Genomic DNA, 115,343 nt, shown 5'->3' on the forward strand with positions numbered 1-115,343 from the left:
TTCCTCCAACCGGTCAAAAAAACAGGAGGATGAACAAAAGTCCCCAATTGAATTAAGTTTGATCAGCATTGACCCGCCAAAACATACACAGATGCGCTCTCTCGTGAAAAAAGCCTTTACTCCAAAAGTCATGAAAGAATGGCGTCCCCGCATCGAACGTATCGCGAAACAGCTTCTAGACGAGATTGATCCAGCATCCGAAATAGATATCGTAACACAATTTTCCTATCCGCTTCCGGTGATGGTGATCGCTGAAATACTTGGGGTACCCATCGAAGACCAATCCAAATTCAAAGAGTGGTCTGAATGGGTAGTCGCAGGGCCAAAAGACAACAGCCCCGAGGCTATAAAACATTTGGAACAAAACCAGCAAAGAACGTACCATGAGCTGTATGTCTATTTTAAAGAGATTATAAGTAATAAACGAGAACACCCTGAAAAAGATATTATCTCCGTTCTACTCGGAGCCGAAGCTCAGGGCACCGTGCTTTCTGAAGACGAGATCATCGGATTCTGCATTTTGCTGCTTGTTGCAGGAAATGAAACAACAACCAACTTAATCAGCAATGCGTTCTATTGCTTCACAGAGTTCCCCGATATTTATGAGGAAATCCTCAGGAATCCAAAAGACATTCTCCCTCTTGCCATCGAAGAAGTGCTGCGGTACCGTTCTCCTGTACAGGCGATGAGCCGTGTTGCGAAAGAAGATATCATTCTTGGAGATGCCCAGATTAAAGCCGGCGATATTGTTGTGGCATGGATGGGATCTGCGAATCGGGACGAGCAGCAATTTGAACAGGCCGGCCAATTCAATATCAAAAGAAAGCCAAATCCTCATCTCGCCTTCGGAAAAGGCATCCATTTCTGCCTTGGGGCACCGCTTGCCCGGCTGGAAGCAGAAATCGCCATTGAAGAATGGATGAAACGATATCCCAAATTTGAGAAAAGCAGCAACTTTTCCCTTGAACCGATCGAGAGCACCTTTGTGTACGGATTAAAAGAGTTCAAGCTATCTGTTCTGTGAAATTGGATGGAATAGGATTGAAGGGCCATTCGTATGTGAAGTTTCTCTGAATGTAAATCCGCATTGAGCTTTAACAAAACCAACTATTAAAAAAGGGGGCTGTCCTGAAAGTCGAAAATTGACCTTCAGGCAGCTCCTTTGACGTGAAAAATCTTCAATGAAAAGTTGATTGGAGTGCAAGGTGCGAGACTCCTGCGGGACTAGCGTGACAGGTGAGACTCCCGCAGGCGCTTGCGCCAAGAGGCTCACCGCACGCCCCGCGGAAAGCGAGCAGCCTGGAGCGGAGATCAACAGCTACCAGACTTCTTGGACAGCCCCTTCCCGCCGTTTAATCCGGTCACAATGACCTTATTCGGGTCTTTGCTGCTTCCTTCCACACCTTCCATGAAAACCTCCTGAAGGTGAAGCTGTGCTCCTTGAACAAAGCTGATTTCTTCCATTTCCCGATGAAACAGCCTCTCCAGTTCTCTTTCAAATGCTTCATCAGGGCTTGCGATTACCAGCCTGGCCAGAGAGCCATCCCCCTCGTATACTGCATCTTTGCGGGTTTGCAGCTCGACCTTGAACCGGTATGGAGTATAGATAAAGGTCCTGCGGGCACCTGCTTCTGTTTTCCATCCCATCACATCAGCACGGTTGCAAAGCTGTTTCAGTTCTTCATCGGTTACTAAATATCCAATGTGGTCAAAGATTGGCTTCTTTCCAGCTCCAAACGTTATATTGATATTTCCTTTTCTGACTTCGATAATGCGAAAAATAAGAGCATTCTCACGAAAGTCATCCCACTCCAATGGAGGATGGTAGGGAGTTACCGTTCCTTTTTCCATTGCGTATCTGCCTTCTACTTGAAAGCCCAGACGCCGATAATAGCTTTCTGTCTCTTCTACTCTATCTGTCCAAAAATGATAATGAAATAGTTTCAAAGTTCCAACTCCCGGGTCTTCTAATTATTCTTTCTGTGTCTGAAACCTTACAGACAAACATATAGTGAGAGTATACAAGCCAATACAATTGGAGGCAAACTATGCTCGTTTTATTTTTGCTTGGCCTCGCTCTTGCTGCCTCGCCAGGTCCGGATTTTTTATTAATGACAAAGCATACATTAAGCCATGGCACGCGGATGGGCTACGCCACGTTTTTAGGAAATCGTACAAGCTTCATCCTGCATCTCACTCTCGCCGTACTCGGACTTTCTGTCATTTTGAAAGAATCAGCTCTATTATACTTGTTTATCCGTATGGCTGGGGCTGCATATTTAATTTATTTAGGCTGCAATAATATTTTCAGAAGAATTTCAGCCCAGGCTGCCCATTCATCCAGCATCACCTCCATGGCCTTGTCGGCACTGCTCGCCTATCAGAGGGGCTTTTGGAGCAATCTGCTAAATCCAAAGGTTAGCCTGTTTTTCCTTAGTATCTTCCCTCAGTTTGTGACCGCAGAAAATTTTGCTTCCGAACCATTCAGTAACGCTCTTATCTTTTTGGCTGGCAATTCCTGCTGGTATCTGGCAGTTCTTCCTATTGTCGGCATGCAGCTGATCCGGGAAGGAATGGCCCGCTTTCAAGCGATTTTGGATCTTGTATTCGGCCTTCTTTTTTTAGGATACGGGGGGAAAATGATCATTGAAGATCTCCAAATTCTTTTGCGTTACCTGCCCGGTTATTCCTTCTTCTCATGAAATACATAAAATCCCCCTGTCACAGGGGGATCTCAGTTGTTTTATTCTACCGGCAATGGATCTTCACTGCGGTCATATGGTGCGGGTTCATGGTTCTTTTGGGCAAGGTCATAGCGCAGTCCGTCGAGGCTCTGTCTCACATTTCCTTTGCCTGAAAAATTCTCGATCAGCTCTTTTACATCTATTCCAGATGAGGCCTTAAGGGTTTCCTGAAGAGATGCCATCAGGTTGGTCGCATAGCCGGTTACTTTATTCGCTCCGCCGTTTTCACCGCTGCCGCCGGTATCCACAACCGTAATTTTATCAATGTTGGACAGCGGGCTTGCGACTTCTTTCGCATACGCCGGCAGCATGTTCACGATCATATCGAGAATAGCTGCCTGGCCGAACATTTCAAAGGCTTCGGCGATTTTTTGCTTCGCTTCTGCTTCAGCCAGACCTTTCAAACGGATAACTTCTGCTTCTGTCTCCCCTTTTGCCCGCTCAGCCTCTGCTTTAGAAAGCCCTTCAAGACGTACTTTCTCAGCCTCCGCTGTCGCCATCGCTTCCACTCTATATTTATTGGCATCCGCCTCAGCGAGCTGTTTGCGCTTTTCCGCTTCTGCCGCTTGCTCCACTGCATAACGGTCCGCATCCGCTTTTTTCTTTACTTCAGAATCATATTGTTTCTCGCGTCTCGCAATCTCTTTTTCTTCTAATTCAATCTGCTTTTGGCGCTCAATGATCTTGATCTGCATCTGCTGTTCAGTAACTTCCTGTTTGGCGCGCGCTTCCTCCAAGTGGTATGCCTGGTCCGCTTTTGCTTTTGCGATGTCCTGTTCTCTGCGGAATTCTGCAATTTTCAGCTGATTTATCTTTTCTGCTTCTGCAACCTCTGTCGCACGCTCAAGCTCGGATTTTTGTGCTTCTTTATTCGCTTGTGCCCGTTTGATGCGTGTTTCTTTTTCAGCTTCTGCCGTTGCAATGTCAGCGTCTCGTTTCACCTGGGCAATCCTCGGTTTTCCGAGAGCCTCAAGGTATCCATTCTTATCCCTTACATCTTTAATCGTAAAGGATACAATCACAAGACCCATTTTCGCCAGATCCTGAGAAGCAATGCGCTGAACCTCCTGAGAAAATTTATCACGATTTTTATAGATTTCTTCCACGGTCATGGAACCGAGAATGGAACGGAGATGGCCTTCCAATACTTCTCTAGCTTCGAGCTCGCGGTCCTGCTTCGTTTTTCCAAGAAACTGTTCAGCTGCTGTTGCAATTTCCCCGATCGAACTGCCGATTTTAATGATAGCCGTTCCATCCGCTGTGACCGGAACCCCTTGCTCCGTATAAACTTCCGGTGTCTGAACTTCAAGCTTGCTTGAAAGCAGGCTCAGTGGCTCGGACTGCTGGAAGACCGGGAATACAAAGGTACCTCCCCCGCGAACGATCTTGATCTTGTTTCCTGATTCATCGATGTTCACGTTCTTGCTGCCAAGGAAACTTCCAGTTACGATCAGCGCCTCATCTGGCCCTGCGGTCTTATACTTTGTAATAAAAACAGAAATCAGGGCAACTACAACAAACAAAACAATTCCCGCAGCGATAAAAATAGGTGTCATTTCCATTCCTCCAATTCATTAGTTACAATAATGCGGTTTGTTCATAAGGCATAACATGAACGACGCCGCTTTTCACATCCACGATTAAAATCTTGGATCCTTGCCCGATCGGCTCATTATCCAGGCTGATCGCTGTCTTGGCAATATTTCCGCTGATCCCCTCAATAAAGACTTCTCCAAAACCATCGGACGGGATGGAAGTAATCACTTTACCGATTCTTCCCCGTAAATCCTCCTCAGCGTAATTGAGTGACGCTTCTGCGGAGGCAAGCGGGATCAGGACAAAAATGTTCAGCAAGGACACAAGGATTAAAGACGATCCTGCCGATATACCTAAGATGAACCAGCTGTTAACAGATGTTATTGTTTCCAATACATAGCCGCATGCACCCAGTATCGTAAAAAAAGAAAGTACAAGAGTCGGACTGAGAATGTGGGAAAAAACCTCAAATGCTCCATGGATGAGATCACTGACCAAAACATATAGAAAGGTGATGCATCCAAATACGATTAATCCGGTTAAATAGATGGTTTCCATCGGATACCCCATAATATCCATAACGCCTTCCCCCTTCTCTTAATGAGGTTTTAACCACCTAAGTATGTAATCAGCCATTCACCTTCCCCCTCTCCATATCTGGGAATATCGTAGCATAAATCGTTTGAAATAATTGGTAAAAATTGTCGAACTTCCACAAAGTTTCATGTTGTTCTAATTATAAAAACGGATAAAACATGAAAAAGTTTCATATTTTGGAAATTAAATTCAGATTATTTATTATTCATCTTACAAAAAGAAAAAAAGCCTCTTTAAAAGGAGACTTTCTGTTCTAGAGTACGTATGAAATTTTCCTGTTCATCTCTTGAATGAATGAAGCGTTCTTCCAGCAGCTCATGGAGCAGCGACTGCTTTTCATCTAAAGAGACTTCCCATTCTTTAATTCGCTCTCGGCATCGAAATAAAAACTGAGTGTAGGCCTCGTAATCCTCTGAATAAGCAGCCAGCAGCTCTTTTTTAATCCGTTTGGCAAGAATCGGACTTGCTCCTCCTGTTGAAACAGCCATGACCAGCTTTCCTCTTCTGGCTACCGCGGGAACCGAGAAATTTCCAAGTGCCGGCTGATCAACGACATTAACCAGCTGGTGGTTTCCTGCATTTTCGGCAATCTGCTGATTCACTTCAGGCTGATCGGTCGCTGCAAAAATGATAAATGCGTCCTTATAATCACTTGGTTCCACAGATTTCTCATCCCATTTCAGGAGATGTTCATGCTGCATTTTTTGGATCGCCGGAACAGCCTCAGGACTAACCACCTTTATTGCTGCTCCTGCCTCAAGCAATCCTAAAATCTTGCGATGGGCGACAGCTCCTCCGCCGATCACTACAGCGGACTTACATTTTAGATTCAGCATGATCGGATACATGGCTACACAACCGCACTTTTCGTTTCTGCTTCTTCAATTCTTGTGAGGAGAACGTCTTGCAGAACAGGATGGTATCCCAGCGCCTCGCACAAAATAAAGTTTTGATCACTCTGTTTTTGCTGTTGTGCTATGGCTTTTTTCATCCCGCTGAGCAGGATGCCGGGAAAGAGAAGATAAGGAACAACGATGATCTGCTGATAGCCCCAGCCTGAGAGCCTCAGCATCTCTTCAAAGCTAGGTTGGGCAGCCGTCAAAAAACACGTTTCAACCCGCGGCACCTCATAGTTCTTTTGTAAATTTGCAGCAATGGCATTGAGATCTCTTTTCACATCAGGGTCACTGCTTCCTCTTCCAACGAGAAGGATTACAGCGTTCTTATGAAACGTATCAACAGACTCTGTAATCCGCTCCCATAATAAATGTGAGAGAGAATCGTGCACTCCGAAAGGTTTCCCGTACGATATCTCTACATTTGGATACCGTTCTTGCTGCAGCCTTATTTCCTCTGGAATATCCTTTTTTGCATGAGCTGCCGTTAATAAAAGAACCGGTATTGCGCAGATAGAGGCTGCTCCTTGACGGACACATGCTTCAATCCCTTTGGAAATATCAGGTGCTGACAGTTCCAGAAAACAAACTTCCTTAATGGGATAGTCGCTGGCTCCCATGCACCGTTTCGCAAATTCCAATGCTTTTTCCGTGCCTGCTTTTGTTCTGCTGCCGTGGCAGATGAGGAGTAATGCTTTCATTTACAACGCCTCACTTATAATAGAAGAATCCTTTTCTATTAGCGTCTTTTCAAACCAGCTGATCTTTTCGCGGAGTTTGACTACCTCTCCAATTATGATCATGCTTGGATTTTGAATCCCTTCATTCCGTGCTACTGTTTCAATCGTTTCAAGAGTGCCTGTAACCGTCCGCTGCTCCCCAAAGGTTCCCCATTGAATTAAAGCAGCTGGTGTTTCTTTGCTCTTCCCATATTTTACGAGACTTTCACAGATGTAAGGGAGGTTCTTAACACCCATATAGATTGCAAGTGTATCAATTCCTTTAGCAAGGCTTTCCCATCTCTGCTTCTCGTCCTCTCCTTCTTTCCGGTGGCCGGTGACAATTGCAAAGCTGCCTCCATAGTCTCTATGAGTAACTGGTATACCAGCATAAGCCGGTGCAGCAATTCCAGATGTAATACCCGGAACCACTTCAAATTCCACATGATTTTTAACTAGAGCTTCCGCTTCTTCACCGCCCCTGCCGAATACAAAAGGGTCACCACCCTTTAACCGGGTGACAACTTTTCCTTTTTTGGCATACTTCACTAAAAAATGATTGATCGTATCTTGCTGCATCGTATGAAGATTAGGGAGCTTCCCGCAATAGATCAAATCTGCACCTGGCTTTGCATAATCCAGCAGATCTTTATTAACAAGCCGGTCATAAAGAATAACATCAGCTTCCTTAATACATCTTGCTCCTTTGATGGTGATTAATTCCGCATCCCCCGGTCCAGCACCCACTAAATACACTTTGCTCAATTCCATTCACCTGCCTCAGCTGTTTAGTATCGTTTCCCTTTCATAGATTTCAAAACTGTTGCTGTTATAGGCCACGATTATTCCTTCCTTTTGATCAGATTCTTGCTTTCAAGAAAAGAGATGACTTCGGCCGTGCATTCCTCAATCGTCGAGGACTTCGTATCCACTGTAAATTCTGGAGATTCCGGCTCCTCGTATGGGGAATCGATCCCAGTGAATGCTTTGATCTCTCCCTTTCTTGCTTTTTGGTAAAGTCCTTTCGGGTCTCGGTTTTCACATTCTTCGAGCGGACATTTTACGAAGATTTCAAGGAATTCATCACTGCCTAAGATCTGTCTCGCCTGATCCCGATCTTCCTTAAATGGTGAGATAAATGCCGTCAGCACAACGGTTCCGCTGTCTACAAACAGCTTGGATACTTCACCGATCCGGCGTATGTTTTCTTTCCGGTCCTCGTCTGAAAAGCCAAGATCATTATTTAAGCCGTGGCGTATGTTGTCGCCATCCAGCACATAGTTTTTCACCTGCCGCCGAAACAGTTCTTTAGCAACCTCATTGGCAAGAGTCGATTTTCCTGAACCCGATAGCCCTGTCAGCCATATTACGAAACTATGATGGGCATTTTGTGTTCTTCTGTCTTCCTTTGATACGGCCGCCTGGTGCCATGTAATGTTCTGTATTTGGCTCATCATGTTCCTCCTTATGCGGTTACTGTTTTTTCTTTCAGACCTTTGATCAGTACTTCTACGACTTCTTTGCGGCTGAAGGTGGCTGGCGGAAGCTCTCCATTTCTCAGCAGTTCCCTCACTTTAGTGCCTGACAAAATCACATGATCCTCTTTGCTGTGAGGACATGTTTTCGATGAAGCCATTCCTTCGCACTTTGTACAATAGAAGCTATGTTCAAAGAACATCAGTGTAATGCCTAGTTCTTCCGGAGTAAACCTGGAAAAGATTTTTTGTGCATCATACGTCCCATAATAATTACCCACACCTGCATGATCCCTTCCAACGATAAAGTGTGTGCATCCGAAGTTTTTGCGGACCATCGCATGAAAAATGGCTTCCCTCGGTCCTGCATATCTCATCGCTGCCGGAAATACGGCCAAGAATACCCGGTCTTGCGGATAATAGTTTTCAAGCAGGATTTCATAGCTTTCCATCCTCACATCAGCGGGAATATCATCGGATTTCGTTTCTCCAACAAGCGGGTTCAGGAACAGTCCATCTACGGTTTCAAGGGCTGTTTTTTGAATGTATTCGTGTGCTCTATGCACAGGATTTCTTGTCTGGAAACCTACAACTGTATTCCATCCCCTGTCTCTGAAGACTTGGCGGGTTTCAGCTGGATCCAGACGATATTCAGTAAACCTCTGTTTTTCTGGCCTCTTTACGAGAGTGATTGATCCTCCGACATAGTAAGAAGGGCGTTCCAGAAGTTTTTTAACCCCAGGGTGTGCAGTATCTGCCGTTTGGTAGACCTGCTCTGCTTCATGCTTAATGTCCGGGCGGTAAAGGTCTTCCACCTCGATGACTCCGTACGTTACACCCTCAAATACGAGCCTCGCCTGATCTCCTGCTGATAGCGTCCTGGCTTGTTTTTCATGAACTGGAAGGACGATTGGAATGCTCCAAACCGTTCCATCAGCAAGACGTAGAGAATCAACGACAGATTGATAGTCTTCTTCATTTAGAAAACCGGTAATTGGGCTGTAGGCTCCTACACCGATCAGTTCAAGATCACTTAAGGATGTAGCATCCAGTTCCACTTCCTTTTGAATGTGGTCCGTTGGCAGATTTGGTTCATAACGGTTTATCAGCTTTCCTCCATGCGGCAAAATTGATGTCATGTTAATTCCTCCTGTAATTTTACTTTATTATTCGTGAAGTCCACACTCTGTTTTCCCTTGCCCTGACCAGCGTCCTGAGCGGGAATCACCCGACCCGTCAGCCGGAAGCGTGCACGGCTCGCAGCCGATGCTCGGATACCCCTGATCGTGAAGCGGATTGTAGGGCAGATTCTGCTTGTAGGCGTATCTCCAAATTTCCTTCCATGTCCAATGGATCAGCGGACAGATTTTCACGGATTTAAAACGTTCATCCTTATTGACGTACTGAACATTGCTCCTCCCTGCCGACTGCTCCCTCCGGAGACCTGACAGCCATGCCGGTGCTCCGTCCAGTGTTTCCTCGAGAGGGGCTACCTTTCGTATATAACAGCAGAGGTTCGGTTCTCTTTTCCATAACTCGCTGCCATGCTTTTCCGCCTGTTCCAACAAGGACAGCGAAGGCTTCTTCATCTCAATCTTCATTTCTGGATATCTTTTTTTCGCCTTTTCGATCACCTCGTACGTTTCCTTGAAGTGAAGGCCTGTATCCAGGAAAACGACTCTTGCATCTGGTTTGACCCTGGATACAAGATCCACCAGGACACTGCCTTCTATACCGAAGCTGCAAGCATAAACCAGTGCATCTCCATATTGCTCATACGCCCATTTCAGTACTTCGAGTGATCCCTTCGTTTCACTGTCTTCCGGAAACGTAAACTCCTGTTCTTTCCATGTGTCAAACTTGAGCATGTTAACCACCCCTCCAATAAAAAAGGCAGCTTTAACCATAAGCAGCCATCCTGCTATGTTAAAACCGCCTCTAGTTTTCTAGTCAGCGAATATTTATTTAAAACGTACCTTTTCGTTTTTTTCCAGCTGAATCAGCTTTCCATCCTGAACAATTAACGTGATGGACCCATACTTGATACTGTTCAGCATTTCTTTTAACTGTTCAAAAATTTCTTCCTGGCTTTTACCGTTTACCACATCAGAACCTCCTCGTTTAATATGTTTTGTTCGGTTTTTTTTAGGAATTAAAATGGCAATAAAAAAACCTTTCCATTTCGGAAAGACTGACGAGGTAAACATATTACCTTATCTTCCAAAATGTAATAAACATTCTGCTGGAGTTAGCACCTTGCAAAAAAAATGCAGGTTGCCGGGTTTCATCGGGCCAGTTCCCTTCACCGCTCTGGATAAGTTTTTTTATTTTTTTAAATAATAACACACATTTATGCTTTCGAAAACCCTATTATTCTTATCGGATTAAAAAATATTTATTGAAATATCCGAAAATTTTATTGACAGACTTTCGTTCCATTGAATATAGTAGATACTAAATTCGAAAAGAGATACACTGCTGATCGGAAAAACCGAAGGCTCTTAACTTTACTGTTAAGGGCCTTTTATTTGTTAGGAGGAGTAAAATGAAAAAACTGATCATCCTGGCCCTGATTGGACTCGTTGCACAACTGATTGACGGGTCTCTCGGTATGGCTTACGGACTGACTTCGACTTCCCTGCTGCTGGCCTTTGGGATCGCTCCGGCGGTTGCTTCGGCTTCGGTTCACTTTGCAGAGGTTGTTACGACAGCCGCCTCAGGTGCATCACACATCAGGTTCGGTAATGTTGACCGTAAAATTATCTTTCGTCTCATTATTCCGGGATCCATTGGGGCATTTACCGGTGCCTGCTTTTTATCCAATCTTCCTGGCGACGCAGTAAAACCGTATATTTCCTTTTTCCTGCTGTTCCTTGGTTTCTTTATTCTGTACCGATTTTTATTTAAAAAGAACACCAAGCCTGCTGATCATGAAAAAGCGTTCAGCCGCAAGCAGCTCATCCCGCTCGGACTTGTTGCAGGCTTTTTGGATGCCACCGGAGGAGGAGGCTGGGGACCGGTAGCCACACCTGTCCTGTTAGCCAAAAACGGCACAACAACAAGAAAGGTTATCGGTTCCGTGGATACGAGCGAATTTGCTGTTGCCGTTTCTGCTACACTCGGTTTCCTCATCTCTCTCGGATGGGAGCAGGTCAACTGGATGTGGGTTATCGCCCTCATGGCGGGAGGATTAATCGCAGCACCGATCGCCGCATGGCTCGTCCGCATTATCCCTTCACATATTTTAGGTGTGGTTGTTGGAGGATTGATTATTGTAACGAACGCCCGGACGCTTTTGCAGTCCGCTGGAATCTCCGGTACTGCACTGCAATCGGTCTATACCGTGCTGGTCGTCGTTTGGCTGGCGGCAATTTTCTTCAGCATTAGAAAAAATAAAAAACATTCTTTCTCAGCAGGACCACAAACTGAAAGCACTAATCTCCACTGACACATCACAAACAATAATTTATACCAATAAAAGCTGACTCAGATGAGTCAGCTTTTATTGTATTCTGCTATTTCTTCACTTCAATAATGAACGGATAGGTGGTCACTTTCCCATTGATCTTAAACTCCGCCCATAATTTATAAAGTCCAGGTTCCTCAAATTCCGTCTCAAATTTTGTATCTTCAGGAGTGGAAGGATGAACGTGGACATATTTTTCTCCTGTATGATCTAAGACCACAACATGGCCACGTGCTCCAAGATAAGGTTCAGGTTTTGCATCACCCATGCTAAATTGCAGCGTAACAGGCTGTCCAGCTTGAAATTCTTTTGGCGTCATTGATACCTTGTGTCCATCAACTGTTTTTGAAAAAGTGGTATCTGCCTTTAACTCTGGCTGGTGAGTATGGTTTCCATGGCTACCCGCTTCAATTTTCAACGGGGCAACGGCATAAGCTTTATTTTTGGGCTTGATGTCTACAAATGCTTTGTAGGTTCCAGGCTGCAGTCTGTGCTTTACTTCAAACGAGCCTTTACCGGTCTTTTGAGGATGAAGGTGATTGTATTGTTTTAAATCTTCGCTGACCAAAATGAAGTGCATCAGCTTTTCATGATTGAACTCCAGCTCATCGACAGGCTTGCCTTTTTGATCTTTTAACTGAATCGAAATGACACCATCCTTGTAGCTGACGGAAGGCTTAACCTCACTTTTGGCCAAATCACCAGAACCATGTCCATCATGTTCTTCATGTTTATTACCATGGTCCATGCCAGACATTTCTGAATGACCATCTTGATGGCCGGCCTGCTCCCTCTTCCCGTCCTTGCCTTCTAAAACGTCATAAACAGCATAGCCAGCCATAATCAGAATGAGGATACCAACAGCAGACAGCACCCAGTTGCGGATGATTTTGCTTTTCATCAAAACTCACCTCTACAGTTTAATTTTTTGGAGCCTAAGCGCGTTCAATACAACCGATACCGAGCTGAATGCCATAGCGGCTCCTGCGAGCCACGGAGCCAAAAACCCGCTGGCAGCGATCGGGATGCCAAGTGCATTATAAGCAAACGCCCAAAAAAGATTTTGTTTAATGTTCCGTATCGTGCGCTTGCTCATAAAAATAGCGTCAGCAATACTGTTCAGATCACCGCGGATCAAGGTAATATCAGCTGCTTCCATCGCAATATCCGCGCCTGTTCCAATTGCCATCCCGATGTCAGCTGCTGCAAGTGCTGGTGCGTCATTTATACCGTCACCTACCATCGCCGTTTTTCTTCCTTTTTGCTGAAGTTTTTTCACTTCTTCAGCCTTTCCTTCTGGCAGCACTTCTGCAATAGTCTGCTCGATGCCAGCCTGATCGGCAATCGCTTTTGCGGTCCTTGTGTTGTCTCCGGTAATCATCCATACATCAATGTTCATCGCTTTTAAACGGCTGATGGCTTCCTTGGATGTTTCTTTAATCGTATCGGCAACCGCCACCATCCCGCTGTACTCTCCATCTATAGCTGCGAGCATCACCGTCTTGCCCTGCTCTTCCAGCTCTTCCATCTTTTCAAGAATAGCCTGCAGTGGTATATCATAATCATTCAACAGCTTTCTTGAACCTATCAGTACTCTTTTTCCATCGACCATAGCCTGGATACCGTGTCCGGGTATGGCTTCAAATCTGCTGGAGGAAAGAGGCATGAGGTCGCGTTCCGTCATTCCCTCAACAATCGCCTGGGCGAGAGGATGTTCTGAATTTTTCTCAGCGCTACCAGCAAGAACTAACAGCTTCTGCTCGGAAAGCCCTGAAGCAGGCAATATATCTGTTAAAACCGGTCTTCCGTTCGTGACTGTTCCTGTTTTATCTAAAATAATGGTATCAATCAGGTGTGTATTTTCTAGATGCTCCCCGCCTTTGAAAAGAATGCCGAACTCAGCTGAACGTCCCGATCCGGCCATGATCGATGTCGGGGTTGCCAGACCGAGCGCACATGGGCAGGCAATGACAAGAACGGCGATCAGCTTTTCAAGAGCTCCTGAAAAGTCTCCGGGTACAAGCCAGAAAAACCAAATGAGAAAGGTTACAATGGCCAAACCGATGACAATCGGAACAAAAATCCCAGAAATCCTGTCTGCTAAGCGCTGGATCGGTGCTTTTGAGCCCTGTGCTTCCTCCACCACTTTAATGATTTGGGACAACGCTGTATCTCTTCCAACCTTCGTTGCCTTGATTTTCAAAAAACCATTACGATTGATCGTTGCTCCAATGACCGTGTCTCCTGATGCTTTATCAACCGGGACACTTTCCCCTGTCAGCATGGATTCATCGACAGCAGAATAGCCTTCAACAACCTCTCCGTCAACTGGGATTTTTTCACCCGGTTTGACTGAAACAACATCTCCTGCTACAACTTCTTCCAATGGCAGTTCCAGCTCTTCTCCATTACGGATTACAAGCGCTGTTTTTGCCTGAAGTCCCATCAGTTTTTTTATAGCCTCAGAAGATCTTCCTTTTGCCCTCGCTTCAAACAATTTACCGAGTAAAATCAGAGTGATGAGGACAGCCGAAGTCTCAAAGTAGAGTTCAGGCATGTTATTGCCATTGGCTGCTGCCTGTATGGTCAAATAAAGGCTGTAAAAATAAGCAGCTGATGTGCCCAATGCAACGAGTACATCCATATTTGCACTTTTATTTTTCAGTGCTTTATATGCACCCGTATAAAATTGTTTCCCGACAATCAATTGAACGGGCGTGGCCAATGCGAGCTGCACCCATGGATTCATGAACATATCAGGCAGATAGATAAAGGAAGTGAACGAAAAATGACTGGCCATGGCCCATAAAAGTGGCAAAGAAAGAATAAGTGAAAACAGGAACTTGCCGGTTTGGTTCTGAATTTCCTCTTCTCTGAGATCTGCAGTCTTATTTCCGTCTGTCTCTTTCAAACTTGCCCCATATCCAAGGTCTTCTACTTTTTTAATCATTTCAGAAACAGATATCTCAGAAGGCTGGTAACTGACCGTTGCTGTTTCCAGCGCTAAGTTCACATTCGCATCCAGTACGCCATTCAGTTTCTTTACCCCTTTTTCAATTCGAGCAGCACAAGCAGAACAGGTCATTCCGCTTATATTGAATTCCACTTTATCTCCCGCAATATCATAGCCGAGATCTTTGATTTTCTGATGAAAATCTTTCGGCCCTGCTAATTCAGGATCATAAACCACTGTTGATTTTTCCAGAGCAAAATTCACATTTGCATCAGAAACACCCTCCATTTTTTTAAGGCCTTTTTCAATTCTCAATGCACAGGCTGCGCACGTCATGCCTGAAATCGGGATACTCGTTTCTTTTGATTTATCACTCATAAGAATACCCTCCAATACCCCAACAGGGTATATTTATTTCCAAAAGAGAACGTGCTGTTTAAGCACGGTCCATTTTGGTCCTTTCAATTAAGCAATATCGTATCCTTGGTCATCAATGGTTTCTTTAATTTCTTCAAGATTAACTTTGCTGGAATCAAACTCTACCTCAACGGTGCCTTCCTCCAGCTGTACTTTAACATGATGAACACCGTTTAATTTCCCTACGCTTCCTTCTACAGCATTGACGCAATGTCCGCAAGACATTCCCTTTACATTCAGCATGATTTTCTCCATCATTATACCTCCCTGGCGTATGATTTATTTCATTAATTTCTTCACAGTAACCAAGAGCTCATCGATCACTTCCAGCTCGCCCTCCTGAATTCTTTCAACAACACAGCTTCTCATATGTCCTTCAAGAAGCAGTTTTCCGACACTATTTAGCGCTGACTGAATGGCTGATAATTGGGTCAGAACATCATCACAGTACGTATCACGTTCGATCATACCCTTTACACCCCGAATCTGTCCTTCAATACGATTTAAACGGGTCACCAGATTGCTTTTCATTTTATCAGAATGGTGGCTCTTTCTTTCTGTTGAACAATGCGATTCATGTTCTTGTATTTCCAAATCAACCAGCCTCCTTTTCTCCTTCATATTACCATACCCCCCTACCCTATGTAAAGGGGTGAAGAACAGAGTAAAATAATCTCTCATTTACTCTTCCCCGTTTTTTGTATGTATACTCTTATTTCAGCAAAAAGTCCAAAAAAAGAGTCATCTTACCTTAGCTGCACGATTTACCAAAGGTTTTCCAGGTTGCGATTTTTCTTGCATATCGAAGCAATTCCTTTTTCAATCTTCTGATCTCAAGCTCTGAGGTATTCATTTCCTGCTGAAGAGTTGACCATTCCTCTTCACTGACCACTAAAAGCCCATTACTGTGCAGCATTTGTACCGCTGAATCACCAATGAGATTTGCCGCCTGATTTGCAGAACTGCGTTCCATCCTGTCCACCCCTTTTCAAGATGTTCCTGTATACAACATATTCTGCGCTTTATTGTCATTATCCTTTCTTGAAGGCCAAACAATATTTTCCAAAACAAAAAAGGAAGATCTCAACTTTGATCTCCCTTTCCTGTTAATCAGTCATTCAAGGCATTTCGTGCAAACATGGAAATAACAGCGTCATCCATCGGAGGGTTATGAAGGCCTGCCCGCACATCTCGATAGTATCTTTGCAGGGGATTATCCTGAAACAGACTGTGTGCTCCAACAATCCTCATGGCCAAATCCACCACCTCGTTTGCACTGTTTGTCGCTGCATATTTCACCGCAGCCAGCGCACTGCCGAGTGACTGGCGTTTTTCCGGATACTTTTCCCATTGTTCAATGACTCCGTACATGAGCTGTCTTGCTTTTAACAGCTCCAAATCCATCAATCCAATTTTTCTTTGCACTTCAGGAACTTCACTTATCGGTCCTTTCAAGCTGTTAGGTCTATAGTCTTTTGCAAAGGAAACCGCATAATCGCGGGCAGCTCTGGCGATTCCGATATAACATGCCGGGATGTGAAGCAGCCAGGCTTTTGGAAGCTGCTGATTATTCTCCTGATCGGCCGTTTCTACAAGATCATCCCTTTCAACGGCCACATCTTTTAAAACCAGGTCATCGCTCCGAGTTCCCCGCATGCCCAGTGTATTCCATTTATCTTCAATGGAAACACCAGGAAGTTTATGTGACACGAGAAATGAAGATACTTGGTCTGAATCTTTGACCGAAGCTGACACAATGGAATAGTCAAGAGCAGGAGCCATGGAAGTAAAGGACTTTCTTCCGTTTAAGATCCATTGATCCCCTTTTTGTTCGGCAATCGTCTGAGGTTTCCCGCCTCGAGTCGGACTTCCTGTTGCCGGTTCAGTAGAAGCACGGTTGATCAAACTCCGAGAATGCACAATGCGTTTGCAGAGTTTCTCAAAGACTGTAGGATCCCATGGTTTTCGCTCAGACAAGTCCATAACCACACCAAGATGCCATCCTATTGATAATGCCGTAGAACCATCTCCGCGGGCAATCTGTTCCTGAAACAGGATATAGTCATAAAGGCTGATCTCCTGGCCTCCGTATTCTTTAGGGACGGTCAAGGATAAGTAACCGGCTTCTCCCAATTCCTTGAAATTCTCAAATGGAAAAGTGCCTTGCTGGTCATGTTCGGGAGCGCGCTCTGCAAATCTCTCACTAAGCTCATGTAATTTCTTCATCCAGCGAGCCTGAAATTCAGTATGGATAAATTCCATTTTGTCTCACCAACTGCCTTTTTATAGTATAGTTTATAAGAAAAGCGCAAGCGGCCCGTTAAGGTCCGAAAAGCGCTGGAACTCTTACACAGCAACACGCTTTTTGTGTTGAGGAGTAAGAGTGAAGCGACCAAAGACAAATTGTGGTCCATAATTCGTCCTAAGAGGACCTTTGCTGAAAACACGAACCATGTTTTCAGCCCTGGGCGCTGGAGCTGGACATTACGTCTATACCGGCTTTTCTCTCCCAGAAAAACTCTGTTTTATTATATTTACCCTACTTCGTTTATGTACACTTCGCAACTTTCATGCTTTGTTCTTAGGCGCTTTGCTCATTTTTATTTCGGACAGAGACCATTCCGTGCCTGATGACGTCTAATGAAATAGGATGGATTTTTTTATTTATCATCCAATTCTTCTATTTCATTCATAGAAAGGACATCAACTGTGAAACTCAGATACCGAATTCTTGTATTTCTGGCCATTGGGCTTTTTGCTTTTTCTTATTATTTCTATCAGCACTCCTCTTTTAGCTCGCCGAAATCCGTTCATCCTTCAGCCAAGTATCCTCCTGTTGAGCAAAAAGAAAATCATGAAAAAATTCAAAAACCACCAGTGAACCCAACACCATCTCAAGATAAGGAAACGAACCAAGAGGTAAAAAGCCCTTCTGCCTATCCGCTATTGATCATTAACCTTCATAGCAATGAGCTCGCCTATTATAAAAACGGGACGCTTGTAAAAACATTTTCAATTGCTTCAGGTAAATCTTCGACCCCCACTCCCCAGGGAATCTATAAAATTGCCAATAAGATTAAAAACAGGCCCTATTACAAAGAACATATTGCTGGAGGCGATCCTAAAAATCCGCTCGGCGACCGATGGATGGGCTTATCCGTAAACCCTCAACTCTCCTATGCCATCCACGGTAACAACAATGAAAGCTCCATCGGCCAGCATATTTCTTCCGGCTGCATCAGAATGCATAACGAAGAGGGTAGGTGGCTTTTTGATCAGATCACTCTTCAAACCACCGTCATTATTACAAATACAGCCAAATCGTTCCCTGTAATTGCTGGACAATATGGTTACGTAACCGCACAATAAAAAAGGGGCTGTCCTGAAAGTCGAAAATTGACCTTCAGCAGCTCCTTTTTGGCTTGAAAATCTTCAATGAAAAGTTGATTGAAGTGGAAGGTGCGAGACTCCTGCGGGACTAGCGTGACAGGTGAGCCTCTTGGCGCTAGCGCCAAGAGGCTCACCGCACGCCCCGCGGAAAGCGAGCACCCTGGAACGGAAATCAACAGCTTACAGACTTCTTGGACAGCCCCTTCTTCCTTTTACATAAGATACCGAAGATAAACATAAACACTTGATATAAGAATGGATAAAATCATCAAGGGGAATCCAATAATCAAATATTTAACAAACGAAATATGATAGCCTTCTTTACCCGCAAGTCCGGCAACCACAAGGTTGGCACTCGCACCGATCAAGGTTCCGTTGCCGCCAAGGCAGGCTCCGAGTGACAAACTCCACCATAAGGGCTCAAGGTTAGTGATTCCCATATGCCCCATTTCTTTAATCATCGGAATCATCGTCGCAACAAATGGTATGTTATCCACGAAAGCAGAAGCAATCGCGCTCATCCATAAGATTAAGAAAGTCGTCGCCTTTAAATCTCCGCCTGTCCACTCCATCGCATGTTTAGCCACACTTGCAATAATCCCAGTCTCAACCAGCCCCGCTACAATAACAAACAATCCCACAAAGAAAAACAGAGTGGTCCATTCTACTTTTTCCAGAGCATATTCCAGGTGTTTTTCACCCGCCAGCAACAAGAGTAGAAAGGCACCAAACAAGGCAATGGTTGCGGTTTCCACATGAATGAACTGATGCAGGAAGAATCCGCCAATGGTAATCGCAAGTGCGAGCAAGCACTTACGGAGCAGCTTATGGTCTACAATTTCTTTTTTTTCATCCAGCCTCATCAGATTTTCTACTAACTCAGTTTTAGTTTTGAGTCCTTTTTTATAAAAGATAGCCATAATGGCTATTGTGATCACTAAAATGATCCCGCAGATTAAAGCAAGATTATCAATAAAGGACAAGAAGGTGAGCTCCTTTACCGCACTGCCGATCATAATGTTGGGCGGATCACCAATCATCGTTGCTGTTCCGCCGATATTGGACGCAAAGATTTCAGTCATTAAAAAAGGAATCGGATTAAGGTTTAACCTTCTTGTTACGCTGAAGGTAACAGGTACAACAAGCAGAACCGTCGTCACATTATCAAGAAAGGCCGAACCGATAGCTGTAATCAAACCTAACGCAATGAGGGTCTTGACCGGATCTCCTTTTACTTTTTTTGCTGCCCAAATCGCAATAAACTTGAATAATCCGGTTTCCGCCGTTATGGTTACAATAACCATCATACCGACGAGAAGACCGATTGTATTAAAATCAATATGATGAATGGCCGTTTCCTGGTCAATGACGCCAAGAGCGACCATAAGCGCTCCACCAAGAATGGAAATAATGGTACGGTGCACTTTTTCAGAAATAATTAAGCCATATGTAATTAAAAATATGCTGAGCGCTATAATTGCTTGTTGTCCCATATCACTTCTCCTCCATTTATCATTACGGAAAACCAGTGCTAGCGGCGCACTTGTCTCAAACCTTAACTAAAATAATACTTCATTACCGTTGAATGGGTAAATGATTTTTGCCTTATTGCTCACATACAGTTCCATTGATATGGTCTTTTTTCCTCCTCCCTTTTTGTTTTAAATCCTTAGAAGAATAGAATATGTGTATAGCCGTATTTAATTGAGGCTATTCTATGGGTGCTGCATTTTATTTTTGGGGCTATGTTAAACAATATTGTTGATTTTTAAACCAAAATTAAGGGAACTTCCGCATTTAGAAGTTCCCTTGTCTGTTTCATTAAAGCCCCCTATAATAGAATAACGAGCGCAATCCAATACTTTAGCATTGCGCCCTATAGCGGAATATACAAATTATTCTCGCTCCTTTGGCCAAGAGCCTTGTTGTTTGCGAATTAATACAATTTGCCCTATATGGTATACGTTGTGCAAAATTTGACGAGCCAGACCCCCAACATGTTCCTCTTCCAGATGACTGTCATTAACTTGTGCTAGTGATTTACGCAAATTTTCACAAATTAGGCGTGTTTCTGCCAAGACTGCCTTCCATTTTTCAGAATCTGCTGGGTCCCCGATATCTCCAAATGTATTCTCTGCCAAGACTGCCTTCCATTTAGAATCTGCTGGTTCCCCGATATCTCCAAATGCAGCCTTGCTATTAGATGCCTTTTTTCTAGGCGTTGTGTCATTGATTTGTCTAACAAGTAGGGCGTTGTAATAATTTAGATGGTTCACAGTTTGCCAAATTGTATTCCCTCCTCCAGGGGGTTGCCAGCTTGCATCTGTGGAATTTAAACCCTCAAGAGCAGATTCTAAAGGTAAAAACCAGGTCTCAGTATCCCAACTAAAGTCAAATTCCATGCGAAAAATATCCATCAGTTCTAGGTTCATTTGCTTTCTCCCCTCGCCTCGAGTTATTCCAATATTCAGATATCGAAAACAGCTAAAACATTATCATCGAGTCGGGTCTTCACGATGCGGCCTTGACCGATAATTTTTGAATCGTCATCTTTTGGAGTAAATATGGATCTACGACGTATCGAACGACAACGCTTCGCTGTAAAGATTGCGGAAAGACCTTCACCGATGTTACGAACACCCCAAATAGCTGCTGAACCTCTCCACATCTTACTTCTCCTCCAAATTTCTTATATATAATATAGATAACTTGGAATAAATTTTCAATTTTGAAACCATTTTGAGGTATAAAAATCAAAATCAACATTTTAGAGCGTCCCCAAAAACCTCAGCATCATGAAATTAAAATGTAGAATATTTGTATAACCTCTGTCGTATTTTTTATGAATTTCAGGGTTCGTTTTATATCGAATCGGGTACTACTCCTATATCTCAACTTTTAGGAGGAATAGAAAATGGCTAACACAAACGTGAACAATGTGGACGAGAAAGTAGCAAATATGGACTCCGAAAAGAAAGATCAAATTTTACAGGATTTTGAGGAATTTAAAGGATACTTATCAGACAAAGTCAGTAAAGGCCAAAAGTTAGGATTAGGTGAAGAGCAGCTGGCAAAAGCCGCTGAAAAAGTAGCTGGATATCTTGCTGAACATGAAGACCCTAGAAACTCTGAAGAAAAACTCCTTCAGGAATTATGGAAAGTAGGAGACAAAGATCAGCAGCATGCACTCGCTCATATGCTGGTCCGTCTTGTAGATTAACAGTAAGCGTAGATAGAGCACCGGATTCTTATCCGATGCTCAAAACTAAGGCCAAATTAAAATTAATTCTACTTAATGAGTGATTCCAAATGGCCAGGAACAATAGTCACAATATGTCTAGAGAAGAACTGGAAAGAAAGGCGGCAAAGCCCGCCATAATGATTAAAAAATCAGCCATTAAGGGCTGATTTTTTTTGACTTAACTTAACTCTAAACGTTTATAAACTTCTTCACCGATTAACGCATATCCTTTTTTATTAGGATGAAGTTCGTCTGCAAAATAAGCTTTTTTGTTTTTCCCCGAGAAGACGCCCTCTACATTAATAAACCGGGTATTCTTCTGTTCAGCCGTTATTACCTGTGCCTTTTTGTTCCATTGCTGAACCAGACTGCTTTCAGGGAGGTGATCTTTGCGGTTTGTGAATGGGTTATAAATGCCTACCAGATATATTTTTGCTTTTGGATTTTCTTTTCTCATTTCTTTTATTGCCGTTTTTAAATTATTTTGATAGTTCTGCTGTGCTTTTACAATGATTTCTTTTTTTCGATCCGGGTGGGTTTTAGTAAGGAGCAGGCTGTTTAAGTAATCATTCATACCAATATTTAAAAAGATCATACGGGCAGAACCGATGGATGACTTTAACTGTTCATTTTTTAAACGCTTTAACAATAAGGCGCTTGTATCATCAGGAACTCCGTAATCCTTGACTGTAATCTCACTTTTCATGTGATTTTCAAGTCGTTCTTCCACTTTTCCTACATAACCACTGTTGCCTGAATTTCCTGCACCATATGATAATGAATCCCCCAATGCAACAATATTAAATTCTTTGCCATCGTTTTTTATTTCTGATTTTCCGTAATGGGTCATAGAGGACAGAACAGAAGGAAGATTAAGCCTTGTGATGGAAAAAAGGATGCCTGTGATTAAAACGATCAGACAGGATGCAATAATTAATGTGTTTTTTTTCATGGTGAAAGCCTCCGGATTTAATTTCAATTAGATTTAATGATTTAGCTTAAAATATTCCCCTTATTTCCCCGGAAGTAAACTATAAATCAATGGAAGCCTTTAAACCATTGTAATGTTCTCGCAATATTAATATGTTAAGATAAAGTTATGTCAGAGTAATGCGGGGGGTTTCTATGTCAAAGTACTTAGTTGATCATAAATCCTTGGTTATACATCGTACAGCATACATCTGCCACGCATGCCAGCATAACATTATCCTTAACAATTATCGTGACTTCACAAACAGCGAAGATAAAGTACATTCTCTTGTTGAAGAACAACGCTATACGTATTGTCCAAACTGCGCTCAAGAATTGATGCTACCACCTTATCAACAATAAAAAAACAATCGCAGCCATTGGCTGCGATTGTTTTTTTATATGATCCTTTGGCCTCTTTCAGCAAGGGCATAATGAATGCCATGCTTTAGATTAGCAAAGGACTTTATATCCGAAGTATGATAATTTGAATTTGTCATCATTATACTAAGTGCCGGTGAAATTCCTACCATGATCGTTTTTGTGCCAAGCAATGTCGTAGCCGCAATGAGCTGCTGAAACAGAGAAATTGTATACTCGCTAATGTCCTCATCCAATCCCGTAAGATCAAGGATTAAAAAATCAGCTCCATATTTCGGAAGTTCATTGATGGTTTTTTCAAGCAATTCTTTAGAACGGTCTTCGTTATACTTGCCCAATAATGGGATGACCACAATATGATCCAAAACAGGAATGATAGGTGAAGAAATAACTTTTAGCAGATCGGACAATTCTTTCGTCCGTTCTTCCACTATATTTTCAAGCTTAAATATTTCAGCCTGTTCTCTCCTTCTTGAAAGTTCATGAATATTTTCAGAAACGGTGATTAATGAGGGATAGAATTCAAACTGACAATGTTCATCACCTTCCAGCTGGCTGGAAGTCACTCGATACCAGAGGTTCTCTCCAAACAATCCGGTTAGTACACCTGCCCAGTGTCCAGGAATGAATGTTCCATGATTCTTCTTTTTCTGCAGCTTATTGATCCGGTATTCCCAACTGTTTTTCATCCGCAAAACAGCTTTCTTCTCTTTTTCATCCAACTCTTCGATCTCCAAGGTTCCCCATCCGGCAGAAGCATAAATCCCTGGCAGTACATTCAAGACATCTGCCGGATTGGCTCCCTCATTATAAAAGAATTCTCCAACGATGATACCCATCCGATATCCAGTTGTCTCAAGTACGACATTAGCTGACTCATCCCCGGATACCTCTTCAATGGTGTCAAGAAATGTTTTAAAAGCGGAATTAATCCAAAAGAGAATAGCATCATCCCCTTCGAATAAAAAGCTTCCATCAGCAGGTCTCCAGCTGAATTCAGCACTTCCCACCTTAATCTGTGTATTATTTAAATGATTCATAATGACCAGTCCTTTCGAGGCTTGGCGAAATCAACCTTCCTTTAATTTTACTGTATTCACAAGAAAAAGCCATAATAAAAGCTCTATGTTGGCCACATAGAGCCCATTTTATTTAAATCAGCCTTTCTAATAAAACACTAGATCATGATCCCTGCGACTGCTGCTGATAACAAGCTGACGAGTGTGGCTCCATACAGCAATTTCAGTCCGAATTTTGCTACTTCGTTCCCTTTTTGTTCATGAAGGCCTTTTACCGCACCCGTTATGATTCCGATTGAAGAAAAGTTGGCAAAAGAAACGAGAAATACCGATACAATACCAACGGTACGCTCTGAAAGTCCTTTAATTTTGGCGAGGTCAAGCATTGCTACAAACTCATTGGATACAAGCTTTGTTGCCATAATCGTTCCTGCTTTTACAATTTCAGAAGAAGGAACACCGACAATAAAGGCGAACGGAGCGAACACATATCCGAGAAGCTTTTGAAACGTTATGCCGAACACCATATTGAAAACATCATTAACGGCACTGATCAGCGCCACAAAACCAATCAGCATCGCTCCCACAATAATTGCTACTTTAAACCCGTCCAGTATATACTCCCCCAGCATTTCAAAAAAGGTTTGCTTTTCTTCCTGAATCTCGATAATATCCTCTTCTGCTGTTACTTCATAAGGGTTAATGATATTTACAATGATGAATCCTCCAAGAAGATTAAGCATTAAGGCCGTCACAACATACTTCGGATCAATCAGGGTCATATATGCACCAAGTATGGATGCTGATACTGTGGACATCGCAGACGTACACAGCGTGTACAGACGATGCCTTGGCATATGGCCAAGCAGCTTTTTAACCGAAATAAAAACTTCCGATTGTCCGAAGACTGCTGAAGCCACTGCGTTATAGGATTCCAAACGCCCTAAACCATTGATCTTGCTTAGAAAAAATCCGATCCATTTTATGATGAAAGGCAGAATTCTTAAGTGCTGTGCAATTCCGATCAGAACGGATATAAATACAATCGGCAGGAGAACATTAAAGAAGAATGGCAAAGCCCCTTTGTTTGCAATTCCGCCAAAAACAAAGTTTACACCGTCTGCTGCATACCCGAGCAGCTTTTCAAAAAGATTAGAGATACCATGGATAATTACTAAACCAATCCCTGTATTGAGCAGGATATAAGTCAGCAGGACCTGAAGTACAAGCATGATAATAATAGGTTTAAACTTGATATGCTTTCTATTATTGCTGACGGCATAAGCAAGCAAAAATACAACAGCAAGCCCTAAAATAAAAATAAGATATTTCAATCTACCATCAACCTCCTTTAAATTTTATATTGTTCAACTTTTCATATTTAAATATGTTTCACACAGCAAATAAACATATACATATACTACCCTCCATAGTGGATGCTTTATCCTAAAATTTTCACCCTATTAAAAAAACCACCTGAGTTAAAAGGTGGCTGAAATAACAATAGGTTATGAAAGTTGACGGCTTTTAATAATCACCGGGAGCGCCTGGCGAAGATGGGCATACGTTGATATGTTGGAAAAATCCAATCCAAGGTTAACCGCAGTCTGTGCAATTTCCGGACGAATTCCAGTTACTGTTGTTTCAACACCGAGTAAAGCAAGCGCCCGTACAACTTGAAACAGCTCATTCGCTACCATCGTATCCATGATTGGAACACCCGAGAGATCAATGATTAAATGTTCAAGTTTTAATTCTGTGCATTTATCAAGACTGCTTTCTTTAATCATTTGCGCGCGGTAAGTATCAATTTCGCCTACCAGCGGCAAAACACCGATCCCTGAAAACACGGGAATAATCGGCGCACTCAGATCCAAGATCATCTGCTGCTGTGACAAGAGTCTCGCGTCACTGATCTGCTGGAAATAAACCGTAAAAAGCTCAATGACATGATCAAAACCCGCATTCACTTTTTTGCTCCATCGTCCCAGCGTTTGAAGGGAGATTTCTGCTTCATTCTCTTGTACAAAATCCATGATTAGATTCCAAAAAACAATCCTGAAATGTTTAAAGTTTTCCAAAGTTTCATGCAACGGGGTATCTGCATTTGCTCTTCTTACAGCCACCTGCTCTGACCACGCGGAAAAGTTCACGTCGTCACTGATAAACGTTTTGGCCATATTCTCAATAAATGTTTGATTATGCTGTATTCGTTCTGCGCTTACTCCTTCTAAAGAGCCGCTGAGACTTAATTTTTCCTCCTGAAGCTTCAGCCATTCCTCACTTAAAGCTGCAGTGTTTCGCATCAAATACTCGTATAAGTCACGTTCCATTGCCAATGGTGTTCCCTCCTTATGTATCCAAGCATCCTCTACTATAGTAACATTTTTAATGGATGAAAATAAAAAACCAGGCAATGGTCGCATTGCCTGGCGTAACCTAATGATTTCTTCTTGCAAAGTCAACAAATCGGAATTTATCGGGACGATGCCTCGATTCAGTGTATTGAAGAAGGCTTGCATCATCAAGATAGACATGATTTTTAACAACGACAACGTTATGAAAGCCATTGAGTGATAACAAGATTTGATCTTCCTCTGTCGGTTCTTCAACAATAATTTCTTTTTTGGCAAAGCTGATCGTTAAACCAAGTTCTTTTTCTATATATTCATAGATTGAATCTTCACAGATTTCTTTTGTTAAACCTGGAACCAACTTTTCGTTAAAAAAGTCTTTATCGAGGATAATTTTTTCCCCATTTATCTCCCGTATCCTTATTACTTTCCTAACGGTATCGTTCTTTGTCAAATTCAGCTCATTTTGCAAAAAAACGTCTGGAGCGATTGTTTCCAATTCATGAACCACTGTTTTCCAAGGTTTTCCCAATTTCGAGGCCAATTCCTTAAAGCTGACCAGTCCGGAAACAGGAAAATCAAATTTAGCCAGATCAAGGACGATTGAGCCTTTCCCGCGGATCTTCTGGATAAAACCGTTCTGAGCAAGCAAGTTTAAAGCCTTTCTGATCGTTTCCCTGGATGTCTTGTATCGCTCAGCCAGCTCATGCTCAGAGGGCAGTTGTTTTCTTGCAACAAATTCCCCTTTTTCAATCTGCTGGGATATCTCTTGATAGATCGCCAAATATTTGTTTGTTTTCATTTTTACCACCACATTTATTGTACCATTACTTTATAATGCGATAAACGATGGATTCATAGGGTCTCAGCTTCATTCCTTGGAATTCATGGGATGAATCCTCATAATTAGACAGGATCACCTCTGCCTTTCTCCCTGAAGGTACAAGCTCTTGAGGTGCTTGGAACACCGCTTCTTTAGCATAGAAATTATTAATGACCAGCAGTTTTTCATCTGGAGTATTTCTCGTATAGGCAAAAATAGATGGATGGTCTTTGAGGATTAAGTTGAAATCCCCCTCTGTTAGAACATCCAGCGACTTTCGCATGGAGATTAATTTCTGATAGTGGCTGAACACAGAGTTCTCGTCTCGAACGGCCTTTTGTGCATTGATTTCTTTATAATTAGGCGCAACGTTGATCCAAGGGGTACCTGAGGTAAAACCAGCATTTGGCGAAGCATCCCATTGTACAGGAGTACGTGAGTTATCTCTTGATTTCTGCTTTAGTATCTTGATAATCTCCTGTACATCTTTGCCTGCCTCTTTTAACTCTTGGTAGACATTGAGTGTTTCAACATCACGGTAGTCTTCGATGGAATCAAAGCCCGGATTTGTCATGCCGAACTCTTCACCCTGATAAATATAAGGAGTACCCTGCATACAGTGAATCACCGTCGCCAGCATTTTCGCCGAAGTTATCCGATGTTCACCATCATCCCCATATCGGGAAACGATTCGAGGCTGATCATGATTGCACCAGAACAGCGCATTCCACCCGCCTCCTTCATTCATGCATGTCTGCCATTCAGAAAGAATCCTTTTTAACGAAAGAAAATCAAAATCAGCGGCCGTCCACTTTTCTCCATTAGGATAGTCAACTTTTAAATGATGGAAGTTAAACGTCATGCTTAATTCTTTGCTTTCCGGCCTGGAATATCGGATACAATGATCGATGGAAGTGGAAGACATCTCTCCCACGGTCAGACTGTCATGCTTAGAAAAGACCTCAGAATTCATCTCCTGTATAAACTCATGCACCCTTGGGCCGTCCGTATAAAATCTGCGGCCGTCACCAGGCGGTAATGATCCGTCATCTTCCGGAAAATCCTGATTTTTAGAAATAAGATTAATCACATCCAGCCTGAAACCGTCAACGCCTTTATCAAACCAGAAGTTCATCATCTCATACACCTTTTTACGGACCTTTTTATTTTCCCAATTCAGATCGGCTTGTGATACATCAAAAAGGTGCAAATAATACTGTTCTGTTGTTTCATCATATTTCCACGCTGATCCGCCAAATTTGGAGATCCAGTTATTCGGTGCAGCTCCGACTTTCGGATCTTTCCATATATAAAAATCTCTAAATTCATTGTTTTTTGAAGAGCTGGCTTGTTTAAACCATGCATGATCTGTAGATGTATGATTCACAACGATATCCATGATGATTTTAATGCCACGGTTATGCGCTTCATCCAGCAGCCGTTCAAAATCGTCCATGGAGCCATATTCTTCATGAATTTTATAATAATCACTGATATCATAACCGTTATCTTTTTGCGGAGACTCATAGATTGGAGTCAGCCAGACCACATCTACACCGAGAAGCTTTAAGTAATCCAGCTTTTCAATGATTCCGTTTAAATCTCCGGTACCGTTTCCGGTTGTATCCTTGAAGCTTTTTGGATAAATCTGATAAACCACTGATTTTTTCCACCATGGCTGTTCCATAGTGTCCACCGCCCATCTGTCTAATATTTATAAATGTGAAGCCGGCTCATGTAAGTGAGCCAGCTGTACTTGGCCGTTATTTCGCTTTTTTTACTTTGGCAAAGAGGTATGTTAATACAAACGGTATGACAATTGCGATGGCCATTCCAATAAAGAAAGGTGCCCATTTATCCGGGAAAATAGAAAGGAAACCAGGTACTCCACCGACACCGATGGAAGAAGCTTTAACTTTATTTATAGTAATGAAAACCCCCGCGATCGCAGAACCGATGATCGCACAGATGAAGGGATATCTGAACCTCAGATTCACCCCAAACAGTGCAGGTTCAGTTATTCCTAAATACGCAGAAACAGCTGATGTAAAGGACAATCCTTTTACCTTTTCGTCTTTTGAGATAAACATTATAGCCAGAGCTGCAGATCCTTGAGCAATATTAGAAAGAGCGAGCATCGGCCATAAAAAGGTTCCTCCCTTGCTTCCGATGAGCTGAAGGTCTACCGCCAGGAAGGTATGGTGCATGCCTGTTACAACAAGCAGAGCGTAGAGACCGCCATAGATAAGCCCTCCTAAAGCAGCAAAGTTGTCAAAAATACTGACAAGTCCATCCGTTAAAAAGTTTGCGATTCCAAATGTAATCGGGCCAATAACGATAAAGGAAAGAAAACCTGTAACGAGCAGGGCAATCGGAGCAACGATAAGCAATTTAAACGCATCCGGTACCTTTTTATTTAAAAACACTTCGATTTTCGCCAGCACATAGGATGCCAGTAGAACAGGAAGCACCTGGCCTTGATAGCCGATCTTCTCAATCTGTAAACCGAATAAATTCCAGTGCGGCACTTTTCCAGCTTCAAGCGCTTTTCCGTAATCCCATGCGTTAAGAAGACTTGGATGCACAAGCATCAAACCCAGGACGATCCCCAGCAGAGGATTTCCCCCGAACTTTTTGACGGCTGACCAGCCGATTAATCCAGGAAGAAAAGCAAATGCTGTGTTGGCAATCACATTGATCATATCCGCAAGATCTTTCCAAGCGGTATTTACATCGACAAAAGATTTCCCCTCATAAAAAATCCCTGGCCCAGTAAGGATATTGTTTATCCCCATGAGCAGACCGGCTGTAACGATTGCCGGAAGGATGGGAATAAAAATATCAGCTAATGTTTTTACGGCCCGCTGTATAGGATTCAGTTTCTGTTCAGCTGCATTTTTGATGTCTTCCTTTGTTGCTTTACCTATTCCTGCAGCCTCGACGAGCTCATTATAAACTTTGTCCACGAGTCCTTGTCCGATGACGACTTGAAATTGGCCGTTTGTGGAAAAAGATCCCTTCACCGCATCAATATTTTCGAGCTTTTCTTTGTTGACTTGATTTTCATCATTTAGTGCAAAGCGAAGTCTGGTCACACAATGAGTTGCTGCACCGATGTTTTCTTTACCGCCAACAGCTTCTACAATTTGTTCAGCGGTTTGCCTGATGTCCATATAACCTTCCTCCTTGATACCGTTTACATATAACTTTTATAAAACAGCCTTGTTCACGCGTTTTGTAATCAAGACTGAATTTTGAAAAGTGATGTAAAGCAGTGCGTTTTTAAATCGCTTTCATAAAAAGTGAAAACTTGTATATACATGTCTTGTTTTGTATTGTAACTTGTATATACATGAAGGTCAACACTTTTGATATTTCTTTTACTTTCATCCAAACTTTCGATGAAAAAAACAATAGTTGTGGGATTTTTTTCAAAAGTCAAATGAAAACACCTATACGCGGTATACTGTTTATAAGAACAGAAGAAATAGAATTGGATTTGAATGGTTGATTAAAGGTAAGCGGGCTGATATGCCTTTATTCTAATAAAAAGGAATGAGGAAGCATGACAAAAAAACTTAAGGAGCTTATTACCAAACTTCAAAAACAGGGTGTAAATATTGATATTTGTTCAAAAACGGCACTGCTGGCCTTTCAAAATGATTTTGGAAGTGTAAAAAAATGAAGGTTTGGATCGGGGAGACATTCGAAAAAACGATTGATGGCGAAAAAATCATGATCATCGATATTTACCCTGACAGCGAAAAACCATCAGACAAAATCTATCAAAAGCTGATTTACAAGTGGGTGTAATATAATGCACTGCAGGTTGTTCCTATAGAGATCCTGATTTTGGCCTATCCGATCAGGATTTTATTTGGTATGGGACAGGCCATGAAATCAGCTCCTAGCAAAAACATTCCCTTTCAACTGGGGTACAAGTTCAAACTCATCCAGCTTCGTACAATGCCGCACATCTTCTGAAAATCCGCGTTCACGCAGCTCCAGTCCGCTGCCGCAGTTCCAAATGACTTCTTGAATGTTTTCCTTCTGATAAAGATAAGCGCCTATACATACTTGTGCTTCAGGCGATTTACTTCCGTTAAGTTTCGAAAGTATGGCACCCGCACCGAGATAATCCTCGATACCTGGTCTAATGTTATTTTCAGCCTCCTGCGGATTTTCCCATTTCTCACCGCATGCCACCACGGTGATGTCAGCACCTGACTGCTTTTGCAGCTGTTCGGCCTTTTCCGCAGCGGCCGATGCATTCAGCAGACAGCCGATCAGCAGTGCAGGAACTTTTCTGGCAGCCCAAATGCACGCTGCACCATTCAACGAGCACATCACAAACTTCTTTTCTTGGTCATGCAAACTGAATGATGCCGGTGAAAGAGAATGCGTCCCCCATTTCAATGCTTCTGCTCTTCCTGATAAAAGCTCTGCTCCGACTTCCTCTGCATATTTTTTGGCTTCTTCATTGATCGGCGGAGGATAGGGAAAAATCTTAGCACCATAACTTAGTGCCGTAACAACGGTGGATGAAAAGCTTAAAACATCAACCACAACAATAATGTCTCCCCGCTCTGCTGCTTCCCTTGCTCCCCTGACTCCCCACTCTGTTTTGCATTGATAACGCTGCTGCTGAAATACCGGCATTTTTCATTCTCCCTTCAGTCTCTCTCCTTTTAATGGTATCAGCAGCACTTTAAAAAAAGTAGACTATTTTTACATAATTTGTTAAACTTTATCCTGAGGTCTGAAAATTTTTCGAATGTTTCCCCGCTGCTTCTGGCAGCGGTTTTTTTTGTGTGTATTGCATTCTTCAAAAATATATGTTTTACTTATAATTGTCTTAACAAGTATTTATTATGAGAGGAACGATGGTTTTGCAATCACAACATAAAGATGTTTCTGTCGGCTTTTTAATTAACCAGACAAGCAGGAAAACAATAAATTTGCTCATGCATCGCTTTCGTCAATTTGATATTACACCCGAACAATGGTCGGTTCTTTATCAGTTATTCGAGGAGGGGGGCATTACCCAGAAAGTACTTGCCCGCCGGACGGCTAAAGACCAGCCAACCACGGCTAGAATCCTCGATATCCTCATGAAAAAAGAACTGATTCAAAAGCAAATGAGCGAAACGGACCGCAGAGCTTTTATCGTCTCCCTTACGGAAAAAGGCGAGGAAATCGCCTCCAAGACCGTTCCCATTGAAGCTGAAACCATGAAAGAAATCCTTGCTGGAATTGAACCGGCAGAAGTGGAACGGTTTAAAGAAGTCCTTGAGAAATTAAGCAAAAATATTGATGACATCATCAACAGTTAGGAGCCATGCAATTGAATTCACACCAAGAAAAACTTTGGAGCAAGGAATTTATTATCATAACCGTATGCAATTTTCTTTTATTTTTAAATTTGCAGATGATACTTCCTTCGTTTCCTGTCTATACGAAAGATGCCTTTCAAGCCAGTGATTTTACCGTCAGCCTTGTTACGAGCCTGTTTGCTCTTTCTGCCATCGCCACCCGTTTTTTTGCAGCGGGAATTCTTCGAAAAGGAAAAGCATCTGTCATTCTATATTGTGGGATCGCCATCGCCTCACTATCGACAGCCGGCTATTATTGGTGCGGATCTATTCTTCTCCTTCTTGTCATGCGTGTGCTTTTTGGGATAGGCTTCGGACTATCAAGCACAACCTTGCCTACCATGGCAGCTGACGTTATACCCCAAAAACGGATGGGTGAAGGTATCGGCTATTTCGGGCTTTCAACGAGCTTAGCGATGTCACTCGGCCCAATTATCGGGCTTTCATTGCTTGGCAACTACGGGTTTGGAACACTGACAACTGTAGGGACTGTTGTATTAATTCTTATTTTCCCGCTGGCGTTCGTGAACCGATCCGCCGCCGTTCTTCCAGCCCCGCCTAGTGCGGGACCATTAAAAAAAGCCAATCACAGTACAGGAGAAGCCCTTAAAAAGATTGCTCTTCCTGGGCTATTAAACCTGTTATTATCCATTACGTATGGAGGGCTGCTTAGTTTCCTTGCTCTATTTGGCAAAGAAGCCCACCTCACCCATATCAGCTACTTCTTTTTATTCAACGCCCTTGCCATCTTTATCATCCGTCCCTTTTCCGGAAAGATTTTTGACAGCAAAGGTCATTTTAGCTTACTGACAGCGGGTGCCCTCTCCGTGATGTACGGTCTCTATACGCTTTCCATAGCCTCTTCCACAGGGTATATCATCCTGTCAGCGATGCTTTATGGCTTTGGGTATGGCATGATTCAGCCTTCCGTACAGGCTTGGATGATAAAAGCAGTACCCGTGGAACAACGCGGCTTAGCCAACAGCATGTTCTTTAATTCGCTCGACTTAGGAGTAGCTGCAGGTTCGATGCTGCTGGGTTTGATCGCCATGCATCAGGGATATGCCGGCATGTATCGCCTATCCGCTCTGTTTATGGCAGTCTTTCTCGTCCTGTATCTCGCTGTGTCTCTCTTGCACAAGGGGAAACAGCAGTCTGAAGATGTGCGGAAATCAGCTTGATATCATGGAATTGAGCGAAGCAAGGCTGGAATTGAGCCTAATCCGATGATAATTGAGCCAAACTCAGAATAATTGATCCAAATATATTCAAACAACTTCGCTAGGGTAAAAACTAAAAAAGCCATAAAAAAAAGCTTGAAGAATCATAATGATCTTCAAGCTTTTTTATGCTGATTTAGCTATCTTTTTCCGTTTTCTCACCCACCATTGAGCCAGGGGCAGAACAGCAAACATAATAAAAAAGATACGAAACAGCTGATAACCAGTAACCATGGAAAGATCTGCATGAACTGCCGAAGCGGTAACTCCCATCTCAGCGATGCCTCCTGGTGCAGCACTCAAAAACGCGGTAGTAAAGTCCATTGGCGTCCATTTGCTGAGCAAAAAAGCAATCCCTAAGGAAAACAGGACGAGCAAAAGACTGTTTCCAATCGTGTAGATGCCTAGTTTCTTCACATTTCCCTCCACTTGTGGATTAAACTGCCTACCAATGTGGATTCCGAGGAAAATTTGGGCGATGAGAATGAAATATGACGGAACATGAGGGGCTTGCAATCCTAACGAAACGGACACTGCGACAGCAATCAGAGATCCTGTCAAAAAGCCGGCTGGAAGCCTGATCCTCTTTCCTCCCCAGGCGCCAAACAAGGCGATAGCAGCAAAAACAGCATACTGCATCCATGTCCCCGACTCAGCAGCATTCACCTGTGGAGCCGTAGATGGACGAACTTCACCGCCAATTCCGTGAATCGTTAAAAAGGGGACGAAAAAGATGACAGATACTGAACGGATCGTCTGCATGAGGACGACGATTGTTGTATCCACCTCCATCGTTTCTTCGCTCATAACCACGACCTGTGACATTCCGCCGGGAACACTTCCAAAGATGCTGCTCGCCAGATCAATTTTTATGTGTTTTACCGTGTAGAAAGCCAGAACGAGGCAAAATAGAACCGTAATAACGGTTGTAGAAGCCATAAAAGGAAACTGAAGCACCATTTCTTTTACTGTTCCTGCTGTAAAAGAAGTTCCTAGCATCGATCCCAGAAAAATAATAGCTGTATGCCTGAATCCGATCGGCCAGTACAGCGTCCGTCTTGATAACTTCCTCCATACCACAACAGCAGTGAGCGAACCTAACAGCCATGGCAATGGCATGTGTATCAACAGGAACAGGAGTGCACCCGTGATCCCTATACATGCTGTCTGCAAAATCGCAGATACGTTTTTGTTTCCTTCCAACATCAGCATTGCACCCCTTCAACTTCAACAGATAGTCAATACCTGCCTGAAAAATCAGCGTTGCCTAGTACATATATTCAACTATCATATCAAAAAGTGTTTTAAAATGACTGTTTTATACATAAAGAGCATTTTGTTCATAAAGTTCATGAATAGATGGTTTGGAGAAATTACGAAGGGTAGTAACCGTTTGGGGAAAGAGGATTGAAGAGGTGAATGCCAGTGGAAATTATAAGCTGCTTATTCCATAGACAAAAATCTATTTCTACTAAACTTTGAAAAATAGTTATAAAACAAGAACAGAGGTCTAGTCCACCTTCTGCATCCTCACATATGATATCTTAACCGGAATTTATTTCTGGAATCCACTTTCAAGGGGGATGCACAAATGGGCTTCGAAAAAAAGCACAAAAAGTTCAGCACAGGAAAGAAACATAAATGCGAATCTTCTTCTTCCTCTTCTTCTTCAAGCTCTTGCTTCTGTAAAAAGCGCAAGAAAAAACATTGCGGTTGCCATAGACGCCGCCGCTGTTGCTGCGGTTTCGGCTTTAGCTGGATCTAATCCTTTAGAAAATCAGCTCAAAAAGAAGGATCCTTTTAGGATCCTTCTTTTTTGCGCTTGTCCGTCAGCTTCATGATCAGGTCGTTTGCTTCTCTTTTGTTCAGCTTATACTTTGCCGAACTTTTCGAAAGTGATTTAATTTTCTTCATTTGTGTTTGGGTAGGAGGCTGTCTTTCAATCAGTGATTCATAGTTTTGATATGCTACTTTCACTGCTGTTTTATCGCTTAATAGATCAATCATCTCATAAATAGCGGCAATAGCCCCATCATACCCAATTCCATATCCAGAATCACTGCCAAACAAAAAACGATCTGGATACTTTTCCATCAAGGGCACAAAATCTTTCAGTTCATATTCACTGCCTTCGTCATATTCAGTATATCCTGCATAAAAGTCAATGAATAAATTGCTGTATTTAGAAAGCAATGCTTCTATATTCTCTGGCGAGGAGGCAACGTTGGCATGAGCGTAAATAAAATTGACCTTCGGAAAACGGGTAAGCACCCTTTGCAATCCCGCTATAGGCGGACCATAAGCAGGATCGATATGCAAAAGAACAGGAACTTTATACCGGCCAGCCAGTTTATAAATCTCATTGAGTTTCCCTGAAGACGGAGTTTCCGCCTTCCATTTAACAGAAGAGACAATTGGCGAATAAGTTGAAGCAGCCGCCAATTCACCGATGTTTAAGTACCCTTTTTCAAGGTTTTTCTTTGTATAAGCTATCCCTTTTTCAGAATAAATGTTGATGCCTGCAAAGGATGGATACACCTGCTCAGGGCGTTCCTCATAATCCTTCCAGGCGAGCTCATCTGTTTTCATTGCCTCTGGTTCTGAAATACCACCAAATAAAACCGTACGATCCACTCCAAGTCTATCCCATTCCCTATAAGGAAACTCTGGAGATTGGTGGTTATGCACATCAATTAAGGGGAGATCTTTATATACCTTATAAAGCGGCTCGCCATCCGGCTTTTTCTTTCTCATCTCTTTTAATTTCAACTGCATCGTTTGATCCGCTTGATAGTTTACATCAGGAATTACGATAACATTTTCTTCTTTTTTATCCACTTGAATCGTACAGGATGCCAACAGTAAAATGATGATTCCTCCTGCAGCAAAAAAAGAACGGAATGCAGCGATTTTAATTGACCTCTTCCTCCCTTATTAATTTATAAATAAAAGGAGTGAGCCAGCCTCACTCCTCCAGTTAGTTCATGATTTCCACAGGAATTAAATCGGTATTTTGCTTTGTGAAGTAATTATATTCTTTATTGATCCGGATAAATCCTTCTGTCGGTGTCTTCACTTTATTCGTCTTTAAAGCGTTGATATCCTCTTCATTTAAATCATTATAGATTGTATCGTACAGTGAACCCGGTCCTGTGTTTCGCCACACGAGAAATTGCATAGGTCTTGCAGCATCCTCTATGACGTTATTTTTAAACTTCGGATGGATGGCACCACTGGCCAATATCCCCCTGTAACTCCCCGTTCCGTCAGCGACATTTTTAATGGTATTGTTTTCAATGGCAGCATTTGACCAGTTCATGACACGAATGGCATCCTCGCGCGTTTTTTCTATCGTATTGTCCTTGATGACAACCTGATCATGATATTTGCCGCCAGAATATTTATGAGTCCCTACCGCACGGTCAAGATTATAAAACTCATTATCTTCAATGGTTACATTCTGGTTAGGTGTCCGGTCGAACGTGCTCCATTTCTGGCTCCAGCCTAATGTGGAATGATCCGGCGTATCAAGGTTGATCGCTTCTTTATTCCGGTTAGGCGACGGCTTGGAATTAAGAAAACGATTATGGACGATGGTTGCATGGGAGGTTGCATCCATTTCAATAAAGTGGCCGGACTGCATGTTCCGGAACGTGATGTTTTCTACCTTAACATTTTGGTTGTGCCCCATGATGATGGCAATCCCATCCTGTGTATATTTCATATCAACAGCGACAGAGCCCTCCCCTATGAAAGAAATATTTTTTTCTCCGTTATATCCTCCATACACTCCGCTCTTCGCTGATTTGGATGGACGGATCAGCTGAAAGATAGATTTCGCTGACGGAAAGATACTCGTACCGGTCTTTGTACCTTTCACAATGTTCACGCCGTCCTTAAATTTAAGCGTTACATTCGAAGGAACATACAGTGTATTGGAGATCGTGTACGTCCCCTTGTTTAAAATGAGGGTACCTCCCCCGGTCTTTTCCAGCTGCTCAAGGTAGGACCGAAGCAGGTAATAATGCTTCGTATAGGAATTGTACGTACTGAAGTTCATCATGAGCCCTTTATATGTTTTACTGCTCGGAGTCACCGTGTAAGTCGGTGCGGCTGCGTGGGCTTGAGATGGAAGTATGATACTGGCGGTCAGAACTGCTGACAAAATCATTTTTATTGCCTTTTTACGCATGATTAATATTTCCCCCTATTAATGGTTTTCCACCTTTAATATCGGTCGCTCAAGCCTATTTATTAGTTAATAATGCCATGCCCGGTAATCTTAACTTTTACATTTGGTTCAATGATGATCTTTGAATAATCTTTATCCCAGTTCATCCTCTTCCAATCGGAATTGTGAAACGCTCTAATCTTCTTGCCGATCCCAAGCTCATCACAGTTGGCTTTTTGCATCTTATTAATCGTTTTTTTAGCAAGATTATTCATTTCTCGTGATAATATACGATCCAGCTTTATCGCTTTTTTGGGATTGTCCAGATGATCCATCGGAAGTTCATTTACATTTACATCCATTTCCAAATTTAGCTTAACATGCACTTTTTGATTGTGGGAAATGTTAATTTTCATTTTCCGTTCAATATCATTAACAAGAATGGTCATGTAATTCTTTTCATTGATTTCTTGCTTTTTGCTGATTTTAAATGTAAATCGAGGGTAAGGATTTTTAACATTGTTCAAAAGCAGCAGCAGAGTCGACTCTCTACCGTTCAATGAACCCGTCATTTTGTTCCTATGAAACATCGCTGTTCCAATCACTGCTGCTCTTTGCTGCTTCTCGCTGATTTTCAAGTACGGCAGCAGATAATCATTACCTTCATCAAACATGAGCGTACAGATCGATTGGACGGTTTCTATATCATAGAGCCCGATATTACTGGCACTTCTTATCAGTTCAGGATAATAGATATCCAATAGCGTTGAATCCTGAGGCTGAATTTTCAGCCCTTTTTCGGCCTGTCCCTTCACAACAGCCACCATGGCGTTTACGGAACCTCTTGGATCCCTGTAAATGACATCGAGGCTGGAATACATATCTTTTCGGGCCAGCTTTTCACCAAATAAGAAGATGCGGTTTCTTGAAGCATCGAACATCTGCGATACTTTTTTATCGAGGTTAAAACGTGCATCACGTGTGGTGTCTCCGGTTGAAGTTGCAACCACACTTTTTACCATAGCGACTGCTTGAGAAGGTTTGTTTACAACTGGATATACGACGGTGTCCCTTATTTTTCCGTTAGGAGCAAGATCTAGTCCTGCTGCTAAAATAAGCCTGGAGTCCTTAATAAGACGCTGATCCCAGCATCCTGTCATCAAGGGGATTATCGAAGCGCTCAAGAACAGCACGCAGATTATTTTTGTCCATTTATTTTTCATAACGCCTTCTTCTCCTTTATATAGGTAAAAGCAGTTATGATAAAAAACAGGATTGGTATCCCGATTACGAATATATAGCTTAAATACGTCACGGAATTGGTAAACTTTCCAACCTCATACCCCCCCTCAGGTATGAGCGCAAGAATGACAGTGGGTATTGCAGCAAAAATAACGAAAGGAGTATGATCCTGATGTTTTTTGAAAAGGACATCATTCCTCTTGAAGCGCCAAACAAGAAGGCCATATAAGATGTGGCAACCGAAACGATCCACATGGACAAAAACAGCAAATCAATCCGTTCAAGAACTTTAAATGAAAAGGATTTTATCATATACAGGAGCGGCTGGGGTACCAGTTTAAATTCATTAATACCAAAGAAGAGAATACAGATCAGTGTTAAGAAAGCATAAAACAATGTAACGATTAGATTGGCGATGGAAATGGACTTTAATTTCTTAATCGGCTTTGAATCTACATAAGGGGCAATGACCAGAAAAAGTTCAAATCCCAGCATGGAGAAAAAAGCTTTTTCCGTCCCTTTTAAAATTGGAAAAAAGCCACTCTCACCTACCGGGAAAATATTCAAGTAATTCACTTCAAAAAAAGCGTAAATGACAAGTAATACAAAAATGATCAGCATGATAGAGACAAATACAAAAAACCTCGCAAGAAATTTAACCGGCCCTCTTATTGCATAGATACCGATAACCGCCATTAGAATAATAAGCAGCCACCTGGGGGTCAAAGGAAGAATCCATAAGTTGATCATCTCTGCAAATAGAGAAAGAATGCTCGCGCCGATCAAAATAAAAAAAATGATATATAGAAATTTAATCATTCCGCCAATCCAGCGGCCCGCACTATGATCAAAGATTTCAAAAATGGTCATAGCCGGATATCTTTTCATGGTGTACCAGAATAAAACCAATAGAATTTGTACAATACAGCCTCCGATTAATACAGAGATCCAGCTGTCATGTCCAGCTTGTGTGTAAATAGTGTATGGCATAGATAAGATTCCGACTCCGACCTGAGCCTGGACGATGAAGAAAATTAACTGAAAGGATGTAATATTGTCCTTATTTCTTAGTTTCATTTTTATTCCATCCTCTGGTTTTGTTTTGTTTCTTTATTTTTTGGGGCAAAGTGTCCATCGGCCGATCATTCATTTTCCATAACGGAAAGCGTACGATTGCATCTTTTAAGCCGCTGAGATTAAGCGGCCCAAAAGGCGAGAAATAAGGAGTGCCCACTGATTCCAATTTACACAGATGCAGCAGGATGACCATCAGCCCCATAACAATGCCCAGAAAGCCAAGCAGAGAGGCGGCAATCATCAGGGGAAAAGTCAAGATACGAATCGAAGCACCCATTTCATAAGTTGGAACTGTAAACGATGCGACCGCTGTAACCGCAATAACAATGACCATCACGTTGGAGATAAAGCCGGCGTTTACAACGGCATCACCGATGACCAAACCTCCAACGATACCGATGGTCTGACCGATCGGAGTGGGCAGCCTCACCCCCGCCTCGCGGATCAGCTCTATTGTAAACACCATGATGAAGGCCTCAACAATAGGCGGAAAAGGGATACCTTCCAATGATGATTTAATAGGAAGTACGAGTTCATTCGGCAAGATCTCAAAGTGAAATCCAATAATGGCTATGTAAATCGCGGGCAGTGTCATGGCCACCAGAAAACTTACCATCCTCAGCAGGCGGAAGAAAGAACCTGAGAGGATCCTGCTGTTAAAATCATCAGGTGATTGAAAAAAGGAAAGGAATGTAACCGGTAAAATTAATGCGGTAGCGCTCCCATCTGCCAGAAGAGCAATCCTTCCATCCATTAAGTGTGCCATCGTCCGGTCCGGACGTTCTGTAGGAAGCATTTGCGGAAAAGGCGAGAATGAATTATTTTCCAAAAACTCTTCTATAAAGCCCGGACTAAAAATCATGTCTGTGGAAATAGAACAGATTCTTCGGTCCACTTCCGCCAATATTTCTTTGTTTACCAAATCATCCATATAAGCGATGACCACTTTTGTTTTTGTTTTTTTACCTAAGATATACTGTTTAAAGACTAGACTCTCATTTTCGATGCGTTTGCGGATCAACCCGAGGTTTTGGTTCATGTTTTCGCCAAAGCCTTCATGCGAACCGCGGACAACTTTTTCATTGTAGGGCTCTTCAGGAGGCCGGGTAATTTCCAACTGGACATTGATGGCGTAAACACTGTCCATCCCGTCCAAAAGCAGAAGGCAGTTTCCCGTCAGCAATCTTTTTATGGCTTCATTCAAATCGTTAAGCTGTATCATTTCTGCATTCGTAATACCTGCCATGATGTTTATTTTCGGCTGTCTGTTTAACGGATCCAGTATGCTGTTTTGAATTTTTTCTGTATCAGCGATCGATTCCAGGTAGATGACAATACCTGCTGAATCATTATGAATGATATCTCTTGTTTTCAAATCACTGCTTTGATGAAGGGCCTGATTTACAAACTCCAGGTTTTTTGCAGCCGCAGAGTCAACCGGTTTGATTTCCTCTGATTCTTGCTTGACTTGTTCATCTTCCGGCATCTCCTTCACCTTCCCTTTAAAGCTATTCTCCTATCATTAGAGTGAGCAAATAAAGCAAGGTTTATTCTATTTCTTCTATTGGTGAATATATGATTTGCCGTATGATAAGAAAAGTGTAAAATAGTAAAGTCAGAAAGTTAATATTATGAAATTTTAAATCTGTTTTTTAAAATGAATAGGCGGTTATATTGGAAAGGCGGATCTCTTCATTGAATAAAAAAATCATACTTTATTGTGTAGCCTTTGCTGCATTCTTCGGTCCCTTCACACAAACGATCTATACACCGATCCTCCCTGAAATTCAGCATGAATTTCAGACCTCGGGGTTCATTGTGAATTTAACGATTTCCATCTTTACGTTCATACTTGCTATGATGCAGATGGTTTATGGCCCGTTGACGGACAAGATCGGCCGGAGAAAAGTGCTGCTTCCTGCTATTCTTCTTTATGTTGCAGCTTCAGCAGGTGCGGCGTTATCCCCTAACATATGGACACTCCTCGTATTCCGGGCTGTTCAGGCAGCAGGAATCGCAGCAGGATCTGTCGTCGCAACCACTGTCATCGGAGATTTATTTGAAGGGAAAGCCCTTGGGCGTTCTATGGGAACCTTTCAAATGCTTGTAGCGCTCGGCCCGGTAGTTGGGCCTGTTGTTGGAGGCTTTGTTGGAGGGTATACTGGTTATCAAGGTGTATTTTGGGTACTCACAGGAACTGGCTTGGTGATGTTTTTTGCTAATTTGAAGCTGCTTCCTGAAACAAAGCCTGCAGGGGAATCAAGAAAAGGATTCAGCTTTTCGGATTTCACCATTGTACTTAAGAAAAGAACCGCACTTGCGATCGTTCTTCTTGGATTTATTCAATATTATACGTTTTATAATTTTCTCGTTTTCCTGCCTCATCTGCTCGCAGCCTTATATGGTTTATCGGCCAGCGAAAAAGGCTTGGTTTTCCTTCCAATGTCCTTGTTCTTAGTGGCAGGAAGCTATGTTGGCGGACAGCTCCAGGAAAGGGGCAATCCGAAAAATTTCCTGATTGTAACATCAACCTTAAATGTTCTGGCCACCGTTTTATTTGTTTTTTTATCTTCAGTATCACTGCCCGTTTTAATCGCGAGCATCTCACTTTTCGGTCTTTGTCTTGGGCTGTCACTCCCTGTCCAAACCACCCTGCTGGCACGGGCTTTTCAGCATAATCGTGCAACAGCCATAGGCGTTTATAACTTTTTCCGGTACTTGGGTATGGCGGCCGGACCGATGATCGGCTCAATGTTTTACAAGGTTGGAAATCGTGCAGAATTTATATTTGCCGCTTGTCTATTTGCAGCCGCTGTATATTTTGCAGGCAGGCAATTTCTAAAGTCAGCAGAAGAATCTATGAACTAATCTCCTAAAGGGGGCCTACTATGCCTAAGAATAAAATTGAAGATGTAATGGAAGTATGCCTTTTGGCAGGCAGGCTCATGCTTCAAAATGGTGCAGAAACCTACCGGGTTGAAGATACGATCACCCGGCTTGCGCAAAACTATAACATGGAAGCCGCCCAGGTTTTCGTTACACCGACCGCCATTATTCTATCGTTGCTTGAAAAGGGAAAAACAAAGGATTATACGAAGATTGTCAGGATCCTCGACCGGTCGACAGATCTGCATGTCGTCGTTCTCGTCAATGATCTGTCACGAAAAGTGGCCAATGAATCCCTTTCACTGGAGACGGCAAAAAAGGAATTGAAAAAGATCGAAGTCACACCTGAAGCGTATCCAACATGGGTTCAGGTTGTGGCTGCCATTCTCGTGAGCGGCTGCTTCGGCCTCATGTTCAAAGGAAACTGGAACGACTTTTTGCCTGCCACGATCGCCGGAGGTGTCGGTTATGCCCTTTTCTTATTTTCAAAACGCTACATTTCGGTCCGCTTTTTCTCTGAGCTTCTTGCTGCCTTTTTTATCGGCCTGATCGCCAAGCTTGCCATCACGGCCGGCATTGGAGACCAGCTCGATAAAATTATTATCGGAGCCGTGATGCCGCTTGTGCCGGGTGTGCTGATCACAAATGCGGTACGAGATCTGATGGCCGGTCACCTTGTTTCCGGCATCTCATTAGGAGCTGAAGCGATGCTGACGGCCTTTGCCATCGGTACCGGTATTGCTTTTGTTATCGTTACGCTGTGAGGAGGAAATACGATGCACATGATTGAAGCCATTTGGACGAGCTTTATTGCTTCGGCCGGGTTTGGTATTCTGTTTAACGTTCCAAAAAAAGCTGTCATCCCTGGCGGCATCTGCGGGATGGTCGGCTGGCTCATCTTTGAAGGGATGTCAGGAAACAGCCAGTTCGACCTGGTTCTGGCCACCGCGATGGCCTCATTTGTGGTAGCGGCCATCAGCCACCTGTATGCCCGGATCCACCGTATGCCTGTCATCATCTTCAGTGTCTCCGGCATTATCCCGCTCGTACCAGGCGGCGGTGCCTATGACACGATGAGACAGCTGGTCGAGAATGATTACAACGCCGCGATCCAGCTCGGCTCACAAACCTTTCTGATTTCAGGGGCAATCGCATTCGGTCTTGTCCTTGCAGGAACGATTATCCCGATCATTTTGCGCAGCCAAAGAACGGTGAAGTAAAACAAAGAACTGACAATGTCAGTTCTTTTCTTATGCCATGAAAACAGCCCCGTAACCAATTGCAGCCACGATTACGATGACTGGAGATACTTTGAATTTTTGCATTAATAGAAAACTGATGGCGGCTATGGCTGCGGTTTGTATCCAGCCGGAAGAGCTGACAGATTCTGCAAAAAAATCATAAGCCATCACTCCGAGAAGAACGGCAATAGTCGGTTTTACGTATAACGTCATTTTTTTCACTCTTGGTGAATCCTTGAACTTATAGATGACACTCAGGAAGACGATCATCAAAACCAGGGAAGGCGCTACCGTTGCAAAAACAGCCACAAAAGAGCCGAGAGTTCCTCCTTGCGTGTAACCGATATAGCCGGACATCTTTGTGGCAATCGGACCCGGGAGTGCATTGCCAAGCGCGAGCACTTCAGTAAACTGATTGACGGTCAGCCAGTGATAACGGCCCACAACTTCATTTTCAATCAGAGGAATAGAGGCCGGGCCTCCCCCATACCCCAGAATGCCCGGGATAAAAAAAGCAAGGAAAATGTGCCAATAAATCATCCCATACCTTCCCCTCTCTGAGCAGGTTCCTCATCGTTCTTCTTTGCCGGTTTTAGTAGAGCATAAGCCAAGAGAACCCCTATTAAAATGGCAGGATGCACCTTAAGCAGCTGCAGTAACAGGATGCCTGCTGCCACATGAATCAGGCTGAGCTTAACTCCCAGACCTTTCTTTGCGCTGGTGAAAAACTGCCACGACAGCACCGCAAGCATAACTGCAACAACAGGAAGCACGCCTTTTGTCATTCCTTGAACCCATGGCTGGTCTTTATATTGGGCGAGAGAGGAAAGAAGGACGATCATCAGAATAATAGTAGGAAGAATAGAAGAGAGCAAAGCAACAAGCATACCGGATAAACCTGCCACCCGGTATCCGATGTATCCTGCCATTTTTGTGTTGATCGGACCAGGCAAGGCATTTCCAAGGGCAAGCACATCTCCAAATTCTTCATCGTTCATCCATTTAAACTTTCCGACCACTTCTTTATGTACGAGCGGTATGGAAGACGGACCGCCTCCATAGCCAAGAATGCCTGATCGAAAAAAAGCGATAAATAATTGTAAATAGGTCATGAAAACATCAAATCCTTATGAAAGTTATTTCTACCATGCAGCCACTGCTCCATCTGTCCGGCCTTCTGTTCCGCCGGCCAGTACGCCGGTTTCAGGATTGCGCCATATGATCTGGCCTCTCCCAAAGTTTCCGGCATCAAGTGCAACTTTGACATCATGGCCTTTTCGCGCCAATTCCTCGGCAACATGCTGCGGCAGTGAACGTTCTACCAGTACCTTCTTCCCTTCGATCCATTGCCATCTTGGCGCATCCAGCGCGGATTGTGGATTCAGCTGGAAATCGACCGTGTTCATGATGACCTGGACATGCCCCTGGGGCTGCATGTATCCTCCCATGACGCCGAAAGGACCGATCGGTTTTCCTTCTTTCGTCAAGAATCCCGGGATAATGGTATGATACGTTCTCTTTCCTGGATGAAGACAGTTGTCGTGGGTCTGATCCAGGGAAAAATCATGGCCTCTGTTCTGCAGGCTGATCCCGGTGCCAGGCACCACGATTCCAGAACCAAAACCCATGTAGTTGCTTTGGATAAAGGATACCATGTTCCCTTCTTCATCCGCCGCCGCAAGATAGACTGTGCCGCCTTTTGGAGGTATTCCCGGCTCAGGAAGCATCGCTTCTGAACCAATGAGCTGTCTGCGCTCTTCTGCGTATTTTTCTGATAAAAGAGCTTCTGCTGTTACTTTCATATGCGTAGTATCTGTCACATATTTTTTGGCATCCATAAAAGCAAGCTTGATCGCTTCAATCTGCTTGTGATACCGATCAGCAGCTTCCGCTTCAGGAAAATCATACCCTTTTAAGATATTAAGTGCCATTAAAGCAACAATTCCCTGGCCATTCGGAGGAATCTCCCATACTTCATATCCTTTATACTCCGCCTTAATCGGTTCTACCCATTCTGGATAATAGGCCGCAAGATCCTCTTTTCGCAGGAAACCCCCTTCATTTTCAGAGGCTGTTCTGATCTTATCAGCCAATTTCCCTCTGTAAAAAGATTCTCCGTTCGTTTCAGCAATCTCTTTTAAAGTAGCCGCATGATCGGGTGAGCGCCATACTTCACCGATTTCCGGCGCTCTTCCATCAGGCGCAAAAGTCTCAAACCAGCTTTTAAACTCATCGGATTTCTGTTCATTTTTATAAGATTCAAAAGCCCTTTTCCAATACTTTCCAAGGACTGGAGAAACCGGAAAACCTTCTTCTGCATATGTAATGGCCGGCTGAAGCACCTCAGTCAGCGGCAGCTTTCCAAAACGGCGCGATAATTCTGCCCATGCCGCAGGAGCTCCGGGGACAGTAACCGGATACCAGCCGTATTTCGGAATCTTGTCGTAACCCTCCTGCTTTATCGCTTCAACCGAGATGTTATTTGGAGCAGGACCGCTCGAATTTAATCCGTGCAGCTTTCCCTTTGTCCAGACCAGAGCGAAAGCATCTCCCCCGATTCCATTGGATGTCGGCTCAACTACTGTTAGGCAGGCAGCCGTCGCAATAGCAGCATCAATCGCATTTCCACCTTTTTTTAAGATATCGAGGCCTGCCTGCGCGGCAAGCGGCTGAGATGTTGCGACCATTCCTTTTTTGCCGTAGGTTACTGAACGCCGGGAAGAATACGGATATCGTTCTTGATTAAAGAATGGTTGTTCCATGGTTTCCTGTTTCATGTTTTCACCTCTCGTGGCATGCAAAACCCACATATATATTCAGAATATTATACATAGTTTAATTCTTGTTATGGTGAAATACAAATGTTTTACAAATAGAATCAGTTCAAGGTTAGGTTACTTGAAGATACATCAAAAAAATCCCGTCCCTCTCCGGACGGGATTAATTACTTTGCATCATCTATCGGTTTCATATCCATGGTCACCATGTAATCCTTCCCCCACTGGTACATGGCATCAAGAATCGGCATCAGGCTCTCACCTTGCTTCGTCAATGAATACTCAACTTTTGGCGGAACAACAGGATAAACTTCGCGATGGACAATCATATCCTCTTCCAGTTCACGAAGCTGATTAACGAGCATGCGCTGAGTGATGGCGGGTATAAGAGCCTTCAGCTCACCGAAGCGTTTTGTTCCTTCTTTCCCAAGGTGCCATAAAATAATCATTTTCCACTTGCCGCCGATGACAGATAACGTTAATTCTTTCTCACAGTTAAACATTTTATCGTCCATTCGTGACATAGAACATCACCTCCACCCTTATTATACCTTATAGTATACTTTTTAACACTATGTAATATTAAAGTCAGTACTTCACAATAGGTAATCATGAAGAGTATACTTACAACTAATCCTTGACGGACTTTTTAAAAGTAGCCGCCAAAGGAAATAATATGAGGTGCAACATAGATAAAACACCACAGAAGGAGAATGTAAAAATGGAATTACAACTAGCGATAGATCTTGTAAATACAGAAGAAGCCATCAAATTGGTGAAAGAAGTTGAAGAACATATCGATATCGTTGAGATCGGTACCCCGGTTGTTATCAACGAAGGCCTTAGAGCAGTTAAAGAAATGAAAGAAGCATTTCCAAATTTGAAAGTCCTTGCCGACTTAAAGATTATGGATGCTGCAGGATACGAAGTCATGAAGGCTGCTGAAGCCGGTGCTGACATCATTACCATCCTTGGAGCAGCTGAAGATGCATCCATTCAAGGTGCGGTTGATGAAGCAAAAAAACAAAACAAAAAAATCCTTGTGGACATGATTGCCGTTAAAGATATCGAAACAAGAGCAAAAGAGCTTGATGAGCTTGGTGTTGATTATATTTGTGTCCATACAGGTTATGACTTACAGGCTGTCGGGAAAAACTCTTTTGAAGACTTAAAAGCGATCAAACGCGTCGTTAAAAACGCAAAAACGGCTGTCGCAGGCGGAATTAAATTAGAAACATTACCTGAAGTTGTTGCAGCTCAGCCTGACCTGGTTATTGTCGGCGGCGGTATTACTGGACAAGATGATAAAAAAGCAACCGCAGCTGAAATCCAAAAATTAGTAAAACAAAGCTAAGGATTTTCCAAATGAATACTTCACATTATTATACGGAAATTGTGAAGGAATTAAGCCGGGCAGCGGACTTAATTTCAGATCAAGAGGCTGAAAAGCTCGTAGATGAAATTTTGAAAGCCAAGAAGATATTTGTTGCAGGAGCCGGCCGAAGCGGACTGATGGGAAAATCCTTTGCCATGCGAATGATGCACATGGGATTGGATTCCTATGTCATCGGTGAAACCGTGACCCCTAACCTGACTGAAGACGATCTCATCATTTTCGGTTCAGGTTCCGGAGAAACAAAAAGCCTTATTTCAATGGCCGAAAAGACGAAAAGCATTGACGGTAAAGTCATTACAGTGACCATCTTTCCCGACTCGACTCTTGGTAAAATGGCCGATGTCTGCGTAAAATTACCAGGCTCTCCAAAGGATCAATCGGAAAATGACTATAAGACCATTCAGCCTATGGGATCTCTATTCGAACAAACTCTTCTGCTGTTTTTCGATGCTGTTATTTTACGTTTCATGGAAAGGAAAGAGCTTGATACGGATACCATGTTCGGGCGCCATGCAAATTTGGAATAGGATGCATTGCATCCAAATAAAAAAACAGGATAGGACTGCCTTTGGCGTCCTTCCAGTTGTTTTTACATAAAGGAGGAAAGCGTAGATGCAAACATTAAAGGGGAAAACAGCGCTCATCACCGGAGCTGGAAGAGGAATCGGCCGTGCAACAGCGATTGCTTTTGCGAATGAAGGCATTCATGTTGGCCTTATCGGAAAAACCCGTTCAAATCTCGAAAAAACAGCAGCAGAACTGATGGAATATGGCGTGAAGGTGGCGATTGCAGAAGCTGACGTTACGAATAGCAATGCTGTTGTTCAAGCTGTAAAAAGCATTGAAGATGAACTGAGCTCCATCGATATTTTAATAAATAATGCCGGGATCGCAAAGTTTGGCGGATTCCTAGAACTTTCGCCTGAAGAGTGGAAAAATATCGTAGACGTCAATTTAATGGGTGTTTACAACGTTACAAGAGCAGTCTTGCCGGGAATGATTGAAAGAAAAGCAGGCGATATCATTAACATTTCGTCATCAGCAGGGCAAAAAGGTGCACCGGTAACAAGTGCGTACAGTGCTTCTAAATTTGCAGTATTAGGTCTAACCGAATCTCTTATGCTTGAAGTAAGGAAACATAATATTCGTGTCAGTGCCCTAACACCAAGCACAGTGGCGACAGATTTGGCCATTGATACAAATCTGACGGACGGCAATCCAGAAAAAGTGATACAGCCTGAGGATATGGCCGAGTTCATGGTTTCCCAGTTAAAATTAAATCCGCGTATTTTTATTAAAAACGCAGGCATGTGGTCGACAAATCCATAAAAAACAGGTAAAGAGCAGTTCCTCCTTGAGGAACAAAAGAGCAGTTCCTCCTTAGAGGGACTGCTCTTTTGTATTTATGTAAATGAAGGGTAAAAAAAACCTCGCTTGGGGTATAGTATTCTATACCAATTTTAGGAGGTTGATTATGAAGGCTGTTACTTTTCAGGGAGCAAAAGAAATCGAAGTAAAAAATGTTGAAGATCCCAAACTACAGGAAAAGGAAGACATCATTGTCCGCATTACTTCAACCGCTATCTGCGGATCAGATCTCCACATTTATCAGGGAGCGCTTCCGGCACATAAGGATTATGTCATTGGACATGAACCAATGGGTATTGTAGAAGAAGTTGGTCCTGATGTCACCAAAGTAAAAAAGGGAGACAGGGTCGTCCTTCCTTTCAATATTTCTTGTGGCCACTGCTATTATTGCCAGCATGAAATGGAAAGCCAATGTGATAATTCCAACCGAAATCCTGAATTTGATACAGGCGGATATTTCGGCTTTACGGACCGTTACGGCGACTATAGCGGTGGACAAGCCGAATATTTGCGTGTGCCTTATGGGAATTTTATGCCGTTTGTCATTCCTGAATCAGCGGAACTTGAGGATGAAGCTGTGCTTTTCATGTCTGATGTTCTTCCTACAGCCTACTGGAGCGTTGAAAATTCCGGGGTAAAAGAAGGTGACACAGTCGTTGTTCTGGGTTGTGGTCCAATTGGCTTAATGACACAGAAATTCGCCTGGATGAAAGGCGCCAAGCGTGTCATTGCCGTAGATAACTTAAGATACCGTCTAAATCATGCAGTAAAAATGAACAATGTCGAAGCTTTTAACTTTGATCAATTCGATAACATGGGTGCACACATTCATGAAATCACCAACGGCGGCGCAGATGTTGTTATCGATTGTGTAGGAATGGACGGCAAAAAGTCACCTGTTGAAGCGATTGAACAAAAACTGAAGCTGCAGGGCGGTACGTTGAGTGCCATTCAGATCGCCCTCAATGCCGTTAAAAAGTTTGGAACCATCCAACTCACTGGTGTATATGGATCCATGTACAACATGTTTCCGCTTGGAAACATTTTTGAGCGTAATATCACGATGAAAATGGGTCAGGCCCCTGTTATCCACTATATGCCGATGTTATTTGATAAAATTGCCAATAAGGAATTTGATCCGACTGAGATCATAACACACCGAGTACCTCTTGATCAGGCGAGCGAAGCATACAAAACCTTCAACGATCATGCGGATGAATGCATTAAAGTCGTCTTAAAACCATAATAAAAAATCCCCTTTGGACCATCCAAAGGGGATTTTTATTAGGCTTTGTTATCAACAACATGGACTGACAGAGCTTTTTATTAAATAAAGTTCCTTACATTGTTGCCGCGGCTGAACTTATAGATCGCAATCATGAAGAAGGCTAATGCGAAAGCGAAAAGAATGGAGATGTTCATTGAAAGACTGCTTAGCGAATGGCCTTTTTGCAGCTGAGTAAATGTGTCCAGCAGCCATCGCTGAGGAAGAAAATCTGCTATTTTTTGCAGCGTCTTCGGCATGATCTCTACTGGCCAGAAGCAGCCAGCCAACAGACACGATGGTGTCATGATCAAATTCTGCAGTGCTCCAGCTGAAGTCGTGGTCGATGCAAATGCAGTAATGACAAGCGATAATCCAACACCTGCAAGAGCGAAAATCATTAATATTTCTACCATCGTCAAGAACGGGATCCCCGTAGAAATATGGAACACTTGAGTCATAAACGTCAGTGTAATTAAGATCTGTACCGTCATGATGATCATGTTAACAACCACATTTGAGAAAACGTATTTTCGGCTGTTAATCGGTGTTGACATTAACCGCAGATAGGTTCTGTTTTCTTTTTCCTGAAGGATAATTTCAGATAATCCGCCCGCACATGAAAGCATGATCATGATAAGAAAACCGACCGTCTGATTCGTTATATCATTATTTTTTGAAGTATCTTTGAGTGAATGAGCTGAAACTTGAAAATCTGATGCAAGGTACTGGTCATACATTTTTTGAAACACAGCTTGATCTCCGCCAGCTGCCTTGCTTAAGGAAGCGATGCTAGACAAATAGTTATTCACATAGGTTTTCACAAAACCAGTGATGGTTGCCCCTTTGATGGATACGATTTCAATGTGATCGGGGTTGCCGTTCAGCACACTGTTTGAAAAGCCGGAATTGAGGACAATAACACAGTCGAGCTTTCCTGAAGCAATTTGATCTTTCACTTCTGAAGAGCTAATGTTTTTCACTTTTACATTGGTTAATCCGTCGACAAATTTAACCGTGTCATTGGCAATTTCCCCATTATCTTGATTGACGACGCCAGCATGCATGGTAGCAGGACCAGTGTTTCCATACGCTGCAATTCCAATGAGAATGCCGATCAGCGGTACAAATAGGTAGGTGAACAGCTTTCTTTTATTCTTTATAATGGAGCGCAGAGAATTTGTTATGAGCCAAAGAATCTCTTTCACTTAAAAGCCCTCCCGTCGTTTGAAAGCAACAATGGCAATGGTTAAAAAGATGACAGCTACCCGAGATTTAATCCAATAACCTGCAGTGAAGCCGCAAGATCATTATTGTAGATAATTTTATTGATAGCTGTATTTGCCCAAGTCAGTGGTGAAAGGTTCGTGACCAGCTTCATGAAGCCATCAGGATTATCGATTTTAAAATATGCCCCGCCGAAGAAGGAAGCGAGCTGAACGACAATGAGGATGATCGTCCTGGAAGCCTCACCGGTTTTTGCCATGTAACTGACCCCAAGACCGAAACTTACGGCAAGGAATACTTCAGACAGTAAGATAACAATGACCAGGCCGAGATGCTCCCCCCAGTTTGCGTTAAACAGCAAGGAACTCACAGTGACAATGAGAAGAAGAGATAGCAGGTTTAGTACAATGCTTCCGATAATTTTCCCGAGAAAAATTTCAGCCTTGGTGATCGGTGCGGTTGCCAAACGTACCGCTGTATTTCGTGTTCTCTCTCCCCTGAGCAAAAAGGATGCCCCCATCGCCCCGTACAAAGCGATCATCGTTGTTACGGCCACCGCATAATAATCCATTGATCCCGGTGCTTTATTGGCGTTCAATGACTTCTCTTTTACGTAATCGCCCGTTGTACCGCTGGCCAGCACCGTCTGTGTCTGATCCGGCTTCACTTTAGCCACTTGGCTGACGAGATTGTATTTATCTGCAAAAGCGGTCAGCATTCCTTGAACAATGCTGCTCTCAATGCTGTTTCGTTCACTTCCGTAAAAGGTTAAGCCATTATTGGAAACCTCCACATAAGCATCATAGCGGTTCTGTTTTACTTCTTTTTTTCCATCCATCTTGTCAGGAGCTTTATAAAAATAAATATCTTCTTTTTTGGCAGCCTTCGTAAATTCTTTAAAATACGGGGAGAAGCTGGTATCCCCGGTTTCCTTATATAGGACTTGCATTTTATCAATCTTGATATTTTTATCAAACGCATTGGATAAAGCAGAGCCAAGAACCAGCATCATCACGATCGGAAATGCCAGCATGAAAATCAACGTTCTGGTATCCCTGATGCTGATTTTTAAATGATGAAGTGCAATGTTGAATATGTTCAAGGGAGAAGTCCTCCTTAGTTATTTTTATAAAGAAGTTTATAGCTTCGTAGAGCTTATTAAAGGCAGGAATAATTGGCTAACGCAATTTTCCTTGAACAATTGGCTAACGCCATTTTTCCTTAAAGCCCGCAAAAGAATATGAATGTGGGAACAAATCGTCTAAGCCGATTTTTCCTATTTACTCTTTCGCCGTAGTGGATTAATTGGCTTCTGACGTAAGCCTCATTAAGGTAGGAAGAATTGGCTAACGCCAATTTTCCTTAATCTCTCAAATTCCTTCCGGTTAGGGTGAGGAAGACGGTTTCCAGGTTAGGTGCCTGTTCTTGCAGTGAGCGGATTTCGATTTCCCGGTTGATAAAATATTGAATGATTTTATTTAAGTTGCTGACTTCGGCATGAGAATTGATTTTAACGATGTTCTCTTCAACCTGCACTGTGTTCACGCCGTTGATGTCCTTTAAAATGCTTTCTTCAATATTATCGTTTGATTTAACGTCAACCCAGATGTCTTTTGTATCTGTTATGATGGCTTTCAGCTGTTCTTTGGTTCCTTCTGCGATGACCTTACCGTGATCCACAATCGCGATTCTTGAACAGATTTCTTCTACTTCCTCCATATAGTGGCTCGTGTAGATAACGGTGCATCCCATCTCGTTCAGTTTTCTGACAGAGTTCAAAATATAGTTCCTGGATTGTGGATCAATCCCGACCGTCGGTTCATCCATGATGATCAGTTTCGGACGGTGCGCGATGGCACAGGCGATGTTCAGCCTTCGTTTCATCCCGCCGGAAAAGTTCTTTGGAAAGTTTTTTTGTTTATCAAGTAAGCCGACAAACTCGAGTGCTTCCTCTACCCGGTCTTTGAGTTCTGCACCGCGGAGTCCGTAAAGTCCTGCGAAGAAACGTATATTTTCATAGGCTGTCATATCTTCATAGATGGCTAGATCCTGTGGTACGATGCCGATGTTCATCTTTGCGAACTTGCTGTTGTTTGCAATGTTCTTGCCAAGGATTTTGATTTCTCCTTCATTGCTTCTTAACAAACCTGCAATCATGTTGATCGTTGTACTTTTTCCAGCTCCGTTCGAACCGAGGAACCCGAAAATTTCACCTTCTTTAATGGTTAAGGACATATTGTCTACAGCGATGAAGTCACCGAATTTTTTTGTCAGGTTATTGATTTCTAAAACGTTCATCATCTCACCTCATGTATTCTTTATATTGTCATTATACGGAAAAAGAGTGAACCAACGTCAGTGCATTAGTTCACTCTTTTCACATGAGAATCTTCACTATTTTTATATGAGGCCCTTCACTTTGCCTATAGGAAGCAGCGTGGTAACAGAGAACCCGTTCGCTCCGTCCACAATAATCGTTCCGTTGACAGAGGCTGTTCTCTCTTCCATCCCCATGATTCCAAGCCCTTTTACCACTTTAACAGCTCCTCTTCCATTGTCCTTGACCTCCGCTTTGATCATGCGGTTCAGCACTTGAATCTCAATCGTTATTTCCGTCGCTTTGCTATATTTCATGGAATTCGTAAGCGCCTCGGTCACGTTCTCCGCGATAATCTTCCACTGGATAGGAGTAATCATGTCCATATTCCCTTTGTATACGAAAGGAGCCTTGATCCGGTGCTTTACCGAAAACTCTTCAATCATCAGTTTCATTCGCTGAACCCCCATCTGTTCAGTGGGGGGCTTCATATTTTTCAAGGTAATTCGTATATCTTCAATTCCCTTTTTCGAGATGACGATGGCATTCTGCAAGAGTTCTTTCGCTTTCTCCGTATCCATTCCCATCAAGCTCTTTGCTGCTTCCATCTGTATCAATGCCCCTGTCATGGAGTGGCCGATGCTGTCATGGATCTGCTGTGAGATGCGGTTCCGCTCCTCCAGCCGATGCGTATATTCAGATTGCTTGATATACTCCTGATTTTCATTGAGGCTTGACGTCAGACGCTGCATATCATGCCTCACCTTGTCCAGCTTGCTTTCATACTGAATCAGTTTTTCTGTATAGCGGGTGGTCATCGTATGTACAACAAAGGTGAAGGCAGAAACCAACCCAAATAAGTATTTATTTTGAGGCAGATACAAAACCGGAATTAGGCCCAGAGCCAGCAGCAGCCATTTCGTTTTGAAATATGGTGAGGCCAGCTCATATAGATTTAATGGCAAAAGCAAAATAAACAGCGGATCCACATAATAAAAGGCCAGGCAGGTCATCAGAATTGAAACAAGCAGAACCGTTTGCTGGAACTTCTCGCGGCTGAATATATATATCATGATATTTAAGCTCACGTATAAGAGGAGACAAAATATGATCCACGGCAGATTTTCCACATTCATATGGGCATAGCTGACCGCAAGAAAAAGCACGACGATCAGCTTGGTGTAAATGATCCATAGCTCCATTGTTTTACCTCTTACTCCAAAGATCCTGTTAAATAGTAAATAGCAATCTGTGTTCGATGCTCCAGACCTGTTTTTCCTAATACAGAGGTAATATAGTTGGCGACGGTTCCTTCTGAGATAAAAAGCTGCTTCGCGATGGATTTATTGGAGTATCCCTTGGCGATGAGCGCCATGATTCCCATCTCCCGTTCGGTAAAAAGACTGGCATCAATTTTTGTCTCTGCCTTTTTGCTTCCATCGATATTCGATTTCAATTTATCCAGAACGACCTCCTGCATTACCGTGTTGCCGTGATAGACACTCTTAATGGCATCGCGGATCCGTTCAGGCTCTGTGTTTTTTAACAAATAGCCTTTTGCCCCGTTTTTTATAGCATCAAATATGTATTGGTCATCATCAAAGGTGGTCAGGATCATGGGTTTGCACGACGTATGTTCTGCGATGAATTTCGTCGCCTCCACACCGTTCATGTTGGGCATCCGCACATCAAGAAGTGCAACATCCACTTCATTATTTTTGCAAAAATCAACGGCTTCCTGACCGTCATTGACGGTAGCAAGCACTTCAAAATCTCCATACGTGCTTAATATGATTTTCATTCCTTCTCGAATAAAGGAATTGTCATCCGCAATGATAATTTTCATTTTTATTCAGCAGAATACGTTCCGCTGCTCACATCCTTCTTTTAAACTTTCTTCCTTCTTCTAATTGGCTTTATTTTACCAAAAACCTCTTCACGAATAAAAAAAGAGCCCATCCGAATGGACAAGCCCTTTCTACTCTATATAAAACAACTTCTGAAGTTCTGAAATGCCCAGAACAATTAACATGAGTACACAGCCGATCAGTACAGTTTGCCAGCCATTTAATAGGTTTAAAGATTTAAGGATCAGGTTGCCGCTTGGGAATATCTCATTTTCTCTAAATACCGTTTATGGGCGGCTTTGACTGCCATGATGACGGAAGGTGTGGAAGGGGTATAATAATAGTCTTCGATCCTCTGGATCAATCCGTCGATCCCCTGTGCTAAATTATAATTGACGATGACCCTTCTCAGAAAATCGCGTGCCAGCTCCGTGGCAAACGTAAACTCAGCATTGACGATCACATTGGTCTCCGTATCGATTTCCATGACGATGCCCGATGTCTTGCAGACTTCAAACATATAATTGCCCTGTGGCGCTTTCGCATACCCCGTTACGAGCACAGTCTTCATCCTCGTTAATTCAGTCATTTCGCCAGACCCCTCTTTTATCTGTGATTTGTTTTTACTGCTGCAACAAACCTTATGTGCTATCTTACGGGGTAAACCTGAAAAATATATATGTATCCAAAATAAAAATTTCCGAAGACACTGATTTGGCTAATCAAAGCAATTTACCACAAATTCACATTCCCAAAACCACTGCCTATTTTTATTTTTTTCCAAATATCCAATTGACTTAGAGCCTGCTCTAAGTTGTAAGCTTTAAGAAAGTGAAAGAAAGGAATGATTGGTTATGTACACGATCAGTGAAGCAGCCCGGGATACCGGCATCAGTGCCTATACACTGCGTTACTATGAAAAACTGGGCTTGCTGCCGGCACCTGGAAGGAAGAATGGCCATAAGCGTCTGTATTCAGCAAAAGATATTGCTTTCATCAAGTTTTTAAAAAACCTGAAGGATACTGGCATGCCATTGGAAGAGGTAAAAGAGTTTGTACAGGATGGCTGCATTTGGGACAGTTTGGAGGAAGATCCCGATTACAAGCCCGCTCCTACACTGTCGAAAAGAGTGGACATCTTAGAAAAACATCTAAAAAACATGGAGAACAAAAAACGGGAATTGGAAGCCATTATGGAAATCACCAGGGAGAAGCTTCAAACGTATCACACGTTATTGGAAGAGGAAGCGAAGAAATGAAGAATCTCTCAGTTTATCTCATGCTGCTCGGTTTTGCGGTGTTTACCGGAGCCACATTCAATCTCGGCAAGTATGCAGTAGGGTATTTTTCACCGGCCTCGGCAGCCGCCTGGCGTTTTGGTATTGCTGCAATCGTGCTTTTACTGATTTTAATCGTTAAAGAAGGCGTGAAGAAAACAACGCTATCCCGGAATTTAGCGGCTTATGCGGCTCTCGGCATCATCGGAGTGTTCGGCTTTAACACTTTGTTTTTCACGGGATTGAAATATACATCACCGATCAGTGGAGCGCTTATCATGGGCACCAACCCTATTTTGACGTCGGTTTTAGCACTGTTCCTGCTAAAAGAAAAACTGACAAAACAGCGCATGGCCGGAATTGGGTTTGCCTTTATTGGCGTCGTTTTAGTCATCACGCAAGGCTCCTGGGAAACGTTAATGAGCCAATCCTTTTCTAAAGGAGATCTTATCATTCTGGGAGGAAACCTCTGCTGGGCAAGCTATGGAGTGCTAGGACGGAAATGGGTGAAAGACAGCTCTTCTCTTGAAACGACGGCATATCCGATGCTGATCGGTGCTGCCGCATTAATTGCCGTCTCTTTGTTTTCAAGACCACCGGCCTACACACCTCACATTCCGCTTGGAGGCTGGGGAGCTATTCTTTTTATGGCCATATGTACGACCGTACTTGGCTATTTATGGTGGAACCTTGGTATCAGAAAAATTGGAGCCGGCAAGACCTCCCTATTTTTCAACCTGGTTCCCGTGGTTACGATGATCATATCCGCCATGACTGGGACATCTATCACCTACCCTCAGCTGCTTGGAGTCGGATGTGTAATTTTAGGCGTTCTTACCGCGTCAGGAGTACTTTCGCTGTTCAATCAAAAAACAGAGTCCCACGTGTATCCCGAAGCAGTAAAGACAAAATAAACAAGCTGTCCGCTCAAATGGCGGACAGCTTTATTGCTTTCTTTTTTTCATAAATAAAAGGACGAATACCAGCAGTCCAGCAGCTAGCAAGGAGTACATGATGTTGGAATAGATGTCCATGAATTGAACGACTTGTTCCCAATTGCGCCCGAACGCTGCTCCGACATAAACGAGAATCGTGTTCCACACGAGCGTGCCGATCGTTGTAAACAGCAGGAAAAGACTGAACCTCATGCCCGACATCCCCGCCGGAATCGAAATAAGGCTTCGGATAAGGGGAACGAGCCGGCACAGAAGAACGGCCCAATACCCATATTTATCAAACCAGGAATCTGCTTTATAAATGTCTTCTCTTTTTAACCGCAGGACTTTTCCCCAGCGGTCTACAATTTTTTCAAGACGTGAAACATCGAGATACGTACCCACTTTGAAAAGAACAGCAGCTCCAAAAACCGAGCCTGCCGTCGCTGCCAGAATGACTCCCCACACCGAGAGTTTAGAGAAAGACGTCATCATACCGCTGAACGTCAGAATGACTTCAGAGGGAATGGGCGGGAAAATATTTTCAAGGGCGATCATCAAAAAGACGCCAAAATAACCAAATTGTTCAATAATATCTGTAATCCAATTCTGCATGTATACCTCCTGAAACAAGCATTCCACTAACTACTACGAAACAAAACCTCTTTGGTTTCATCCAAAGAGGTTTTTGTTAATTGATCAAACGGACAATCTGTTTGTTACTCCATGAAAGCCGGTAGTACGCATATTGCAATGCAAGACCTGCGATAAAGGCAGCAGGATATCCAATCCAAATTCCTCTGATCTCAAGGCTCGTATATTGAGAAAGATAGTACGCCAAAGGCACTTCGACGAGCCAGATCGGAAGGATACTGAAAATCGTCGGCCAGAGAACCGTCCCGCTTGCTCTCATCGTTGCGTTAAGGATCGCCGAGTGGCCCATGATGACATAGCTCCACAGCGTGATCATTAACAGACTCTGTGCCATATTTACCGTTTCTCCGCTTGTTAAAAACAAGCTTAAGATCGGCCTTGAGAAGAAATAAATGATAATGATGATTCCTCCGCCGAGCAAATAGTTCAGCAGAAGGCCGGACCGGATGACCATTTTCAAACGCTCCATCTGGTTGGCCCCAATGGATTGCGCCGCAAAGATGGATACGGCGATACTAAGGCTGATCGCCGGCATCTGCACATAACTGGCAACCTGATTAACCACGCCGTACGCTGCTGTCGCATCTGATCCGTAGCGGTTAACAAGGGAAATGACGGCAATTTCTGAAATAGAAAGCAAGATCATGCTTATGCTCGAAGGAATGCCGAGACGAAGCAACAATTTCAGCAGTTCTTTGTCTATTCTCAGTTTGCTGGTAATCGAAGAATCAAACTGCAGCGGATGACCCACTTTCCTTAAATAAAAGATCATGGCAAAAAAAGTGATGGTTGTGGATACGACAGAGGAATATGCTGCTCCATACACTTGCCTTCCGGAAGACCTGCCCACCCAAAAACGAATACCGGCATCAACGCAACATTGAGCACTGTGCTCATGACCAGAAAATAAAAGGGAGTCTTTGAGTCTCCTGTCCCTCTCATAAAGGTCGTGTAGACCGAGTAAAGAAACAGGATCGGCAGCGACCAGAATAAGATTCTTGCATAGTGCACACTCACATGGATGATATTTTCCGGCGTCCCGATCAGCCGCAGCACGTCATACGTAAAAATACCCCCAAGCACAGCCAGCACTACACCTAATAAAAAGGTAAACGTCAGGGTCGTGCCTACAATCGCCTTTAGCTTCTCTTCATTCTTTGCCCCAAAAGCCTACCCGATGAGGATGGAGCTTCCTGAACCGATTCCGATCACAAAAGAAATCAGCAGAAAGAACAATGGAAAAAAAGCAGAGATGGCAGCCACGCTGTCCACTCCCAGCCATCTCCCGATAATCACCATCCCGACCAGCTGCCCGATCGATTGCATGACATTGCTGAAAAGCAGCGGTACGAGAAACAGAAGCATCGGCTTCATTACCGTCATCTGTGAAGGATTCTCTTGTATCGCTTCATTCGCATTCATCGCGGTTTCTCCTTATTGTATCCCAAGCCTCCAAACGGCTTAAGCTCCTGCAGCCATTTGTCTTCCAGTTTTTCAAGTGCTTTTTTCTCATTAAAATATCCATCGTCCTTCTTCTCGAGAACCTCAAGCACTTCAAATTCAAAGGCGTCTTTACCGAACTCATTCCATTCTTCTTGGAGTGTCTTGTTCATGCTGCTGCCTTGCTCCAGCTCAAACTTTTTTCCATTGAGCGTTTTTAGGTTCCTTGTGCTTCCTATAAAGATTTTTTGATTGGCGGTGTTCCTGATCAGGTAAACACCCGCTTCAATCTTTGTTTCCATGTACTGTTGCTTTAATTCTTTTTTCCTGTCCAAAATATGTTCCTTCTTTCTCTTTATTTTTGGCTGCTTTCTAAAAGATTGTTGCTTTGGGAACATTTTTTTAAAGAACCTTCATTGCTAAGTTGATTGGAGTGCAAGGTGCGAGACTACGGCTAGGAGAAGCGGGGCAGGTGAGACCCGGAGGCGCCTGCGCCGAGGAGGCTCAACGCACGCCTCGCGGAAAGCGAGGATCCTGAAACGGAAATCAACCACTCCTAAGAGTAACAAAGGTTACGAAAACAGCCTTATTTTTTCAGCCAGTACGAGCTTCCGTCTGCTTTCCTGTCCAGAAATCCATAGGCAATCATGTATCTTCTCAAGGTAACGTAGTCATGATAAACCGTCTTCAGGATTTCATTGACGTCTTTTTCGGTGTACGTTGTATCAGAAGAAAATAATGAAGTGATTTCCCGCAAAACAACAAGCTTTTGCTTTTCTTTTGACGGAAACGCCTTAAGAGCCGTTGTTCCTTCAATAAAGAACTTTTTCACCATCTTCTCCTTCTCTTCTTTTGTCACGTTATACCGGTCATCAATCATCGTCGCTGTCTGATGGGGTGCGATCATTGGGGGCGCATGCTGATCCTTTTCCTTCAGCAGCTCCATCATCGTCAGCAGCATTTTCGCCTGACGCTCTTTTTCTTTCAGCACAAAACGGTGGTTCCTGATGGTTGACGTGCTGCTAACCTCCATTTCCTGCTTGATTTCCTCATCGCTTTTTCCTTCATAAAAAAGCCGGAGAAGCCGGTTCTGGTGATCGGTTAAGCCTGTCAGTTTCTTATTGAGTCCGATCAAATATTCAAAAACCGAACAGTGATCACGGCCGATATGAAGAGTCATATATTTTTCCGCTTCGTAAAGTACATCATTTTCGGGATAGATGATTCCTTTTTCAATGATGTTCCCGCATAAAAGGCAAACAAAGTGATGATGTTCTTCTACATAACCCTTTTTCAAATCTTCCAATGACGCTTCCCAAAACAAATCCGATATCAACATATTGCAAACAACCCCTATAAAAGTTTATTTATTTACAAACATAATATTATTCTGTTTGTTATTCGTCAATAAATTCAATGTAAAAAAATTCAAAACAAAAAACCTTCCGGAAAACGCGTTTCCAGAAGGCTTTATATATATTACCAAACAAACAATCCGACAAGCATTGCACTCAGCAGTGATACGGCCATTCCGCTGACGAGCAGCTTCCAGACGTTTTTGCCTATGATCGTTGATTTTTCTTCTCCTAAAATGGAGTTGTACGTTCCGTAGATCATACCAACTGTACTGAAGTTCGCAAACGATGTTAAGAACGTTGTCGCAACAGCAATCGTATGCGGAGGCAAGTTGTTAAGCTGATTTTTCAAGTCCATCATCGCCACAAACTCATTGGTTGCTAGCTTGATTCCCATCAATTTTGCGACATACATTGCATCATGAACCGGAAGCCCTAGTAAAAAGGCAAACGGGCTGAAGATGAACGAGAAGATTTTTTGAATCGTAAGTCCATTGATAAAGAATCCAAGAATTCCGTTCAAAGCGGACGTCAGCGCCACGTAACCGATCACCATCGCAAGGATGACAATGACCATGCGGATCCCGACAAGCATACTGTTAGAGATCGTAGAGAAGAAATCCTTCTTCTCTTCTTTTGGCGGAACATAGACGACATCTTCCTCTTTTGCCACGTCTACCGGATGCAGAATGCTTGCGAGCAGCAAGGCATTCAAACAGTTGAGAGGAATAGCCGCAAACACATATGTTGCCGGCACCATCGTCAAATACGCTCCAATAATGGACCCGCTGATACTGCTCATGCTCATCAGTCCGAACGTCAGCAGCCTGTGTTGTTTGAGCACGACCAGCTGCTGGCGGATCACCGCAAGTGCTTCTGTATTTCCAAGGAACATCATCTGTATGGAGAAAAAGCTTTCAAGCTTCGGCAGCCCTGAAATTTTTGAGATGACCCAGCCAACCTTATCGATAATCCACGTTAAGATTCCAAAATAAGAAAGAATATCAAAGAACGTAACGACGAAAATAATAGGAAGAAGAGCACTAAAGAAGAAATCGATGTTCTTATTTGCCATAACGGAAGGAAATACAAAGGCCGTTCCGTCGTTTGCACAGGCAATGAGCCAAGAAAAAAATGACGCAAACTGATCAATCACTTTTGTTCCAATTTTTGTACCAAGCATGAACCACGTAATAAGCAATTCAACCGCAAAAAGAATCCCTATGGATTTCCATTTTACGTTCTTTCGATTCGGAGAACATAAATAAACAACTCCGACCACAACCAGCACACCTAACAGATTCATCAAAAAATACAAGTCCAACCACTCCCGTTGTATGTTTTTCCGTATATAAAATGCCCTTATTTCCCTACTTTCAGCCAAATTGGACAGAAAGCATGAAAATAAGAGCAATACACGTTGTCATACAGCAGAGCAAAGTCCGGAAAAGTGATCGGTCTTGCTCCGTGTTGAGATCGAGACTCTTTTTTTAATTTCACGCTTCCCTGTAGTCCGGCATTTGACGGCTGCCAGGTAGAAACTATCAGACCGATTGATTGTACTGATATTATACAAGGATACTATTTTAGTCTTTAGGAATAAAGGTCATTTTAATATATCAACATTCTTTTTACAATGGAGGGACGAAAAGTTTTATTTTAAAAATAATTTCGAATTAATGAAAAACGATTGTCTTGTTTTCGTGAACAATCACCCGGTCCTGCAGATGCCAGTTTACCGCCCGGGCAAGTACACTGCGCTCAACGGAACGGCCGATTCTCTTAAGATCCTCCGCATTATGATGATGGCTGACCCGCTCCACTCCCTGCTCAATGATCGGACCTTCGTCCAAATCGTTGGTCACATAGTGAGAGGTCGCACCAATCAGCTTCACTCCCCTTCCGTACGCCCGTTCATACGGCTTGGCACCAATAAACGCCGGCAGGAAGGAGTGATGAATATTGATGATCCGGTTCGGGTGCTTCGATACAAAATCCGGCGTCAAAATCTGCATGTAACGTGCTAGGACGATAAGCTCAATTTGATACTCTTCCAAAAGCTGCAGCTGTTTCTCTTCCACTTCTTTACGGATGTCCTTGTTGGCCGGTATGTAATGGTAGGGTATGCCGAGCGATTCGACAAGCGTTCTTGAATCCTCATGATTGCTGACCACAAGGGCAATTTCCGCGTCTAGTTCTCCGCTCTGATACTCCCACAACAGCTCGAGCAGACAGTGTGGTTCTTTTGAAACAAAGATAGCCGTCTTCTTTAGTTGGGATGCCAGCGAGAGGCGCCAGTCCATTTCGAAACTTTCGGCGATTGCGGTAAAAGCCTCTTTTAGATTTGGAGCGTTTTCGCCCAAATCTTCACATTCAAACTCGATACGCATAAAAAATGTGCCGCCCGCCGGATCCGTAGAATATTGATTGGATTCCACGATATTCGCTCCCTGGCTATATAAAAACTTCGAAACGGCAGCCACAATTCCCGGCTTGTCCGGACAGCTGATCAGCAGCCTTCCTTTGTTGCCGTTTAGTACGGGTTCACTCTTTTGCATGCTCTCCATTCTCCTCTGCCTTTTTAATATCTGAGTATACGGGAATGTGAGGAAAAAGGGAAATGATGCGTTGGGGTGGTGGCTAGTCTTCGAAGGTGAGATGGTAGGTTCTTCCTCTTTGGTTTCCTTCAGTCTCTGTTGAAATAGATTGAAGGATTCGACTGGCCAAGGGGTTTGAATTAATTTTTAGGAAGTCCCGAGCTTCACGGTTTGAAATGGTTGATTGGATGAGGTAACTGTAATCTCTCAAAGCCTCAATATGCGCAGTTTTACAGGTATGTAAGCATTGAGCACAAAGCCAAGTACCATGCACTCTTTCCATTGGTATTTGAAAGCATTCGGGACAATGGACCCCTTTAATAATATCTTTTGAATGAATATTGAATTGTTCCATAACAGAGGAATCAGATGAATTGTGTTGTTTTAGAAGAAGGCGGGTTATTTTTTTTAGTTGTTTTATCGATAATATCGCTTCATTATAGCGGCCTTCAATCTGGTTAATTTTAAACGGGAGGGCATTGCGGTGAATAACCTTCCTGCGAACGTATTGCTGATGTGGAGGAGAGGTTTGAATCTGTGAGTTCGGGTGGCTGATTACTACCAGTGTTTCTATGGGAATATCAGGGAGTTTATGCTTGTTAAGCCATGAGGTAAGTTGAACTTTGTGACGTTTGACTTGGAGAATGGGATCAGGAAAGACTTCTACTTTGTCGTCTAAAGTTCGGATCAGTTGGTGAAAGTCCTGGTCAAAAAATAAAGTTCCAGCTATGTTCTTCACCTCTAAAATGAAGAGATAATACGGGGATATGAGCAGGGTGTCGATCTGAAAGTGATATTCATTATGGGGTAATCGGAGGTCATGCACTATATAGTAGTTTTGCGGGGATAAAAAGCTTAGGGGATAATCTATGGAGTGCTCTCCTCTATAGCCGGCGGTGTGTTTTGCGAGCGTTTCTTGAATGAAAGGGATTTTCGAATGATTTTTTGGCAATCTGCGCAATAAAGCCTGTAATTTTTGAATGTATAACGGGCGATTCCGGGTTTTAACGATCATATTTTCACTCCCAGTCAAAAATTGAAGAGTTTTTCAAACAAAATTGGTTTGACTAATGAGATTAGCTTTTGTAATTAGGGGACTAAAAAATTTCATGTTCAAAAAAGGTTAATTTATGTTCAAAAATCCGGATTTATGTTCAAAAAAATGATTTTATGTTCAAAAACTCATCTTTTATTTTCAAACAGGATAACCTCGACACCGTTCGACTGTTTTCGCTACAATCATTTGCGCCCTCCTCCCACCTCCTCAACCCAACCACCAATTCCTCTAACTTGTTCATCATTTCCTCAACAATCATTTCTCATCGCCTCCCACCTATTAATTCTCCCCCTCCATTAAATAATCCTCCACAAAAAAGCAGGCCCGCCTCAATCGGCAAGCCCGCTCATCATCGATTAACTATTCAGCTGTTTCTTTTTTCCACGTGTCAGTTTCATCAAGAACTCGTATACGACCGGTACGATCACAAGAGTCAGCAGTGTTGAACTTGTAAGACCGCCGATAACGGTCACGCCAAGACCTTTGGAGATCAAACCGCCGCCTTCAAAGCCTAGAGCGAGCGGAATCAATGCGCCAATGGTCGCAAGAGCGGTCATCAGGATCGGACGCAAACGGGTTGCTCCCGCTTCAAGCAGCGCTTCACGCGTCGATAAACCTTCGTTCTCCTTGTGGATGACGCGGTCAATCAGCACGATCGCATTTGTTACTACGATACCGATGAGCATCAAAGCACCAATCATAGCAGAGATACTTATGCTTTCACCAGAGATATAAAGTGCGACAAGTGCACCGATTAAAGTAAACGGCAATGAGAACAGGATGGCGAATGGCGCCAATGCTCCGCCGAACGTTACGACGAGTACAAAATAAACGATCGCAATCGCGGCAAGCATCGCAAGTCCCAGCTGGCTGAAGGACTCATTGATATCCTCGGTTACCCCGCCCATCTTCACGTCTACACCATTAGGAAGATCAAGCTTATCGATTTCTTTCTTCACATCTGCAGATACTTTGTTTACATTTTTGCTGGTGACGTCGCCGCTGACACTCGCATAGATCTTATCGTCTTTGCGCGTAACCGTGTCTGCCGTTTCACCTTTTTTCACTTTCGCTACGTCACGGATGGCAACCACTTTGCCAGTAGCAGACTGCAGCTTTTTATCGGTTAGATCGTTAATGTCTTTGTATTTGCTTTTGTCGACTTTTACATAAACGTTAATGTCTTTGCCGTCTTTTTTCAGAGTGGTCAGCGCTGATTTATCGCCGGAATCATTCAGTTCCATGCCGATTTGGCTGGCGGTCAGACCGAGCTTGCTCAGCTTTTTCTGATCAGCGGCAATCGTGAATTCCTGGTACGATTTGGACAGGCTGGAATCCACATTTCTCAAGGAATTCTTATCGTCCATGATGTTCTGGACTTTTTCAGTGACAGGCTTAATGTCATTGATGTTGTTTCCATAGACTTGAACCTCTAGCTTATTGCTTCCGCCTGTAGCTCCAAAGTCTTGTGCCTTCCATTCCCCTTTGTTCGTTGTTCCCTGCAGGTCATCAATAACACGCTTCTGTTCTTTTTCAAAGTTCGGGGTATCTTTGTCATACTCCATAAAGAACATCGCCTGGTTGCTCGCTGCCGGATTCATCGGGTTCTCACCGCCAACGGAATACTGGATCGTCTTCACATGTTTACGGTCGATGAGCAATTTTTCAGCTTTAAGGGATTCTTTTTCCACATCTTTTCTCGTCTGCCCCGGTTCTGGGTTGAACGTTGCGATGACCATCTTCTGATCATCGGACGGCAGAAAGCTGACGCCGATTTTCGGAACAAGGAACAAACTTCCGGCTAGCAGAAGGATGGCAAGTCCGAATGAAACGAATTTATGGTTGAGTGACCAGTTCAGTACTCTTTTATAAAAGCCTGCAAGTGCACCCGATTTATCGTGGTCGACCTCCTTCTTGTTCTTTAACCCTTTTTTGAACAAGGAATCTGCAAACGCCGGAACGACCGTTATGGCCACGATCAGGGATGCCACGAGGGCGAAAACAATCGTTAAAGCAAACGGCAGGAAGAGCTCTCCGACAGGTCCTTTAACAAGGCCGAGCGGCAGGAATACTGCGATAGTGACAATTGTTGATGACATGATCGGGATAAACATCTCACGTGTTGCTGATGTGATCAGTACCTTGCCTTTGATGTGTTCGCCTGTTAGTGACATTCGGCGGTAGATGTTTTCGATAACGACGATCGAGTCATCGACTACCCGGCCGATGGCAACCGTCATGGCACCGAGTGTCATAATGTTGAGCGTGATATCCATCTGCTTCAGTGCAAGAATGGCCATTAGCAACGAGAGCGGGATCGAGATGACCGCGATCACAGTTGAACGGAAATTCCGTAAGAAAAGCAGGATGATAATCACGGCGAACAATCCGCCGATCAGCGCTTTGTTCAGCATCGTGCTGACTGACTCTTTGATTGGTGTTGCCTGGTCGAACACATTAACGGTTTTCAATCCTGGGTGATCCTTTTTGATTTGTTTCAATTCTTTTTTTACGTCGTCTGCCACATTAACCGTGTTGGCATCCGCAGATTTAACGATCTGAACGCCAATGGATTCATGGCCATTGGTTCTGGAGATCGATTCTGCTTTTCCTACCGACTTGATCGACGCGATATCTTTTAATTTAACAGTCGGCAGCTCTGAAGGCTGTGCCTGCTGTCGAGCAGTTCCAGCTGCGGGTGTTCCTTTTTGACCAGCACCCGGTGCGCCTTGCTGTGTCCCTTGATCCACAGCTGTTTCGGCACTTTGTCCGCCATTTCCACCACCAGTAGCTGCAGGACTCTTTCCTGCCTGCTGTGCATTGCCCGCCCCTGGTCCTGGAGCAGGAGAAGTAACCGGAATCTCAAGGTTCTTCAGTTCCTTGATGGTTGTGATCTTACCATCGACAACTACAGATTTTTCTTTGTTGTTAAAGTTGTACAAACCGAGCGGCATGGAAGAATTCGCACCCTGGATGAATTGCTTAACAGCATCTTCTGTCAGTCCTTTTTCTTTTAATTTATCTTGTTTAAAGTCTAACTGGACTTCCTCAACGTTCTGGCCTGCAACCTGGACAGAGGAAACACCTTCAGCTCCTTCAAGTCTTGGTACGACATCATCTTCTACCACGTTGGTCAAGTCCTTCAGTGATTTATCTTTATCCGAAACACTTAATGATAAAATCGGAAATTCATTAAAGCTTTGACGGGATACTTTTGGGTCATCGACTGAATCAGGAAGACTGATGCTGGCAAGAGCCTCTTGCACCTCTTCCTTCGCCTTTTCCATGTCCTTGTCAAAATTGTATTCGATCTGGACAGAAGAGATATTTTGATATGAAGAGGAACTTACGGAATCAACACCCGATAAATTCTTCACCTTCTGCTCAATCGGCACGGTCACCTTGTCAGCTACCTCTTCTGGAGTAGCACCCGGATATACCGCGGATACTGTGACGATCGGTGTATTAATATTCGGCATCGTTTCCAGTTTCATATTCAAACCAGAGTACAAGCCAGCTGCAACAACAAGCAGCGTTAAAAGCCATATGGCAAATTTATTCTTCAGACAGAACCTGATGATTGAACTCATTCTTTCTTCTCCTTCCAAACGTATGACTGACCAGTCGGGTTGTGGTATAATATAAATGAACGGTCATAATAGATATAAATATAAAGGACCGTTCCCCTGAATGCAAGAAATAATAATAGCTTCAATTGACGAAAAAATATGTACTTAAGATAATAGAATCAGACGTTTACTTGGAGGTAAGGGATGAAACAGAGAAAAGTAGAAATCATTGAGTCGGCGATTGCCTTATTTGCGGAAAAAGGATTTCATTCAACATCCATTCAGGACATCACCGATCATGCCGGGATGTCAAAAGGGGCTTTTTATAATTATTTTTCCTCTAAGGAAGAATTGATGATTGCCCTATTCCATTACTACAACGATAAAATCAGTCAAAAGATCTCAGAAATCGGGGAACAAAATCTTCCTCCCCGCGAAACAATAAAAAAGCAAATGGTCGCACTGTTTACTTCATTCACAGAGCATAAAAACTTCATTATCATGCATTTTAGAGAACAGAATTCAACGATCAATGAAGAGATGCGGAAGCACATGCTGAAAACACAATATAGATCGATGAAATGGCTGGAAACAAACCTGCTTTCTTTGTACGGAGAAGAAATTACTCCTCATTTGGGGGATTTAATTTTGATGGCTCAGGGTCTTCAAAACACATACATTCGTATTTTTATTTTTGATGATCAGCTTCTCCAGCCAGAAGCACTGGCTGAATTCCTGCTGCAGAGATTGGATGACATCGTTGCCGGTTTGCTGAAAACGAAGTCCACGATGATTTCGATCAAGAACTTAGAAAACCTGTTTTCCCGTCTTCATCTCCATACGGAACAATCTCTACAGGATACCATTCATCAAAAGCTTTTAAACATGGGAAAAACGCTGGATAAACTCCCTCTCCCCGCTGAAAAAAGGGACGAGCTGAAAAGTGTCATCGAATTCTTGCTGAGTGAAAATGAAAAAACAGATCCGAACAAGATGGTATTCCAGGGCATGCTTGCCAACCTGAAAGGGGTAAAGGAATTAGAGAATGACAGGAAAGATATTGCGCGGATTATGGGGATTGAGCTTCTTTAATTCCAAATAAAAAATGACTATAGACATACGAAGAAATTGAATATAAGGAGCCGCAAAATGACACAAAAACAATTTATCTATACGTTAAAATTGATTCCACGATTAGTAGATGAAAACAATTGGACTGAAAAAGAGGAAAGCATCGTATCAGATCACTTTCAAGCACTGCAGGAGCTAAAGATGGCAGATAAACTCATTATGGCCGGCCGGACCCTGAACATGGATGAAACCACGTTCGGCATTGTCATTTTGCTGGCTGATACGGAAGAGGATGCCAGAACGATGATGGAAAATGATCCTGCAGTAAAAGAAGGAGTCATGACCGCTGAACTTTTCCCTTACAAAATTGCCTTGTTGAACGAAAACTTTCTAAAACTTAATCAAAATGCATAATAAAAACCTGCCGATTTGGCGGGTCTTTTCAATGGCTGCTGCGAGGTTTGTTGCGCGGAACATGGCGCATAATGCCTGCCAGTAAGGATAAAGTCAGCAATAAATAAGCCGTTAAACCTGTTACCCGTATGAAAAACCAGATCCAGTTCAATGAGCCACCTCCAGTTTTTTATATAACGAGGAATTTCCGCCGATTGCAATTCTGTCATTCTCGAAATAAACAAAATAAGCAATGCAGGGGAAATTTCGATAGAGCAATGTTTTAGCCTCTTCATAAGGAAGGATGCAAAAGATTTTAGCTGCGGTTTCTGCCTCCATGACATTTTCAGCGATGACACTTGCCTGAAGTACCTCATTGTTGGCAAGCCTTCCGGTCCGTCCATTTAAAATATGGTGGTACTCCCTGCCGCCCATGTTCCACTTCCGAACATTTTTCCCAGACGTGGCAAGCGCACAGTTGGTCAGCTGCAGCCGGATCATATCCCTCCCCATTTGAATGGGATGTTCGATTCCTGCTTCCCGGGTGCCTGTCACCAGCAAATCTCCTCCTGCATTAATCAGCCAGCTCTCCTTTTCATCCACTAAGAACAGCTCCTTCATCCGATCGACAATAAATCCTTTTCCAAAACCGCCAAAGTCGAACGAAAAAGGCTGTTTCTTTATGATGCAGTTTTTTGTCAGCTGATCAATCGGCTCGTTAAATTGATTTTCCGTAATAAAGGAAACCATCTCCTTCTCGGAGGATTTTCCTCCTTTTTCAAAGGATTGAGCATATCCTGCCGCCTTCATACTATCTCCGCCAAATGGATGGACATAATAACCCGTCTTTCTTGCCAGCCGCAATGAATGTTCCAGCAGTTCAGCGAGCGGTTCCTCCAGAAAAACAGGAACATTTAAGGGAGCATTATTGATCACCTCAAGCGCCTTATTTGGAAGAAAGCGGCTCGCCACCTGTTCAAAATCCAGCATCTCATTCTTCACATGCATTTTTGTTTCCATGTCCATTCCATCAAGCTGAGTGGTACAGTTCATCGCATTGAATTTCATCGTGAAGAACCCGAGCTTCCGTGGCCCTGATCAAACCCGCCCTGTGCTCCCTGCTGAAACTGATCTTGTCCCCAATCAGAAGACTGGCCTTCTCCCTGGCTGAAATCATCGCTTTGCCCATTATCCGTAAACGCCGGGGAATCACCCTGATCGTTAATATCATCTTGAATGTCTTGTCTGCCACTCTCTTGTGACGGGTTATTCTGCACTGTCGTCCCTGTGTTTTGATTTTTTGCAACCAGTCCGCCAAGCGTGAAGAATGCAAGGGTGCTGACAGAGATTACGGACCACTTCACCTTTTTGTTCATCGCTCACCACTCCTTTATCATTAAAGTCATTTCTACTTTGTATTTTTTATGAGGTATACACAGAGTCTACTTGACGAACCTTAATCAAACCTTAAGTTTGAAAGATTTGAGCTCTGCCCTTGATTTTTTCTTACAACCGCGTTATATTATTTGATGTATCAATAATTGAGGTGTCAAAGATTAACCGGTCAATCATTCTTTTAATGACGAAAGAGGAGATTTACTTGAACCAATCATGTGCTACAAAAACACATATCGCCTATACATTACGGGAGCTTCACAACCAGATCAGCCCGAAATTCGAACGATGTACAGGAATCAGCCAGTCCAGGCTTGAGCTCCTTCATCATCTATATGAAGTGGAGGAGATCAGCCAGACCACCCTGCAAAAAGAGGTCAATATTGACAGTGCTGCTGTCACAAGGCACTTAAAACAGCTTGAACTCTCAGGAATGGTCGCAAGGCGGAAGAATCCCAAGGATAACCGAGTAACGCTCGTCAGCCTTACCGATCAAGGCCGCAATGAAATCATTGCCTACAGAAAAGAAAGAGATCAATTTGTCTCTAACCTTTTGAAAGACTTTAAAGAGGAAGAGCTTCCAGTTCTTTTAGATATGCTTAAACGCATGCAGCATAACGCTGACCAGATTGAAGGTTAGCCTTTTGGCACCTTAGACAAACATCATAAGTAAAAAGGAGAATCTATCCATGAATACAACACTAGTGAATAACTTTAATGACATCTTGACTGGACGCCGTTCCATTCGCTATTATGATCCATCCGTTAAAATCAGCAAGGACGAGATGACAGAAATACTTAATAAAGCTACATTGGCACCTTCTTCTGTTAACATGCAGCCATGGCGCTTTCTAGTCATTGAAAGCGATGAAGCAAAAGCAACGCTCGCTCCGCTTGCCCGTTTTAATAACTCTCAAGTGGAAACTTCATCTGCCATGATTGCTGTATTCGGAGATTTGAACAACTTCGATAAAGGTGAAGAAATCTACAGCAAAGCCGTTGAGCTTGGCTACATGCCGCAAGATGTAAAAGAACAAATGATGGGCAGACTCACCGCTCACTTTGATACTCTTGATCCTGAGGTAAATAAGGAGACGGTATTAATCGATGGCGGCCTCGTATCCATGAATCTTATGCTTGCCGCCCGTGCCCATGGCTATGATACATGCCCCATCGGCGGTTATGAGAAAGATAAAATTGCTGAAGCTTTTGGATTGGATAAAGACCGTTACGTTCCGGTTATGCTGATCTCCATCGGTAAAGCAGCGAATACTGGGTATCCGTCTGTTCGTCTTCCTGTTGAAGAAGTGGCGGAGTGGAAATAAATTTTATATAAAAAACGAAGGGATGAATAAGAATGATCATTATTCACGCAAAAAATTATGTTAATGCAGCAAAAGAAGAGGAATTTGTAAACGAGATTCAACAGCTTATCTCAGCTTCAAAAGCGGAAAGCGGCAATATCTCTTACGAACTGTTCAAAGATACAGCAGAAGAACATGCCTACATGATGGTGGAAGTGTGGCAGGATCTAGAAGCAGTAGATGCTCACAATAAAAGCAAACACTTCACTTCCTTCGTTGCTAAAGCGCCTGAATATCTCAGCCGTCCAATGGAACTTAAAGTGTTTAACGGAAAACAGATTAAATAATAAAAATCATGGGCAAATCAATGCCCATGATTTTTTACTTTTGTTTAGGCTTTAGTTAAAGCATATTGTTGATTTTCGACAAAAAAGGAATTAAGAAAAAATACTGTCCGATCCCCTGCACAGAAAGCCCCAGCAAATAGTAGATCAGTGAAAAACCCAGAGGGTTATACATATCATTACATTTATAATAATGTTAAAGTGTGAACATTTAAAGGAGATGTTTTAATGTCAGATTTGTATTTATTTTTCATGATTGCGATGATCGGCGGGCTTGTAATGCCGATCGGTACAATCATTCTTATTACCAAAAAGATCACGGCACCCAATGATGACCTGAACAAAAAGATTCATCACTTGGAGAAAGAAGTTGAAGATTTGAAAAGAAGATTGTAAAAGACCTGCCGACTAGAACAGGTCTTTTTTAGAAAAGTATCATTCCCAAAACGAATACTTCCTATAATTACTATGTATTTTACGCATGAATCGATGTGAGATAAAGTAGGTCTTGTTAAGCAATTATTATTTCAGGAGGAATTGATCATGAACAGCACAGACCGTTATCAGCATGGACTCGACAAACTAATGGAGTATACGTTAACTGAAAACAAGGAGATTTCTACTCATTTAAAAATTTCTGATGACCTAAAAGATATTGCTCCAGACGTAGCAAAATTTATCATTGAATTTGGATACGGCGATATTTACTCACGTTCAGGTTTAACCAATAAACAGCGGGCACAAATCACGATCGCCTCACTTGTTACCCAAGGTACTGAACCACAGCTTGAACTTCATATAAATACTGGGCTGACAGCTGGGCTGACTCCCGTTGAAATTGTAGAAAGCTTCATTCAACTCATTCCGTATACTGGATTCCCTCGTATACTTAACGCTCTTGCAGTAGCGAAGAGAGTATTCGCTCAGCGTGGTGTTTCTGCGGTTTCAGCCGCTAAAGAACAGTAATTTGAGTGGAGCCGTTACTTAGCAACGGCTCCTTTTATTTAAAGCCTTGAAGGAGGTTTGGTCATGAAATTTTTAAATACAGTTGCCTTCTCACATTTACACTCATGTTATATCTTCCAACTACTTTCTGTTTAACTCACTAAGTATATAGGGTAAAAGTACTATATACGCAGTAATTTTGGGAGGAAAAGATATGGACTTGCATAACGGCAGCCTTTTTTGGCCCACCACGCTGGACGGTGAGAAGACCATAAAAGGAAGACAGGAAATCGACACACATTATGATGCAGTAATCGTTGGCGGCGGCATGTCCGGCGCTCTAACGGCGTTTACTCTCGCACAGGAAGGTTTGCATATTGCCATTGTCGATAAGAGGGAGATGGCTGCGGGCAGTTCTTCTGCCAACACAGGCCTTCTTCAATTTTCAAATGATATTATGCTTCATGAGCTGATTGATCAGATTGGCGAGAATCAAGCCGTGCACTTTTATAAGCTTTGCCAGAAAGCAGTAGACCAGCTGAAAGAGGTAGCTGAGACACTTCCCCGGGAAGCGGATATGATCAAACGAAAAAGCATTTGCTATGCGAGTACCGAGGAACATGTTCAAAAGCTGCAAAAGGAATATGAGGCCTTATCCAGGCATGGCTTTCCTGCTGAATATTGGACCAAAGCGGACATGAAAGAGCATTTGCCATTTGAAAAACCGGGAGCTTTAATTACGCATGGAGATGCAGAAGTCAATCCTTACCGGTTTATCCAGGGGATCTTGGAATATTTGGAGCAAAAAGGCATTCATTTGTTTGAAAATGTGGAGGCTAAAGAGACAGAAGAACAAGATGACGGCATTTTGCTGCACACCTCCATCGGCACTTTCTCAGCATCCCATTTGATTTATGCAACAGGATATGACTCTATCCCCATTAATGAAAAAATCGGATCAGACATCAACCGATCCTATGCGATCGCGACTGAACCGATTGAAGATTTGTCTTCCTGGGAAGATAACGCAATGATTTGGGAAACGAAACGTCCTTACCTTTATATGAGGACAACCGTTGATCATCGCATTATTGCAGGCGGATTGGATGAAGATAAGCCTGAAGCGCCCCAAAGTGAAGAATGGATCGCCAACCGTGCAGAGCGGATTCAGCAGGAGCTTGAAAAACTGTTTCCTGATCTCCCTATAAAGATTGCATACGCCTGGGGGGCAAGTTTCGGTGAATCCCTCGATAACCTTCCATTCATCGGAAAGCATCCTCATAAAAACCGGCAGTACTATCTGCTTGGGTATGGAGGAAACGGAACCGTATACAGCATGCTTGGCTCTCATATTATTAGAGATTTGATTTTGGACCATCCAAATGAAGATGCGGAACTTGTAAAACTGGATCGGTAATTGAAAAAGTTACACTGACTGTTTAATTGGCCAAAACATGTTCAAAAAACTAAAATAAAACCAGTTAACTATATTTATAAGTTAACTGGTTTTTAAACATTTCTATTGGCTGTTTTCGTAACCTTTGTTGCTTTTGAGAGTGATTGATTTCCGTTTCAGGATGCTCGCTTTCCGCGGGGCGTGCGCTGAGCCTCCTCGGCGCAAGCGCCTGTGGGTCTCACCTGTCCCGCTTCCCCGCAGGAGTCTCGCACCTTGCACTCCAATCAACTTGTCAATGAAGCCTATTTACAAAAAGATTCCCAAAGCAACAATTTTTTAGAAAAGAGCCTTTCTATTTGATTTATTTAACCATTTTACTTTAACTTTTACTGTCAGAAATTCTTCCGAGGAAAAATCCATCAACCTGATCCAACTTTCCTCTCCAAAGAATTTTCCCCTTAGATGGAGTTGAATTACTATCACCACAAAACACTCGTGTGTTCTTTAAATGAATGAAATTAATATCGCTGTTGTTATTGTCGTCTTCTGCTGCCTCACCAGCTTTAACAAGGCGCTCGCCTATCTCTTGAGCGATCTCATTTCCATCCTCAAACGTTTCAGCCAGCGTTTCGAAGTATTCTTGAGCGGTGATTGTTGTGCCTGTAACGACAGCCCCTTTGACATTTAACGTAATATCTAATGAAAACCCATGTTTATTGCAGGCCTTCACAAAAAATTCAAGTATGCTGTCTTTAGATTGGGATGACGTGGTTGAACTCATCAAATATCCTCCTCTTATTTCGAAGATGTATCGTCATTGCTGGAAAGAGATGTCTCTGATTTGCTGCTTTTTGCTTTCTTTGAATTCTTATTCTTTGCAGGTGTCTTTTTGGTTTTTGATTTTGTTGCTTTCTTTGCAGGCTTCTTTTCCTCTTCGTCGTCTTCCTCTTCTTCCTCATCTTCTTCGTCTTCATTTACATTGTTTCCGTCTTCTTCCTCATCTTCCTCTTGTTCCTCTTCCTCCTCATCATCTTCGTCTTCATTTACATTGTTTCCGTCTTCCTCTTCCTCTTCCTCATCCTCTTCATTATCCAGCTCTAATTGCTCTTCTTTATCTTGCTTTTTCTTCTTTTTCTTTTTATCTTTTTTATCATTTTCTTCATCCGTTTCCTCACTTGCATCAACCATTTGCTGCAATTTCTGTTCTAACATTTCCAATCGTTCGCTTAGTTTCTTATTTTCATCTTCGAGTGCTTGATACTGTTTGTTTTCGTTATTTCCATTATCTTGACTTTGCCCTTCATTTGTAACATCCGTTTCTTCGCTTTGATCGTTATCATGGTTCTTATTTTTTTTAAAGAAACTGGATGTTTTTTCTTTTAGACCTGTAGCTGCTTGCTGTGATTTGGCAAACCCGGTTTCTTTAACGCCACTTAGCTTTTCTTTAGCTGATCTGCCTATATTTTTACCTTTATCTTTCAGGTTGGCTTTTTCTATACCAGCCAATATTTTTTTTCCGGTTTTCGGGGTAGCAAGCAATCCTACAGTAGCACCTACAACTCCTCCTACAAGTGTTCTATTTACGGGACTTTCACTTAACTTTTTCTTCCTTTCACCTGTTTGATTTTCAACTTGGGTATTTTCAGTTTGGTTAGTAGCCATATTATTTTTCCTCCTTTAATATCTTTAACTTTTTTATTTGAAATGATTGAAAGTCAATCATTTACTGCCTGCATTCTCTTCCAAAAGTCGGATCCGCTCCATTAATTCTTTGTTTTCTTCTTCCAATGTTCGGTTCCCCTCTGAAGCCTTGGAGGATAGATAAGGATCATTTTCCCACCAGTCCATTCCGATTTCTTTTGCTTTATCTACAGAGGCCACAATCAGGCGGATTTTAATGGTTAGCAACTCTACATCAGCGATACCAACCGTTATATCCCCAGCAATGACGACACCTTTATCCAGTATCTTTTCTAATACATCGACAATCGTGCTGGACTCTGAAGCATGCTGTACTGCCATTTTTATCACTCCTTAATTTGCACGTCTGTCTCATAATAGGTTCCCTAATGGCCCAAGATCAATATTTAAATCTTCATCCTTTAAATTAAAAATGGTTTTAAGCTCGTCCATTTTTACTTCTAAATTCATTAATGCCACGCCAAGGTTTTCAATTTGTTCATCGGTTAAATTTCCGCCGTCCACCCGGCGGATGGCGTGCCTTTCAACGATTTGCCTTAACAATTCAATGACCGTCAGAACCAGCTGTGCTAAGCCATGCTCAGCGTTATCGGGATCCAGATGAATTTTTCCGCTGGATGGATTATTTGTTTGCATAAATTAGGCCCTCCCTTTGTTTATCAAATTGGTCGGACGAGATGTCTTTACGATTGCCTGAAGATGAGTTCACAAGCGTTTCAACTGAAGCAATCAGCACACGCAGATCAAGATAAACCAAATCTACTCCTGCAATTGAAATGATTAGATCTCCTTTGATGGCGACACCTTTATCTAAAATCACATCTAAGATATCAATAAGAGTAACTTCCTTATTTTCAATGGCTTCTCTATGTCCCATGAGCTAATCCCTCATTTCAGGTTAAGCTTGCGAAATGGTAGGCAGGCCATGGACCAGAAGCCTCGAACTTCCAACCAGTTTCTGCGAGCTCATTTTTCCTTTTTTAATTTCTTCTAAAAATTCTTCCACTGTATCTGCTGGTATAAGGTATACGCTATTCCAGCACATATCGAATTGTTTCCCTGTTACATCCTTACCCCAATTTTTTTTTACTGAATCATGAAGGGAGAATTTGGCAAGTTCCTCATGAATCTGTTCACACGTTTTATTTATTTCTTTCTCTAACTCCTGGTCTGCCAATTGATCGATCTTTCTTTTTTCAAAGAACTGTCTGCCAGGAGGCAATTTGCTTATCTCTTCTTTTTTTTCTTCTATTAATGAATTGTGGCCACTGATAAAGTCTTTTAATTTTGAGTGGTCACAATAGATTTTCAAATTCCATTCCTCGTTGCCTGCGAGTTGAGTGAACGAGTTGGTGATCTTCTTTTGGTGCTCTTCAATTGTTTCGCTCAAGCTATTTTCGCTTGTATAAATCGTACAAAATTTCATTGGAATTACTGTATATTGTTTTTGGAGTGCCAATAGAGCTTCATGGTGATGAAGCGCCTTTCCTTGAAGCCATTCCATGTCGTTGTTCATTTTTTCTTTAATTGATTCTTCTGAATACGTGTCTGCATCAAGCTCACAGACAACGGCCGTAATTTCATTTAATTGAATGGTATATACTTCATTCTGTTCATCTAACCCCCGAAAAGAAGGAACTGCGTCTTTTATTGCTTCTTCGGTGGGAATAAGTCCATATAAATAAACGAGTTTCGCCATCTTTATTCCCTCACTTTTGCTTCTTCGTCAAATTCTCCCACTCTTCCATTTCCCGCTGTTTTGCTATCTCATATCTTACTAACAATACTTCTTCTTGTTCCTTGTAGACCTCTTCCGGTATTTCTTCAAGTTCATACATCATTTGAAGCTGAATCAATTTTTGCTGAATAAATGAAATGTCATACAGTTCCCGATCCACTTCTTCTTTAACCTTTTCACCAACTTTAATGACAAGATTCATCGGGGACATTAAAAGTTTGTGGATCATGTTCCTTCCTCAACCTTTAGCTGAATATTGATGAAATTGTAGGCGGGCCATGGACCGGAATACTTAAAATCGAGTTTGTCCTCCCATTTTTCATGAACTTCATTTACTTTTTGGTCAAAGAGTTCTTCCTTATCGCGGTCAATTAAAAAGGCTGCATTCAAAAGCATGGTTTCGCCAATCGGCTTGTTGATTTTTGAAGCTGTAGATGCTTCTTTTAATGGATTAAAGATTTCCGCTTTAATATCATTTTGAAGAGAACTGAAAAATTTTTGAGCCATTTCGCCAAGCTGAATGCGTTCATAATACGCTGCATCCTGAGACTTGCCTTGAACCGTTTTTTTCATTTGTTCTACTTCAGGTTTTTTATTAATTTCCTCTTCCAGCCATTGTTTTTTGCCCATTACCTTTAGACCAAGTTCTATTTTCCCCTTTATTTCTGGAAACAACTGTTCAAACTGCGGATACAAATTTTCCAGTAGAACTTTTACATCTTCTTTTGAATTGAACACATTTCCAAAACTAATGGGAATGACCGTATCGTTTTGAGCCATAACAGAAGATATCACATCTTGATGGGCCATTAAGTTTTCCTTATTGGGATGATAAATTTTCATTGGCATTTCTGCTGCTACAATGGCTGCATCCTTATAATGAATGGTAAACGTTGATCTTTCTTGGCCTTCAATGGTGACATTTCCAAACTGATACTTATCCTCTGTTGTTTGTATACCGCAAAATATATAAATACCTGTTGATTGACTCATTGATCGCTCACTCCTTTACTGCTTTTTTGCATTCGCTTATTATTAGCTCTCTTAGCTTTGATGAATCCTTCTCATCCATGCATTTGGCGACAGGTGCGAATAAGATGTCCAGGCATAACCGCTGAAAATCTTCATCTTTACCGTTTATTGGGATATCGGCCTCATTTGCAAGTTTTGCAATCATAATAGAAGCCCGCAGACTTGGTCCGTTATTGCTGTTTTCACTGCATTTTTCTCTGAGAGCAGCAACAAAACTTGTTATGGCTTTTGCTTGATTTGAATCAACACCTGTTTTGCTGGAGACAATGGCGGCTTCAGTATCTTTGTCTGTATAATCTAACGGAATGGTAATGAGACGATCTAATAAAGCATCCTGTGTTTCGTAAACGCCTGCATATTCAGAAGGATTGCTCGTAAAGATTACTGTGAATTTCGGATGGACTTTCATAAAGGGATCTTTTTGCTTTGTGCCGTATAACGGTAAAATCCCCTCTTCCAAAATTGAAAGGAAAATATTATTAGTTGAGGGCTCAGAACGGGTAAATTCATCATAAATCAATGTGTACCCATTTTTTACAGCATCCAATAATCTTCCGTTATTCCACGTTTCCGTAACATTTTCTTCTTTTTTGTAAACCGAACGAATAAAATTATCGACCACTTTTTGGGTGGTATATCCTGTATAGGCCCCGATTAGATCAGCATTCGATAACTCCCGGTTCCCATGCATTAACATAACGGGACGTTTCCGCTTTTTCGCTAAAAGGAGTGCGAGTGTCGTCTTGCCAACTCCAGGCGGTCCTGTGAAATGGACGGGATAACCAGCTGAAAGATAGTTTAAGGAACGAGAAATTAAGTTTTTTATCCCGTCATGCTGCAGTAAATCTGAATTTACTTTGTTTTTATTTTCCGTTAAGACCGTCATTTTTTACTCCCCCATTCCAACCCATCATCGCCTCCTAGTCTTCAGCAATAGCACTTCGATATCGGATGTTTATCCTTGTGAAAGACGTTACTTCTTTCTTTTTGTTCAAGGAAACTTGATAGACGCCCAACATTTCATCTTTTGCATATTTCTTCATGTAATCTTTTTCTTCGATCACTTCCACAATGACTTTCCAGCCTTCATCTTCCGTGCCTTCAACTGATGTAATCTTGTGAGGGGGGGCTACATGCTCTTTGAAAAAGTCATTTACGGCTTCCATTAGTTCTTTTATTTCCATTGACAGCCTCCACCTTTGCTATTAGAAATATTATAGTAGGTGGCCAGAGCAGCTTTTACATTGCTCTGGCCATAAAATAGTTAAATGCTAAAGGCTTGGCTGCCTCTTTCATTGGACTGAGATGGCAGGCCTTCTTTTTCAACTTCATCTCGCAGCAACCCAACTGCCTCAGCATATCGAAGCCATGTGTCGACACTTGCAATAACTACCCTAGCTTCGATAGTTATTAATTCTATTCCTACAAGAGAAACTCGAGCAAATACATCGATGACAACACCTTTATCAAGAATTCGGTCGATAACCTCTGCAAGACTTGAACTATCCGTACTTTTTTGAACACTCATCTTTTCATTCTCCTCTCTTTAAATAAAATAAGATTTATTAGGAACTGATGGTTTTAATATCAGTTGCTCGTTTAATATCCTTTGAGCTTTTAATATCATTGGAGCTTTTCAACTGATTTGAACTTTTAATGTTGTTAGCCCCTTTGATATCATTAACACTTTTAAGCTTCGTGTTTTTTTTCTTGGAATTAATTTTTTCCTGAAACTCTTCTCCTGCTTCTTTTAAATTCTTAAGTTTATCCTGGACATTTAATAAAACATCCCTTACTTTGTCTGCTGCTTGCTCAGCTTTGCCATGAACTTTATCAGCGTTCTTTTCTTTCGCATCTTCCAATTTTTCAGCAGCCTTACTCACTTTGGACTGAAGCTCTTCCTGAAATTTTGATTTAAGCTGATCCTTGGCTTCTTCTTTTACCTTCTCTTTAGCTTTATCTTTCAAACCGGAAGGGCTTTTCTTCACTGCTTTCACAGCTGCTTTCACTGCTCCTTTTCGTATCCCTTTCTTTGCATTCTTTCTGACGCTCGGGATCATAAAAGAAGCTGTACTCGCGAGTAGTCCTCCTATAAGTGTGCCTTTTCTTAATTTGCTTTGTCCTGATGTTTGCCGAGTCACCAAATCCCCCCTTTCACAAATAAGTGAACCTTTACTCAATGAAGGTTGTCTGTGAATGTACTCAACAAACGAAATCAAATTAATGATTCCATAAACACGCTATACCCCTTTACTAACGCAATAAAAACATGGACCCGTTGGAACGCTGTGTTTCTTACCATTATTTTCACGTATTATGTCAGCGCAATCTTGCTGAAAAATGAAAAACACTGCTTTGGCAGTATTTTATTTGTGATTTTTATAAAAACATTAAAAATATTACAGTTAGATTACATTTACTCAAACAATATGACTATAACGTTCCTAGTCATTGTTTCTTTCAATAAAAACTATATTTACTATATTTGTGGTCCATTTAGTACGGAAATCCAATAATACGTTGATAAGAGAAAAGGAATAAAGAAAAGGAATTTGTTAGTAACAAAAGGAGCCGGGTCACATCAAAAAACCTGTCCATATACATAAAAAATGGACAGGTTCTGAAAGTATAGACTTATTTAAAGAACAGTACTTTTTACTCAACTAGCTTGTTTAATTTTTCTTCTAGCCTCTGTAATTGGTTTGCTAGCCGTTTATTCTCCTCTTCTAGTGCAGAATACCTTGCTGATTCATTATCTTCATTTTTTCTCGCCTTCTCTTCCTCATCAGTGTCCTTGCTTTTATCTTTATTTAAGAAACCCGCTGTCGTTGATTTTATATTTTTCAATGCTTGTTCTGTTACCCTTTCTTGAACCGATCTTCCTATTTCCGCAGCTAAAGTTTTTATGGTTTCTGATTGTCTAATGTGAGATACCACTAATTTGCGTGTTTCAGGTTTATACAACCATCCTAGGGTTGCCCCGACGGCTCCTCCTATGAGGGCTCTGGAAACGGACGCCTCTTTACTATCTTCTGATGGCTTATTGTTTTCATTATCATTCATCATACTTACCTCCTGTTTTGCTTACACCCAAAAAGTCTTTCAATTAATGAGCTTTGCTTATTCATGTTCCACATTCTAATTTGTTTTAAACTCAAACCGGAACTCTCTATAAGTAAATAAAAGGACCTGCCAATGATTTTATTGAAGAAGGAATCGTCATATTGTTGAAACCTTAACCGTAAAAACAGCAGTCTATTCATTCAGTATGATAAATTTCCAATTCCTTTCCACTAATGTCAGTTTCCTAACTAATGGTGTGTCCATATATATAAAAGAACGAAAAAAATTCGAGGTGAAATACATGAGTACCAATGTAATTGTGATTGCTGCTCATCCAGACGATGAAATCCTTGGCCCTGGTGGAACAATAAAAAAATTGGTTGAAAATGGCTATAAAGTGATTTCCGTGGTTGTTGCAAAGGGGCGTAAGGAAAAAGAGGATTGCATTAAAGAATCAATGTTAAAGGCTAATAAATACTTGGGGGTAGAAGAGGTTGTTTTTTTAGAATATCCGAATCTACTATTAGAAACTCTCCCTCTACATTCTTTAACTAAAGAAATTGAAGCGCTTTTGGCCAAGTATGAACCTTCCATGATTTTTACTCATCATTACGGAGACCTAAACCGGGACCATCAAATATTGTACCAGGCCGTAATTACTTCAGCCAGGCCATTGCCTGGGAAAAAGGCTGCTGAAATACTCTGTTTTGAAACAGTTTCTTCGTCTGAATGGAGTCAACATACGAACGATAAAGAATTTAAACCAAACTATTTTGTGGATATAACGGAAACCATTGATGATAAACTCCAATCTCTTTCATTTTATCACGTAGAGATGATGGATTTTCCTCATCCCCGTTCATATCAAGGAGTGAAATCATTAGCACAGGTTCGAGGCATGACGGTTGGAGTAGATTATGCGGAAGCGTTTGAAATCATCAGGAGGGTATGGAAATGACAGACCGTCAATATTCAACACAGCCTCCATTATTTATCCCCTATCCCCATTTAGTATCTGCAATGGATCAATATTATGGACTGACAACAGCTTTAAAAAAGAAAAAAACAAACCAGATATCCAGAAACCCTTTGAATTAAAACAAAAGAAAAACATGAAAATCTTAATCACTACTTTCTGGAACTACCCTTTTGTTGGCGGATTGCAAAACTACATCACTGCACTTAAATCAGGATTGGAAAGCTTAGGCCATATTGTCCATATTGCTGCACCTAACCACTTCGAAAATGATGGCATTGACGGAATGCGCCAAACAATTATGGAGGATGTAAAACAATTTTTTGTTAAAAGGTATGGAAGCTTCAGTGAAAAGATCATCCAAAATGTTTGGCAAATGCGCAGATATGAATGGATGCTAAAATGCGTGGATATTTCTAGGTATGATATTATTCACGCACAAGATCGGTTTACAGCAAATGTCATGTGCCAGCTTAATGAAGGTTATCAAAAACCGCTGCTGTTCACTCCCCACGGATTTATGACACACACACGGCTAAAGTTTAATCTAATTGAAAAAGGGTCTGTAGAAGAAGCCTACTTTTTGGCCATTGACCAAAAAGCCGTTCAAAGCTCGACCCATATCATTAGTTTATGTGAATATTTTCGACCATTGCTAAACAGTTTAGGTACTGAGGAAAGCAAATTGACAACTGTTTACACTGGAATTGATTTTGGAATTGCCCCTCCAGGGAAATCAAGGAAAACTGCAGATAAGACAATTATTACCTGTATTTCTCGCCTTCGGCCGCGTAAAGGACATAAATACCTGTTTGAAGCACTTTGGCTCATTAGAAACAAGCTTGAAAATGTAGAAATATGGATTGTAGGGGAAGGATCAATGAGAGAAGAGCTTGAACGCCAATGTCAGGATTTACAGCTGGGAAATGTGTATTTTCTAGGAAGGAGAAAGGATATTCCAAAAATATTAAAACGATCAGATATTTTTGTCCTGCCAACTACCAGTGATACACTTCCCATTTCTGTGATAGAGGCGATGTTTGCCCGGAAGGCGATCATTACAACAAACTGTGGCGGAATACCGGAAATTATTCAGGACAATCATTCGGGGCTTATAGCTGAACCGGGAAACTCTCAACAACTAGCTGAAAAATTAACGATCCTTCTGGACGATTCCATTCTAAGGAATTCTTTAGCACAAAATGCTAAATGCTTTGCTGAACAGCATTTAACGATTGCCAGTATGGCTAGAAAGATTGAGGAAGTTTATCAATCTTTTTTGCACAGAGGTGAGATGCAGTGAGGCATGATCTACCAGCCGTAGTTTTAGATTTAAGTGCGACTGGGATCGGGATAGTTCGGAGTTTAGCCGAACAAGGCATAAAAGTATATGCATTTGATACAGAGACTAAGAAAAAAATTGGAAAAACCAGATATGCAAGCTGCGGTGTATGCCCTAATCCTGTTTCTGAGGAAGAAAAATTAATAGAGCACCTTACAAGGCTAGGGCAAACATTTGAGGAGAAAGCGGTACTCTACGCTGGATCGGATGACTATGTACGCTTTATATCAAAATACAGAGATCAGTTGTCTTTGAATTATCTTTTTCTTTTACCTGACCATTCATTAATCGAGGCTGTGTTAGATAAAAGATTAACCTACGATTTATCAGTAAAATATAACGTTCCATGTCCTAAAACGTTCCTTATTGATGATGAAGATCATCTTGAGCGGATTGTTTCTGAAGTAATGTTCCCCTGTATATTAAAACCAGTCATTTCCTCCAATTTCCGGAACCGTATCGATCATCATCTGTATAGAAAAGCAATATTAGTTGAAAATCCAGTCCAGTTAAGGGAAGAGTACCTCTTTTACAGCCGTTTTGGAGAGCTCATGATTCAAGAGGTGATTCCTGGAGAAGAGGCATCCATTTATTCAGTAAAAACCTTATTTGATGAGGAAATGAATCTAATTGGACTCTGGATGAATCAAAAACTCCACCAATTTCCTCCCGACTTCGGTTCAACCGCCATGGCGTTAAGTATCAGGGATGAGGACGTAATAAATATGGCAGTGCCATTTTTGCGTAATATCAAGTTAAAAGGCCTGTCAATTGCGGAATTTAAGAGGGATGAAAGAGACGGCAAGTTGAAATTTATTGAGATTAACCCCAGGATTGGGTTAACCCAAAGATTGTCAATAGCCTGCGGTGTGAATTTAGCATACTTGAACTATTTGCTGGTAACTGGACAAAATCCTTCCCCAGTGACGAAACAGACAGAGGGCATCAAATGGGTTTACCTGGTCCGCGATTTTCTATCCTTCCGCCAAAACAAAAAAAACGGGAAAATGACAATCACCGAATGGATAAAAAGCCTTTCCGGACATAAGGTAGAAGCTTTATTCAGCTGGAAGGATCCACTTCCATTTATAAGGAGCTTTGTGTCCCACATTCGATATTTATGGACAAGAAAATGAGTTTTTCAATATAAATTAGGGGGGATTTCTGCATTGAGCAGTAAAGAAGAAATCGTAAAACAGTGGGATCAATTTGGATGGAAAAAAAAGTTCGAATTTTTCTCAAAAAATGAAGTTGCGCTGCCTGAAGATAAAATAGAATGTCTTAAAAATTCCAGGGAAAAAACAAGTATCTGGAAACTGATCCTTACAGATGGCCTAAACAGTCTTCCAGTAGTCCTCAAAATATATAAACCACCTTTTAATGAAAATCATAGTGTGGAAATTAACATGTATCACAGCGGATATACTGCCATGGCTGAATTTATGCCAAAAATGTATTGGATTGAGGAAAGAATAAATGATGACGAAATCTGGCTATTTACAGAATTTGTTCAACCTTTGCGCGGGCAAATCAAGATTACGCCCAAACATCTCGATCTTATCATTCCGACTGCTGCAAAATTCCATGCCCGCACATTTGGTGATCGGATAACCAGGTACAAGGATTCTTTTGATTACTGGCTGCCCCGATTTGATTCTGCGCTGGCAAACACAGAAAGACGCAACCATATTGAAAAAACAAAAGAATATCTAGATCTTGCGATGAAAGATCCAGCTGTAAGAGAAATAGTAGAACCTGGATACAACACTATTCAAAATATCCTGCAAAAGGGGCCAATTTTCTTTCCGGAAATTATGGAAGCAGGCCAGTGCCTCATCCACGGTGATCTTCATCTTCATAATCTTTGCTGCCAAGACGGCAGGGATGAAGAAAATTGGAGCATTCAAATGATTGACTGGGAGTCTGCCAAGTATGCACCCTGTTCATTTGATATGGTTGTTCTGGTTGAATTGTTGATTGATTTCAGAACGGACTGGCAAAAAAGGGAAGAAGAAATAAGAAGTCATTGCATGCTGTTATACGCTCAGGAAATGCAAAAAGAAGGAATAACCTTTCATACAGACACCCTAAAGCTATTAAAAATGGCTTATTTACAAAGAACATTAGAGAAAAGACTCCTAAATCACCTTAGAAGGGTATTGAATGGAGAACAAAGTGTTCTGCTAAAAAGATACATTGAAAAAATAAACAGCTGGGGAAAGGAATTGGGTTTATACTAGCAGATCAACGTTAAAAACTTAAATACACGAATTGAATTGCTGCTGAAGTCTAATTTTAATAAAGGAAGTGTATGAATGGAAAGTATAACGGCAATAGCAGCCAGGAATAAAGGAAAATTAGATTTGGAAAATCTCACAAAATACAAACAGCTTGGCAAGGGCGGTGATGGAGCGGTTTTTCAAATTAGTCACAATAAATGTGTAAAAATTTTCTGGAAAGAAAAAACTCAAAAACTTGAACTGAAGGCATTACAGAAAGGACAATCATCCCCAATCATACCCCGACTCTATGAGTATGGATCCAACTATATTGTCATGGAGTATATCAACGGATACAATCTGAAAAAATACCTCAAAAAAAAGAAACGTTTTTCTGGTTCAAAAATAAAACAAATATTATACATGCTTTCTGAATTTAAGAGGATAGGTTTTTTGAGACACGATACAGAGGTACGTCATATTTACTTCAACGAGAAGGGGGAGGTAAAAGTGATCGACCACAAAAGGGCATTTACCACTGATAGAACTTATCCCATGAAGTTAATATCGGGTCTTGAAAAGCTCGGATATGCAGAGGAATTCCTTCAAGGGGTCAAACAGATTTCGCCAACCATTTTTAATGAATGGGCAAAATATTATCAATAACCTTTTAGATGGCGTCAACATGCTGCCATTTTTTCTTTTTCTTCAGGTAAACCATTGAATGAACTGTCCCTTAAGATTGTAAGTTCCCAATTGTACATGGGATATTACAGATATAAAAAAAACCTAACACGGTTAGGTCTTAGAGCTCTATGCAAAGAAATATGTAAAAAACCACCAACATTATGTATTGGTGGAGACGGTGGGAGTCGAACCCACGTCCAAAGATAACGGCACTTAAGCTTCTACGAGTGTAGTCGATACATTCGCGTTTCGCAGCCTCATTTGCCTATCGACAGGCGTTTGAAGCGCTAGCCTGATTGTGCTCTTCCATCGTCCTCAGGCGGAGGACAGCCGGCGTAGCCCACTAAGAGTGAGACCCTTACCCTACCACATGGGCGATGGAGGGAGGATCAGCTAAAGTGCTATTACGCAGCTAAAGCTAGGTTGTTGTTAGTTTTGCCAGTTATAGGCGTTGGCGTTTTAACGAGGCCGACCCCCTCGACTCGCAACTTAAGCTCGAACTATCCCTGTCGAATCCGTAACGTCCCCATGGAATATCCCGGGGTGAATCTACGGGAAAAGTTAAAGCTGCTGCATTTATTCAATTGTCAGCAACAAAGTTATTATAGCATTTTTGCGGTGTTTTTTCAACCGGACGCACCCTCCAGTTTATGCCTTTTGGCGGTCTCTGAAGGCTCGTTCGATCTCGCGTTTTGCATCTTTTTTCTTCAAATCTTCACGCTTGTCGTAGTTCTTCTTACCTTTCGCAAGGCCTATCAGAACTTTAGCGAAGCCATTTTTCAAATACAGTTTCAACGGTACAATCGAGTAACCCTGCTCCTTCGTTGCACCGAGCAGTCTGCTGATTTCCTTCTTGTGAAGAAGCAGCTTGCGGGTTCGCAAAGGATCATGATTGTAGCGATTGCCCTGGTCATACGGGCTGACATGCATGTTATGAAGAAACATTTCTCCATTTTGTACGCGGGCAAATGAATCCTTTAGATTAATCCGGCCAGCTCGAATGGCTTTGATTTCTGTTCCCTGGAGGACGATTCCTGCCTCAAAGGTTTCTTCTATATGATAATCGTGCCGCGCTTTTTTATTTTGTGCGACAAGTTTTCCTTCTCCTTTTGGCATATGTTCCTGACCTCCCCCAAACAGTGCAAACTTAATTATACTAAATTGGTCAGGAAACGTCAATGTGACTGGACTTCATCACAAAAACGTTTCCCGCCCTAGCTTTTACCTCTTTTTGTTTTTCTTTTTCTTTTTCGTTATGTTCCCTTTGTAGAACGGCTTTTTCTTGCCTTTAGTAGAGCCGCCTTTATCTCCGCGTTCGTTCTCCGGACGTCGTGTCTTCCGTTTGCGATCACCGCCTTCGATCACTTTTGGACGGTCTTTGCCCCGTTTTCTTGGTGTGCCTTTCATGCCGACGATTTCAAAATCGATCGCGCGTTCATCCAGGTTAACGTTAATGACGCGAACTGAGATTTCATCACCAATTCTGAACACATTCCCTGTGCGTTCTCCGATCATCGCCATATGCTTTTCATCATAACGGTAATAATCATCCGCCAGATAGCTCACATGGACGAGGCCTTCTATGGTATTCGGAAGCTCTACGAACAAGCCAAAGTTTGTCACGGAGCTGATAACCCCATCGTATTCTTCACCGATTTTATCCTGCATGAATTCAGCTTTTTTCAAATCATCCGTCTCACGTTCAGCATCTACGGCACGGCGTTCCATTTCTGACGCATGTTTCGCGATCTTCTCGAGCTGTGCGGTCCACTTCCCTATCGTTGCCGGATCTGTTTTCTTATTAATAAGATAGGTTCGGATTAAGCGATGGACGATCAAGTCGGGATACCGGCGGATCGGCGATGTAAAGTGAGTGTAGAATTCGGTTGCCAATCCATAGTGCCCAAGGCTCTCAGGGAAGTATTTTGCCTGCTTCATGGATCGGAGCATAATTTTGCTGATCACCATTTCTTCCGGCTCGCCTTTTACTTCCTCCAGGAGTTTTTGAAGTGCAAGCGGATGGACTTCGGTAACCGCATCTTTTAAAACATAGCCAAACATAGCGATGAACTCCAGGAACCGCGAAAGCTTCTCTGCATCCGGGTCTTCATGGATCCGGTACATGAAAGGCAATTCTGCTTTATGAAAATGCTGAGCAACGGTTTCGTTCGCACAAAGCATGAATTCCTCGATCAGACGCTCTGCCACGGAACGTTCCCGAAGAACAACATCCTGCGGTTCACTGTTTTCGTTCACCAGTACTTTTGCTTCAGCAAAATCAAAGTCGATGGCACCTCTCTTGAACCGGCGCTTCCGAAGAACTTCAGCAAGCTCACCCATCCCTTTAAAAAACGGGATCAGCGGCTCATAGCGTTTTAATACTTCTTCATCTTCTTCCTGAAGAATTTTCCTGACGTTTGTATACGTCATGCGTTCAACGGTGCGGATAACACTCGGGAAAATTTCATGCTTGATGACTTCCCCTTTTGGCGTGATCTCCATCTCACAGGATAACGTTAAGCGGTCCACGCGCGGATTCAAGGAACAGATCCCGTTAGACAATCGATGCGGAATCATCGGGATTACACGGTCCACCAAATATACGCTTGTTCCGCGTTCAAGGGCTTCTTCATCGATCGGTGAACCTTCCGTAACATAATGGCTGACGTCCGCGATATGAACACCGAGCTTGTAGTTGCCGTTATCCAGTTTGATGACATGAACGGCATCATCCAGGTCTTTCGCGTCTTCTCCGTCAATCGTAACGATGGTTTCCTCTCGAAGGTCACGCCGCCCTTCGATGTCTGCCGGATCGATCGTGTCAGGAACGCTGTTCGCCTGGTCAAGCGCAGCTTCCGGAAATTCACGAGGCAGGCTGTGCTTAAAAATAACCGAAAGAATATCCACTCCAGGGTCATTCTTATGGCCGAGAATGTGAATGACTTCTCCTTCAGCGCTGTTCCGTCCTTCCGGATATTTCGTTATTTTGACAACGACCTTGTGCCCTTCAACCGCTCCGTTAACGCCATCCGCAGGGATGAAAATATCGTTTGGAATTCGTTTGTCGTCCGCCACCACAAAGCCAAAACTGCGGCTTTCCTGGAAGGTTCCTACCGTTTCTGTGACCCCGCGTTCAAGAATCCGGATAATCGTACCTTCCGGATGTGATCCTTTTGAATTCGTATTTAATCGAACAAGCACGATGTCATTGTTCATGGCGCTGCCCATATCGGATTGGGAGATATAAATGTCTTTCCCTTCTCCCGTTTCCGGAATAACAAAGGCAAACCCTTTGGCATGAGCCTGCACCTTTCCACGGACAAGGTTCATTTTATCCGGCAGACCGTATCGGTTTGTTCTCGTTCTGACGACAAGGCCTTCCTCTTCCATTTCATTCAGCGTGCGGACGAGATCTTTAAAATCCTCCGCCTCCTGAAAACCATACGCATCCTCCAGTTCCTGAACGGTGAGCGGTTTATAGGCTTCTTCTTTCATAAACGCTAGCAATTGCTGTTTATCCACTAATTTTCCTCCTTTAAGGCAAAAAGCTTATTCCACGGACCAGTCGAGCTTCTCCAAGAAATTGAAAACATCTTCGTGAAGCTGTTCCTTTTCTTTTCCCAGTGTGATCACATGGGTTGAATGTTCGTACCATTTTAAGTCTTTCAGATCGCTTTCTACTTCATTGTAAATAATATTCGCTGATTCTGTATTAATCATTTCATCATGTCTAGCCTGTACCACAAAGGCAGGTGCGTATACCATATCAATGGAATTTCTTATTTCTCCGAGCAGATCCTGCAGCGCCTTCAATGTATTCATCGGCGTGCTTTTGAACGCTTCCATCTCCTGATCGATCTGCTCCTGTGTTTTATTCTCCCTGCTTTTGTATTCGCGAGCGTAGGCAAGTACCCCTTTGTACATCGTTTCCTCACTCTTAATATGCATAGGAGCACACATTGGAATGACACCTTTTACCGGCTGTTCCGTCGCCAGCTTTAAAGAGAAAACGCCGCCTAGTGACAATCCGCATACGACAATTTCTTCGTAGCCGCTTTCTTTTAAATGATTAAATCCTTTCATCACATCGCTCCACCAGTCAGATGGGCCTGTATGTACGAGTTCTTCCGGCGGGACACCATGCCCTTTATATTGCGGCGCGTGGGATGTATAACCCTTTTTCTGCAAATAGCGGCCGAGCATCCTGACATCCGCAGAACTGCCGGTAAATCCATGTAATAATAACACCGCCCGCTTTCCCGCTTCAAACATAAATGGTTTTGGTGCTGCTATTTTCATCATGATGCATTCTCTCCCTTATTACGATTGTTCCATTAAAAATTGAAAGACTTCCTCAATAAGCTGATCCTTCTCTACATCATGGCAGATCATATGCTTCGATTCTTTCAGATAACAAATTTTTTTCTTCTGTGCAGGTATGGTTTTATATAAGTATTCCGCACTTTTTCTTGGCACAAGTCCGTCACTTTCGCCTTGAACGATTAACGTTGGAGCATGAATCGTTTGAAAAGATGGCTTCAGCGTTTTGACCAGCTTGCGGAACTCAAATGTTGCACGAAGCGGTGTCTCCAAAAACTTTTTACGATAGCGCTGGTAAAGCTCATCGTCTTTTAAATTCCCTTGCATCCCCTTCACAACCATCTCTTTTATATCCTTCACCATTTGAGATGGATTCATATAATAGGCGCTTGCACTCAGAAGGATCAGCTTGTCGCATCCATACTTTGAAGCAAGATATCCGCCGATCATGCCGCCCATGGAAAATCCGAGTATATAAACGGTATCGCTTTTCTTTCTCAATTCCAGAAAAGCGCTTTCTGCTTCATCGATCCAAAGCTTGTGTGTAATGCCTCTCAGCTTGAGCTTCTCCCCGTGCCCCGGATAGGTGGGGACAGACAGGAGCCAGTCGGTATGATCCCTTATATAATCCGTAACTGGTTGGACTTCATACGGACTGCCGGTAAAGCCATGCAAACATAGACAGCCAATCATACAATCACCTTTTTTAAGTTAAGTTACCCTTTTATGCCCGTAAAAAATCATAACATACGGCACCTGGAAAAAGCTCGGTATACGCTAGATGCAAAAATAAAAACAGCAAGTGAAAATTCACCTGCTGTTAAGGTATCATTAAATAAAATAAGCTACGGCAATCGCCAAAAGAAAGAACAAAGCAGCTAAGATCACAGTCATCCTGCTTAGCACGGCTTCCATTCCGCGGGCTTTTTGCTTTCCGAATAATTGCTCCGCACCACCCGTAATCGCTCCGGATAATCCTGCCGAACGGCCAGATTGAAGAACGACGACTACGATAAGGGCGATTGAAACGATCACCAATAAAATTGTTGCAGCTGTTTCCATTTGTCACACCTCCACGACCAACATTACACTTATCTTTAATGTACCATACGAGCTGTTCTCCAGGCAATGTGTTCAAGCTATTTTATCCATGATAGCAAAAAGAGTTTTTGGGAATAGTTTCAAATAAGAACAGAGGAGGCCGAGCCCATGTTTGAATTGAAAGAAATCGTCTATAAAGATATTCTAGCTTTTCAGGAATTATCTATTGAAGAAGGCAAAGTAAGCATTATTACGGGTGAGAGCGGAAGTGGAAAGACCACCCTTTTAAAAATGCTGAACCACTTGATTTCACCGGATGGAGGAAACGTCCTGTACAAGGGAGAGGATGTGGCAGCCCTGAATCCTGTTCTTCATCGGAGAAATGTCGTCATGCTTCAGCAGATGCCTGCGATTTTTCCGGGAACGGTAAAAGATAACCTGACAGCAGGTCTTTCCTTTTCAGAGAAACCCCTGCCAGCAGATGCTGAACTAGAAGAAGCTTTACATACGGTTTACCTAAAAAAATCATTGGAAACAAAAGCCGGAGACCTTTCTGGAGGAGAGAAGCAGCGCCTTGCTCTCGCACGTGTGCTCTTAATGGATGCGGAAGTCTATCTGCTCGATGAGCCTTCTTCTGCTTTGGATGACGAAACAGCGGATGACGTCATCTCTTCCTTTTTGCGTAAATCCAAGGAAAAACAAAAAACGGTCGTCATGGTTACCCACTCCAAACGAATTGCAGAGCATTATGCGGATGTAAATATTCAGCTGGAAAACATCAATCAAAAGAATAGGGGCGTGGAGCATGAAGGATAAGGTTATTGATATCTCATTATGGCAGCTTCTTTCCGCTTACCTGTTCATTGTCATTTTAACAATCATTGTAAAGTGGAGAGGAATAGCGAGGGAAAAAGAAATCGTAATCGGTACGCTGCGGATGACGATCCAGCTTGTGTTAGCCGGTTATGTTCTCACTTATTTGCTCAAGCATCCTCACCCTGCATTAACGGTCCTCATTCTCGTTCTTATGGAAGGTTTTGCGGTCTATAACGTCTTTAAACGAATAAAACACGAACTGTCTCCATCTTTGAAAAAGGTAGTCGCTCTCTCAATGACCATCGGAACTCTCATCAGTCTGTTGTTTTTCAATTATGTGGTCATCCAGTTCTCTCCGTGGTATGAACCGAGATATGTGATACCCATTGCCGGAATGATCATCGGAAATGCGATGACAGGCGTAACGCTTGGAGTCAATCATTTAGTAGAAGGTATGGAGAAACAAAAACATATGGTGGAGGCGGCTCTTATGCTAGGTGCTTCTCCAAAGGCCGCCACTAAAGAACTTGTGGATCTGGCGTTTGATTCCGCTATTCTGCCTACCATCAACTCCATGGTCGGGATGGGAATCATATTTCTGCCGGGAATGATGACCGGGCAGATTTTGTCCGGCATCTCTCCGATCACCGCGATCGAATACCAGATCGCCATCATGCTTGGCATCGCAGGCTCTGTTGCTTTCAGTGTCATTATCTTCGTCCAGTACGGCTACCGCACGTTTTTTAATGAACGGGCGCAATTGAAATAGGTTATATTTTCGGTGAGACACGCAGGCGCTTGCGCCGATATGGTTTACCGTACGCCCCGCGAAAAGCGAGCAGCCTGAAACGGAAATCAACCACTCTCAGTAAGCAACAAGGATGACGAAAACAGCTGTGGTTTCTTCGGGAGCGCATTTTTGTAGATAATCTTCATCGCTAATGTGATTGGAGTGCAAGGTGCGAGACTCCAGCGCACGCCCCGCGGAAAGCGAGCAGCCTGAAACGGAAATCAACCACTTCTATGTTAGTCTATTTACAATCCGGCTTCTGTAAGCTCGTAGAAATGCCTCCCGCAAAGCTTTTGGATGCTGGCAGAATACTCAGGCTCATAACTGATCAGCGCACATGTTGAAGGGCCTGCTGAATGTTCCATCGGCAGGCTGCATGTAAACGTTCTTGAACTCCTGGTTAAGATCTCGAGCTCATGTGTGATGCCTTTCGAGCCGACGGGAAGGATTTCATAAACCCCTTCCGTATGTAAAAGTTTTTGAAAAAGGGAAAGCGGAAGAACGTCCTCATGGCGGGAAATCACTTCTTCTCCAACCAATGGCACGCCGATCACAGCATATTTTGCATGTGGCGGAGTAAAGTTCAGCCGAAGTGCCGCTTGATTTGCTTTGCCAATCATCGTAAAAGAAGAAGCAGACTGCAGCATCTTCATGTTGCTTTCCGTACTTCCTGTAATCTCTACACTTTTTAAATCCAGCTCAGCAATCGTCTGTTCCGCACCCCTTACAAGCTCCGTCCATGCTTCTTTCCCATTGAAAGAATGAATGAGAAAGGAAAACGGCACTGCTCCAGCCGCCATCACTTCCATAACACAGACTCGGGCACCGAAAGCCGCTACGATAGAATAAGGAACGTGCACTGTATCCAAAGGAAGGTTTCCAATCGCTCCTGAATTATCGGCTGCCATCACAATGTATTCATCTGAACCCAACTCCAATAACGTTACATCACGATTTGTTTTCATGATTTATCCTTACGTTTGATCGGTCAAAGACAGGCCTCAGCCTTGGAATGAGCAGCTGAGCTGCCACCCCGTTGAGCACTGCTGCCACAACTAATCCAGGGATAAAAGCAAGTACCGCAGCTTTTCCGAGTACCGGCCAAAAACAAAGCGGTGCCGCTATGCCGTTTCCTGCAATAAAGACCAGGATCGCTGCCATCTTGAAATTCCGCCGATAGAGGATTCCAAAACTAAAGCTTAGCAGCCCCATCTGAACAGCGATGAGAAGATGAAGCGGCCCCAGCGGAAAACCAGATAGGCCGGCAGACATGAGATGCCCTATACAGCCAACAGCCATTCCTGCTAGAGGAGACATCAGTGCTCCGGCGGCCAGTGCCGGCATGGAATCAAAGGCCACACTCCCGACAAGGGCTGGAATCTTAATAAAAGAACCAGCCACAGACAAGGAGAGGAAAGCGATAAATATGGTGAATTTTTTATTCAGCATCAGCTTTGCGTTTTCCTCCGCGGAAAACAATGGCACTCCGCTCGTATTCCACATCGTTGACACCGGCACGGAAATTGATGACACGGGCGATGGCGAAAAAGTAATCAGATAGTCTGTTCACGTACTTTAAAACAACCGGGTTGATCTCATTATCCTGCTTCAGTTCAACGATTTCACGCTCCCCGCGCCTTGCTACCGTACGGCAAACATGAATAGCAGCCGACGCTTCAGAACCGCCCGGCAGAATAAAACGCTCCAGGTCCGGCGCTTCTTTAATGTACTCGTCGATCCGCTCTTCCAAGAACGTGATCATATCCGCGTTCGCTTTATAAGGATAGTCCTTTTTCACTGAAGACAGATCTCCGCCGCAGTCAAAAAGCTCATGCTGAATCTTTACCAGTTCATTGCGGATGTCATCGAACTTGGCGTCCTGCAGCTTGGTAACCGCCAGGCCGACAAAACTGTTCAATTCATCCAGTGTACCGTAGGCTTTCACCCTGATATGATTCTTATCAAGCCTTCCTCCAATCACACTAGTCTTCCCTTCATCTCCTGTACGCGTGTATAGCTTCATTGTTAATCATCTCCTTATTATTTTAAGGCTGTTTTCGTAACCTTTGTTGCTCTTGGGAGTGGTTGATTTCCGTTTCAGGATGTTCACTTTCCGCGGGGCGGGCGGTGAACATCCTCCCGCAAGACAAGGAAGGCTTCGGCAGCGTTATATCGCACGAAGAAAATGTGAAATTCATTTTCTAGGAGTCTCGCACCTTCCACTTCAATCAACTTGTCAATGAAGCTCTTTACAATAAGGTTCCCAAAGCAACCATCTTTTAGAAAGGCTGTTTTCGCAATCTTTGTTGCTTTTTGGGGTGGTCGATTTACGTTTCAGGATGCTCGCTTTCCGCGGGGCGTGCGCTGAGCCTCCTCGGCGCATGCGCCTGCGTAGTCTCACCTGTCACGCTTTCCCCGCAGGAGTCTCGCACCTTGCACTCCAATCAACAATCAATGAAGACGAAAATATTCTAAAAACAACAATCTTTTAGAAAAAAGCCTTTAGAAAAGAGCCTATTTTAAAGTCTGTGGCAGCCCATACCAGATAACATCGACTCTCTCGGCGGCCATGACTACATCCTGATAAAACCAGCCGGTCACATCGCGCCATAATCTATTTTCCTTTTCCATCGGCACAATTCCTTTACCGATGTCTGTTCCGATCAGAACAAGACAGCGACCGGGTTCAGAAGCCTCCCAAGCGAGCCAGGTCTGAAGCTTCTTTTGCAGAGCTGTTCTTCCGCCGCTTTCGTTCTTCTCTACAACCTTCTTCACAAGCTGCTCCAATCCTTCAAGAACGACGAGTGAAGTTGTAAAATCACCCGTTTCCCAGCCAGCTTTCTCATAGCTATTGAACCAGCCTTCATCTATCCTTGAGGCAGAATAGTGCTGCTGCACCCATTTGGCTTTGCCGTGAAAGGCGCCTCCTGTAACAAAGTGCATCGTTTTTTCAACCTCCCTTTGGTCTCATTCCAGTAAAGGGTGTATCCTTTGCCATGTGAGACCGGCCATGCCCACATTTCTCTTCGTTCCGGAGCAAACTCTGACAATAAATAACGGATTGGGCCTCCATGAGTAACAACGATTACATGCCCGTTCTCTTCCGCCGACGGCCAAATCTCACGGTGCCAGGCACCGCGAACACGATTTTCAAAGTCTTGATAGCTCTCTCCTCCAGGAGGACAGACTCCAATAGGATCATCAATCCAGTCCCTGTAACGTTGAATTCCGCAAAGATCGCCGTACGTTTTTCTTTCCCATTCCCCAAAATGCATCTCGCGAAATGCCGGACTGATCTGCAGCTTACTCTCCGGGAAAAGAATCTCAGCGGTCTCTATACATCGCATTCTATCACTTGCAAGGATAGCACCCGGCTCGGGATACCCTTCATTTCTATGTAATTTGTTTAGCTCAATCCGCCCCTCTTTACATAAGGGGGGATCACAATACCCGATATATTTCTTTTGTTTATTTTCCTCCGTCAGACCGTGGCGAAGGAGAGTAACAGCCAGCCTCCGAACCATAGCCATGTTTCCATCCCTTCCGAAAGTGCGCCTAGTGTGTCTCCCGTAATCCCTCCAAACTGGCGGAGAAAGAACGTTTTACTTAAGAAAAATACAGCTAAGCCTAAAAGGAACAAGCTCATAAACAGAAGAATCGCTCCTGTAAGGCATGCTCCAATCCCTGCCAGCAGGAGATAGATCGCATAAACAGCAAAGGCTTTGCCTGAAATGTTCTGCTTCATGGCAAAAGCCATACCTTCCTCTCTGGCAAGAGGAGCTGAAACCAGCAGGCTGCCCATACCGATTCGGGCGAAGAAAGGAATGAGCAGAAACAGCAGCCAAACGTGCTGCGGAACCATTTTCACTGTTTCATAGATAAAAAGAAACCGCCAGCTCAATAGAAAAAGGACAGACAATACACCGAATGCTCCAGTCCTGGGATCCTTCATGATCTGCAGCCTTTTTTCTTTATCGCCGTATGAGAAGTAGGCATCACTGCAATCCATCCACCCGTCGAGATGCAAGCCGCCTGTCAAAACGATCGAGAAGCAGAACAGATAAAAGCTCGTCATCGACACCGGGATAACGTTTTGCTGCGCCAGGAAATGAGCCTGAACAGAAGCCAATCCTCCGAGAAGCAGTCCGGCACCTGGATACCAATACACACTCCACCTGCTCGTTTCTTTTGTCCATGGAAACGCAGTGCGGATCGGCAATGCGGTTAAGAACTGAAGAGCCAGGCCAAAACCGTATAAGGCATTAAACCGGACAGGAGGTGCATTGTTTTTCATCTGCATCATACCCCTTCCTCAAAATGGGCATGCCCAGTTCCACCTGGTACACCCAATGCGCTTCAGAGACAATCTGCTGATGAAGCTCCCCCATCATCTTCATAAAATAGAAGGTCCCTTCATCAATAGAGGGCAAGTCCTGGAACACTTCGTTTGATACGACGATGAGTGCGGCGCTGCTTTTTTTAATCATTCTTAATCCATCCATGATCTTGCGGAATACTTCTGATCGGAACATTTCGTTTTCCCACTGGTTGTTGTTTTCTTTCCAGCCGTCAAACAGCTCATTGCTGACAAGATTGGTCAAGCAGTCCAAGAGAATGACATCCTTTTTTCCATATTCATTTACCAATTCATGAATGTTTCTTGGCTGTTCCCACGTCCTCCAGCTATACCCGCTGTTCAGACGATCCGCCTGGTGCCTGGCGATCCGCTCACTCATCTCCCCATCCTGATGTTCGTTCGTTGCAATATAGTGAAGCGGTTTCTCATTTTTTCCATGATAAACGGCGGACATTTCGGCAAATGAGCTTTTCCCGCTCCTGACACCTCCGGTAATAAAGATCATCATCTCGCTTTCCACCCTTCAAGTGCAGCCAATAAGCGGTCATTCTCCTCTGGAGTTCGAATGGCGAGGCGGATATAATGGCCATCCAGCCCTCTAAAATTAAACGTATGCCTGACGATCATCCCTTTTATCATTAAATATTTAATGAGAGCAAGCTGAATCTTTTCTTCTCCACTCTCCCTTAACAAGTAAAAGTTAACGGTGGAAGGAGAGGTTTCAAATCCAAGCTTGTCGAGGATCGGAAAAATCCGCTCTCGCTCAACTGCTGTTTTCATCGCAATTTCATCTGCAAATTCTTCTTGTTCCAGACAGAGTATACCAAGCTTTTGGGCAGGACCGTTCACACTCCAGGGAGGCTGAAATTTCTCTAATTTTCCGATCTGTTCTTTGGATGACATGGCATACCCTAAACGAAGTCCCGGCAAGTGAAACATCTTCGTCAATGACCGCAGGAGGATCAGGTTGGAATACTTTTTCATCAAGTGAACGGCGGATACGGGCTTTTCTAAAAAGTGAACAAACGCTTCATCCACGACGAGTGTAACATGGTGGCATTCGCACAAAGCAACGATAGCTTCCAAATTGTTCAAATCCAATGCTGTTCCTGTCGGATTATTCGGGTTGCAAAGGAAACAAAGCTTTTTCCCGTGGAGTTTTTCATTCAGCTCTTGGAGATCCGGCTGCCAGCCTTTCTCTTTTCGGGTTACATAGAAGTCCACATTACAATCGTTCACCTTACACGCATCCTCGTATTCTGAGAAAGCAGGTGCTGCAATCAGTACGTTCGTGCCCCGATAGGCTTGAGCAATGAGAAAAATCAGTTCAGCAGCCCCATTCCCTGCGAGAATCTGGTCTGCATTCAGCCCTTCTTTTTCAGAAACGAATTGAACGAACGGCTCAGCCGAGGGATCAGGATACTGCAGAATATCTTCATAAAGGCTGAACCACATATCCTTCATTCTTCTTCGTGCAGGATACGGATTTACATTCACACTAAAATCAATGCTGTTTTCATCCAGGCTGATCTTCAAGGAATTGGCCAGTAGCTGCGGATTAGCGCCATGATTGGGCAGCAACAATATACATCCCTCCCGCTGCGATCAAAATGATCGTAAACCACATGACAGCACGCTCCATGATGGCTATTGTTCTTTCTATATGTATAGCTTTCAGGCTGTAGGTCTGACGGCCGATGAACGGGCGATAGGAGACCTGGCCTTTATAATAATTCGTGCCTCCAAGCCGTATGCCGAGAATTCCCGCGACTGCCGCTTCACCCCATCCGCTGTTCGGGCTCGGATGGTTCCTTGCCTGTTCCTTCAGCCACGATAAGGTAAACCGTTTTTTCCCCAGCCCTCCTGCAGCCATAAGAAGCGCAGTTAGCCGGGCTGGCACGTAATTTAATAGATCATCAAGCCGGGCAGATGCCCAGCCAAACTCTTTATATCTCTCATTCTTGTAGCCTACCATGGAATCACACGTATTCACTGCCCGGTACAGCAAGGCAAGCGGTGCTCCTCCAATAAAAGCAAAGAAAAGAGGTGCGGTTACCCCGTCGCTCGTATTTTCGGCAACTGTCTCCACTGTCCCTCTTACAATCTCAGAATGCGGCAGATGTTCTGTATCTCTTCCGACTATCCAGCTTAATTTTTTTCGAGCCTCCTCCAGATCACCGCGAAGAAGGGGGGCGTAGACAGATAATCCTGCTTCTTTAAGCCCTCTAGCTGCAATGGTCGTTGAGATGAGCACAGATTCTATGAATATCCCTAACACAAGGTGGATGGAATAAGCATACCGTACGATGATAAAAGTTAGCACTATTGTAATAGAAAGAAGAATAAAAAGCATGATCAAACCCTTCAGCTTTTTCCAGCCCCCGCGGTTCAGTGCCTGGTCCATAAGAGAAATCATTTTGCCAAACCCTCTTACCGGATGCGGCAGCCAGCGAGGGTCTCCGATGAGCTGGTCGATGATCAAAGCGAGTATAATGGATAATAAATGAAGAGCAATGATCATGTTTGTGCCATTCTCTTTCTATAGTTTTCGATCGCTTTTCCCACCGTCTGATAGACCGTATGGCCAATCGCTTTTCCAATCGGTGTAATCGTACCGGCGTACCTCATTCTTTCTCCTTCCTGGGTCGATGCGATGCAAAGGCTGTCAGTCGAAGTGCCTGTAGCAATCGTTCCAGTAATAGGATCTTTAATTCCATAGTCTCTGAGAGCGCTCGACTTTGCTTCTATCGCTGTCATCATCGCCTGAACAAATGCCTCATCGGTTAGCTCTCCCTCAATAAAGAGCCAGATGTTAATCGTACCGATCGCCACAGTATCATCCTTCCGCTGCCACGATTGTGCAGCATCTACCGCATTGGATGTTCCTGCTGTTGCTGCAGCAAGGATCTTGATTCCTTCTTTTTCTATTGATACCATACCTGCATCCTCAAGCCGTGCTGCTGTCATCATTCCAATGGTCTCGTTCGGATTGACAGGAAGGGAGTGCAGATACGCTTCATATTCAGAATGTGCATCGTCATAATTGTAGTTTTTATCCACATGTCGGTTAACAAACGTATTCGCCCAGCAGAACCCTCCGCCGATCAGGGCAGAAGACATCGTTTTTAAAAAATAGGGGCTTCGGAACACCATCGCTTCACTTGTGGTTTGAAGCTCAATATCTTCTATTTTCTTTTGTTCCTCACGTTCACTTGGCACCAGTGCGATCAGGGGCTTCGGCTTCTGCGGATGCTCCTGCCTGCTCAGCTTCGTATCATAAACACCTTCCAGCAGGATGCTGTCCATAATGTCACCAGGCTTTCCGACCGCCTTCTCCTTTCCGTCATCGAGAAGAAGAACCTGGTCACAGTACAGACTGGCAATATTCAAATCATGCAATATGGCAACTACCGTCAACTGGCAGCCCTGCACCCAATCTTTGAGCAAGTCCATGAGTTTCATTTGATAGGAAAGATCAAGATGGTTTGTCGGTTCATCGAGCAGCAGAATCTCCGGTTCCTGCGCAAGCGCCTTAGCTAAAAGAACCCGCTGCCGTTCCCCGCCGCTTAGGGATTGAATGCTTTTCTCCGCAAAATGCTGGACGCCTGTAAACTCCATGGATCGCTGGACCATCTCTTCATCCTTCTGCGTTGATTGTTTCAGCAATCCTTTGTAAAAGGGATACCGGCCGAGCGCCACCACTTCGTGGACGGTAAAATCAAACGAGCTTTCCGCATGCTGAGGAAGAACGGCAATAATTTTTGCCAATTCTTTTGCAGAGTAGCTGCTGATTGGCTTTCCTTTTATAAGAACCTCACCGGATTGCGGGGAAAGCATTCCGTTCATCATTTTCATGAGAGTGGTCTTCCCGCTCCCATTTGGTCCGATGATGCCGGTTATTTTTCCTCTTTCAATGGAAAAAGAAAGATCTTTTACGACGGGCTTTCCGTCATATCCTCCAGTAAGCTGCTGGATCTGGATCATGTGGTCACCTTCTTTCGACGATAGCGAATAAAGATTAAGGCAAAGATCGGACTTCCGATAATCGCTGTCAAGACACCGATAGGCAGCTCCGTCGGCGCGATGATCGTTCGGGCGATGAGATCAACCAGAACGAGAAACACCCCGCCCAGAAGCGTGGACAGCGGCAGCAGATGGCGATGATCTACTCCCCATATCATGCGGGCCATGTGAGGGATGACAAGGCCGACAAACCCGATGGTGCCTGACACCGCTACTGCAGATCCCGTCAGAAGCGAGGCCCCGAACAGTACGAGTGACGTATGTTTTTTCACGTCAACACCAATGGTTTTTGCATCCTGCTGGCCAAAGGAAAGCGCATTTAATTCACGAGCACTTGCCAGAAGAATCAAAAGCCCTGCGGCCAAAAACGGAGCGATGAGCTGAACATACGGCCATCCTCTCATGGATACGCTGCCGAGCAGCCAGCCGATAATCTGTCTTAATTCATCACCAGTCAGAGCGATTAAAAGAGACGTTACAGCACCTATAAACGAGCTGCTTAAAATCCCTGCCAAAATAATCGTCTCAACAGACAGGCTGCGCTGCACAAGGCGAGCAAAATAGATAACCCCAACAAGGGTAAGAAAGCCGGTAATGATGCTAACCACCGGAAGTGTAAAACTCCCCAGTATAGGCAGCTGAATGCCAAAGAACAGCACAGCCACAGCGCCCAAAGCAGAACCGGATGAAACACCCAGCGTATAAGGATCGGCCAGAGGATTTTTCAGCAGCCCCTGAAATGCCGTTCCCGCCAGCGCCAAAGAGCAGCCGACAAGCATAGCGAGCACGACTCGTGGAAAGCGGATTTCCATGACGATATTAACGATCGAAGAATCAATGGATGCTGGTACGGGATAGTGGAAAAGCTTCGCTCCTAAAATCTGCACTACATGAAAAAGGGGGATAGGTATAGAACCTACCGATATCCCCAAGGCAACAGCTAAGCCCAACAGCAGAAGCACTGCTGTATATGAAATGATAATTTTACTTTTTGTATACTTCCGGATAGATGGCTTTTGCAAGCTCCTCCACTCCTTCAATCAATCGCGGTCCCGGACGTGTCACCTTATCAGAGTGCACATCATAAATTTCTTTGTTTTTTACCGCAGGAACGTCCTTCCAGGCTTTACGGGCCATAATCTGTTCCACCGGCTTTTTGGAGTAATAGCCGTACGTTGTGACGATCGCGTCCGGTTTGTATTTGACAGGCTGCTCTTCAGATACCTTTGCCCATCCCTTCAATTCCCCAGCGGCATTTTTGGCATGAATGGCGTTCAGCATCTCATCAATGAATGTACCCTTGCCGGCAGTAAAAATCTCCGGAGCTGGAGCAACCTCAACCCAAACTTTTTTTTCTTTCTTTACGTGTTTTGCTTTTTCCTTGATCGCTGACAGATCATCCTTCATGGATTTTACAATCTTGTCACCTTGTTTTTGAGTGCCCGTCGCTTTAGCGATCATGTCGATGGACTTGTATGTATCCGTAAAGTTCTGCGCATCATTGATCACAATTACTTTGATCCCGGCATTCTTAAGCTGATCAATTCCCTGCTTGGAAGTATGCGCACTGGAGGCATGAGCAAGAACGAGATCAGGCTTCAAGCCAACAATCTTTTCCACGTTAAAATCCAATCCGCCGATTTTAGTCTTTTTCACAGCTGCTTCTGGATAGTTGTCAAAGTCAGAAACGCCGACAATTTCCTTATCCAAGCCAAGTGCAAATGCGACCTCTGTATTACTCGGTATGAGCGAGACGACCTTTTTTGGTTTCTTATCAATTTTTACGTTCTCACCCGCCGCATCTTTAATCGTTACGGGGAATTCACTCTTTGCCTGATTGGCACCGGTTTCCTTTTTGTCAGTTGACTGATTTCCAGCCGAACAACCGGCAATGATGGCGATCACGAGCATCAGCATCATCGCAATTTGTGTAAACTTCTTCAATTCCTTCACGCTCCTGTATGTATCATTTAGCTGGGATTGTGCAAAACAAAAAAAAGCCCTCCCTTCGGAGAGCGAATCAACAGTTAATCAATAAATGATTACAATTGCTTCACCTTTTCCTCGAAGGTTCGCACAGGCAATTAAGGCAGGTCTCCTGACTCTCGATCAACAATCTTCTTTTCCTTCCCATTCTTTGACAGAACAGTGGAAACATAAGAAGATTTCCCGATTACAGTGGCGGGACCGTGCTGGACTTGAACCAGCTTCCCTTTTAACGTTTTATTTGACACAAAACGGACCTTAACCGCATATTCAGCTATATCCATTATACCTCTTACCGGCAAAATGAAAAGTTTAATTTATGTTCAATGACGCCCGGGACTGCGGGCTGACTTCCAGCCAGTCGCTCTTGAGCAGGCCCATAACATGTATATCAAAATACTGATCTTCGTCAAAGTAGGCTTGCCTTCTGACGCCTTCCTTTTGAAACCCCAGGGACTTCAGGAGCTTCAGGCTTCTTGTGTTATATTCGTAGACCTCAGCATCAATCCTGTAGGTCTCATGCTGAAACAGGTGCTGAAAGATGCCTGCCAGTGCTTCCCCCATGTATCCTTTTCCTTGTTCGGCACCGAGTCCGAACCGAAGCCAGCCATAACGCTGCGAGCTTCCCATCCAGTTGAAACGGACGTATCCAACAGGCTGCGAGCTCCTCTTTTCGATAATCATCAAGTAAGATTCGTTCATCTGGCTTAAGCTTTTCTCAATATCCTGCCTTTGATTGCCTTCATTAATGATGGTCATAGAACCTGTAGACATTTTCCGAAAGAGAGGACCGCTTTTCCATTGTGCGATAACAGAGGCATCATTCACCGTAATTTCCCTGATCTTCAGTCTTTCAAATTCAAGCTCCATTTTCGGCATGCTCCAAACCTCCCCGTTTGTACCGAGTATGAAATGATTTATTTTATCATAATATGCAGCTCCTGAAATTTAAAGATGATATCTCCTGTCTTTATAGGTTCCCGTGTGAGGGAGGTTTAGAGATTTGAGGATTTTCGCTGAAATAGAGGGAGAAGTCAATCCTAAAAATCCCCTGAGGTCTCGATTTGTAATTGTAGAGCTAACTAGAAGCTTATAGTCATCTAATGAATGGAGATGAGCGATCTTGGAGGAATGATCACACGAAGAGCAAATCCAGTTCGTATACAGCTTTTTCATACCTATAGAAGAACAAACTGAACAATAAACGCCCGTTAAGAGCTCATTGGGCTGTATTTGAAACTTTGATAGTATGTCAGGATTGAAGGGAATATGGTTTTTGTTGAATTGCTTTGCGGCTCTATTGACCTCTTTATTTGTCATAATTTGAGTTGTGTAACGGGTTTGTAAGCTGCTGATTACCGATGGAAGGTTGGCGCCATGGATGATATTGCGGGATAAATCAGGGGTAAGAGGATTTTTAATGAGGGTATAAGGACTGCTTACGACTATAAGGGACTCGATGGGAATGCGAGGTAGTTTTCTTACAGCTAACCAAGATGTTAGCTGGTTCTGCTGACGCTCTACCTGCAAAAGCGGATCAGGAAAAGCTTCTTCTTTTTCATTATTTACACGGATTAATTGTCGGTAGTTTGTATCAAAGGTAAGAATGCCGGATAAGTTTTTCACTTCTAAGATTAAAAAGAAGAACGAAGATAGGATGAGGTAATCCATTTGAAAGTAATAGGATCCCTCTAGAAGCCGCAGCCCATGAAAAATTGTATACTCCTTTTTGGGAAGTCGTTCAAGGTAATATGCGATTGCCTTTTCACCCTTGTATCCTGCCATTTGTCTGGCATAACTCTGTTCAATTTTTGTGCGTTTTTGGTGATTTATCGGAAGTCTTCGTAATAAAGCCTCTAATTTCCGAATATATATGGGCAGTTTTTGTTCATTCACAATTTAGGAATCACATCCTTCATATGTTTTCCAGTTTATTTCGCTAAAAAGCGCTATTTCTCCTCTTCTGCAGTCTCATCAAATTTGTGTTTTGTAAATACGATCCATTCTTGAGGATTTACATGCCAATCTCTCAAAAATACATGCCAATCTTCCTGAAATACATGCGGATCTCCCTAAAATACGCGCCAATCACGAAATCAGCAGAGTCCTCCTCACAAAAAAAACGCTTGAGACTGATCAGGTCTCAAGCGGTTTACGTAAAATAGCTTATTTTTGAAGGTTGTAGAATGCGCTCAATCCAGGGTAGCGGCTGATGCTTGCCAATTCGTCTTCGATACGAAGCAATTGGTTGTACTTCGCTACACGGTCAGTACGGGATGGAGCACCTGTTTTGATTTGTCCAGCGTTAGTCGCTACAGCGATGTCAGCGATTGTGCTGTCTTCACTTTCACCAGAACGGTGAGAGATTACTGCAGTATAGCCTGCGCGTTTAGCCATTTCGATCGCGTCGAATGTTTCAGTCAGCGTACCGATTTGGTTAACTTTGATAAGGATGGAGTTACCCACACCTTGCTCAATACCTTGAGCAAGTTTGTTTGTGTTCGTTACGAAAAGGTCGTCTCCTACAAGCTGAATTTTGTCGCCAAGACGGTCAGTCAATAGCTTGTGGCCTTCCCAGTCGTTTTCATCCAAGCCATCTTCAATGGAGATGATTGGGTATTTAGAAACAAGATCTTCGTAGAAAGCAACCATTTCTTCAGATGTTTTAACAACACCTTCACCAGAAAGATGGTATTTTCCATCTTCTTTGTTGAAGAGCTCGGAAGAGGCAACGTCCATTGCAAGACGAACTTCTTCACCTGGTTTATATCCAGCTTTTTCGATCGCTTCCATGATTGTTTGAAGCGCTTCTTCGTTAGAAGAAAGGTTTGGTGCGAATCCGCCTTCGTCACCTACAGCTGTGTTTAATCCTTTTTCTTTTAACACAGATTTAAGGCTGTGGAAGATTTCAGCTCCCATACGAAGTGCTTCAGAGAATGTTGGTGCGCCGACTGGCATAACCATGAATTCCTGAATGTCAACGTTGTTATCGGCATGCTCTCCGCCGTTTAGGATATTCATCATTGGAACTGGAAGAGTTTTTGCGTTGAATCCTCCAAGGTACATGTACAAAGGAAGACCAAGAAGATCAGCAGCAGCACGTGCTACAGCCATGGAAACACCAAGAATAGCGTTTGCTCCGAATTTCCCTTTGTTTTCTGTTCCGTCAAGATCGATCAACGTTTTGTCGATGCCGACTTGATCCAAAACATCATATCCGATCAATTCTGGAGCGATAAGTGTGTTTACGTTTTCAACAGCAGTTTGTACACCTTTTCCAAGGTAGCGGCCTTTGTCGCCGTCACGAAGCTCAACTGCTTCGTATTCACCAGTGGATGCACCGCTAGGCACGATCGCACGGCCGAATGCACCGGACTCTGTGTAAACTTCTACTTCTACTGTTGGATTCCCGCGGGAGTCCAATACTTCACGAGCATATACTTCAATAATTGCTGACATAAATTTTCTCTCCTTATCAAACAAGATTTTATGGTGAGGAACAAGACTGTTCTGCAGGGGCCCTCTGTCGATCAGCTTTTTCCTGATTTCAAAAACTAGCCTTTGATTAACGTTTCGCCTGTCATCTCTTTAGGCTGTTGGCCGCCGAGAAGGGTCAGGAACGTTGGTGCGAGGTCGGCAAGTTTGCCGCCGTCGCGAAGTTGGATATCCTTTTTCGTAACGATGACTGGCACCGGATTAGTCGTATGAGCAGTCATTGGTTTGCCTTCCATTGTTATCACTTCGTCTGCGTTTCCGTGGTCAGCCGTAATGATAGCATAGCCGTCTTTTGCAAGGATCGCATCCACGACTTTCCCTAGGCACTCATCTACTGCTTCAATCGCTTTAACGGTTGGTTCCAGCTTGCCTGAATGCCCGACCATGTCCGGATTGGCAAAGTTCAAAATGATCGCATCATGGTTTTCGGCTTCAATCTCTTTTACAAGAGCGTCCGTCACTTCATACGCGCTCATTTCAGGTTTTAAATCATAGGTCGCCACTTTCGGCGAATCAATCAAAATCCGCGTTTCACCTTCAAACTCAGCTTCGCGTCCGCCGCTGAAGAAGAAGGTAACATGAGGGTATTTTTCTGTTTCTGCAATACGCAGCTGTTTATAATTTTGTTGAGAAAGAACTTCTCCCAGCGTGTTGTCCAAGTTCGTAGGTTTGAACGCTACGTCACCTTTGACGGTTTCACTGAAGTTCGTTAAGCACACAAAGTGAATGTCTTTCGGAAAATGATCTCCCCGGTCAAAACCGCGGAAATCTTCATTCGTGAAAACCTGTGAAATCTGAATCGCACGGTCCGGACGGAAGTTGCAGAAAATGATGGCATCTCCGTCCTGGATAGTAGCAACCGGAGAACCGTCTTCTTTCTTCAGTACAGAAGGAAGCACGAATTCATCATAGATTTCATTTTTGTAAGAGTCTTCCACCACTTCGATCGGATCAGTGTAATCCGGACCTTCACCATAAACCATGGCACGGTAGGATTTCTCCACACGATCCCAGCGTTTGTCACGGTCCATAGAGTAATAGCGTCCGGATAATGTCGCGATTTGGCCTAAGCCCAGCTCGTCCATCTTTTTCAATGTTTGCTCGATATAGCCTTTTGCCGATTGCGGAGGAACGTCCCTGCCGTCCAAGAAGCCATGCAGGTAAACATTTTCTACTCCTTGCTTTTTAGCCGTTTCAAGCAATGCAAAGATATGGTCGATGTGGCTGTGAATCCCGCCGTCAGAAAGAAGTCCGAAGATGTGAAGGTTTGTCCCCTTCTTCTTCACTTCATCCATTGCTTCAATAAAGGTTGGGTTTTCATAGAAATCCCCTTCCTTGATCGAAAGATTCACACGGGTAAGGCTTTGGTAAACAATACGGCCAGCACCAATATTCAAATGTCCGACTTCAGAGTTCCCCATCTGGCCTGGAGGAAGCCCTACAGCTTCTCCGCATGCCGTTAAATGGTTGTGAGGATATGTTTCCCAATATCGGTCAAAGTTTGGTTTTTTCGCATGGGCTACAGCATTTCCTTTTTCTTCGTTGCGGCATGCAAAACCATCAAGAATAATCAGTGCGACAGGTTTCTTAGGCATTGTTTACACCTTCCAAAAGCTGAAGGAACGATTGCGGCTCAAGGCTTGCTCCTCCAACGAGAGCACCGTCGATATCAGACATGCCCATTAATTCTTTGATGTTGCCTGGCTTCACGCTTCCGCCGTATTGAATGCGAACTTGGTCTGCTGCTTCTTGTGAGAATTGTTCAGCGATCACACTGCGAATGTATCCGCAGACTTCGTTGGCATCTTCAGAGGAAGCTGTTTTTCCCGTACCAATCGCCCAAACTGGCTCATAGGCAACAACAGTACGTTTAACTTGTTCTTCGGAAAGACCTTGAAGTCCTTTTTCCGTTTGTGTTTTTACAACGTCTTTTGTTTGATCTGCTTCACGCTGTTCAAGTGTTTCACCGACACAAACGATTGGAGTTAATCCGTGGTTGAAAGCAGCATGCGTTTTTTGGTTAACGAGCTCATCTGTTTCACCAAAGTACTCGCGGCGCTCGGAGTGTCCAAGAACAACATAGCCAACACCAAGGTCCTTCAGCATAACAGGGCTGATTTCACCTGTGAAAGCTCCATTATCCTCAAAGTGCATGTTCTGTGCACCTACACCGAGGTCTGTTCCCTTAGATGCGTTTACGAGTGCGTCCAAGAATAAAGCTGGTGCACAAACAACAGAATCTACTGTATCTGCAGCAGGGATCAATCCTTTCACTTCTTCAACAAAAGATTTTGCTTCAGAAAGGGTTTTATTCATTTTCCAGTTTCCTGCAATAATTGGTTTTCGCATGTTTTTCACCTTCCTAAGAACATACAGCTTCCCCATAAAGTTCAGGGGACTTCACGGAAAGCTGTACTGCTCTTCGTCGATTTCTTTTCAAACGAGTTTTACTTGTCGTTTAATGCTGTAACGCTAGGAAGCTCTTTGCCTTCCATGAATTCAAGTGAAGCACCGCCGCCTGTTGAGATGTGGCTCATTTTGTCTGCATAGCCAAATTTCTCAACTGCAGCTGCTGAGTCACCGCCGCCGATTACACTGTATGTATCTTTGGCTTCAGCAAGTGCTTCTGCAACAGAACGGGTTCCTTTAGAGAATGCTTCCATTTCGAAAACACCCATCGGACCGTTCCATATTACAAGTTTCGATTTCTGAATGGTATTTCGGTACTTTTCAATCGTTTTAGAACCGATATCAAGTCCTTCCCAGTCAGACGGGATGGCATCGATGCCCACAACCTTCGTGTTTGCATCGTTTGAGAAGTCATCAGCAACAAGAATATCTTCAGGAATGAGGAAGTTTACTCCCTTTTCCTTCGCTTTTTCCATGAAGCCTTTAGCTGTTTCAATCTTATCTTCTTCCAATAAAGATTTACCTACATCGTGGCCTAAAGCTTTGATGAACGTGTAGCCAAGCCCTCCGCCGATGATCATGTTGTCCACTTTATCTAGCAGATTATTGATCACGTCGATTTTGTCTTTAACTTTGGCACCGCCAATGATAGCAGTGAAAGGGCGGTCAGGATTGGATAGAGCTTTTCCAAGCACATCAAGTTCTTTTTCCATCAGGAATCCCGCAACAGCTGGAAGATGTTTTGCAGCGCCTTCAGTAGATGCGTGCGCACGGTGGGCTGCACCGAATGCATCGTTCACATACACATCAGCGAGTTCAGCAAATTTCTGTGCTAATTCAGGATCATTTTTTTCTTCTCCAGGATAAAAGCGGACGTTCTCAAGAAGAATGACGCCTCCGTTGTCAAGGCTTGACAGCGCACTCTTCACTTCTTCGCCGTATGCTTCGTCCGTTTTTACAACTTCTTTGCCAAGGAGATCGCTTAAGCGCTGTGCCACTGGGGTCAAGCGAAGCTCTTCGACCACTTGGCCTTTCGGGCGTCCGAGATGGCTCGCCAATAAAACTTTGGCACCTTGCTCTGTTAAGTATTGAATCGTTGGGAGTGCCGCACGGATTCGAGTATCGTCGGTAATTTTCCCATTTTCCATCGGAACGTTAAAGTCAACGCGGCAGAAGACCACTTTTCCATTAACATCGATGTCACGAACTGTTTTCTTGTTCATAAGTATAACCTCCTGACAGTCTTAATAGAGAAGAAAAGAATCCCTTTTACACACCCTAGTTTAACCTAAAATGCGCAGGTGAAAACGGGAAGTTCGGAACTGTGCCCGTCTTCCGTAAATCTTAAGTTTAAAAGATAAGCTTTTAGCAACATGCAACTGCTAAGAGTTCCTTACAAGGGAAAGAGGGTAAGGGCATCTTTCATCCCTTCCCCTCTACTTTAAATCTCTCTATTATTAAAGTCCTTTTTTAGCAATAAAGTCAATAAGATCTACAACACGGCTGGAGTATCCAGTTTCGTTGTCGTACCAAGAGATCACTTTAACCATGTTGCCTTCCATAACCATTGTAGAAAGACCGTCAACTGTAGAAGAGTTAGTATTGCCGTTATAGTCAGTAGAAACAAGCGGCTCATCGCTGTAGCCAAGAATGCCTTTTAATGGCCCTTCAGCTGCTTCTTTCAATGCTGCATTGATTTCTTCTGCAGAAACTTCTTTGTCGAGTTCAGCAACAAGGTCTACTAATGATACATTTGGAGTCGGAACACGCATTGCCATACCGTTTAGTTTACCTTTTAGTTCAGGAAGTACTAGAGAAACAGCTTTTGCAGCACCAGTTGTTGTAGGAATGATGTTTTCTGCAGCAGCACGTGCACGACGGTAGTCTTTATGCGGAAGATCAAGGATTTGCTGATCATTTGTGTATGAGTGAACAGTTGTCATCATACCGCGTTTGATACCGAATTTTTCGTTAAGTACTTTAGCGAAAGGAGCTAGGCAGTTTGTTGTACAAGAAGCGTTAGAAATTACATCGTGGCTTCCAGCATCGTATTTGTCTTCGTTGACACCCATTACTACAGTGATATCTTCGTCACTTGCAGGAGCAGAGATGATAACTTTTTTAGCGCCAGCTTCTAAGTGTTTAGCAGCGTCAGCACGTTTTGTGAAACGTCCAGTAGATTCAACAACTACTTCTACACCAAGGTCTCCCCATCCTAACTGAGCAGGGTCACGCTCAGCCAATACTTTGATTTCTTTGCCGTTTACGATCAGCGCATTTTCGCCGACTTCAACAGTCGCATCAAGCTTTCCGTGTACAGTGTCATGCTTCAATAGGAAAGCAAGCATGTTTGCGTCTGTTAAATCATTAACAGCCACCACTTCTACGTTAGGGTTGTTTAGCGCTGCACGAAATACGTTACGGCCAATACGACCGAATCCATTAATACCAACTTTAGTTGCCATTTAAAATGACCTCCTTATAATTAGAAAGAAAAATATAGTTAAAGGGAAAACCCTTTATTCACAAAACAAGTTACATAGTCTTTCACAAGCTTGCAAGAAGTTTGTTTGCTGCCCCTTCATCGGTGATCAGCACCTTTTTGGGGCCATGCTTCATGAATGCCGCGATCGCTTCCGCTTTCGAAGCACCACCTGCAACAGCCATGATGAAATCACTATTTTTCAGGTCATTCAATTGAAGACCGATCGTTCGAACACGATGCACTACTTCTCCATGATGATCGAAGTAATAGCCGAAAGCCTCCGCTACCGCTTTTTCGTGTTCGAGTTTTTCCAGCACAGCAGAAGAAGAATTCCTTCTGTTGGCCATTGTTTTAGCATCGCCAATTCCATGGATGACTATACTTGCTGAACGGATCAGCTCCATGACTTCTTTTACCCCGGGTTCCTCAATCAGTGAAAGATAAGTTTCCTTACTGAGCTGATCCGGTAAATGAAGCAGACGATACTCACCTCGTGCTTTTACAGCCATCGTTGAACAGATGGTGTTTGCCTGATTTTCTACCTTTTCGCCAAGACCGCCTCTGGCTGGGACAAACAGAAGGTCTTGGTCCTTGTTTCCAGGAGTCATCATTTCAGCAACAGCAGCGATGGTTGTTCCGCCGGTCACTGCAATGACATTATTGCCTGTTAACTCCTGTTTCAACCTCATTACTGCCGCCTTGCCCATTTCACTTTTAATCCAAGGATCTTCATCACTGTCACCAGG

Annotated in this window: 122 protein-coding genes, 1 other RNA gene, 2 pseudogenes and 3 riboswitches (2 of these 128 running past the window's edge); of the genes and pseudogenes, 32 read left to right on the plus strand and 93 right to left on the minus strand. The window is 43.1% G+C overall.

What is annotated here, in order from left to right; all coding sequences use genetic code 11:
* Positions 1-1,024: the 3' portion of a cytochrome P450 gene (locus LCY76_RS17775; protein ID WP_248253724.1), read on the plus strand. 191 nt of this gene lie to the left of the window's left edge; the window shows 1,024 of its 1,215 coding nt (coding positions 192-1,215); its start codon lies beyond the left edge, outside the window; it ends in the stop codon at positions 1,022-1,024.
* Positions 1,025-1,311: 287 nt separating this feature from the next.
* Here LCY76_RS17775 and LCY76_RS17780 read toward each other — a convergent pair whose 3' ends face one another.
* The gene (locus LCY76_RS17780) at positions 1,312-1,947 is read right to left on the minus strand and encodes a hypothetical protein (protein WP_248253725.1); all 636 of its coding nucleotides are present in this window, start codon (positions 1,945-1,947) and stop codon (positions 1,312-1,314) included.
* A gap of 101 nt (positions 1,948-2,048) precedes the next feature.
* On the opposite strand from LCY76_RS17780, the gene LCY76_RS17785 reads away from it, so the two are divergent.
* The gene (locus LCY76_RS17785; protein ID WP_248253726.1) at positions 2,049-2,702 is read left to right on the plus strand and encodes a LysE family translocator; all 654 of its coding nucleotides are present in this window, start codon (positions 2,049-2,051) and stop codon (positions 2,700-2,702) included.
* Between the two features lie 41 nt (positions 2,703-2,743).
* Here LCY76_RS17785 and floT read toward each other — a convergent pair whose 3' ends face one another.
* The 9 genes from floT to LCY76_RS17830 all read right to left on the minus strand — a co-directional run bounded on the left by floT (position 2,744) and on the right by LCY76_RS17830 (position 10,045).
* Complete coding sequence (gene floT / locus LCY76_RS17790; protein ID WP_419714956.1) at positions 2,744-4,306, minus strand: flotillin lipid rafts scaffold protein FloT; 1,563 nt, start codon at positions 4,304-4,306, stop codon at positions 2,744-2,746.
* Positions 4,307-4,322: 16 nt separating this feature from the next.
* Positions 4,323-4,859 (minus strand): NfeD family protein, encoded by a 537-nt coding sequence (locus LCY76_RS17795; RefSeq protein ID WP_248253728.1) that lies wholly within the window; start codon positions 4,857-4,859, stop codon positions 4,323-4,325.
* 251 nt (positions 4,860-5,110) lie between these two features.
* Positions 5,111-5,725, minus strand: a complete 615-nt coding sequence (locus tag LCY76_RS17800) for an NAD(P)-binding protein (protein ID WP_248253729.1) — start codon at positions 5,723-5,725, stop codon at positions 5,111-5,113.
* Between the two features lie 2 nt (positions 5,726-5,727).
* Complete coding sequence (locus LCY76_RS17805) at positions 5,728-6,474, minus strand: sirohydrochlorin chelatase (RefSeq protein ID WP_248253730.1); 747 nt, start codon at positions 6,472-6,474, stop codon at positions 5,728-5,730.
* Positions 6,475-7,257, minus strand: coding sequence for a uroporphyrinogen-III C-methyltransferase (gene cobA, locus LCY76_RS17810; RefSeq protein WP_248253731.1), 783 nt, complete (start codon positions 7,255-7,257; stop codon positions 6,475-6,477). It lies immediately after the preceding gene.
* A 77-nt stretch (positions 7,258-7,334) separates the two neighbouring features.
* Positions 7,335-7,946, minus strand: coding sequence for an adenylyl-sulfate kinase (gene cysC, locus LCY76_RS17815; protein WP_248253732.1), 612 nt, complete (start codon positions 7,944-7,946; stop codon positions 7,335-7,337).
* 11 nt (positions 7,947-7,957) lie between these two features.
* Positions 7,958-9,106 (minus strand): sulfate adenylyltransferase, encoded by a 1,149-nt coding sequence (gene sat, locus LCY76_RS17820; RefSeq protein WP_248253733.1) that lies wholly within the window; start codon positions 9,104-9,106, stop codon positions 7,958-7,960.
* Positions 9,107-9,133: 27 nt separating this feature from the next.
* On the minus strand, positions 9,134-9,835 hold the full coding sequence (locus LCY76_RS17825; RefSeq protein ID WP_248253734.1) for a phosphoadenylyl-sulfate reductase: 702 nt from the start codon (positions 9,833-9,835) through the stop codon (positions 9,134-9,136).
* Positions 9,836-9,928: 93 nt separating this feature from the next.
* A complete protein-coding gene (locus tag LCY76_RS17830; protein WP_369795823.1) occupies positions 9,929-10,045 on the minus strand; it encodes a YezD family protein in 117 nt (38 codons plus the stop codon).
* Between the two features lie 132 nt (positions 10,046-10,177).
* A riboswitch (SAM riboswitch) is annotated at positions 10,178-10,288 on the minus strand.
* A gap of 224 nt (positions 10,289-10,512) precedes the next feature.
* On the opposite strand from LCY76_RS17830, the gene LCY76_RS17835 reads away from it, so the two are divergent.
* Positions 10,513-11,415, plus strand: coding sequence for a sulfite exporter TauE/SafE family protein (locus LCY76_RS17835; RefSeq protein WP_248253736.1), 903 nt, complete (start codon positions 10,513-10,515; stop codon positions 11,413-11,415).
* A 67-nt stretch (positions 11,416-11,482) separates the two neighbouring features.
* Here LCY76_RS17835 and LCY76_RS17840 read toward each other — a convergent pair whose 3' ends face one another.
* The 6 genes from LCY76_RS17840 to LCY76_RS17865 all read right to left on the minus strand — a co-directional run bounded on the left by LCY76_RS17840 (position 11,483) and on the right by LCY76_RS17865 (position 17,065).
* A complete protein-coding gene (locus LCY76_RS17840; protein ID WP_248253737.1) occupies positions 11,483-12,334 on the minus strand; it encodes a hypothetical protein in 852 nt (283 codons plus the stop codon).
* A gap of 12 nt (positions 12,335-12,346) precedes the next feature.
* A complete protein-coding gene (locus LCY76_RS17845) occupies positions 12,347-14,764 on the minus strand; it encodes a heavy metal translocating P-type ATPase (RefSeq protein ID WP_248253738.1) in 2,418 nt (805 codons plus the stop codon).
* A gap of 87 nt (positions 14,765-14,851) precedes the next feature.
* Positions 14,852-15,058 (minus strand): copper chaperone CopZ, encoded by a 207-nt coding sequence (gene copZ, locus LCY76_RS17850; protein WP_248253739.1) that lies wholly within the window; start codon positions 15,056-15,058, stop codon positions 14,852-14,854.
* Positions 15,059-15,082: 24 nt separating this feature from the next.
* Complete coding sequence (locus LCY76_RS17855) at positions 15,083-15,424, minus strand: metal-sensitive transcriptional regulator (RefSeq protein WP_248253740.1); 342 nt, start codon at positions 15,422-15,424, stop codon at positions 15,083-15,085.
* 130 nt (positions 15,425-15,554) lie between these two features.
* A complete protein-coding gene (locus LCY76_RS17860; protein WP_248253741.1) occupies positions 15,555-15,776 on the minus strand; it encodes a hypothetical protein in 222 nt (73 codons plus the stop codon).
* Positions 15,777-15,913: 137 nt separating this feature from the next.
* Positions 15,914-17,065 carry an acyl-CoA dehydrogenase family protein gene (locus LCY76_RS17865; protein ID WP_248253742.1) on the minus strand — a complete coding sequence of 384 codons (1,152 nt, stop codon included), beginning with the start codon at positions 17,063-17,065 and terminating at the stop codon, positions 15,914-15,916.
* Positions 17,066-17,512: 447 nt separating this feature from the next.
* Between LCY76_RS17865 and LCY76_RS24060 the strand changes: the two genes are divergently transcribed.
* Positions 17,513-18,172 carry a L,D-transpeptidase gene (locus LCY76_RS24060; RefSeq protein ID WP_248253743.1) on the plus strand — a complete coding sequence of 220 codons (660 nt, stop codon included), beginning with the start codon at positions 17,513-17,515 and terminating at the stop codon, positions 18,170-18,172.
* Between the two features lie 233 nt (positions 18,173-18,405).
* Here LCY76_RS24060 and LCY76_RS17875 read toward each other — a convergent pair whose 3' ends face one another.
* From LCY76_RS17875 to LCY76_RS17885, 3 genes are all read right to left on the minus strand, one after another.
* Positions 18,406-19,686 (minus strand): ArsB/NhaD family transporter, encoded by a 1,281-nt coding sequence (locus LCY76_RS17875; RefSeq protein WP_248253744.1) that lies wholly within the window; start codon positions 19,684-19,686, stop codon positions 18,406-18,408.
* Between the two features lie 402 nt (positions 19,687-20,088).
* Positions 20,089-20,625, minus strand: coding sequence for a DinB family protein (locus LCY76_RS17880; protein WP_248253745.1), 537 nt, complete (start codon positions 20,623-20,625; stop codon positions 20,089-20,091).
* A gap of 35 nt (positions 20,626-20,660) precedes the next feature.
* On the minus strand, positions 20,661-20,861 hold the full coding sequence (locus LCY76_RS17885; protein ID WP_248254755.1) for a hypothetical protein: 201 nt from the start codon (positions 20,859-20,861) through the stop codon (positions 20,661-20,663).
* Positions 20,862-21,107: 246 nt separating this feature from the next.
* On the opposite strand from LCY76_RS17885, the gene LCY76_RS17890 reads away from it, so the two are divergent.
* Positions 21,108-21,413 carry a DUF3243 domain-containing protein gene (locus tag LCY76_RS17890; RefSeq protein WP_053357188.1) on the plus strand — a complete coding sequence of 102 codons (306 nt, stop codon included), beginning with the start codon at positions 21,108-21,110 and terminating at the stop codon, positions 21,411-21,413.
* Positions 21,414-21,612: 199 nt separating this feature from the next.
* Here LCY76_RS17890 and LCY76_RS17895 read toward each other — a convergent pair whose 3' ends face one another.
* The 7 genes from LCY76_RS17895 to treP all read right to left on the minus strand — a co-directional run bounded on the left by LCY76_RS17895 (position 21,613) and on the right by treP (position 30,153).
* The gene (locus LCY76_RS17895) at positions 21,613-22,386 is read right to left on the minus strand and encodes a GDSL-type esterase/lipase family protein (RefSeq protein ID WP_248253746.1); all 774 of its coding nucleotides are present in this window, start codon (positions 22,384-22,386) and stop codon (positions 21,613-21,615) included.
* 415 nt (positions 22,387-22,801) lie between these two features.
* Entirely contained in the window at positions 22,802-23,824 is a 1,023-nt protein-coding gene (locus LCY76_RS17900; protein ID WP_248253747.1) for an STAS domain-containing protein, read from the minus strand.
* Between the two features lie 137 nt (positions 23,825-23,961).
* Positions 23,962-25,137: a NupC/NupG family nucleoside CNT transporter gene (locus LCY76_RS17905; protein ID WP_248253748.1), complete on the minus strand. Its 1,176-nt coding sequence runs from the start codon at positions 25,135-25,137 to the stop codon at positions 23,962-23,964.
* Positions 25,138-25,311: 174 nt separating this feature from the next.
* Entirely contained in the window at positions 25,312-26,136 is an 825-nt protein-coding gene (locus tag LCY76_RS17910; protein WP_248254715.1) for an STAS domain-containing protein, read from the minus strand.
* Positions 26,137-26,242: 106 nt separating this feature from the next.
* On the minus strand, positions 26,243-26,959 hold the full coding sequence (treR, locus tag LCY76_RS17915) for a trehalose operon repressor (RefSeq protein WP_248253749.1): 717 nt from the start codon (positions 26,957-26,959) through the stop codon (positions 26,243-26,245).
* 25 nt (positions 26,960-26,984) lie between these two features.
* Positions 26,985-28,667, minus strand: coding sequence for an alpha,alpha-phosphotrehalase (gene treC, locus LCY76_RS17920; protein WP_248253750.1), 1,683 nt, complete (start codon positions 28,665-28,667; stop codon positions 26,985-26,987).
* Positions 28,668-28,743: 76 nt separating this feature from the next.
* A complete protein-coding gene (gene treP, locus LCY76_RS17925) occupies positions 28,744-30,153 on the minus strand; it encodes a PTS system trehalose-specific EIIBC component (RefSeq protein ID WP_248253751.1) in 1,410 nt (469 codons plus the stop codon).
* 508 nt (positions 30,154-30,661) lie between these two features.
* On the opposite strand from treP, the gene LCY76_RS23920 reads away from it, so the two are divergent.
* Positions 30,662-30,793 (plus strand): hypothetical protein, encoded by a 132-nt coding sequence (locus LCY76_RS23920; RefSeq protein WP_255357543.1) that lies wholly within the window; start codon positions 30,662-30,664, stop codon positions 30,791-30,793.
* An 87-nt stretch (positions 30,794-30,880) separates the two neighbouring features.
* On the opposite strand, the gene LCY76_RS17930 is transcribed toward LCY76_RS23920, so the two are convergent.
* Positions 30,881-31,639, minus strand: a complete 759-nt coding sequence (locus tag LCY76_RS17930) for a 2-phosphosulfolactate phosphatase (RefSeq protein WP_248253752.1) — start codon at positions 31,637-31,639, stop codon at positions 30,881-30,883.
* Positions 31,640-31,869: 230 nt separating this feature from the next.
* On the opposite strand from LCY76_RS17930, the gene LCY76_RS17935 reads away from it, so the two are divergent.
* The gene (locus tag LCY76_RS17935) at positions 31,870-32,313 is read left to right on the plus strand and encodes a MarR family winged helix-turn-helix transcriptional regulator (RefSeq protein WP_248253753.1); all 444 of its coding nucleotides are present in this window, start codon (positions 31,870-31,872) and stop codon (positions 32,311-32,313) included.
* Between the two features lie 5 nt (positions 32,314-32,318).
* Positions 32,319-33,533 (plus strand): MFS transporter, encoded by a 1,215-nt coding sequence (locus tag LCY76_RS17940; RefSeq protein WP_419714957.1) that lies wholly within the window; start codon positions 32,319-32,321, stop codon positions 33,531-33,533.
* Positions 33,534-33,698: 165 nt separating this feature from the next.
* Here the strand turns inward: LCY76_RS17940 and LCY76_RS17945 are convergent, their stop codons facing one another.
* The 6 genes from LCY76_RS17945 to LCY76_RS17970 form a co-directional block, all read right to left on the minus strand.
* Positions 33,699-34,778 carry an AbrB family transcriptional regulator gene (locus tag LCY76_RS17945; RefSeq protein WP_248253755.1) on the minus strand — a complete coding sequence of 360 codons (1,080 nt, stop codon included), beginning with the start codon at positions 34,776-34,778 and terminating at the stop codon, positions 33,699-33,701.
* Positions 34,779-35,372: 594 nt separating this feature from the next.
* Complete coding sequence (locus LCY76_RS17950; RefSeq protein WP_248253756.1) at positions 35,373-36,431, minus strand: amidohydrolase family protein; 1,059 nt, start codon at positions 36,429-36,431, stop codon at positions 35,373-35,375.
* 118 nt (positions 36,432-36,549) lie between these two features.
* The gene (locus LCY76_RS17955) at positions 36,550-37,764 is read right to left on the minus strand and encodes a right-handed parallel beta-helix repeat-containing protein (protein WP_248253757.1); all 1,215 of its coding nucleotides are present in this window, start codon (positions 37,762-37,764) and stop codon (positions 36,550-36,552) included.
* A gap of 62 nt (positions 37,765-37,826) precedes the next feature.
* Positions 37,827-38,966, minus strand: coding sequence for a Ger(x)C family spore germination protein (locus tag LCY76_RS17960; RefSeq protein WP_248253758.1), 1,140 nt, complete (start codon positions 38,964-38,966; stop codon positions 37,827-37,829).
* A gap of 88 nt (positions 38,967-39,054) precedes the next feature.
* Positions 39,055-40,062 carry a GerAB/ArcD/ProY family transporter gene (locus tag LCY76_RS17965; protein WP_248253759.1) on the minus strand — a complete coding sequence of 336 codons (1,008 nt, stop codon included), beginning with the start codon at positions 40,060-40,062 and terminating at the stop codon, positions 39,055-39,057.
* On the minus strand, positions 40,046-41,548 hold the full coding sequence (locus LCY76_RS17970) for a spore germination protein (RefSeq protein ID WP_248253760.1): 1,503 nt from the start codon (positions 41,546-41,548) through the stop codon (positions 40,046-40,048). The genes LCY76_RS17965 and LCY76_RS17970 overlap by 17 nt, the downstream gene beginning before the upstream one ends.
* 209 nt (positions 41,549-41,757) lie before the next feature.
* Here LCY76_RS17970 and LCY76_RS17975 point away from each other — a divergent pair, with 209 nt between their 5' ends.
* The 3 genes from LCY76_RS17975 to LCY76_RS17985 are packed head-to-tail and all read left to right on the plus strand — an operon-like array spanning position 41,758 to position 44,168.
* Complete coding sequence (locus LCY76_RS17975) at positions 41,758-42,930, plus strand: MFS transporter (RefSeq protein WP_248253761.1); 1,173 nt, start codon at positions 41,758-41,760, stop codon at positions 42,928-42,930.
* Positions 42,931-42,950: 20 nt separating this feature from the next.
* Positions 42,951-43,712: a threonine/serine exporter family protein gene (locus LCY76_RS17980; protein ID WP_248253762.1), complete on the plus strand. Its 762-nt coding sequence runs from the start codon at positions 42,951-42,953 to the stop codon at positions 43,710-43,712.
* 12 nt (positions 43,713-43,724) lie between these two features.
* The gene (locus LCY76_RS17985) at positions 43,725-44,168 is read left to right on the plus strand and encodes a threonine/serine exporter family protein (RefSeq protein WP_248253763.1); all 444 of its coding nucleotides are present in this window, start codon (positions 43,725-43,727) and stop codon (positions 44,166-44,168) included.
* A 30-nt stretch (positions 44,169-44,198) separates the two neighbouring features.
* Here LCY76_RS17985 and LCY76_RS17990 read toward each other — a convergent pair whose 3' ends face one another.
* The 4 genes from LCY76_RS17990 to hxlR all read right to left on the minus strand — a co-directional run bounded on the left by LCY76_RS17990 (position 44,199) and on the right by hxlR (position 47,490).
* Complete coding sequence (locus tag LCY76_RS17990; protein WP_248253764.1) at positions 44,199-44,729, minus strand: chromate transporter; 531 nt, start codon at positions 44,727-44,729, stop codon at positions 44,199-44,201.
* Positions 44,726-45,301, minus strand: a complete 576-nt coding sequence (locus LCY76_RS17995) for a chromate transporter (protein WP_248253765.1) — start codon at positions 45,299-45,301, stop codon at positions 44,726-44,728. The genes LCY76_RS17990 and LCY76_RS17995 overlap by 4 nt, the downstream gene beginning before the upstream one ends.
* A 30-nt stretch (positions 45,302-45,331) precedes the next feature.
* Positions 45,332-46,966 carry a gamma-glutamyltransferase family protein gene (locus LCY76_RS18000; protein WP_248253766.1) on the minus strand — a complete coding sequence of 545 codons (1,635 nt, stop codon included), beginning with the start codon at positions 46,964-46,966 and terminating at the stop codon, positions 45,332-45,334.
* A gap of 167 nt (positions 46,967-47,133) precedes the next feature.
* Complete coding sequence (gene hxlR, locus LCY76_RS18005) at positions 47,134-47,490, minus strand: transcriptional activator HxlR (RefSeq protein ID WP_053357167.1); 357 nt, start codon at positions 47,488-47,490, stop codon at positions 47,134-47,136.
* Between the two features lie 197 nt (positions 47,491-47,687).
* On the opposite strand from hxlR, the gene hxlA reads away from it, so the two are divergent.
* From hxlA to LCY76_RS18025, 4 genes are all read left to right on the plus strand, one after another.
* Positions 47,688-48,320, plus strand: a complete 633-nt coding sequence (gene hxlA, locus LCY76_RS18010; RefSeq protein ID WP_248253767.1) for a 3-hexulose-6-phosphate synthase — start codon at positions 47,688-47,690, stop codon at positions 48,318-48,320.
* Positions 48,321-48,331: 11 nt separating this feature from the next.
* Positions 48,332-48,889: a 6-phospho-3-hexuloisomerase gene (gene hxlB, locus LCY76_RS18015; RefSeq protein WP_248253768.1), complete on the plus strand. Its 558-nt coding sequence runs from the start codon at positions 48,332-48,334 to the stop codon at positions 48,887-48,889.
* An 85-nt stretch (positions 48,890-48,974) separates the two neighbouring features.
* Positions 48,975-49,691 (plus strand): 3-ketoacyl-ACP reductase, encoded by a 717-nt coding sequence (locus tag LCY76_RS18020; RefSeq protein WP_248253769.1) that lies wholly within the window; start codon positions 48,975-48,977, stop codon positions 49,689-49,691.
* Between the two features lie 145 nt (positions 49,692-49,836).
* Positions 49,837-50,976: a zinc-dependent alcohol dehydrogenase gene (locus LCY76_RS18025; RefSeq protein ID WP_248253770.1), complete on the plus strand. Its 1,140-nt coding sequence runs from the start codon at positions 49,837-49,839 to the stop codon at positions 50,974-50,976.
* 80 nt (positions 50,977-51,056) lie between these two features.
* Here LCY76_RS18025 and LCY76_RS18030 read toward each other — a convergent pair whose 3' ends face one another.
* The 6 genes and pseudogenes from LCY76_RS18030 to LCY76_RS18055 form a co-directional block, all read right to left on the minus strand.
* Positions 51,057-52,202 carry an ABC transporter permease gene (locus LCY76_RS18030; RefSeq protein WP_248253771.1) on the minus strand — a complete coding sequence of 382 codons (1,146 nt, stop codon included), beginning with the start codon at positions 52,200-52,202 and terminating at the stop codon, positions 51,057-51,059.
* Positions 52,203-53,323, minus strand: a pseudogene (locus LCY76_RS18035) (ABC transporter permease). It abuts the gene before it with no gap.
* Positions 53,324-53,583: 260 nt separating this feature from the next.
* A complete protein-coding gene (locus tag LCY76_RS18040; RefSeq protein WP_248253772.1) occupies positions 53,584-54,519 on the minus strand; it encodes an ABC transporter ATP-binding protein in 936 nt (311 codons plus the stop codon).
* A 102-nt stretch (positions 54,520-54,621) separates the two neighbouring features.
* Positions 54,622-55,740 carry a sensor histidine kinase gene (locus tag LCY76_RS18045; protein WP_248253773.1) on the minus strand — a complete coding sequence of 373 codons (1,119 nt, stop codon included), beginning with the start codon at positions 55,738-55,740 and terminating at the stop codon, positions 54,622-54,624.
* Positions 55,741-55,751: 11 nt separating this feature from the next.
* Complete coding sequence (locus tag LCY76_RS18050) at positions 55,752-56,384, minus strand: response regulator transcription factor (RefSeq protein ID WP_248253774.1); 633 nt, start codon at positions 56,382-56,384, stop codon at positions 55,752-55,754.
* Between the two features lie 245 nt (positions 56,385-56,629).
* On the minus strand, positions 56,630-56,974 hold the full coding sequence (locus LCY76_RS18055; RefSeq protein WP_248253775.1) for a DUF3870 domain-containing protein: 345 nt from the start codon (positions 56,972-56,974) through the stop codon (positions 56,630-56,632).
* A 259-nt stretch (positions 56,975-57,233) separates the two neighbouring features.
* Between LCY76_RS18055 and LCY76_RS18060 the strand changes: the two genes are divergently transcribed.
* Positions 57,234-57,644 carry a MerR family transcriptional regulator gene (locus tag LCY76_RS18060; RefSeq protein ID WP_248253776.1) on the plus strand — a complete coding sequence of 137 codons (411 nt, stop codon included), beginning with the start codon at positions 57,234-57,236 and terminating at the stop codon, positions 57,642-57,644.
* Positions 57,641-58,576 (plus strand): DMT family transporter, encoded by a 936-nt coding sequence (locus tag LCY76_RS18065; protein WP_248253777.1) that lies wholly within the window; start codon positions 57,641-57,643, stop codon positions 58,574-58,576. Before LCY76_RS18060 ends, LCY76_RS18065 begins: the two co-directional genes overlap by 4 nt.
* A 30-nt stretch (positions 58,577-58,606) precedes the next feature.
* On the opposite strand, the gene LCY76_RS18070 is transcribed toward LCY76_RS18065, so the two are convergent.
* The 8 genes and pseudogenes from LCY76_RS18070 to LCY76_RS18105 all read right to left on the minus strand — a co-directional run bounded on the left by LCY76_RS18070 (position 58,607) and on the right by LCY76_RS18105 (position 69,290).
* Entirely contained in the window at positions 58,607-59,212 is a 606-nt protein-coding gene (locus LCY76_RS18070) for a DedA family protein (RefSeq protein WP_248253778.1), read from the minus strand.
* A 76-nt stretch (positions 59,213-59,288) separates the two neighbouring features.
* Positions 59,289-60,673 (minus strand): annotated as a pseudogene (locus LCY76_RS18075) (MATE family efflux transporter).
* Positions 60,670-61,026: a GIY-YIG nuclease family protein gene (locus LCY76_RS18080; RefSeq protein WP_248253779.1), complete on the minus strand. Its 357-nt coding sequence runs from the start codon at positions 61,024-61,026 to the stop codon at positions 60,670-60,672. The pseudogene LCY76_RS18075 and the gene LCY76_RS18080 overlap by 4 nt, the downstream one beginning before the upstream one ends.
* Positions 61,027-61,277: 251 nt before the next feature.
* A complete protein-coding gene (locus LCY76_RS18085; RefSeq protein ID WP_248253780.1) occupies positions 61,278-62,030 on the minus strand; it encodes a DUF2087 domain-containing protein in 753 nt (250 codons plus the stop codon).
* Positions 62,031-62,170: 140 nt separating this feature from the next.
* Positions 62,171-63,364 carry a nucleoside transporter C-terminal domain-containing protein gene (locus tag LCY76_RS18090; protein ID WP_248253781.1) on the minus strand — a complete coding sequence of 398 codons (1,194 nt, stop codon included), beginning with the start codon at positions 63,362-63,364 and terminating at the stop codon, positions 62,171-62,173.
* Between the two features lie 171 nt (positions 63,365-63,535).
* A riboswitch (purine riboswitch) is annotated at positions 63,536-63,642 on the minus strand.
* Between the two features lie 80 nt (positions 63,643-63,722).
* Positions 63,723-64,613: a formyltetrahydrofolate deformylase gene (gene purU / locus LCY76_RS18095; protein ID WP_248253782.1), complete on the minus strand. Its 891-nt coding sequence runs from the start codon at positions 64,611-64,613 to the stop codon at positions 63,723-63,725.
* 73 nt (positions 64,614-64,686) lie between these two features.
* A complete protein-coding gene (locus tag LCY76_RS18100; RefSeq protein ID WP_248253783.1) occupies positions 64,687-65,658 on the minus strand; it encodes a nuclease-related domain-containing protein in 972 nt (323 codons plus the stop codon).
* 398 nt (positions 65,659-66,056) lie between these two features.
* Entirely contained in the window at positions 66,057-69,290 is a 3,234-nt protein-coding gene (locus tag LCY76_RS18105) for an efflux RND transporter permease subunit (RefSeq protein ID WP_248253784.1), read from the minus strand.
* Between the two features lie 183 nt (positions 69,291-69,473).
* Here LCY76_RS18105 and LCY76_RS18110 point away from each other — a divergent pair, with 183 nt between their 5' ends.
* Complete coding sequence (locus tag LCY76_RS18110) at positions 69,474-70,361, plus strand: TetR/AcrR family transcriptional regulator (RefSeq protein ID WP_248253785.1); 888 nt, start codon at positions 69,474-69,476, stop codon at positions 70,359-70,361.
* Positions 70,362-70,418: 57 nt separating this feature from the next.
* Positions 70,419-70,754 carry a YciI family protein gene (locus tag LCY76_RS18115; protein ID WP_248253786.1) on the plus strand — a complete coding sequence of 112 codons (336 nt, stop codon included), beginning with the start codon at positions 70,419-70,421 and terminating at the stop codon, positions 70,752-70,754.
* A 28-nt stretch (positions 70,755-70,782) separates the two neighbouring features.
* On the opposite strand, the gene LCY76_RS23925 is transcribed toward LCY76_RS18115, so the two are convergent.
* The 3 genes from LCY76_RS23925 to LCY76_RS18125 are packed head-to-tail and all read right to left on the minus strand — an operon-like array spanning position 70,783 to position 72,109.
* On the minus strand, positions 70,783-70,905 hold the full coding sequence (locus LCY76_RS23925) for a hypothetical protein (RefSeq protein ID WP_272885636.1): 123 nt from the start codon (positions 70,903-70,905) through the stop codon (positions 70,783-70,785).
* A complete protein-coding gene (locus LCY76_RS18120; protein WP_248253787.1) occupies positions 70,902-71,801 on the minus strand; it encodes an FAD:protein FMN transferase in 900 nt (299 codons plus the stop codon). The genes LCY76_RS23925 and LCY76_RS18120 overlap by 4 nt, the downstream gene beginning before the upstream one ends.
* Positions 71,798-72,109 carry a hypothetical protein gene (locus LCY76_RS18125; protein WP_248253788.1) on the minus strand — a complete coding sequence of 104 codons (312 nt, stop codon included), beginning with the start codon at positions 72,107-72,109 and terminating at the stop codon, positions 71,798-71,800. Before LCY76_RS18125 ends, LCY76_RS18120 begins: the two co-directional genes overlap by 4 nt.
* Positions 72,110-72,333: 224 nt before the next feature.
* Here LCY76_RS18125 and LCY76_RS18130 point away from each other — a divergent pair, with 224 nt between their 5' ends.
* The 6 genes from LCY76_RS18130 to LCY76_RS18155 all read left to right on the plus strand — a co-directional run bounded on the left by LCY76_RS18130 (position 72,334) and on the right by LCY76_RS18155 (position 76,138).
* A complete protein-coding gene (locus tag LCY76_RS18130; protein WP_248253789.1) occupies positions 72,334-72,768 on the plus strand; it encodes a MarR family winged helix-turn-helix transcriptional regulator in 435 nt (144 codons plus the stop codon).
* Between the two features lie 49 nt (positions 72,769-72,817).
* A complete protein-coding gene (locus tag LCY76_RS18135) occupies positions 72,818-73,453 on the plus strand; it encodes a nitroreductase family protein (protein ID WP_248253790.1) in 636 nt (211 codons plus the stop codon).
* A 32-nt stretch (positions 73,454-73,485) separates the two neighbouring features.
* Positions 73,486-73,779, plus strand: a complete 294-nt coding sequence (locus LCY76_RS18140) for a putative quinol monooxygenase (protein WP_248253791.1) — start codon at positions 73,486-73,488, stop codon at positions 73,777-73,779.
* A 225-nt stretch (positions 73,780-74,004) separates the two neighbouring features.
* Complete coding sequence (locus LCY76_RS18145) at positions 74,005-74,172, plus strand: hypothetical protein (RefSeq protein ID WP_248253792.1); 168 nt, start codon at positions 74,005-74,007, stop codon at positions 74,170-74,172.
* A 147-nt stretch (positions 74,173-74,319) separates the two neighbouring features.
* Positions 74,320-74,742: a carboxymuconolactone decarboxylase family protein gene (locus LCY76_RS18150; protein WP_248253793.1), complete on the plus strand. Its 423-nt coding sequence runs from the start codon at positions 74,320-74,322 to the stop codon at positions 74,740-74,742.
* 193 nt (positions 74,743-74,935) lie between these two features.
* Entirely contained in the window at positions 74,936-76,138 is a 1,203-nt protein-coding gene (locus LCY76_RS18155; protein ID WP_248253794.1) for an NAD(P)/FAD-dependent oxidoreductase, read from the plus strand.
* Between the two features lie 358 nt (positions 76,139-76,496).
* Here the strand turns inward: LCY76_RS18155 and gvpU are convergent, their stop codons facing one another.
* From gvpU to gvpT (LCY76_RS18220), 13 genes are all read right to left on the minus strand, one after another.
* Positions 76,497-76,898, minus strand: a complete 402-nt coding sequence (gvpU, locus tag LCY76_RS18160; protein ID WP_091003048.1) for a gas vesicle accessory protein GvpU — start codon at positions 76,896-76,898, stop codon at positions 76,497-76,499.
* 14 nt (positions 76,899-76,912) lie between these two features.
* On the minus strand, positions 76,913-77,779 hold the full coding sequence (gvpT, locus tag LCY76_RS18165; RefSeq protein ID WP_248253795.1) for a GvpT/GvpP family gas vesicle accessory protein: 867 nt from the start codon (positions 77,777-77,779) through the stop codon (positions 76,913-76,915).
* 57 nt (positions 77,780-77,836) lie between these two features.
* The gene (locus tag LCY76_RS18170) at positions 77,837-78,139 is read right to left on the minus strand and encodes a gas vesicle protein (RefSeq protein ID WP_248253796.1); all 303 of its coding nucleotides are present in this window, start codon (positions 78,137-78,139) and stop codon (positions 77,837-77,839) included.
* Positions 78,140-78,169: 30 nt separating this feature from the next.
* Positions 78,170-78,454: a gas vesicle protein K gene (locus tag LCY76_RS18175; RefSeq protein WP_248253797.1), complete on the minus strand. Its 285-nt coding sequence runs from the start codon at positions 78,452-78,454 to the stop codon at positions 78,170-78,172.
* On the minus strand, positions 78,441-78,695 hold the full coding sequence (locus LCY76_RS18180) for a gas vesicle protein (RefSeq protein WP_248253798.1): 255 nt from the start codon (positions 78,693-78,695) through the stop codon (positions 78,441-78,443). Before LCY76_RS18180 ends, LCY76_RS18175 begins: the two co-directional genes overlap by 14 nt.
* Before the next feature lie 21 nt (positions 78,696-78,716).
* Complete coding sequence (locus LCY76_RS18185; RefSeq protein WP_248253799.1) at positions 78,717-79,517, minus strand: GvpL/GvpF family gas vesicle protein; 801 nt, start codon at positions 79,515-79,517, stop codon at positions 78,717-78,719.
* A gap of 10 nt (positions 79,518-79,527) precedes the next feature.
* Positions 79,528-79,785 carry a gas vesicle protein GvpG gene (locus LCY76_RS18190; RefSeq protein WP_062232709.1) on the minus strand — a complete coding sequence of 86 codons (258 nt, stop codon included), beginning with the start codon at positions 79,783-79,785 and terminating at the stop codon, positions 79,528-79,530.
* Positions 79,782-80,549 (minus strand): GvpL/GvpF family gas vesicle protein, encoded by a 768-nt coding sequence (locus LCY76_RS18195; RefSeq protein ID WP_248253800.1) that lies wholly within the window; start codon positions 80,547-80,549, stop codon positions 79,782-79,784. Before LCY76_RS18195 ends, LCY76_RS18190 begins: the two co-directional genes overlap by 4 nt.
* A 7-nt stretch (positions 80,550-80,556) precedes the next feature.
* The gene (gene gvpN, locus LCY76_RS18200; RefSeq protein ID WP_248253801.1) at positions 80,557-81,474 is read right to left on the minus strand and encodes a gas vesicle protein GvpN; all 918 of its coding nucleotides are present in this window, start codon (positions 81,472-81,474) and stop codon (positions 80,557-80,559) included.
* Between the two features lie 34 nt (positions 81,475-81,508).
* On the minus strand, positions 81,509-81,772 hold the full coding sequence (gvpO, locus tag LCY76_RS18205) for a gas vesicle protein GvpO (RefSeq protein ID WP_091003041.1): 264 nt from the start codon (positions 81,770-81,772) through the stop codon (positions 81,509-81,511).
* An 80-nt stretch (positions 81,773-81,852) separates the two neighbouring features.
* Entirely contained in the window at positions 81,853-82,116 is a 264-nt protein-coding gene (gene gvpA, locus LCY76_RS18210; RefSeq protein ID WP_062232702.1) for a gas vesicle structural protein GvpA, read from the minus strand.
* Between the two features lie 37 nt (positions 82,117-82,153).
* Positions 82,154-82,729 (minus strand): gas vesicle protein GvpQ, encoded by a 576-nt coding sequence (gene gvpQ / locus LCY76_RS18215; RefSeq protein ID WP_248253802.1) that lies wholly within the window; start codon positions 82,727-82,729, stop codon positions 82,154-82,156.
* A gap of 514 nt (positions 82,730-83,243) precedes the next feature.
* On the minus strand, positions 83,244-83,651 hold the full coding sequence (gene gvpT / locus LCY76_RS18220; protein ID WP_248253803.1) for a GvpT/GvpP family gas vesicle accessory protein: 408 nt from the start codon (positions 83,649-83,651) through the stop codon (positions 83,244-83,246).
* A 301-nt stretch (positions 83,652-83,952) separates the two neighbouring features.
* Here gvpT (LCY76_RS18220) and LCY76_RS18225 point away from each other — a divergent pair, with 301 nt between their 5' ends.
* The 5 genes from LCY76_RS18225 to LCY76_RS18245 all read left to right on the plus strand — a co-directional run bounded on the left by LCY76_RS18225 (position 83,953) and on the right by LCY76_RS18245 (position 88,854).
* A complete protein-coding gene (locus LCY76_RS18225) occupies positions 83,953-84,609 on the plus strand; it encodes a PIG-L deacetylase family protein (RefSeq protein ID WP_248254716.1) in 657 nt (218 codons plus the stop codon).
* Positions 84,581-85,930 (plus strand): glycosyltransferase family 4 protein, encoded by a 1,350-nt coding sequence (locus LCY76_RS18230; RefSeq protein WP_248253804.1) that lies wholly within the window; start codon positions 84,581-84,583, stop codon positions 85,928-85,930. The genes LCY76_RS18225 and LCY76_RS18230 overlap by 29 nt, the downstream gene beginning before the upstream one ends.
* Complete coding sequence (locus LCY76_RS24065; protein ID WP_248253805.1) at positions 85,927-87,105, plus strand: carboxylate--amine ligase; 1,179 nt, start codon at positions 85,927-85,929, stop codon at positions 87,103-87,105. Before LCY76_RS18230 ends, LCY76_RS24065 begins: the two co-directional genes overlap by 4 nt.
* A gap of 33 nt (positions 87,106-87,138) precedes the next feature.
* Positions 87,139-88,209, plus strand: a complete 1,071-nt coding sequence (locus LCY76_RS18240) for a phosphotransferase (protein WP_248253806.1) — start codon at positions 87,139-87,141, stop codon at positions 88,207-88,209.
* Between the two features lie 75 nt (positions 88,210-88,284).
* The gene (locus LCY76_RS18245) at positions 88,285-88,854 is read left to right on the plus strand and encodes a kinase (protein ID WP_248253807.1); all 570 of its coding nucleotides are present in this window, start codon (positions 88,285-88,287) and stop codon (positions 88,852-88,854) included.
* A gap of 188 nt (positions 88,855-89,042) precedes the next feature.
* Here LCY76_RS18245 and ssrA read toward each other — a convergent pair.
* From ssrA to secG, 6 genes are all read right to left on the minus strand, one after another.
* Positions 89,043-89,403: a transfer-messenger RNA gene (gene ssrA / locus LCY76_RS18250) on the minus strand.
* A gap of 120 nt (positions 89,404-89,523) precedes the next feature.
* A complete protein-coding gene (smpB, locus tag LCY76_RS18255; protein ID WP_053357118.1) occupies positions 89,524-89,991 on the minus strand; it encodes an SsrA-binding protein SmpB in 468 nt (155 codons plus the stop codon).
* Between the two features lie 105 nt (positions 89,992-90,096).
* On the minus strand, positions 90,097-92,397 hold the full coding sequence (gene rnr / locus LCY76_RS18260; RefSeq protein ID WP_336606265.1) for a ribonuclease R: 2,301 nt from the start codon (positions 92,395-92,397) through the stop codon (positions 90,097-90,099).
* A gap of 27 nt (positions 92,398-92,424) precedes the next feature.
* Complete coding sequence (locus LCY76_RS18265) at positions 92,425-93,177, minus strand: alpha/beta hydrolase (RefSeq protein ID WP_248253808.1); 753 nt, start codon at positions 93,175-93,177, stop codon at positions 92,425-92,427.
* Between the two features lie 18 nt (positions 93,178-93,195).
* On the minus strand, positions 93,196-93,888 hold the full coding sequence (locus tag LCY76_RS18270) for an alpha/beta hydrolase (protein WP_248253809.1): 693 nt from the start codon (positions 93,886-93,888) through the stop codon (positions 93,196-93,198).
* Positions 93,889-94,026: 138 nt separating this feature from the next.
* The gene (gene secG / locus LCY76_RS18275; RefSeq protein WP_053357115.1) at positions 94,027-94,257 is read right to left on the minus strand and encodes a preprotein translocase subunit SecG; all 231 of its coding nucleotides are present in this window, start codon (positions 94,255-94,257) and stop codon (positions 94,027-94,029) included.
* Between the two features lie 147 nt (positions 94,258-94,404).
* Here secG and LCY76_RS18280 point away from each other — a divergent pair, with 147 nt between their 5' ends.
* Positions 94,405-95,052 carry an ABC transporter ATP-binding protein gene (locus tag LCY76_RS18280; RefSeq protein WP_248253810.1) on the plus strand — a complete coding sequence of 216 codons (648 nt, stop codon included), beginning with the start codon at positions 94,405-94,407 and terminating at the stop codon, positions 95,050-95,052.
* Positions 95,042-95,821 carry an ABC transporter permease gene (locus tag LCY76_RS18285; RefSeq protein WP_248253811.1) on the plus strand — a complete coding sequence of 260 codons (780 nt, stop codon included), beginning with the start codon at positions 95,042-95,044 and terminating at the stop codon, positions 95,819-95,821. Before LCY76_RS18280 ends, LCY76_RS18285 begins: the two co-directional genes overlap by 11 nt.
* 266 nt (positions 95,822-96,087) lie before the next feature.
* Here LCY76_RS18285 and LCY76_RS18290 read toward each other — a convergent pair whose 3' ends face one another.
* From LCY76_RS18290 to LCY76_RS18385, 20 genes are all read right to left on the minus strand, one after another.
* On the minus strand, positions 96,088-96,807 hold the full coding sequence (locus LCY76_RS18290; RefSeq protein WP_248253812.1) for an ATPase: 720 nt from the start codon (positions 96,805-96,807) through the stop codon (positions 96,088-96,090).
* On the minus strand, positions 96,791-97,291 hold the full coding sequence (locus LCY76_RS18295; protein ID WP_248253813.1) for an ECF transporter S component: 501 nt from the start codon (positions 97,289-97,291) through the stop codon (positions 96,791-96,793). The genes LCY76_RS18290 and LCY76_RS18295 overlap by 17 nt, the downstream gene beginning before the upstream one ends.
* Complete coding sequence (locus LCY76_RS18300) at positions 97,281-97,865, minus strand: cob(I)yrinic acid a,c-diamide adenosyltransferase (protein ID WP_248253814.1); 585 nt, start codon at positions 97,863-97,865, stop codon at positions 97,281-97,283. Before LCY76_RS18300 ends, LCY76_RS18295 begins: the two co-directional genes overlap by 11 nt.
* Before the next feature lie 491 nt (positions 97,866-98,356).
* Complete coding sequence (locus LCY76_RS18305; RefSeq protein ID WP_248253815.1) at positions 98,357-98,785, minus strand: bifunctional adenosylcobinamide kinase/adenosylcobinamide-phosphate guanylyltransferase; 429 nt, start codon at positions 98,783-98,785, stop codon at positions 98,357-98,359.
* On the minus strand, positions 98,710-99,372 hold the full coding sequence (locus LCY76_RS18310; protein WP_248253816.1) for a histidine phosphatase family protein: 663 nt from the start codon (positions 99,370-99,372) through the stop codon (positions 98,710-98,712). Before LCY76_RS18310 ends, LCY76_RS18305 begins: the two co-directional genes overlap by 76 nt.
* A complete protein-coding gene (gene cobS / locus LCY76_RS18315) occupies positions 99,324-100,136 on the minus strand; it encodes an adenosylcobinamide-GDP ribazoletransferase (RefSeq protein ID WP_248253817.1) in 813 nt (270 codons plus the stop codon). Before cobS ends, LCY76_RS18310 begins: the two co-directional genes overlap by 49 nt.
* Complete coding sequence (locus tag LCY76_RS18320) at positions 100,105-100,707, minus strand: bifunctional adenosylcobinamide kinase/adenosylcobinamide-phosphate guanylyltransferase (protein ID WP_248253818.1); 603 nt, start codon at positions 100,705-100,707, stop codon at positions 100,105-100,107. Before LCY76_RS18320 ends, cobS begins: the two co-directional genes overlap by 32 nt.
* A complete protein-coding gene (gene cobD / locus LCY76_RS18325; RefSeq protein WP_248253819.1) occupies positions 100,704-101,783 on the minus strand; it encodes a threonine-phosphate decarboxylase CobD in 1,080 nt (359 codons plus the stop codon). Before cobD ends, LCY76_RS18320 begins: the two co-directional genes overlap by 4 nt.
* The gene (gene cbiB, locus LCY76_RS18330; protein WP_248253820.1) at positions 101,758-102,720 is read right to left on the minus strand and encodes an adenosylcobinamide-phosphate synthase CbiB; all 963 of its coding nucleotides are present in this window, start codon (positions 102,718-102,720) and stop codon (positions 101,758-101,760) included. The genes cobD and cbiB overlap by 26 nt, the downstream gene beginning before the upstream one ends.
* A complete protein-coding gene (locus tag LCY76_RS18335) occupies positions 102,717-104,183 on the minus strand; it encodes a heme ABC transporter ATP-binding protein (protein ID WP_248253821.1) in 1,467 nt (488 codons plus the stop codon). The genes cbiB and LCY76_RS18335 overlap by 4 nt, the downstream gene beginning before the upstream one ends.
* A complete protein-coding gene (locus LCY76_RS18340; protein WP_248253822.1) occupies positions 104,180-105,244 on the minus strand; it encodes a FecCD family ABC transporter permease in 1,065 nt (354 codons plus the stop codon). Before LCY76_RS18340 ends, LCY76_RS18335 begins: the two co-directional genes overlap by 4 nt.
* Complete coding sequence (locus LCY76_RS18345) at positions 105,207-106,166, minus strand: ABC transporter substrate-binding protein (RefSeq protein ID WP_248253823.1); 960 nt, start codon at positions 106,164-106,166, stop codon at positions 105,207-105,209. Before LCY76_RS18345 ends, LCY76_RS18340 begins: the two co-directional genes overlap by 38 nt.
* Before the next feature lie 127 nt (positions 106,167-106,293).
* Positions 106,294-106,484, minus strand: a riboswitch (cobalamin riboswitch).
* A 36-nt stretch (positions 106,485-106,520) separates the two neighbouring features.
* On the minus strand, positions 106,521-107,087 hold the full coding sequence (locus LCY76_RS18350) for a GNAT family N-acetyltransferase (protein ID WP_248253824.1): 567 nt from the start codon (positions 107,085-107,087) through the stop codon (positions 106,521-106,523).
* Between the two features lie 69 nt (positions 107,088-107,156).
* Positions 107,157-108,104 carry a nuclease-related domain-containing protein gene (locus LCY76_RS18355; protein ID WP_248253825.1) on the minus strand — a complete coding sequence of 316 codons (948 nt, stop codon included), beginning with the start codon at positions 108,102-108,104 and terminating at the stop codon, positions 107,157-107,159.
* 270 nt (positions 108,105-108,374) lie between these two features.
* Positions 108,375-109,667: a phosphopyruvate hydratase gene (gene eno / locus LCY76_RS18360; RefSeq protein WP_053357097.1), complete on the minus strand. Its 1,293-nt coding sequence runs from the start codon at positions 109,665-109,667 to the stop codon at positions 108,375-108,377.
* A gap of 95 nt (positions 109,668-109,762) precedes the next feature.
* Positions 109,763-111,298, minus strand: a complete 1,536-nt coding sequence (gpmI, locus tag LCY76_RS18365; RefSeq protein ID WP_248253826.1) for a 2,3-bisphosphoglycerate-independent phosphoglycerate mutase — start codon at positions 111,296-111,298, stop codon at positions 109,763-109,765.
* Positions 111,291-112,052 (minus strand): triose-phosphate isomerase, encoded by a 762-nt coding sequence (tpiA, locus tag LCY76_RS18370; protein ID WP_248253827.1) that lies wholly within the window; start codon positions 112,050-112,052, stop codon positions 111,291-111,293. The genes gpmI and tpiA overlap by 8 nt, the downstream gene beginning before the upstream one ends.
* A 98-nt stretch (positions 112,053-112,150) precedes the next feature.
* Positions 112,151-113,335 carry a phosphoglycerate kinase gene (locus tag LCY76_RS18375; RefSeq protein WP_248253828.1) on the minus strand — a complete coding sequence of 395 codons (1,185 nt, stop codon included), beginning with the start codon at positions 113,333-113,335 and terminating at the stop codon, positions 112,151-112,153.
* A 234-nt stretch (positions 113,336-113,569) separates the two neighbouring features.
* On the minus strand, positions 113,570-114,577 hold the full coding sequence (gap, locus tag LCY76_RS18380) for a type I glyceraldehyde-3-phosphate dehydrogenase (protein ID WP_053357093.1): 1,008 nt from the start codon (positions 114,575-114,577) through the stop codon (positions 113,570-113,572).
* Positions 114,578-114,659: 82 nt separating this feature from the next.
* Positions 114,660-115,343 carry the 3' portion of a sugar-binding transcriptional regulator gene (locus LCY76_RS18385; protein WP_053357092.1) on the minus strand. It continues 339 nt past the right edge of the window, so only the last 684 of its 1,023 coding nucleotides appear in the window; its start codon lies off the right edge, out of view; the stop codon is at positions 114,660-114,662.

It is taken from the genome of Fictibacillus marinisediminis, assembly GCF_023149135.1.
Taxonomy (GTDB): Bacteria; Bacillota; Bacilli; order Bacillales; family Fictibacillaceae; genus Fictibacillus_C; species Fictibacillus_C marinisediminis.

Coding starts and splice junctions, on each gene's coding strand:
- LCY76_RS17785 (WP_248253726.1), top strand. CDS start 2,049: ATGCTCGTTTTATTTTTGCTTGGCCTCGCTCTTGCTGCCTCGCCAGGT.
- floT (WP_419714956.1), bottom strand. CDS start 4,306: ATGGAAATGACACCTATTTTTATCGCTGCGGGAATTGTTTTGTTTGTT.
- LCY76_RS17795 (WP_248253728.1), bottom strand. CDS start 4,859: ATGGATATTATGGGGTATCCGATGGAAACCATCTATTTAACCGGATTA.
- LCY76_RS17800 (WP_248253729.1), bottom strand. CDS start 5,725: ATGTATCCGATCATGCTGAATCTAAAATGTAAGTCCGCTGTAGTGATC.
- LCY76_RS17805 (WP_248253730.1), bottom strand. CDS start 6,474: ATGAAAGCATTACTCCTCATCTGCCACGGCAGCAGAACAAAAGCAGGC.
- cysC (WP_248253732.1), bottom strand. CDS start 7,946: ATGAGCCAAATACAGAACATTACATGGCACCAGGCGGCCGTATCAAAG.
- sat (WP_248253733.1), bottom strand. CDS start 9,106: ATGACATCAATTTTGCCGCATGGAGGAAAGCTGATAAACCGTTATGAA.
- LCY76_RS17825 (WP_248253734.1), bottom strand. CDS start 9,835: ATGCTCAAGTTTGACACATGGAAAGAACAGGAGTTTACGTTTCCGGAA.
- LCY76_RS17835 (WP_248253736.1), top strand. CDS start 10,513: ATGAAAAAACTGATCATCCTGGCCCTGATTGGACTCGTTGCACAACTG.
- LCY76_RS17840 (WP_248253737.1), bottom strand. CDS start 12,334: ATGAAAAGCAAAATCATCCGCAACTGGGTGCTGTCTGCTGTTGGTATC.
- LCY76_RS17845 (WP_248253738.1), bottom strand. CDS start 14,764: ATGAGTGATAAATCAAAAGAAACGAGTATCCCGATTTCAGGCATGACG.
- copZ (WP_248253739.1), bottom strand. CDS start 15,058: ATGGAGAAAATCATGCTGAATGTAAAGGGAATGTCTTGCGGACATTGC.
- LCY76_RS17855 (WP_248253740.1), bottom strand. CDS start 15,424: ATGAAGGAGAAAAGGAGGCTGGTTGATTTGGAAATACAAGAACATGAA.
- LCY76_RS17860 (WP_248253741.1), bottom strand. CDS start 15,776: ATGGAACGCAGTTCTGCAAATCAGGCGGCAAATCTCATTGGTGATTCA.
- LCY76_RS17865 (WP_248253742.1), bottom strand. CDS start 17,065: ATGGAATTTATCCATACTGAATTTCAGGCTCGCTGGATGAAGAAATTA.
- LCY76_RS17875 (WP_248253744.1), bottom strand. CDS start 19,686: ATGGGACAACAAGCAATTATAGCGCTCAGCATATTTTTAATTACATAT.
- LCY76_RS17880 (WP_248253745.1), bottom strand. CDS start 20,625: ATGAACCTAGAACTGATGGATATTTTTCGCATGGAATTTGACTTTAGT.
- LCY76_RS17885 (WP_248254755.1), bottom strand. CDS start 20,861: ATGTGGAGAGGTTCAGCAGCTATTTGGGGTGTTCGTAACATCGGTGAA.
- LCY76_RS17890 (WP_053357188.1), top strand. CDS start 21,108: ATGGCTAACACAAACGTGAACAATGTGGACGAGAAAGTAGCAAATATG.
- LCY76_RS17895 (WP_248253746.1), bottom strand. CDS start 22,386: ATGAAAAAAAACACATTAATTATTGCATCCTGTCTGATCGTTTTAATC.
- LCY76_RS17900 (WP_248253747.1), bottom strand. CDS start 23,824: ATGAATCATTTAAATAATACACAGATTAAGGTGGGAAGTGCTGAATTC.
- LCY76_RS17910 (WP_248254715.1), bottom strand. CDS start 26,136: ATGGAACGTGACTTATACGAGTATTTGATGCGAAACACTGCAGCTTTA.
- treR (WP_248253749.1), bottom strand. CDS start 26,959: ATGAAAACAAACAAATATTTGGCGATCTATCAAGAGATATCCCAGCAG.
- treC (WP_248253750.1), bottom strand. CDS start 28,667: ATGGAACAGCCATGGTGGAAAAAATCAGTGGTTTATCAGATTTATCCA.
- treP (WP_248253751.1), bottom strand. CDS start 30,153: ATGGACATCAGGCAAACCGCTGAACAAATTGTAGAAGCTGTTGGCGGT.
- LCY76_RS23920 (WP_255357543.1), top strand. CDS start 30,662: ATGAAGGTTTGGATCGGGGAGACATTCGAAAAAACGATTGATGGCGAA.
- LCY76_RS17930 (WP_248253752.1), bottom strand. CDS start 31,639: ATGCCGGTATTTCAGCAGCAGCGTTATCAATGCAAAACAGAGTGGGGA.
- LCY76_RS17940 (WP_419714957.1), top strand. CDS start 32,319: ATGCAATTGAATTCACACCAAGAAAAACTTTGGAGCAAGGAATTTATT.
- LCY76_RS17945 (WP_248253755.1), bottom strand. CDS start 34,778: ATGTTGGAAGGAAACAAAAACGTATCTGCGATTTTGCAGACAGCATGT.
- LCY76_RS17955 (WP_248253757.1), bottom strand. CDS start 37,764: ATGCGTAAAAAGGCAATAAAAATGATTTTGTCAGCAGTTCTGACCGCC.
- LCY76_RS17960 (WP_248253758.1), bottom strand. CDS start 38,966: ATGAAAAATAAATGGACAAAAATAATCTGCGTGCTGTTCTTGAGCGCT.
- LCY76_RS17965 (WP_248253759.1), bottom strand. CDS start 40,062: ATGAAACTAAGAAATAAGGACAATATTACATCCTTTCAGTTAATTTTC.
- LCY76_RS17970 (WP_248253760.1), bottom strand. CDS start 41,548: ATGCCGGAAGATGAACAAGTCAAGCAAGAATCAGAGGAAATCAAACCG.
- LCY76_RS17980 (WP_248253762.1), top strand. CDS start 42,951: ATGCCTAAGAATAAAATTGAAGATGTAATGGAAGTATGCCTTTTGGCA.
- LCY76_RS17985 (WP_248253763.1), top strand. CDS start 43,725: ATGCACATGATTGAAGCCATTTGGACGAGCTTTATTGCTTCGGCCGGG.
- LCY76_RS17990 (WP_248253764.1), bottom strand. CDS start 44,729: ATGATTTATTGGCACATTTTCCTTGCTTTTTTTATCCCGGGCATTCTG.
- LCY76_RS17995 (WP_248253765.1), bottom strand. CDS start 45,301: ATGACCTATTTACAATTATTTATCGCTTTTTTTCGATCAGGCATTCTT.
- LCY76_RS18000 (WP_248253766.1), bottom strand. CDS start 46,966: ATGAAACAGGAAACCATGGAACAACCATTCTTTAATCAAGAACGATAT.
- hxlR (WP_053357167.1), bottom strand. CDS start 47,490: ATGTCACGAATGGACGATAAAATGTTTAACTGTGAGAAAGAATTAACG.
- hxlA (WP_248253767.1), top strand. CDS start 47,688: ATGGAATTACAACTAGCGATAGATCTTGTAAATACAGAAGAAGCCATC.
- hxlB (WP_248253768.1), top strand. CDS start 48,332: ATGAATACTTCACATTATTATACGGAAATTGTGAAGGAATTAAGCCGG.
- LCY76_RS18020 (WP_248253769.1), top strand. CDS start 48,975: ATGCAAACATTAAAGGGGAAAACAGCGCTCATCACCGGAGCTGGAAGA.
- LCY76_RS18025 (WP_248253770.1), top strand. CDS start 49,837: ATGAAGGCTGTTACTTTTCAGGGAGCAAAAGAAATCGAAGTAAAAAAT.
- LCY76_RS18040 (WP_248253772.1), bottom strand. CDS start 54,519: ATGAACGTTTTAGAAATCAATAACCTGACAAAAAAATTCGGTGACTTC.
- LCY76_RS18045 (WP_248253773.1), bottom strand. CDS start 55,740: ATGGAGCTATGGATCATTTACACCAAGCTGATCGTCGTGCTTTTTCTT.
- LCY76_RS18050 (WP_248253774.1), bottom strand. CDS start 56,384: ATGAAAATTATCATTGCGGATGACAATTCCTTTATTCGAGAAGGAATG.
- LCY76_RS18055 (WP_248253775.1), bottom strand. CDS start 56,974: ATGACTGAATTAACGAGGATGAAGACTGTGCTCGTAACGGGGTATGCG.
- LCY76_RS18065 (WP_248253777.1), top strand. CDS start 57,641: ATGAAGAATCTCTCAGTTTATCTCATGCTGCTCGGTTTTGCGGTGTTT.
- LCY76_RS18070 (WP_248253778.1), bottom strand. CDS start 59,212: ATGCAGAATTGGATTACAGATATTATTGAACAATTTGGTTATTTTGGC.
- LCY76_RS18085 (WP_248253780.1), bottom strand. CDS start 62,030: ATGTTGATATCGGATTTGTTTTGGGAAGCGTCATTGGAAGATTTGAAA.
- purU (WP_248253782.1), bottom strand. CDS start 64,613: ATGGAGAGCATGCAAAAGAGTGAACCCGTACTAAACGGCAACAAAGGA.
- LCY76_RS18100 (WP_248253783.1), bottom strand. CDS start 65,658: ATGATCGTTAAAACCCGGAATCGCCCGTTATACATTCAAAAATTACAG.
- LCY76_RS18105 (WP_248253784.1), bottom strand. CDS start 69,290: ATGAGTTCAATCATCAGGTTCTGTCTGAAGAATAAATTTGCCATATGG.
- LCY76_RS18110 (WP_248253785.1), top strand. CDS start 69,474: ATGAAACAGAGAAAAGTAGAAATCATTGAGTCGGCGATTGCCTTATTT.
- LCY76_RS18115 (WP_248253786.1), top strand. CDS start 70,419: ATGACACAAAAACAATTTATCTATACGTTAAAATTGATTCCACGATTA.
- LCY76_RS18120 (WP_248253787.1), bottom strand. CDS start 71,801: ATGAAATTCAATGCGATGAACTGTACCACTCAGCTTGATGGAATGGAC.
- LCY76_RS18125 (WP_248253788.1), bottom strand. CDS start 72,109: ATGAACAAAAAGGTGAAGTGGTCCGTAATCTCTGTCAGCACCCTTGCA.
- LCY76_RS18135 (WP_248253790.1), top strand. CDS start 72,818: ATGAATACAACACTAGTGAATAACTTTAATGACATCTTGACTGGACGC.
- LCY76_RS18140 (WP_248253791.1), top strand. CDS start 73,486: ATGATCATTATTCACGCAAAAAATTATGTTAATGCAGCAAAAGAAGAG.
- LCY76_RS18145 (WP_248253792.1), top strand. CDS start 74,005: ATGTCAGATTTGTATTTATTTTTCATGATTGCGATGATCGGCGGGCTT.
- LCY76_RS18150 (WP_248253793.1), top strand. CDS start 74,320: ATGAACAGCACAGACCGTTATCAGCATGGACTCGACAAACTAATGGAG.
- LCY76_RS18155 (WP_248253794.1), top strand. CDS start 74,936: ATGGACTTGCATAACGGCAGCCTTTTTTGGCCCACCACGCTGGACGGT.
- gvpU (WP_091003048.1), bottom strand. CDS start 76,898: ATGAGTTCAACCACGTCATCCCAATCTAAAGACAGCATACTTGAATTT.
- gvpT (WP_248253795.1), bottom strand. CDS start 77,779: ATGGCTACTAACCAAACTGAAAATACCCAAGTTGAAAATCAAACAGGT.
- LCY76_RS18170 (WP_248253796.1), bottom strand. CDS start 78,139: ATGGCAGTACAGCATGCTTCAGAGTCCAGCACGATTGTCGATGTATTA.
- LCY76_RS18175 (WP_248253797.1), bottom strand. CDS start 78,454: ATGCAAACAAATAATCCATCCAGCGGAAAAATTCATCTGGATCCCGAT.
- LCY76_RS18180 (WP_248253798.1), bottom strand. CDS start 78,695: ATGGGACATAGAGAAGCCATTGAAAATAAGGAAGTTACTCTTATTGAT.
- LCY76_RS18185 (WP_248253799.1), bottom strand. CDS start 79,517: ATGGCGAAACTCGTTTATTTATATGGACTTATTCCCACCGAAGAAGCA.
- LCY76_RS18190 (WP_062232709.1), bottom strand. CDS start 79,785: ATGATCCACAAACTTTTAATGTCCCCGATGAATCTTGTCATTAAAGTT.
- LCY76_RS18195 (WP_248253800.1), bottom strand. CDS start 80,549: ATGAGTCAATCAACAGGTATTTATATATTTTGCGGTATACAAACAACA.
- gvpN (WP_248253801.1), bottom strand. CDS start 81,474: ATGACGGTCTTAACGGAAAATAAAAACAAAGTAAATTCAGATTTACTG.
- gvpO (WP_091003041.1), bottom strand. CDS start 81,772: ATGGAAATAAAAGAACTAATGGAAGCCGTAAATGACTTTTTCAAAGAG.
- gvpA (WP_062232702.1), bottom strand. CDS start 82,116: ATGAGTGTTCAAAAAAGTACGGATAGTTCAAGTCTTGCAGAGGTTATC.
- gvpT (WP_248253803.1), bottom strand. CDS start 83,651: ATGAATGATAATGAAAACAATAAGCCATCAGAAGATAGTAAAGAGGCG.
- LCY76_RS18225 (WP_248254716.1), top strand. CDS start 83,953: ATGAGTACCAATGTAATTGTGATTGCTGCTCATCCAGACGATGAAATC.
- LCY76_RS18245 (WP_248253807.1), top strand. CDS start 88,285: ATGGAAAGTATAACGGCAATAGCAGCCAGGAATAAAGGAAAATTAGAT.
- smpB (WP_053357118.1), bottom strand. CDS start 89,991: ATGCCAAAAGGAGAAGGAAAACTTGTCGCACAAAATAAAAAAGCGCGG.
- LCY76_RS18265 (WP_248253808.1), bottom strand. CDS start 93,177: ATGATGAAAATAGCAGCACCAAAACCATTTATGTTTGAAGCGGGAAAG.
- LCY76_RS18270 (WP_248253809.1), bottom strand. CDS start 93,888: ATGATTGGCTGTCTATGTTTGCATGGCTTTACCGGCAGTCCGTATGAA.
- secG (WP_053357115.1), bottom strand. CDS start 94,257: ATGGAAACAGCTGCAACAATTTTATTGGTGATCGTTTCAATCGCCCTT.
- LCY76_RS18280 (WP_248253810.1), top strand. CDS start 94,405: ATGTTTGAATTGAAAGAAATCGTCTATAAAGATATTCTAGCTTTTCAG.
- LCY76_RS18285 (WP_248253811.1), top strand. CDS start 95,042: ATGAAGGATAAGGTTATTGATATCTCATTATGGCAGCTTCTTTCCGCT.
- LCY76_RS18290 (WP_248253812.1), bottom strand. CDS start 96,807: ATGAAAACAAATCGTGATGTAACGTTATTGGAGTTGGGTTCAGATGAA.
- LCY76_RS18295 (WP_248253813.1), bottom strand. CDS start 97,291: ATGCTGAATAAAAAATTCACCATATTTATCGCTTTCCTCTCCTTGTCT.
- LCY76_RS18300 (WP_248253814.1), bottom strand. CDS start 97,865: ATGAAGCTATACACGCGTACAGGAGATGAAGGGAAGACTAGTGTGATT.
- LCY76_RS18305 (WP_248253815.1), bottom strand. CDS start 98,785: ATGCACTTTGTTACAGGAGGCGCCTTTCACGGCAAAGCCAAATGGGTG.
- LCY76_RS18310 (WP_248253816.1), bottom strand. CDS start 99,372: ATGGCTATGGTTCGGAGGCTGGCTGTTACTCTCCTTCGCCACGGTCTG.
- cobS (WP_248253817.1), bottom strand. CDS start 100,136: ATGAAAAACAATGCACCTCCTGTCCGGTTTAATGCCTTATACGGTTTT.
- LCY76_RS18320 (WP_248253818.1), bottom strand. CDS start 100,707: ATGATGATCTTTATTACCGGAGGTGTCAGGAGCGGGAAAAGCTCATTT.
- cbiB (WP_248253820.1), bottom strand. CDS start 102,720: ATGATCATTGCTCTTCATTTATTATCCATTATACTCGCTTTGATCATC.
- LCY76_RS18335 (WP_248253821.1), bottom strand. CDS start 104,183: ATGATCCAGATCCAGCAGCTTACTGGAGGATATGACGGAAAGCCCGTC.
- LCY76_RS18350 (WP_248253824.1), bottom strand. CDS start 107,087: ATGCCGAAAATGGAGCTTGAATTTGAAAGACTGAAGATCAGGGAAATT.
- eno (WP_053357097.1), bottom strand. CDS start 109,667: ATGTCAGCAATTATTGAAGTATATGCTCGTGAAGTATTGGACTCCCGC.
- gpmI (WP_248253826.1), bottom strand. CDS start 111,298: ATGCCTAAGAAACCTGTCGCACTGATTATTCTTGATGGTTTTGCATGC.
- tpiA (WP_248253827.1), bottom strand. CDS start 112,052: ATGCGAAAACCAATTATTGCAGGAAACTGGAAAATGAATAAAACCCTT.
- LCY76_RS18375 (WP_248253828.1), bottom strand. CDS start 113,335: ATGAACAAGAAAACAGTTCGTGACATCGATGTTAATGGAAAAGTGGTC.
- gap (WP_053357093.1), bottom strand. CDS start 114,577: ATGGCAACTAAAGTTGGTATTAATGGATTCGGTCGTATTGGCCGTAAC.